Below are 115343 nucleotides of genomic sequence, written 5' to 3'. Positions count from 1 at the left end.
TCGTAGAAGGTGCTCATCGGCGCCTCCAGCTCATAACCGACCCCGTTGACGTCGATCAGCAGCCACGGCGGCGCCTTGTACGCCACGATCCCACGCAGACGACCAATCATGCAGATGTCCTCATTTCCGGCTCCAGGCCTGGCGGGCGTTGACCCCCAGGCGCTGCGCCGTCGCCCGTACGTGGGCATGGGTGATGGCCACGGCCAACGCGTCGGCGGCGTCGGCCTGCAGCTTGGCTTTCAGGTTGAGCATAAGCCCGACCATGTGTTGGACCTGTTGCTTTTCCGCCCCGCCGCGCCCGACCACCGCCAGCTTGATCTCGCTGGCCGCGTATTCGTGCACCGGCAGGTCGCGCATGACCACCGCCGAGATCGCCGCGCCGCGCGCCTGGCCCAGCTTCAGCGCCGAGTCCGGGTTGCGCGCCATGAACACCTTCTCGATGGCCACTTCGTGCGGGCGGTATTCCTCCACCAGCGCATTGAGCCCCAGCACCAGCAGCTTCATCCGCTGCGGGAAGTCGTCCGCGCCCAGCAGCACCAGCGGCAGGTGGTGCACGTGCACCACTTTGCCGGACGGGTCGACGTCAATGATGCCGACCCCGGTCCGCTGCGAACCGGGGTCGATGCCGAGGATGCGGATCATGCCGGGCTACGCCGTCAGGCGTACGCGTCCGCGCCGAGGTCGGCGTTGGAGAACACGTCCTGCACGTCGTCCAGGTCTTCCAGCATGTCCAGCATCTTCTTGACCTGCAGGGCGGTGTCGCCCTCGACCTTGATGTCGTTGTCGGCGCGGAAGGTGAGCTCGGCGTGGTCCGGCTTCAGGCCGGCCGCTTCCATGGCGTCCTTGACCGCGTGGTACATGTCGGCCGCGGTCAGCACGTCGATCGCGCCGTCCTCGGGGTAGACCACCACGTCATCGGCGCCGGCCTCGATGGCCGCCTCGGTCACCGCATCTTCGTTGGCGCCGCCGGCAAAGTGCAGCACGCCCACGCGCTTGAACATGAACGACACCGAGCCTTCGGTGCCCATGTTGCCGCCGCACTTGCTGAACGCGTGGCGGACATCGGCCACGGTGCGCACGCGGTTGTCGGTCAGGCAGTCGACGATCACGGCCACGCCACCGGGGGCATAGCCCTCGTAGCGGATCTCTTCGTACTCCACCCCTTCCAGCTCGCCGGTGGCCTTCTTGATGGCCCGTTCGATCACGTCCTTGGACATGTTCGAGGCCAGGCCCTTGTCCATGGCCACGCGCAGGCGCGGGTTGTTGTTGGGGTCGCCTCCACCGCCGCGCGCGGCAACGCCGATCTCGCGGATGATCTTGGTGAAAATCTTGCCGCGCTTCGCGTCAGACGCGTTTTTGCGGTTTTCGATGGAAGGGCCTCTACCCATGGGTGTTTCCGTGCTTGCGTGGGAACAGGGCGCGGATTCTACCTGATCGGCCGCTCAGGCGGCGTGGGCGGTACGGTCCGGGCGGAAGCAGCCGTCGCGCAGGAAGGCGGCGGTCTGGCGGGCGGCGTCGGGCGAGAACACCAGGCCGCTGTGGCTGGCGGCCACCACGCAGTGGTCGGCCAGGCCCGGCAGGCGGGTTTCGTCCAGCGCCACGGTGCCGTCGGAGGCCTCGCCAATGGCGCCCAGCAGGCTGCCCAGGCCGTGCGGCACCGAGCCGGCGATCAGCCCGACCTGGGCCCTGCCCTGCCAGTCCGGCAGGCCGTCGAGCAGCAGGTCGGAACTGCGACCCAGCGCCGCCGACCAGCCATGTTCGGCCAGGGTACGGGCGGTGCCGCTGCCGCGCAGTGGCGAGCCCAGGCAGACCACCCGCGAGACCGGCAGGTCAGGCTGGCGGCGCAGCGCCTCCAGCGCGACCAGGCCACCCAGGCTGTGCCCGACCAGGGCCACCGGGCCGCTGTCCTTGAGCCGCTGCAGGAGCTGCGGCACGGCCACGTCGGGGCCGCCGAACACGCTGGCATAGCCGAAGGTGTCTACGCTGAAACCGCGCGCACGCAGGCGCCAGGCCAACGGGCCGACCCAGGCGCGGGCATTCCAGATGCCATGCAGCAGTAAAACGGGGGGATTCATGGGTGCAGCGTAGCGGGTGCGAACCGATCCAGCAGTAGGAGACGGCCCAATTAGACAGAGGGACTGACGAACGGCGGGTGAAGCCGCAGCGAGGCGTTCAGGAAGCCTGCGGGTTGCGGCGCAGGATGAACTCGAGGTCCCTCACCTTGCCGACCGGGAACTCGTAGGTACCCACTTTTTCGAAGCCGTAGCGGGCGTAGAAACGCTGCGCGCCGAAGTTTTCCGACCACACCCCCAGCCACAGGGTGCGCGGGCCGTCGCGTTCCAGCCAGGCCAGCGCGGTTTCCAGCAGGCGGCTGCCCCAGCCACTGCTCTGTTCGTCCTTGATCAGGTACAGGCGCTTGAGCTCGCCATCGCCGGCCTGCACCTGGTCGTGCGGCAGGCCGCAGGGGCCGGCGGCGGCATGGCCCACGGCCACGCCATCGCGTTCCAGCAGCCACACCGCGTAATCGGGGTGGGACAGGATCACCTGCTGGCGGTCGACCGCGTAGGCCTCGTCGAGGAAATCCTGCAGGTCCTGCGGCGGGTACAGGTGGCCGAAGGTTTCCACGAAGGTGCGGGTGGCCAGCACCGACAGGGTCGGTGCGTCTTCGGGGCCGGCGCGGCGGATGGTGTACATGGACGGGTGCGGGACAGGCCTCAGGCCTGCGACCCCTTGGCGGCGTCTTCTTCTTCGCCGTCTTCGTCCTCTTCCTCGTACTCCTCGTCCTCTTCCTCGTCCTCTTCGCCTTCATCGTACTCTTCGTCTTCCTCGTCGCCTTCTTCGTCGTCTTCGTAATCCTCGACGCCGAAGTCCTCACCGTCCCAGCGGCCTTCGCCATCGGCGACGAAGGTCAGCGCCATCGCGGCAGGGTTGGTGCCCACGCGCACCAGCCAGCCACCGAACACGCGGGCGCGCTCGGTCACCAGGTTGGCATCGCTGCCCTCATTGCCCAGCTTTTCCCATTCCACTACGAACGCAACGTTGGACACTGTTTCGATCTCCTGATGGATTACGGTGGGTTATTTCTTCGGGCGGACCTGGATGTGCACTTCGGCCAGCTGCTCGTCCGGGATCGGCGACGGGGCGCCGGTCATCAGGCACTGCGCGCCGGTGGTCTTCGGGAACGGAATGACGTCGCGGATCGACTCGGTGCCGGCCATCAGCGCGGCGATACGGTCGATGCCGAAGGCGATGCCACCGTGCGGCGGCGCGCCGAAACGCAGGGCGTCGAGCAGGAAACCGAACTTGGCTTCGGCCTCTTCGGCGCCGATGCCGAGCAGTTCGAACACCGCGCTCTGCATGTCCGAACGGTGGATACGGATCGAACCGCCGCCGATCTCGTTGCCGTTCAGCACCATGTCATAGCCGCGCGACACGGCCGTCTTCGCGTTGGCGCGCAGGTCGGCAATGTCGTCCACCGCCGGGGCGGTGAAGGGGTGATGCAGGGCCACGTAGCGCTGGGCTTCGTCGTCGTACTCGAACATCGGGAAGTCGGTCACCCACAGCGGCGCCCAACCGTCGGCGACCAGGCCGAAGTCCTTGCCGGCCTTCAGGCGCAGCGCGCCCATGAAGTCGGACACCTTGTTGTAGCCACCGGCACCGAAGAACACGATGTCGCCATTACCGGCGCCGACGTGCGCGACCAGCGCGGCGAAGGCGTCTTCGCTGAAGAACTTGGCGATCGGCGAGCTGACTTCGCCGTTCTCGGCGATCTTGATGTAGGCCAGGCCCTTGGCGCCGTACTTGGCGGCGTGCGCGGCATATTCATCGATCTGCTTGCGCGAAAGGCTCGCACCGCCGGGAATGCGCAGCGCGGCCACGCGGCCGTCCGGATCAGCGGCGGCGCTGGCGAACACCGGGAACTCGCTGGCCTTGACCAGCTCGGCCACGTCCACCAGCTCCAGCGCGATGCGCAGGTCCGGCTTGTCCGAGCCATAGCGACGCATCGCCTCGGCCCAGGTCATGCGCGGGAAGCTGCCGGCCAGCTCCACGTCCACCACTTCCTTGAAGATGGCGCGGATCATGCCTTCCACGAAGTCCTGCACGTCGCGCTCGCGCACGAAGGCGAATTCCATGTCCAGCTGGGTGAATTCCAGCTGGCGGTCGGCGCGCAGCGCTTCGTCGCGGAAGCAGCGCGCGATCTGGTAGTAGCGGTCGAAGCCGGCCACCATCAGGATCTGCTTGAACAGCTGCGGGCTCTGCGGCAGTGCGTAGAACTCGCCCGGGTGCATGCGCGCCGGCACCAGGAAGTCGCGCGCGCCTTCCGGGGTGGCCTTGGTCAGGATCGGGGTTTCGATGTCCTGGAAACCTTCGCCGTCCAGGTGGCGGCGCAGCGCCTGCACCAGCTTGATGCGGGTGCGCTGCATGCGCTGCATTTCCGGGCGGCGCAGGTCCAGGTAGCGGTACTTCAGGCGGGTTTCCTCGCCCGGGTTCTCGTGCGCGTGGAACGGCAGCGGCTCGGCCTTGTTCAGCACGGTGATGCGGGTGGCGACGATCTCGACCTGGCCGGTCCGGATCTTGTCGTTCACCGCATGGCGCTTGCGCACCACGCCTTCCACCTGCAGCACGTCTTCGTAACCCAGGCTGGCGGCCACCGCGAACACGTCCGCGTTTTCAGGCTCCACGGTCACCTGCACGATGCCTTCATGATCGCGCAGATCGATGAAGCACACGCCGCCCAGGTTGCGGGCAACGTCGGTCCAGCCGGCGAGGGTGACAGTCTGGCCAATCAGGGTCTCGTCGACCAGGCCGCAGAAGTGGGTACGCATGGGGGTAAAGCTCCGCAGGAGAGTGTCGGCGCCAGGCGGCACCGGTCAGCCCGTTATTCTGCGGCCGGCGACCCGTTGGGGCAAATCCGGATGGTCACATGGGCTTGATCTGGCCGGGCAGATAGTGCCCGGACCACCATGCGCAAGGGGATTTGCCATGAACCGTCTCGCTATTGCCTGCCTCACGGCCGTGCTGGCGTGCAGCGCCCCGACCCTGCACGCCCAGGTCAACGCCCGGGCCTACGCCCCGGAGAACCTCCGAACCCTGTCGGTCAACGACCAGCAGCGGGTCATTTCCCAGGAATATGCGGAGCAGTCGGGGGGACGCCGCATCCCGGACGACCAGATGCGCTTCTACCTGGACCAGGTAAACCGGTCGTCCTGGGGCTTTTCACGGGTCAAACAGGACATTGCCACCTCGCTCAGCGGGTCCGGTGGGGGCTGGAACCCGGGTGGCGGTGGCTGGAACCCCGGCGGCAACCACGGGGTGGTCCGCTGCGAGAGCAACGACAATCGCCAGCGGGTCTGCCAGACCGGCTGGCGCAGCGCGCGCCTGTCCCGGCAGATCTCCAGCACGCCCTGCGTGCAGAACCGGAACTGGGGCTCGCGCAACGGCCAGGTCTGGGTCAGCGGGGGCTGCCGGGCCGATTTCGTCGACGGCCGCGGGGGCGGCTGGGGTCCGGGCGGGCCGGGCAGCAATTACACCGTGACCTGCAGCAGCACCGGCAACCGCACCCAGACCTGCGCCTGGGACATGAGCCGGGGCCGACCGGTGCTGATCCAGCAGCTGTCGGGCAGCCCGTGCCGGGAAAACAACACCTGGGGCTTCCGCGGCAACCAGATCTGGGTCAGCAACGGCTGCCGGGCACGGTTCGGCGCGCGGCGGTAGCCGTTAGTTGTCGGGCGGCACGTCCGCGCCCCAGGGCGCGGGCGGCAGCGCGACCGGGTGGGCCAGGTCGAACACCACCTGGAACTTCCGGCCGCCCGGACGGGTGAGTTCGTAGACGAACTGCTCGTCCGGTTCTACTTCCATCGCCCAGGTATTGGTCACCGAGGCCTCCATGCCCGCCTTGCGGAACATCGCCACCGAGTCGGCATCGACCGGGAACGACTGGCGCTGTGCGGTGCCCGGCGGCGCACTGTCGCCACCGTACATCGTCACTGCATCCGGGGTGCCATCCGCATGCCGGTGGTCATGCTTCAGGCGCAGGCCGGTATCGGTGCGGCCGAGCACCCAGGTGCGCGAATGATCGTCGCCGACATGGAAAGGAATGCGGATTTCATGCGCGGCGTCATCGCAGCCGCGCACGTGCATCACCAGGCGTTTGCCGTCGAACGGATCGGGCGTGGCGCTGCGCGGTTCGTTGACCACCACGCGGCCTTCGAACGCTTTGCCGCAGTGCGCGGCCACGGCGGCAAGAAATGCGTCCGCCGGGGCCATCGCAACGTCATGGGCCACCTGATCGCGCTGGCTGTTGCAGCCGGCAAGCAACACTGCAGCGGCGAAGGGAAGATATCGATGCACACTCATGCAGCCACCCTAGCCCGCATGCGTGCACAGCGCAAATTTGCCGCCACTTTTCTGCAACAAAGGGTTGATTGCGACTGTGTTAGGGTAATAAAGGTGATCTGTTCGCCTTCCCCACGAAGGTTGCACGCATGTTGCGGCTGACCGCCCTGCTCGCAGGCGTCGCGCTGTTGTTGACCGGCAGCGGACTGCTTGGCACCTTGCTGGCGGTGAGCGGCGGCGCGGCCGGCTTCGGTGCCGGTACGTTGGGCCTGGTGATGTCCGGTTATTTCGCCGGTTTCTTCATGGGCACCTTCTTCGCGCCGTCGCTGATCCGCCGCATCGGCCATATCCGTGCGTTCGCCTTCTTCTCCGCCCTCGCCGCCATTGCGGTGCTGCTGCATCCGCTGTGGCTCAATGCCTGGCTGTGGGGACTGCTGCGCATCGTCACCGGCATCGCGCTGGTCGGGCTGTATACGGTGATCGAAAGCTGGCTCAACGCCGAACCGGACCCGCGCCAGCGCAGCCGTGCATTCTCGCTGTACATGGTGGTGAATCTGTCCGCACTTGCGCTGGGCCAGGTCCTGCTGATGGTCAGCAACGCGCCGGCGATGTCGATGTTCATGCTGATCGCCATGCTCATCTGCGCGGCCGTGCTGCCGATCACCGCGACCCGCCTGATCCCGCCGGAAGTGCCTTCGGTGCCGCGCCTGAAACTGGCCCGGCTGTATGGCATGGCGCCGGTCGCCACCGTGGCCGCCGGCCTGTCCGGACTGGCGATGGGCGCGTTCTGGGGCCTGCTGCCGGTATATGCCGGTGAGGTCGGGCTGGACAGCGATGGCGTGGCGCGCTTCATGCTCACCGCCATTGCCGGCGGCGCGCTGCTGCAGTGGCCGCTCGGTCATATCAGCGACGGCCACGACCGCCGCACCGGGCTGGTGGCGCTGTGCCTGGCCGCCGGCGGCATCGCCGTGGTCGCGTCGATGCCGATGGTGCAGATGCAGACGTGGCTGCTGTTCGGCCTGTTCTTTTTCTACGGCGGATTAGCGTTTTCGCTGTATCCGTTCGCGGTGGCGCACATGCTCGACTACCTGCCGCGCGAACACCTGCTCTCCGGCTGTTCCAGCCTGCTGCTGGTGCACGGCGTGGGCGCAGCGATCGGCCCGGCGCTGGCCGGCGCAGCCATGCAGCAGTTCGGCCCGGCCGCCCTGCCCCTGTATTTCGCCGTCGTGCTCGGTGCGCTGGCCCTGTTCACCACTGCGCGCCTGCTCAGCTTCAGCCGCCTGCGCACGCATCCGGTGGTGTTCCGGCTGATGCTGCGCACCACGCCGGCGGCGCTGGAGCTGATGCCCGAAACCGACGTCGCGCCGCCACCGGACACCCCTCCCAACCCTCCTGATAAGGAAGTGCATTGACTGTATCGACACCCGCCACGCCCACCTCACCCCGCATTACGTCGGCCCCGCCGGCACCGCAATTGATCCTCGCCACCGATCTGGATGGCACCTTTCTCGCCGGCGACCCCGCCGCGCGCCACCGCCTGTACCGGCTGGTCGACCAGCACCCCGGTATCCGCCTGATCTTCATCACCGGTCGCGGCCTGGAAGCGGTGATGCCCCTGCTCTCCGATCCCGCCATTCCACGGCCCGATTACGTGGTCTGCGACGTTGGCGCGACCGTGGTCGACGGCCACACCCTGCAGCCGCTGCAGCCCCTGCAATCGATGATCGACGCGCACTGGCCGGGTGAGCACGTGGTCGCCGAGGCAATGCGCCCGTTCACCGCGCTGCAGCGCCAGGACGTGCCGCAGGAGCGCCGCTGCTCGTATTTCTGCGATCCCGAAACGCTGGCGCCGCTGCGCGCGCAGATCCAGGCCGCCGCCGAGGCGCTGGGCTGCGACGTGCTGTACTCGGCCGACCGCTACCTGGACATCCTGCCGCCGGACACCGACAAGGGCCGCACCCTGGCCGCGCTGGCGCGCCTGCTGGAACTGCCGCGCGACCGCATCCTGGTCGCCGGCGACACCCTCAACGATCTTTCGATGTACCGCGCCGGCTTCCGTGGCGTGTGCGTGGGCGAGTCCGAGCCGGCACTGACCGAGGCCACCGCCACGCTGGAACACACCTTCCATGCACAGGCGCCGGGCTGCGGCGGCATTCTCGAAGCGATCGAACACTTCGGCCTGCTGGCAGCCGATGATGCGTGGCTGCAGCCGCCGGCGCAGGCGCGCGCCGAAGGTGCCGAGCTGGTGATGGTGTACCACCGCCTGCCGTTCGATGAAGTCGTGGAAGACGGTGTCGTGGTACAGCGACCGCCGCGTTCCCCGAACGGCATCATTCCTTCGCTGCTGAGCTTCTTCGAGGGCGGCCAGAAGGGTTCCTGGGTGGCGTGGGGAATCGACGATCCCAAGCGCGGCCCGTTCCAGACCCACCTGGCGGTGGACGCAGACCGCTACCCGACGCTGACCGCCGCGCGCGTGCCGTTGAGCAAGCAGGAGGTGGACATCTTCTACAAGCGCTTCTCCAAGGAAGCGTTCTGGCCAATGCTGCATGCGTTCTGGGAACGCGCGCGGTTCCGCGAGGACGACTGGCAGGTGTACCTGCAGGTGAACCGCAAGTTCGCCGAAGCGGTTGCCGCCGAAGCCGCGCATGGCGCCACGGTGTGGATCCACGACTACAACCTGTGGATGGTGCCCGGCACGCTGCGCGAACTGCGCCCGGACCTGAAGATCGCCTTCTTCCACCACACCTACTTTCCGTCCGCCGATGTGTTCAACGTGGTGCCGTGGCGCCGCGAGATCATCGGCAGCCTGCTCAGCTGCGACTACATCGGGTTCCACATTCCGCGCCAGGTGGAGAACTTCGTCGACGTGGTGCGCGGCGCGATGCCGGCCGAACGCCTGGCCTGGGAAAGCTGCGCGCCGCGCTTCCTGACCTACGGCTGCGCGGTGGGGCTGGACACCATGACCACGCGGCTGCGCGTGGGCGACCGCGACGTGGCGCTGGGTGCGCACCCGGTCGGTACTGACCTGCGCCGCATCCATGCCGTGCTGGCGCGCGGCGATGTGCGCAACGACATCTTCAAGCTGCGCCGCGAGATCGGCGCGCGCAAGCTGGTGCTGTCGGTGGAGCGGCTGGACTACACCAAGGGCACGCTGGCCAAGCTGGAGGCGTTCGAACGCTTGTTGGAGCAGCATCCGGAGCGGCAGGGCAAGGTCACCCTGCTGATGGTGTGCGTGCCGGCCGCGCGCGAGATGACCGTGTACCGCACGTTGCAGAACCAGATCGAGCAGGCGGTGGGCCGGATCAACGGGCGCTTCTCGCGGCTGGACTGGACCCCGGTGCGGTTCTTCGCGCAGGCGCTGCCGTTCGAAGAGGTGGTGGCGCATTACGCGGCGGCGCAGGTGATGTGGATCACGCCGCTGCGCGATGGATTGAATTTGGTGGCCAAGGAGTTCGTGGCCACACAGGGGATCGAAGGCAGCAACGGCGTATTGGTGTTGAGCGAGTTTGCCGGGGCTGCGGCTGAATTGAAGGGCGCGGTGTTGACCAATCCGCATGACCCGGCCGATCTCACCGCCGGGTTGCTGCAGGCGTTGTCGATGCCTGATGAGGAAGCGGGTGGGCGGATGCGGCAGTTGTTCGGCAGCGTGGAGTATTACGACGTCGACCGGTGGGGGCGGGAGTTTCTGCAGGCCGTGGGGGAGGCGGGTTGAATCACCCGCGCATCAACCGCTCCGCGATAACCGCCACCTGCCGCAACACGTCATTGCGCCCGGCGTCATCGACGCTGGCACCCTGCAGGTAACTGGTCAGCACCCACGGCGCACCACCGGCCAGCGGCCACAGGATCGCGATGTCGTTGGTGGTGTCCTCGCCGTTGCTGCCGGTCTTGTCGCCCACCCGCCAGGCGGGCGACAGGCCGGCACGCAGGCGCGCGTCGCCGGTTTCGTTGTCGATCAGCCAGTCGGCCAGCTGCAGCCGCGACGGCTTGCTGAGCACATCGCCCAGCACGAAGCGCTGCAGGCTGGCCGCCATCGCGGCCGGACTGGTGGTGTCGCGCGGATCGCCCGGTGCAAAATCGTTCATTTCCGGCTCCAGCCGGTCGTTGCGGGTCACCGCATCGCCGTGCCCGCGCAGGAACGCGGTCACCCCGGCCGGCCCACCGACCACGCCGAGCAGCAGGTTCGCGGCCGGGTTGTCGCTGGTCACCATGGTGGCGCGGCACAGGTCGCGCACGGTTAGGTCCTTGCCCACATGGCGCTTGGTCACCGGCGCGTGCGAGAGCATGTCCTGCTGGCGCACCGGCAGGCGCCGGTCCAGCGACAGGGTGCCTTTGTCGGCCAGGTGCAGCACCGTGGCCGAGAGCGCGAACTTGAAGGTGCTGCACATCGGGAAGCGCTCGTCCTGGCGGTGGCCGACCCGGGCGCCGGTGGCGGTGTTGAGCAGGGTCACGCCCAGGCGGCCGCCGCTGGCTTTTTCCAGCGCCGCGAAGTCGCTGGCCTGCGGCCTGGCACCGGCCAGTACGGTCGGCGGGGCCTTGGCCAGGACCGTGGCGGCGAAGGCGGACGCGGCGGCGGCACCGGTCATCTGCAGGAAGTGGCGGCGGGCGAGCATGGGCGGTTCCTTGGTGGGCAGGCTTGCAGTATCGGCATGCGGCGGGGCAAGGCACCAGCGCGGAATTTAAAGGAGAGGCATTAGCCCGGCTAATGCCTTTGGTACGCCAACCATTTGCCGACGTTACCGGATTCGCTGGGCTACCATCAGCCATCAACATTCCTCACGGCTCGCTGATGCTTCGTCCCCAGCTCCCGCTCAATGCCCTGCGCGCCTTCGAGGCTGCGGCCCGCCACCAGAACTTCACCCGCGCGGCGCTGGAGCTGTGCGTGAGCCAGGCGGCGTTGAGCCATCAGATCCGGGGGCTGGAGGAACGGCTGGGCGCGGTGCTGTTCCATCGCCTGCCGCGCGGGGTGGCGCTCACCGACGAGGGCGCGCGGCTGTATCCGGTGCTGAACGAGGCGTTCGACCGCATTGCGGTGAGCCTGGACCGCTTCGTCGGCGGGCATTTCCGCGAGGTCCTTGGAGTCGGCGTGGTAGGCACCTTCGCCACCGGATGGCTGCTGCCACGGCTGAAGGATTTCAATGCGCGCCACCCGGATATCGAACTGCGGATCCAGACCCACAACAACCGCATCGACCTGGCCGGCGAAGGACTGGACCTGGCGATCCGCTTCGGCGACGGCGATTGGCAGGGCCAGGTAAGTACATCGGTGCTGGCTGCACCGTTCGCGCCGGTGTGTGCGCCGGCATTGGCACGCGGGCTGCGCCATCCGCGCGATCTTGCCGGTGTGCCGTTGCTGCGCTCGTACCGCAGCGATGAATGGCCACAATGGTTGCAGGCCGCCGGCGCAGCGGAGCTGGAAGCACGCGGCCCGGTGTTCGATTCCTCGTTGACGTTGGCCAGCGCCGCAGCAGCAGGCGCCGGCGTGGCGCTGCTGCCGCTGAAGATGTTCGAACAGGATTTGGCAGAAGGGCGGCTGGTGCAGCCGTTCGCGGCTACGCTGGAACTGGGCAGCTATTGGTTGACCAGGCTGCGGTCCCGCCCAGAGAGCGAAGCAGCGCGCAGATTCCGCGAATGGTTGGAAGCACAGCGCGCCTGACAGGCGTGATCGTCGGCCAACCCGCGACGGACCGGTAGGGTCGATTCCCGAACGACCGCCGACCATGGCACCGGGTGCTTTAACGCAGGGTGCCCACCGAAGGCACATCTCCGACGCTGGTCATGCGTCACCGAACGTTGCAGCCGGTACGTGCAGTCGTTTGGGAACCGACCCTACCAGAGCAGCGCCACGTAGCGTCGGACAATGTCCCACCAGGCCTAGCAGCGCCGCGTAGCGTCGGGCAACGCCCCGCCAGGCCGATCAGCGCCACGTTGCACGGCGTGGCGCCTGCCGTTACGCCATCAACTCCATCCACGCGGCTTCGGCTTTTTCCAGCTGCTGCGCGGTGGCTTCGCGGTCGCGGCCGATCACCGCCATGCGCGTTGCATCGGCATAGACGGCCGGGTCGGCGAGCTGGCGGTCGAGCTCGGCCAGCGTGTTCTCCAGCTCGTTGACCTTCGCTTCGGCACTGGCCAGCTTGACCGGGTTGACCGCCTTCTTCGCCGGCATCGGTGGGGTCGGCGGCTGCGGTTCCGGGGCAGCGGCGGCCATCTTCTGCTTGGTGCCCTGCGCCGCCGGGCGCGAACGCAGCCACGCCGCGTATTCGTCCAAGTCGCCCGCGAACGGCTCGACCACGCCGTCGGCCACACGCCAGAAGGTGTCGCAGACCAGGCCGATCAGGTGGCGGTCGTGCGAAACCATCACGATCGCGCCTTCGAAGGTCGCCAGCGCTTCGGCCAGCGCTTCGCGCATTTCCAGGTCAAGGTGGTTGGTCGGTTCGTCGAGCAGCAGCACGTTAGGCTGCTGCCAGGCGATCATCGCCAGCGCCAGGCGCGCGCGCTCACCGCCGGAGAAGCCATCCACCGGCTCGAACGCACGGTCGCCGGCGAAGTTCCACTTGCCGAGGAAGTCGCGGAACGCCTGGTTGTTGCCGTCCGGCGAGATCTCGCGGAAGTGGTCCATCGGCGACTGGCCTTCGTGCAGCGACTCCACCGTGTGCTGGGCGAAGTAGCCGATGCGCAAGTCCGGGTGCGCCGAACGCTCGCCGGCCACCGGCGCCAGCTCGCCCACCAGGGTGCGCACCAGCGTGGTCTTACCCGCGCCGTTCGGCCCCAGCAGGCCAATGCGCTGGCCCGCTTCCAGGCCGAAGCCCACGTTGTGCAGGATCACCGCATCCGGGCTGTACCCGGCTTCCACGTCGTTGAGGCGGATCAGCGAGAACGGCAGCTTGGTCGGCGGCGCGAACTCGATGCGGAACTCGCGCTCGGCGCGCACCGCTTCGGTACCGGTCAGCTTGGCCAAGCGCTTCATGCGGCTCTGTGCCTGGGTGGCCTTGCTGGCCAGCGCCTTGAAGCGGTCGATGAAGCTCTGCAGGTGGGCGCGCTCGGCCTGTTCCTTTTCATGCGCGATCTGCTGCTGGCGCAGCTGTTCGGCGCGCTGGCGCTCGAAGTCGGTGTAGCCGCCCGGGTACAGCTTGGCGCCGCCACCGTGCAGGTGCAGGGTATGGGTGGCCACGTTGTCCAGGAACTCGCGGTCGTGCGAGATCAGCAGCAGCGTGCCCGGGTACTTCAGCAGCCACTGTTCCAGCCAGAACACCGCGTCCAGATCGAGGTGGTTGGTCGGTTCGTCGAGCAGCAGCAGGTCGCTGGGCATCATCAGCGCGCGCGCCAGGTTCAGTCGCGCGCGCCAGCCGCCGGAGAAGGTGGAGACCGGACGCGAATGGGTGTCGGACGGGAAGCCCAGGCCGTGCAACAGCTTGCCGGCGCGCGATTCGGCGTCATAGGCGCCCATCTCGGCCATCTTCTGGTGCGCATTGGCCACCGCTTCCCAGTCTTCGCGTGCGGACGCTTCGGCTTCCTCGCGCAGCACCGCAGCCACTTCGGTGTCGCCTTCCAGCACGAACTGCAGCGCGGGATCGGGCAGCGCCGGAGTCTCCTGGGCCACGCTGGCAATACGGATCTTGCCAGGCAGGTCGACGTCGCCCTTGTCCGCCTCCAGCTCGCCCTGCACGGCCGCGAACAGGCTGGACTTGCCGGCCCCGTTGCGGCCGACCACGCCCACGCGGTAGCCCGCATGCAGGGTCAGGTCGACGTTGGACAACAGCAGCCGCTCGCCGCGGCGCAAGGCGAAGTTACGAAGGGAGATCATCTGGGGGGTCCATATAACGGAATGGAATGTGCTGGTAAGCACCTTTCCTGCGACGTAATTCTACCGTTAACGAATACTTGACGGGCCCCGGGATGCGCGGCAGGCCTCGTCTCTCTCCCACGATCCTGCCCGCGCCGTCCCCGGGACCCCATCGCCCCGGCAGTCGGATCGACGTAACTTGTTGCTTTTGCAACAGTTTCATCGAAAACGTCTATTTGACAGCCAGTAAAAATGCCGTTAATCCATCAATTGCGCACCGCAACACCCGCCCTCGCAGACCCGCCTCCCCGCAGTCGTGATGTCGTCCGGTGCCGCCTCGTCCCCACCGGAGCTTCAGCCTGATGAACCGCAAGACCCGTACGCTTGCCGCCGCCGTTGCAGTCGTTCTCGGCACTTCCGCCTTCGCCGCCGCCGCCCAGGACGCCCCTGCCGTACCCGCGCGCAGCGGTGCGCAGACCCTGGACACCGTGATCGTGACCGGCACCCGCGTTGCCGACCGCACCGTCGCCGAGTCGCAGTCGCCGATCGACATCATCACCCCCGAGGCGCTGCAGTCCACCGGCACCACCGAGCTGGCCACCGCGCTGGCCCGCGCCCTGCCCTCGCTGAACTTCCCGCGCCCGGCGCTGACCGACGGCACCAGCGGCATCCGCCCGGCGCAGCTGCGCGGCCTGTCCCCCGACCAGGTGCTGGTGCTGGTCAACGGCAAGCGCCGCCACACCTCGGCGCAGATCAACGTCAACGGCAGCATCGGCCGCGGTTCGTCGGCGGTGGACATCAACGCCATTCCGATCGCCTCCATCGAGCGCGTGGAAGTGCTGCGTGACGGCGCCTCGGCCCAGTACGGCTCGGATGCCATCGCCGGCGTGATCAACATCGTGCTGAAGGGCTCCAGCTCGGGCGGCAGCCTGGCCCTGGACGCCGGCCAGTACTCGGCCGGCGACGGCAACAAGTACCAGCTCTCCGGCGACACCGGCATCGGCTTCGCCGACGGCCGCGGCAGCGTGCACGTGGCCGGCCAGATCACCCAGCAGGACGAAAGCAACCGCGCCGGCCCCTACCAGGGCACCGCGCCGAACACCGGCAACTTCCCCAGCATCGGCCAGACCACCTTCGTGGTCGGCGACCCGCAGGTGGACGCCACCGCCGCCTCGGCCAACGCCAGCTTCCAGTTCAGCGACCACGTCTCGGCCTATGCCACCGCGCTGGCCAGCAACCGCGACATCACCTCGTTCGCGTTCTACCGCTCGCGCACCAACAGCGGCCAGGGCGCGCTGCTGGCCCAGACCTACCCGGACGGCTTCGTGCCGGAGATCAACCAGTATTCCAAGGACCGCTCGCTGGTCGCCGGGGTCAAGGGCGATACCGACAGTGGCTGGACCTGGGACGTGAGCTACAACCACGGCACCAACAAGATCGACTTCCACACCCGCAACAGCATCAACTACGCGCTGGGCGTGACCAGCCCGCGTTCGTTCTACGCCGGCGCGCTGGAATACACCCAGGACATCGGCAACGTGGATATCACCAAGCAGCTGGACTGGGGCCTGGCCTACCCGGTCACGCTCTCCTTCGGTGGCGAGTACCGCCGCGAGAAGTGGGAGCAGAGCGCCGGTGAGCCGAACTCCTACTTCGGCACCGGTGCGCAGGGCTTCGGCGGCTTCACCCCGCTCAACGCCGTGGACGCCGACCGCGACAACTACGCGGTCTACGCCGGGCTGGAAGCGGACCTGACCGACAAGTTCTCGGCCGGCGTCACCGGCCGCTACGAAGACTATTCGGACTTCGGCGACAAGTTCTCCGGCAAGGTGTCGGCGCGCTATGCCTTCACCGACAAGGTCGCGCTGCGTGCCACCGCCTCGTCCGGCTTCCGCGCCCCGTCGCTGGCCCAGCAGAGCTACCAGGCAGTGACCAGCACGATCGTCAACGGCGTGTTCGTCGAACGCGGCACCTTCCCCACCACCAGCCCGGCCGCGCAGGCACTGGGCGCCAGCCCGCTGAAGGCGGAAAGCTCCACCTCCTACAGCGTCGGCCTGGTGCTGCAGCCGGTGGACCGGCTGTACCTGACCGTGGATGCGTACCAGATCGACATCGACGACCGCATCATCCTGTCCACCAACATCACCACCAACGCGGCCACCAACGCGCTGCTGGGCGGGCTGGGGCTGCCGCAGGTCACTGCGTTCTCGTACTTCACCAATGGCGTGGACACCCGCACCCGCGGCGTGGACGCGGTCTCCAGCTACACCATTCCGTTCAGCGCCAGCTCGCTGGAACTGACCGCGGCGTACAGCTACAACGACACCGACGTGAAGAAGTTCATCGCTTCGCCGGCTGCGTTCGGTGCGCTGGGCCTGACCCAGTCGCTGATCGGCCGTGACGAAGTGGGCCGCATCGAAGACAGCTACCCGCGCGACAAGACCATCCTCAGCGGCACCTGGCGCACCGACCGCTGGGACCTGAGCCTGGCCGCGACCCGCTACGGCTCGTTCACGGTGCGCAATTCAGCCACGCCGACCCGCGACCAGACCTATGACGCGTCGTGGGTGCTGGACGCGTCGGTGGCCTACAAGCCGAGCGAGAACTGGACCCTGACCCTGGGTGCGGACAACATCCTGGACCAGTACCCGGATCGTACGGTGGACCTGCAGAACTCCACCTGGGGGATGTTGCCGTACAGCAACTACTCGCCGTACGGCTTCAACGGTGCGTATGTGTATGGGCGCGTCACCTACAAGTGGTAACCGGTTGATCCGGCAAATCGCGACACGGTTTGCCGGATCGGGCCGCATCGGTGAAAATCGGGGCATCCCCCAGTTTTGCGAGCGCCGATGCACCATGACACCGACCTGATCAACATCGTCGCCGTTGGCCTTGGGCTCGCCTTCATCCTGGGTGCGCTGGCCAACAAGCTGCGTTTGTCTCCGCTGGTCGGTTACCTGGTTGCTGGCATCTGTGTAGGACCCTTCACCCCCGGCTTCGTCGCCGATCAGGCGCTGGCCAACCAGCTGGCCGAAATCGGCGTGATGCTGCTGATGTTCGGGGTCGGCCTGCACTTCTCGCTGAAAGACCTGATGGCGGTCAAGGCGATCGCCATTCCCGGCGCCATCGGCCAGATTCTGGTCGCCACCCTGCTTGGCTGGGGCCTGGCCTGGCTGATGGGCTGGCCGGTGATCCATGGCGTGGTGTTCGGCTTCTCGCTGGCCACCGCTAGTACCGTGGTACTGCTGCGCGCGATGGAAGAACGCCGCCTGCTGGAAACCCAGCGCGGCAAGATCGCGGTCGGCTGGCTGATCGTGGAAGACCTGGCCTGCGTACTGGCACTGGTGATGATGCCGGTGCTGGCCGGCGTGTTCGGCCCGGACGCGGCCAACGAAACCCATACCGTCGGCAGCGTGCTGGCCAGCATCGGCTGGACCTTCGTGCAGCTCGGTCTGTTCGTGGCGGTGATGCTGGTGGTCGGGCGCCGGGTCATTCCGTGGATCCTCGAGCGCATCGCCGGCACCGGCTCGCGCGAGCTGTTCACCCTCTCGGTGCTGGCCATCGCGCTGGGCGTGGCGTTCGGCTCGGCCATGCTGTTCGGCGTGTCGTTCGCGCTGGGCGCATTCTTCGCCGGCATGCTGCTCAACGAATCCGAACTCAGCCACAAGGCCGCCAACGACTCGCTGCCGCTGCGCGACGCCTTCGCGGTGCTGTTCTTCGTCTCGGTCGGCATGCTGTTCAACCCGGCCATCCTGATCGAACACCCGTGGCAGGTGCTGGCCACCGCCGCGATCATCATGTTCGGCAAGTCCGCGGCGGCGTTCTTCATCGTGCGTGCGTTCGGCCATCCCGCCGGTACCGCACTGACCATTTCGGCCAGCCTGGCGCAGATCGGCGAATTCGCCTTCATCATCGCCGGCCTCGGCGTCACGCTGAAGATCCTGCCGCCCACCGGCCAGGCGCTGGTGCTGGCCGGCGCGCTGATCTCGATCATGCTCAATCCGCTGGTGTTCGGCCTGCTCGACCGCTGGTTGCTGAAACACCAGGAAACCGCACCGGCCGCAGTGGAAACGGAGCTGCCACCGGGCCCTTCGCTGGACCTGCACGACCATGCCATCGTGATCGGCTACGGCCGCGTCGGCAGCGCGCTGGCCCAAGTGCTGCGCGACCGTGGCGTGCCGGTGCTGGTGATCGACGACAACAAGGAACACGTGGCCGAAGCGCATGCCGCCGGCCTGCCTGCGATCCGCGGCAGCGCCGCCTCCGACCGGGTGCTGGCCGAAGCGCATCCCGAACGCGCGAAGATCGCCGTGCTGGCGATCCCGCAGCCGCTGGAAGCCGGTGAAACGCTGGCCAAGCTGCGCGCGCTCAACCCCGGGTTGACGCTGCTGGCGCGCGCGCACAGCGACGCCGAGGTCAAGCACCTGCTCGAACACGGCGCCGACGGCACGGTCATGGCCGAGCGCGAACTGGCGTATTCACTGGCGGAAATGGTCATGTCCACCCCGCCGTACCGCAGCCTCGGCAAGAACGCCATTCCGGTGGTGTAGGCAATCCACAACCAGTCCGATGGGCACGGGCGCAGCTGCCATGCATGCTGCGCCGGACCTGCGCTGCACCCGGCGCGCTGCCATCGACGAGGTTGCCATGCCGCTCGACATACCCCTCAGCCGGCATATCCAGGGGCGATTCACCAGCGATGTCGCCCGCCAGCTGCATCCGCGTGGCATTCCGCCGGCACCGACCCGACCCAATCGCCCTGCGCCGTTGAGCGTGCGCAATGGCCGCGACTGGTTGGTGTCGGCGCTGGCGCTGTCGTCCACCTTGGCCGCCACCCGCCTTCCATCACGTACACCTTCGCTCACGGCAGTGCGCGACGGTGCGCGTTCGGTGGCTGCACCAGCAGCCGCGCCGCTGCCGGTACGGCCGTCACTGCCAGGCGCGTACGCCGTGACCGGCGGCGGCTACGAAGCGGTACCTGTGTCGGGCGATCCGCCGACGGCCGTGGCATCGTCGCTGCAGAACATCGCCAATGCGGCGTCGGTGAGCTGCCTTGCAACGCCGCAACGATGCCCGCAGGCGTTGCTGGCCGGTACCGTGGCGGCCATGGCAGTAATCAGCAGCGCTGCGACGGGACTGCTTGTCGGCCGTGCCACTGCACCTGGCTGCGACCGGGCAGATTCCACGACCACGCCACCGAACGGGCTTGCGCAGTCGCTGTATGACCTGCTGCCCGCCGAGTACCGTCATCGCCTTCTGGAGATCGTCAGCGACTGCGGCACCGATACCGCAGCCTGTACCGGGCCGGCCATCCACGCCCTGCTCGAGGACCTGCCAGCGCCTGACCGCTACCGGATCATGGCCACACTGGGTGTCGCGCAGCGTCCCGGCACGCACGGCGTGGGCGGCTGGCCGAGTGGCGCCGATGCTGCACCGTTCACCTCACCTCTGGACTGGATGGACTGGGCAGCCGACCTGCTGGCCGCTGCGGTGAGCCCGGCGCAGGCGCGCTTCCAGCTGGACCTGGAGCAGATCGCGCGGGCCACGCTGGACGCGCAGGCCGGGCTCAACGGCACCGACCGCGAAACGGCCGCCAACAACGCGCGCTTCGATACGCTGGGCGCGCTGTTCGAAGACGACGGCCACACCCTGCTGCAACTGCCGTTCAATGGCACCGCGCGCGACATTTTCGGTTTCGAGCGGCCCTACATCGGCTGCAACCTGATGGTGGAGTTCTGCGGCGCCGGCACGCCCTCGCGAACCCTGATGCTGCTCGCCCACGGCGACATGATCGGCGCCCATGACGGTTCAAGTGGGGCAAACGACAACGGCAGCAGCCTCGCGGCGCTGCTGGCCCTGGCCCGCACGTTGCGCGACACCCCCTTGCCCCCTGGCATGCGGGTGCAGTTGATGGTATCGGACATGGAAGAACGTGGCCTCTACGGCAGCAAGGCGTTCGTGCAGCAGTGCCTGGCGCGCGGCACCTGTCCGGACGTGGCGCTCAACCTGGACATGATCGGGCGCGGCGAAGGCATCACCGTAACCGGCTCGGACCGCCACCACCTGTACATGGACGGAGATTCACGCAGCGTACTGCCGCCGCCGGCCGAAGTGAGCGCAGCCGAAGCGCAGCTGCGCCAGCAACTGGAACGTGCCGCGGCCGACGTGGGCCTGCAGGTGTTCGACAGCGAGGGCTGGGCCATGCAGTCCGACCACATCGCCTTCCAGCGCGAGGGCATCCCGGCGCTGGGCATGAACCTGGCCGATGAGCGCGACATCGCACTCGAACGCGAGGTGCAGCAGGCGCGCGCGCGGCTGTGGGTGGCCAACACGGCGGTGGACTGGACCCGGTTCGAGGAATATCTGCAGGGCACGCTTGACCCCGACGCCACGCGCGAGATGGATGCGCGGCTGGACGTGATGGACCGGGCGATGCAGGCGTACAAGGCCTTGCCCGAGTCGCCGAGCATGGCGCGCATCCATAACGGGCGGGACCAGCTGCACCAGGTGGACACCGGTCGTGCGATGGAAGCGCTGGCCGTGCTCGAACGCACCCTCGACGCGTGGTTGCATTCGCCAGCGCCATGACCCGCGGCCATCATCGGCGCATTTCGTAAAACTCCTATGGGCGCTGCGCACGTGCGCGGCCACCATCGAACGACGCCTGCATACCGCAGGCACCGTTCGATTGCCATTGGAGGCACTGCATGCCCGTTGATTCCATCCACCACCACCGCCGCAGCCAAGGCGATTTCGCGGACAAACTGAAGGGCTGGCAGCCGCCACAGCAGCACGCAAGAGCGCAGCGATTCGGCAGGGCGACGCCGCTGCTGCGCCTCGACAATGCGTCGCGGGCACTCACCGGGATGCTGCTGCTGGGATCGCTGCGGCCCGCGGTGGCGAATGACGCACCGGCATCGCCCACTCCCCCTGCACTGCTGCCGGGCGCGGGCGCTGTGCGTACCGAACCTTACCGCGCCTTGCCCATGCAGGAGATGACCCTGGAACAGATCGGCAACCGCGCCGCCGCCGGCTGCATCGCGCAGCCGCGCCAGTGCGCGAAGATCCTCGGCGGTGCAGCACTGACAGCCCTGGCCAGCAGCGCGATCAGCGGCTGGGTGGGGTGGAAGGCAGGCCTTCAGCGGGGACGCGGGGAGGGATTGGACGCATGCCACGCGGTCTCCACGGCCCAGGCACAGGTACAGCCGATGAACACGGACGACGGCTTGCCTGCACCGGTGCGCTTCGACCCGGCCGATGTCGCCCCCGAGCACTCGCCCTGCGATTCGCTGTACGCACACGTCAACCACCGTTGGCACCAGCGCACCGTGCTGCCCGCCGACCAGTCGCGCTGGGACATGCTCGCCCTGCTGAAGGACCGCTCGCTGGCGATACAGCGCCGCGTAGCGGAGCAGGCGGCCGGCTTGGCCACGCCCACGCATGTGGAGAAGATCATTGCCGACCTGTGGACCACCGGCATGAACCCGCATCGCATCAATGCCGAAGGCATCGCACCGCTGCGCGAGGACCTCGCCGCGATCGACGCGCTGCAGACACCGGAAGCGATTGAAGCGCATCTGCACGCACTCACCGCCGTCGGACGCAATCCCGTCTACCGCATCCTGGTGGACTCGGACATGGACGCCCGCGACACGCAGATCGCCTACGCCATCCAGCGCGGGCTGGGCCTGCCCGACCGCAGCTACTACGTCGGCGACGAGCACGCGGAGGTGCTGGGCACCTACCGTGCACATATCGCCCACATCCTGCGCCTGGCCGGCGATGCACCCGCCGAGGCCGAACGCCAGGCCGACGCGGTGCTGGGGCTGGAGCACCACTTCGCCAACGCATCGGTGCCATGGCAGGAACTCAACGCCGACCTCGTCCAGTACTACAACCCGATGGCCGTGACCGAGGCCGATGCGCTGACCCCCGGCTTCAGCTGGAGTGGCCTGTTCCAGGCACTGGGCGTAGCCACCCCGGCACGCTTCTCACTGGCCACGCCCGGATTCCACCAGGCCGTCGGCGCGGCGCTGACCGAGGCAGACCCGGCCACCTGGCGTGCTTACCTGCGCTTCCACACCCTGGATGCGGCCAGCCCGTACCTGGGCGACGACTTCGTGCGCGCCCACCACGCAATGCATGCCGCGGCCCTCACCGGCGAGGACACCCTGCCGCCACGCTGGAAGCAGGTGCTGGCTGCGATCCAGCGGGTGGCCGGCGAAGCGCTCAGTGAGCTGTACGTGGGCGTGGCGTTCCCCGCCGAAACCCGCACGCAGGTCACTGCACTGGTCGGGCAGCTCACCGCCGCGCTGAAGCGACGCCTGCCGCACGTGCCGTGGATGGATGCCGAAACCCGTGCCGCCGCGCTGCGCAGGGCAGACAGCTTCCGCCCGCGCATCGGCCACCCGGACCAGTGGCCCGACTGGTCAGGCCTGCACACCGAAACGTGCGGCTACCTCACCAACCTGCGTCGTGCCGAAGCGTTCTCGCAAGCCAGGGCGCTGGCCATGATCGGCGGTCCCGTGGACAACGAACAATGGCGGATGACCGCGCAGGAAGTGGACGCTTACTACGACCTGATGAACGGCGACCTGGCCTTCTCAGCTGCACTGCTGCAACCGCCGTTCTTCGATCCGGATGCAGACGCCCCACTGAACTACGGCGGGATAGGTGCAGTGATCGGCCACGAACTGAGCCACGGATTCTCAGCACAGTCCAGCCAGTTCGGACTGGACGGCACCCTGCAGGGATGGTGGACCGAGGCCGACCATCAACGCTACGCCGCCCTCTCCGAACGCCTGGCCGAACAGTTCGACCAGCAGTGGCTGGGCGGCATGCAGGTGAACGGCACGCTTACCGAAGGCGAGAACCTGGGCGACCTGGGTGGCCTGGCGCTCGCACTGGACGCGATGCAGCACGCAACCCGGAACCAGCCCGACCCGATGATTGACGGGTTGAGCCGCGAACAGCGCTTCTTCCTCGCCTGGGGCATGCAGCACCGCAGCCTGCTCACCGCGCAACGCCTGGAGCAGGACATCAGAACCGACCCGCATGCACCGGGCCCGGCCCGCGCCAATGTCGGCCCGTCCAACCTGCGGGCATTCGCCGACGCCTTCCAGTGCCCGCCCGGCAGCGCCATGACCCGCAGCGACAGCGAACGGGTGGTCTACCTGTAAACAACAAAGGGCGCGCGCCGCATCTGCAGCGCGCGCCCTTCAACAGCCTCACTCAGCCCTTGCTGAAAACCAGCTTGCCGTCGGCCGCATCCACCTGGATCGCGTCGCCGCCGACGAACTCGCCGGACAGGATTTTCTGCGCCAACGGGTTCTCCAACTGCGACTGCACCGCACGCTTGAGCGGGCGGGCACCGTAGATCGGATCGAAGCCGACGTTGCCCAGCAGTTCGAACGCCGCATCACTCACGTCGATGCGCAGGCCACGCTCGGCCAGCCGCTTCACCAGCCCCTGCATCTGGATGCGCGCGATCTGCTTGATCTGCACCTTGTCCAGCGGGTGGAACACCACGATGTCGTCCAGCCGGTTGATGAACTCCGGACGGAAGTGCGCCTGCACCACGCCCATCACCGCCGCCTTCATCTGCGTATAGGCCTCCGGGCTGTCGTCGCCGGACATGTCCTGGATCTGGTGCGAGCCCAGGTTCGAGGTCATCACGATGACGGTGTTGCGGAAGTCCACGGTGCGGCCCTGGCCGTCGGTCAGGCGACCGTCGTCCAGCACCTGCAGCAGGATGTTGAACACATCGGTATGTGCCTTCTCGACTTCATCGAGCAGGATCAGCGAGTACGGACGGCGGCGCACCGCCTCGGTGAGGTAGCCACCTTCTTCATAGCCCACATACCCCGGGGGCGCACCGATCAGCCGCGCCACGCTGTGCTTCTCCATGAACTCGCTCATGTCGATGCGGATCATCGCGTCGCTGCTGTCGAACAGGAACTCGGCCAGCGCCTTGCACAGCTCGGTCTTGCCCACGCCGGTCGGGCCCAGGAACAGGAACGAGCCACTCGGCCGGTTCGGGTCGGACAGGCCCGCACGCGAACGACGCACCGCGTCGGAGACGACCTTGATCGCCTCTTCCTGGCCGACCACGCGTTCGTGCAACATCGCTTCCATGCGCAGCAGCTTGTCGCGCTCGCCTTCCAGCATGCGGTTGACCGGAATACCGGTCCAGCGCGAGACCACCTCGGCAATTTCTTCGGCGGTGACCCGGTCCTGGACCAGCTTGAACTCGGTGTTCTCCGCTTCCTGCGCGGCGTGCAGCTGCTTCTCCAGCTGCGGCAGCTGGCCGTACTGCAGTTCGCTCATGCGGCCGAAATCCTGCCGACGCTGCGCGGCTTCCAGTTCCAGCCTGGCCTGCTCGATCTGTTCCTTGATCCTGGTGGTGCCCTGCAGCGCCGCCTTTTCAGACTTCCAGATCTCGTCCAGGTCGGAGAACTCGCGCTCCAGCGCGTCGATGTCGGTTTCCAGATCGGCCAGGCGCTGCCGCGAGGCGTCGTCCTTTTCCTTCTTCAGCATTTCGCGCTGGATCTTGAGCTGGATCAGCCGGCGTTCCATGCGGTCCAGTTCTTCCGGCTTGGAGTCGATCTCCATGCGGATGCGCGAAGCGGCCTCGTCCATCAGGTCGATGGCCTTGTCCGGCAGCTGGCGGTCGGCGATGTAGCGATGCGACAAGGTGGCCGCAGCGACGATCGCCGGATCGGTGATTTCCACCCCGTGGTGCACCGCGTACTTTTCCTTCAGCCCGCGCAGGATCGCGATGGTGTCTTCCACGCTGGGCTCGCCGACGAACACCTTCTGGAAGCGGCGCTCCAGCGCGGCGTCCTTCTCGATGTACTTGCGGTACTCGTCCAGCGTGGTGGCGCCCACGCAGTGCAGCTCGCCGCGCGCCAGCGCCGGCTTGAGCATGTTGCCGGCATCCATCGCACCATCGGCCTTGCCCGCGCCCACCATGGTGTGCAGCTCGTCGATGAACAGGATGATCTGCCCTTCGCTCTTGGCCAGGTCGTTGAGCACGCCCTTCAGGCGCTCTTCGAACTCGCCGCGGAACTTGGCACCGGCGATCAGCGCGCCCATGTCCAGCGACAGCACGCGCTTGCCACGCAGGCCTTCGGGCACTTCGTCGTTGATGATGCGCTGGGCCAGGCCCTCCACGATCGCGGTCTTGCCCACGCCCGGCTCGCCGATCAGCACCGGGTTGTTCTTGGTGCGGCGCTGCAGGACCTGGATGGTGCGGCGGATTTCTTCGTCGCGCCCGATCACCGGGTCGAGCTTGCCGCTCTCGGCACGCGCGGTCAGGTCGATGGTGTACTTCTCCAGCGCCTGGCGCTGTTCCTCGGCATTTTCAGACTGCACGCTCTCGCCGCCGCGGATCTTGTCGATGGCGGTCTCGATCTTGGCCTTGTCGGCACCGGCGGCGCGCAGCGCCATGCCCAGCGTGCCGGAATCTTCGAGCGCGGCCAGCACGAACCACTCGCTGGCGATGAAGGCATCGCCATGCTGCTGGGCCAGCTTGTCGGTGACGTTGAGCAGCCGGTTGAGGTCATTGCCGATGGACAGGTTGCCGGCCTGGCCGGATACCTTCGGCAATGCATCGAGCGCTTCGGTCAGCCGCTCGCGCAGCACCGGCACGTTGACGCCGGCCTGCGCCAGCAGCGGGCGCGTACTGCCACCCTGCTGGTCCATCAGCGCGGTGAGCAGATGTACCGGTTCGATGATGTTGTGGTCGCGGCCCACGGCCAGCGACTGTGCGTCCGCCAGCGCCTGCTGGAAACGCGAGGTGAGCTTGTCCATCCGCATGGGGAGTTCCTCGATCAGGTTTTCGCTGGCCAGGCCAGCACTATCTGACAGATGCGGTTACGCAGGTGTGTTTCAAGGGGGAATGAGAACGTATTCAGCCGCCGGACGACGCAGCGGCGACGCAGCCATCACGCCTGCTTGCCGCGCAGATGGCGACGCTGTGGGTTCGTTTCAAGGAGCCTGCGCATGCATTACGAGCTTTACTACTGGACCGGCATCCAGGGCCGCGGCGAGTTCGTCCGGCTGGCACTGGAGGACGCCGGCGCGGCCTACACCGACATGGCGCGCGTGCACGGCGACGAGGTGATGCAGCCGTTCCTGGACGGCGCGCAGGACGGGCTGCGCCCGTTCGCGCCGCCATTCCTGGTCAGCGGCCGCCAGGTGATCGCCCAGGTCAGCGCGATCCTGGATCACCTGGGCCCGGAACTGGGGCTGGTGCCCGAAGCGGCCTCACGGCGCATGCAGGCGCTGCAGTTGCAGCTGACCATCGCCGATCTGGTCGCCGAGGTGCACGACACCCATCATCCGATTTCCGGCGCGAAGTACTACGAGGACCAGAAGGCGGAGGCGAAGGCGCGGGCCGCGTCGATGCGGGACGAGCGCTTGCCGAAGTTCCTGGGCTGGTTCGAAAGCGTGCTGGAGGCCAATGGCGGCCTGCACCCGCTGCGCGAGCATTCGTATGTGGACCTGTCGTTGTTCCAGCTGGTGAGCGGGCTGAGCTATATGTTCCCGCGCCGGATGCAGGCGCTGCGCCCTACCCTGCCCCTGCTGCACGCCCTGCATGACCGCGTGCAGCGGCGGCCGAACGTGGCCGCCTACCTGGCGTCTGAGCGCCGGTTGCCGTTCAACACCAATGGCATCTTCCGGCATTACCCGGAGCTGGACGGCGACGCATGATCTGGATTGCCCTGTGCCGCGTAGTGCCGGCCGCCGGCCGGCTCCACGTGGACTTCGGGCACCGCCTGGAGCCGGCCGGCGGCCGGCACTACGCAATCAGGCGTTTCGGTTTTCTTTCTGCAGCGACAGCAGCGCCAGCAACCCCGCCAACGTCACGTACGCGCCCGCGAACTGCCACATGATCTGCTTCGGCAGCCCCACCAGCTGCCACGGCAGGTAGATGCCACCGCGCGGGTCCACCGAGTGGATCAGCCCGAACAGGGTCAGCGCCGCTGCCACCAGCAGCACGCCCGAGGCGCGCAGCAGCCGCCCGTCGATCATCGCCACCACGGCCGCGATCCACAGCATCGAGGTAATGATGAAGCCATTTCCCAGGGTGAAGATCACCGCCAGCTCCGGCAGCCCGTGGCCGTCCAGCGTGGTGGTCATCGCCGCCAGCTGCTCCGGCGCGATCCAGCCGGGTGCCTTGATCGCCAGAAGGTAGGCCACCGAAGGCAGGAAACCCAGCACCATCGCGCCGGCATGCTCGCGCGGGGTGGCCTGGAAGGCCTGGGTGGTGATGTCGATCGCCACGTACACGATGATCGGCGCCAGCACCGCCAGCGGCAGCCACTGCACCAGCCCGGAAATCACCCCAAGCATGCCGCCGATGCCCACGAACAGGCCGGTCAGCAGCGTGTATCCGCTGCGCGCGCCCATGTGCTTGTAGGCCGGCTGGCCGATGTACGGCGTGGTCTGGGCCACGCCGCCGCACAGCCCGGCCACCAGCGTGGCCACCGCTTCCACCAGCAGGATGTCGCGGGTGCGGTAGTCGTCGCCGGCCGCGCGTGCGCTTTCGGAGACGTTGATCCCGCCCACCACCATCAGCAGGCCGAACGGCAGCAGCAGCGGCAGGTAGGTCAACGCAGTCGGCAGGCCCTCGATGAAGCCCAGCGTCGGCCACGGCAGCACCGCCTGCGGCGGGGTCCATTCCGGCACCTTGAAGCCCGGCGCGCCCAGCCCGGCCAGGCCGAGCCCGTAATACAGGACCGTGCCAAACACGAACGCCACCAGCACGCCGGGCGCGCGGATCGGCAGCTTGCGCTTGGCCACCAGCACGTACAGCAGCAGGCCCAGGGTGACGAAGCCGACCACCGGCGAGCGCAGCGTTTCCAACAGCGGCAGGAAGCCCATCAGCACGATCGCGATGCCGGCGATGGAGCCCAGCAGCGAGGCACGCGGCAACGCGCGGGTGACCGCTTCGCCGAAGAACGAGAGGATGACCTTGAGCACGCCCATGATGACCAGCGAGGCCATGCCGAGCTGCCAGGTGGCGATGGCCGCGTCATGCGGCGCCAGTCCCTGCGCCTTGAAGGCGATGAAGGCCGGGCCCAATACCAGAAGCGCCATGCCGATGCTGGTCGGCGCGTCCAGCCCGAGCGGCATGGCCGTCACATCATCGCGCCCGGTGCGTGCGGCCAGCCGCCGCGCCATCCAGGTGTAGAGCACGTTGCCGACCAGCACGCCGAAGGCGGTGCCCGGGAACATGCGGCCAAACACCACGTCGGCCGGGAACTGGAAGATGCCCACCAGCGCCATTGCGATGAAGCCCAGGATCGACAGGTTGTCGACCACCAGGCCGAAGAAGCCGTTGAGATCGCCGGCAACGAACCAGCGGGGGCGTGCGGAGACGCCGGGGGAAGAAGGCATGCGGTGGGGGCACGGGTATGGGGGGTACCCGATGGTAGGGCCAGCGGGGCCCAGATAACAGATCAGCGGTAGAACGCCGTAGTGCCGGCCGCCGGCCGGCTCTGCATGAACCGATCACCGCCTGGAGCCGGCCGGCGGCCGGCACTACGGTCAATGGCCGCGTCGCCGTTACGGCTTGTTCAAAAAATTGTTCGCCAACAAATCCCTGACCTCCCCCACCCGCCCGTGCAGCAGCGCCTTGGCCGCATACAGGGCCGTACCCGCCACCTGCTTGGCCTCCACCTGCGGCGGCATCACCAGTTCGGTCGGGCTGGTGTGCACGTCCAGCAGCGCCGGGCCGGGGTGGGCCAGTACGTCCTGCACGGCCTGCTCCAGGTCCTCGCTGCGGGTCACGGTGCGGCCGTAGAAGCCGACCACCTCGGCCAACCGGCCGAAATCGGGGTTCTTCAGATCGGTGTAGTTGTCCAGCAACCCCTGCACCTTCTGCTCCAGCTCCACGAAGTTCAGCGAGCTGTTGTTGTAGACCACCACCTTCACCGGAAGGTTTTCCTGCACGGCAGTGAGCAGCTCACCCAGCAGCATGGCCAGCCCGCCGTCGCCGGACATCGAGATCACCTGCCGTCCCGGATACGCCTTCTGCAGGCCCAGCGCCTGCGGCAGCGCGTTGGCCATCGTGCCGTGCAGCAGGCTGGTCAGCGCGCGGCGGCGCCCGTTGCTGCGGATGTGGCGCAGCACCCACACCATCGGCGAACCGCAGTCGGCGGTGAACAGCGCATCCTCGTTCGCATGCCGGTCCAGCAGCGCGGTCAGGTGCTGCGGGTGGATCAGCGTACCTTCGCCCGGCTCCTCCTCCTTGGCGCGGGTTTCCAGCGCCGCGTCACGGTGGCCGATGCACTCGTCCAGGAACGTGCGGTCATGGCGCTCGGGCAGCAGCGGCAGCAGGGCCTCCAACGTAGGCCCGATATCGCCGACCACGCCCAGCTGCACCGGGTGGCGGCGGCCGAGGTGGCTGCCGTCGCGGTCGACCTGGATCAGCGTGGCCTTGTCCGGGTAGTACTGGCCCCAGGCGAAATCGGCGCCGAGCAGCAGCAGCGTGTCGCAGGCCATCAGCGTGTGGTAGCCCGACTCGATGCCGAAGATACCAGTCATGCCCATGTTGTACGGGTTGTCGTGCTCCACGAAATCCTTGGCGCGCGAGGTATGCGCGATCGGCGCCTTCAGCCGCGCGCCGAGCGCCACCAGCGCGTCATGCGCATGTTCGCAGCCAGCGCCGGCGTAGATGCCGATGCGTTTGCCCTCGCCGATCAGCGCCGCGATCTTCTGCAGCTCGTCGTCGTTCGGGCGCAGCACCGGCTGCGCGTAATGCACGGCGAACGGACGATCGTCCTTGACCTCGGCTTCGCTGATGTCGGCCGGCAGGATCACCACCGCCACCCCGCGCCGGCTGATCGCCGCCTGGCAGGCCAGCGCCACCACGCGGCGCGCCTGTTCCGGGCTGTAGACCTGCTCGCAGAACACGCTGCAGCTGGCGTACACCGCCTTGAAATCCACTTCCTGCGGAAACTCCATGCCCAGCTCGGCGGTGACCACCTGGCTGGCGATCAGCACCATCGGCGCGCGGTTGCGGTTGGCGTCGAACACGCCGTTGATGAAGTGCAGCCCGCCCGGGCCACAGGAGCCGGCGCAGGCGGTGAGCTGGCCGCTGACCAGCGAATCGGCTCCGGCCGCGAACGCCGCCGCCTCTTCATGGCGCACGTGCACCCAGTCGATGTCGCTGCGATGGATCGCATCGGTGACATGGTTGAGGGTGTCGCCGACGATGCCGTAGCAATGCCGCACACCGGCGGCCTGGAGGGTATCGACGACGATGTCGGCAACGCGCTTGCTCATGACGGCACTTCCACGTTCAGGGGGAAGTTCCAGCCTAGACCTGCGTGGGTGACACCCGCGTGGGAATGAGCGCCTGTCCGAGCCATACATTGGTGTTAACCGGCGTCGGTCAGAACGAGACCTCGACCGCCTGCTGCGCTCACAGTACCGACTGATGGCCAGTGGCTTGCTTCCACGCCAGGCGGATCGCTTCGATGTCGGCGCGGCGCTGCGGGGTGTTTTCGTGCAGCACCACCAGCACCTTGGTGCGCAGCCGGTTGGGCTCCTTGGCGCCACGGAACAGCCACTGGCCGTAGGCGTCGAACACGGTAAGGCCATCGGGGAAGCGCGGGGTGACCTGCTTGTCGAGGAACGCGCGCCACTGGGTTTCGGTGATCGCGTCGGTCTGCTTGCGCTCCGAGGCACCGCTTTCCTCGCCCACGCCGAAGTACAGCTCGCTGCGCACCCAGTGGGCGGCGGCGCCGGGGCGGGCCGCGTCGCCCTGGAGGCTGGCGGTGGTGGAGGCGGTGGTGCCGAGCGGGGTTGCTGTCGGTGCGGTGGTGGTGGCGCAGCCGCTGATGGCCAGGAAGGCGGCTAGCAGCAGGGGGTACGGCTTCATGTTGCGGGGATCTCCGGGGGGTGCGGCGGGAATTACCTGCGGTTATGAGCTGATGCCCGTGGGTACTGGGACTTGCATCACACCGCTCACTCACGCCAAGATAATATATCTCTTCATCCGGATGGAACAATAGTTTCGTTTGGAACAGCCGGGCAGAGCCCGGCTCTACCCCCTCATTTTTGCTGGAGCCTGCATGTCCCGTCCGTCCGCGTCGCGCCTTGGCCTTGCCATCGCGCTGGTCCTCTCTTCTCCCCTGCTGGCCCAGCAGCTCCACGCGCAGGACGCGCCCGCCAATGCCACGACGCTGGACACGGTGATCGTCACCGGTACCCGCGCCGTGGACCGCACCGTGCTGGAGTCGACCTCACCGGTGGACGTGCTGACCGCCGAAGACATCCGCCGCGCCGGCGTGGTCAACGGTGAGCTGGGCAGCGCGCTGCAGGCGCTGCTGCCGTCGTTCAACTTCCCGCGCCAGTCCAACTCCGGCGGTGCCGACCACGTGCGCGCCGCGCAGCTGCGCGGGCTTTCGCCCGACCAGGTGCTGGTGCTGGTCAACGGCAAGCGCCGCCACACCAGCGCGCTGGTGAACACCGACAGCAAGATCGGCAAGGGCACCACGCCGGTGGACTTCAATTCCATTCCGGTCAGCGCGATCAAGCGCATCGAAGTCCTGCGCGACGGCGCCGGCGCGCTGTACGGCTCCGACGCCGTGGCCGGTGTCATCAACGTGATCCTGGACGATGCCCCGGAAGGCGGCGCCATCGAAGCCAGCTTCGGTGCCCACCACACCGACCTCAAGCCGATCGACCGCACCCTCACCGACGGCCAGACCAGCTTTGCCAGCGCCAAGGTCGGTACCCGACTCGGCGACGACGGTGGCTTCCTGCGCGTGGGCCTGGAACTGAAGAACCGCGAAGGCACCAACCGCGCCGGCTTCGACCAGATTCCGCCGTGGGACCAGAGCGACATCAACCTCACCCTGCAGGGCCAGCGCAACTATGTGCTCGGCGACGGCAAGACCAAGGACCTCAACGCCTGGATCAACACCGAGCTTCCCTTCGGCGAAACCTCGAAGTTCTACTTCTTCAGCACCTTCAACCAGCGCGACAGCGAAGGCGCCAACTACTTCCGCTACCCCGACAGCGACGCCAACTGGCCGGAGATCTACCCCAACGGTTACCGCCCGATCTCCGAAGGCGAGAACCGCGACGTGCAGGCCGTGGCCGGCGCACGCGGCCAGTGGGGCGAGTGGAACTACGACGCCAGCCTGGACTACGGCTTCAACGACTTCACCTACCGCCTGCGCAACTCGCTCAACGCCTCGCTCGGCCCGGGCAGCCCCACCCGCTTCAAGACCGGTGACTACCGCAACGAACTCACCGTGGGCAACTTCGACCTGAGCCGGGTGTTCAACCAGGGCGACAACAGCCACACCCTCGGCCTGGGCCTGGAAGCGCGCCGCGACCACTTCCAGACCCGCCCGGGCGACCCCGCCAGCTATGCGGCCGGCCCCTACACCGACCGCCCCACCGGTTCGCAGGCCGGTGGCGGCCTGACCCCGCAGGACGCCACCTCGCTCACGCGCGACGTGACCAGTGCCTATGCCAGCCTGTCCAGCCAGTTCGGCGAGAAGTTCTCCAGCGACCTGGCCGCTCGCTACGAGCACAGCGACGACTACGGCGGCGAACTCACCGGCAAGCTCGGCCTGCGCTATGAATTCACCCCGGCCTTCGCGCTGCGCGGTGCGGTGTCCAACAACTTCCGCGCGCCGTCGCTGGCGCAGATCGGATACGAGTCCACCTCCACCGGCTACAACGCGGCGGGCCAGCTGGTGCAGGGCCGGACGCTGTCGGTGAACAACCCGATCGCGCGCAGCCTGGGTGCCACCGACCTGAAGCCGGAGAAGTCGCTCAACACCAGCCTGGGCTTCACCAGCCGCATCGGCGAGCACTTCGACCTGTCGCTGGACGTCTACCAGATCGACATTGACGACCGCATCGCGCTTTCGGAAAGCATCACCGGCGACGCACTCACTGATTTCGTGGACCAGCAGTTCGGCGTCAGTGGCCTGCAGAGCGCCAACTTCTTCGTCAACGCGGCCGACACCCGCACGCGCGGCGCCGAACTGGTCGCCAACTGGCGCCAGGCACTGGGCGATGGCCAGCTGCTGCTGACCGGCACCTACGCCTACAACAAGACCACGCTGAAGAACGTGGTGGCGACCCCGCCGGAGCTGAGCGCACTGGACCCGGCGTACGTGCTGTTCGGGCTGGAAGAGATCAACACGCTCACCGACGCCACCCCGCGCACCCGCGCGCAGCTGGCCGCCACCTGGGCCAATGACCGCTGGACCCTGAGCAGCCGGCTCAGTCGTTACGGAAGCGTGACCCGCGTGTTCGATTTCGGCGACGGATATGTGCCGCGCCAGACGTATGGGGCCGAGTGGCAGCTGGATGCGGAGGTAGAGTACCGGATCACGCCGCAGTGGAGCGTGGCGGTGGGCGGGCAGAACCTGACCGACAACTACTCGGATCTGTCGAACGAGGACATCTATTACTTTGGCAACCTGCCGTATGACGTGTTGTCGCCGATTGGCAGCAATGGTGCGTATTTCTATGGGCGGGTCCGGTACACGTTCTAAAGGCAGCGGGGCAGAGCCCCGCTCTACCGGCTGAATGGAATCCGGTGCGGACCTTTTGTCCGCACCGGCTTTTCACACCCCCGGTGGCATGTTGGCGCGCATGGCCAACGACTTCCCCCAACGTCCGACGCCACCACCGCTGGACGATGCCTGTGCGTTGTTCCTGGACGTGGATGGCACCCTCATTGAATTTGCGGAAGACCCCGAGGCAGTGGTCCTGCTGCCCGAGGTGCGCGAGGCGATCGGTCGCATCAGCGACCGTCTCGGCGGCGCCGTTGCGCTCATCAGCGGGCGCCCGCTGGCGCAGCTCGACCGCCTGTTCGCCCCGCTCCATCTCCCCGCCGCCGGCCTGCATGGCCACCAGGTGCGTGGCGTGGATGCCCCCGCCCGCAGCACCGACGTCGAAGCCGACACCAGCGAATGGCTGCACGGCGTGCACCAGCACGCCATGAAGTTCGCACACGGCCATCCCGGCGTACTGGTCGAGGACAAGGGCCGCAGCCTGGCCCTGCACTGGCGCAGTGCGCCGCATGCCGCGCAGGACGTGCGCGCCTTCGCCGAACACCATGCCGACGCGCGCAGTGGCTATCGCCTGCAGGCCGGCGACCATGTGGTCGAATTCGTGCCCGAAGGCAGCGACAAGGGCCGCGCCCTTCATCAATTGATGCAGCAACTGCCGTTCCGCGGCCGCGTGCCGGTGTTCCTGGGCGACGACCTCACCGACGAATTCGGCTTCGAGGCCGCCAACACCCTGCACGGCTGGAGCGTGCTGGTAGGCGAACGCGACCCCAGTGCCGCCGTGTTCGCCCTGCCCACCGTGCGTGACGTGCATGCCTGGCTGCTGCAGAACGCTTGAACATGACGCCAGAGAGCCTTTCCCCCATGAGTAAACCCAACCTGGACCTCGGCGTGGTCGGCAACGGCAGCTTCGGCGCCCTGATCGACCGCGACGCCCGCGTGGTATGGAGCTGCCTGCCCACCTTCGACGGCGACCCGACCTTCTGCGCGCTGCTGCAGCCCAACCAGCAGGTCGGCGGCGACTTCGCCATCGAGCTCGAAGACCTGGTCAGCAGCGAACAGGCCTACCTGACCAACACCGCGATCCTGCGCACCGTGCTGCACGACAAGCACGGCGGTTCGCTGGAAATCATCGACTTCGCCCCGCGCTGGCGCCAGAACGATCGTTTCTACCGGCCGGTCAGCCTGATCCGCCAGGTGCGCCCGCTCGCCGGCAACCCGCGCATCGTGGTCCGCGCGCGGCCGCTGGCCGACTGGGGCGCGCGCGTGCCCGACTCCACCTGGGGCAGCAACCACATCCGCTGGGTGCTGCCCGACCACGTGCTGCGCCTGACCACCGATGTGCCGATCCGCATGGTGCGCGACGAACTGCCGTTCGTGCTCAACCACCCGGTGCACCTGGTGCTGGGCGTTGACGAATCGCTGAACCGCTCGCTCAGTGGTTACGTGCAGGAATCGCTGCAGCGTACCCAGAGCTACTGGCGCGAGTGGGTGCGTTACCTGTCCATCCCGCTGGAATGGCAGGACGCGGTGATCCGCAGCGCCATCACCCTCAAGCTCTGCCAGTACGAAGACAGCGGCGCGATCATCGCCGCGATGACCACCTCCATTCCCGAAGCGCCGGGCAGCATCCGCAACTGGGACTACCGCTACTGCTGGCTGCGCGACGCCGCCTTCGTGGTGCGCGCGCTCAACCGGCTCGGTGCCACCCGCACCATGGAGCAGTTCCTCGGCTACATCTTCAACCTGGCCACCACCGACGGCAGTCTGCAGCCGCTGTACGGCATCGGCTTCGAGGCCAAGCTGGAAGAAAGCGAAGTGGCCTCGCTCGACGGCTACCGTGGCATGGGCCCGGTGCGGCGCGGCAACCTGGCCTGGGTGCAGCGCCAGCACGACGTGTACGGCAGCGTGGTGCTCGCCTCCACCCAGCTGTTCTTCGACCGCCGCCTGCAGGACCCGGGCGACGCCCACACCTTCGCGAGGCTGGAACCGCTGGGCGAACAGGCCTTCGCGCTGCACGACGTGCCCGACGCAGGGCTGTGGGAGTTCCGCGGCCGCACCGAAGTGCACACCTACACCAGCGCGATGTGCTGGGCCGCCTGCGACCGACTGTGCAAGATCGCGGTGCGCCTGAAGCTCGACCACCGCGCCGAGTACTGGCGCGACCGCGCCAACACCATCCATGCGCGGATCATGGACGAAGCCTGGAGCGACGAGCTCGGCCACTTCACCGACACCTTCGGCGGCCACCGCCTGGATGCCTCGCTGCTGCTGCTGGCCGACATCGGCTTCATCAGCGCCGACGACGCCCGCTTCGTCGCCACGGTCGAAGCCATTGGCCGCGACCTCAAGCACGGCAATGCGCTGTACCGCTACGTGGCGCCGGACGACTTCGGCGAACCGGAGACCAGCTTCACCATCTGCACGTTCTGGTACATCGACGCACTGGCCGCGATCGGCCGACTGGACGAAGCGCGCGAGATGTTCGAGATGCTGCTTGAGCGCCGCAACCACTTGGGGCTGCTGTCCGAAGACCTGGCTTTCGACAACGGCGAAGCCTGGGGCAACTTCCCGCAGACCTATTCGCACGTGGGCTTGGTCACGGCCGCGATGCGCCTTTCGCGCAGCTGGCAGGAAGCCTCATGAGCCGTCTCGTCGTTGTATCCAATCGTGTTGCCGCGCCCGGCGTGGCTGCCCCCGGCGGACTCGCGGTCGGCCTGCTGGCCGCACTGAAGGAACGTGGCGGCATGTGGTTCGGGTGGAGCGGCAAGTCGGTGAAGGAGCCCAGCGGCGCCGTGCACGAGCAGACCGAGGGTGACATCCGTTACGTCACCCTGGACCTCAACAAGCGCGACGTGGACGGCTACTACAACGGTTTCGCCAACCGCACGCTGTGGCCACTGCTGCACTTCCGCCTGGACCTGGTCGACTACGACCGCGCCACCCGCGAAACCTACCGCCAGGTCAACGCGCTGTTCGCCGAAAAGCTGGCGCCGCTGCTGCGCGAAGACGACATCGTGTGGATCCACGACTACCACCTGATTCCGCTGGCCTCGCTGCTGCGCGAGCGCGGCATCGGCTGCCGCATCGGCTTCTTCCTGCACGTGCCGATGCCCTCGGCCGACCTGCTGCAGGCCATGCCCGACCACCTGCGCCTGTTCTCCAGCCTGTACGCCTACGACCTGGTCGGCTTCCAGACCCAGCGCGACGCGGACCGCTTCCAGTCCTACGTGCGCCTGTTCGCCGGCGGCCGCGTGCTGCCCGACGGCATGCTCGAAGCGCCCGGCGGGCGCCGCTTCCGCGCGGCCGCGTTCCCGATCGGCATCGACACCGCGCACATCGAACGCCAAGCCAAGGCCGGCGCCAGCAAGCCGGCCGTGCGCGACCTGCGCAACAGCCTGCGCGACCGCCAGCTGGCCATCGGCGTGGACCGCCTCGACTACTCCAAGGGCCTGCCCGAGCGTTTCCTGGGCTTCGAGCGCTACCTGCAGCGCCACCCGGACCAGCGCGGCAGCCTGACCTACCTGCAGATCGCCCCGGTCTCGCGCGGTGATGTCACCGAGTACCGCCAGCTGCGTGGCCAGCTCGAGCAGATCGCCGGGCACATCAATGGCGGTTTCGCCGCGCCGGACTGGACCCCGCTGCGCTATGTGAACCAGAACTTCGCGCACGCCACCCTCACCGGCTTCTACCGCGCCGCTGCCGTAGGGCTGGTAACGCCACTGCGTGACGGTATGAACCTGGTCGCCAAGGAGTACGTGGCCTCGCAGGACCCGGAGAATCCCGGCGTGCTGGTGCTGTCGCTATTGGCAGGTGCGGCCGACGAGCTGAAGCAGGCCCTGCTGGTCAATCCGCACGACCTGGATGGCGTGGCCGATGCCATCGCCACCGCCGCCACCATGCCGCTGCGCAAGCGTGTGGAACGCTGGCAGGCGATGATGGAGCACCTCCGCACCTACGACATCAACCATTGGCGCCAGTCGTACCTGCAGGCGCTGGAAAACGGCTGATTGCGACAGTTCTGAGGGGGTCAACCGTGTCGTTTTCGGCACGGGATCGCTTTTGGCCTCTGCATCATTCGGTGTCATGCAGATTTTTTAGGAGTGTGTCGTTTTTCGCACACTCTTTGCGCAAGACCGCGCAGGGGCCTGCCCTCGATATCGATAGGCATCCTAAATCACCGAAATCAGGGCCGGATTCGCAACCTTCGGCCCCTGCGACTTTCATTTCGCATTGACAGCGCATCCCGACATTGACGCCCGCAGAGCCCGTGCATGCCGCATGGGTCGTGCATTCGGGAATCAGATTGATGTCACTGCTGGAACGCTTCATCGAAGACACCGCCCTGCACATGGGCCTGGGCCACCGCGCGCGCAGCCTGGTGGACGTGCTGGTCGACTACATCCGCAGCCTGCCGGACGGCGTGCACGGCCTGCGCCGACGCTTCGATGCGGTGGGCTTGGGCTTCCCGGGGGACGGCCGCCCGCCGCGCCTGCTGGCCAGCCAGCTGGAAGCAGTGGTGGGTCGCGAAGAGCTGGCCGTGCTGGCCCGTCGCGCCGCCTTCCCCACCGGCATGTTCGCGGTGGTGGCCTCGGACCTGCTGCCGGGCCTGCTCGACGTGCTGGAACAGGAGGCACGCAGCCCGCAGGCGCCGCCCAGCGCCGCGCGCCAACCGCGCCACGGCCCCACCCTGCGCCTGGTGCGCGGCACCGCCCTGCGCGGCGTGCTGTGGGTGATGGTGGCCGGCGCCCTGCTGTGCCTGACCGGCTGGATCCACCAGAAGACCCGGGTCAGTGCCGGCGCACCGGTGGCCCATGCCGAGCAGAAAACCCCGCCGCGGCTGTCGCTGGCCAACAACGACGGGGTGATCGACGTGCGCGGGCGCCTGCCCGGCGAGGCGGACCGGCGCAAGGTGTGGAGCGCACTGGTGGCCCAATACGGCCAGCGCGGGGTCAGCGGCGACATCCTGCGCGACCCGCTGGCTGCCGAGCCGCGCTGGCTGGACCGGCTGGTCAGCCTGGCCCCGGTGCTGCGCCACCCCGGCCTGTCGCTGTCGTTCAACGGCGACACCCTGCACGTGGAGATGGCCCGGTTGCCGGAACAGGACCGCATTGCGGTCTCCACCACCCTGCGTCGCGGCTTCGGCCACATGCAGGTCACCGGCCTGTGGGACGCCGGCCGCGTGGCGCTTTCGCAGCTGCCTGCCAGGCCCGAGCCGGTCGAACTGGTGGCCGCGCTGAACCAGGGCAAGGTGAAGTTCGAACACAAGTCGCCCACCCTGCGCGCCGACGGCCACGACATGCTGCGCGCCAGCGCGCAGGCGATTTTGGCGGCCGACCCGGGCGTCAAGCTCGAGGTGGGCAGCCACACCGACAGCCTGGGCAGCGCCGAAACCAACCTGCACCTGAGCCAGCAGCGCGCGGAAATGGTGGTGGCCGAACTGCAGGCGCAGGGCGTGCCGCTGGGGATGCTGGTGCCGAGGGGTTATGGCGAAGAACAGCCGGTGGCCGACAACCGGTGGGAATCGGGGCGGGATCGCAACCGGCGGATCGAGTATTCGATTTTGCGGTGAGTGGGTTGGGGTTGCCACGCAGGGCGTGGCACTACCGGGGTCTGGACGGTAGAGCCACGCCCTGCGTGGCTGCTCTTCACGACGCAATCCAAGCCAACGTGGCCATGCGCCCCGTCCGCCGATCCCGCCGATGCGAATAGAACCGCTCCGGCTCACCAATCGTGCACAACTGCCCGCCACTGATCGCCGCCGGATCCACCCCAGCCGCCACCAGCCTGCGCCTCGCCAGCGCATAGAGGTCCACCTTCCAGTGCCCCGGTCGCGTTCCCACGAACGCCGCAGTGGCACCGGCATCGCGCTCCACGAACGCCTGGAACACGTCCTCGCCAATCTCATACTCGGCCGGCCCGGCCGCGGGCCCCAGCCACGCCTGCAGCTCACCGGGCGCCGTCTGCATCGCCGCCACGGTCGCCTCCAGCATGCCGTCGGCCAACCCGCGCCACCCGGCATGGGCGGCGCCAATCTCGCGGCCATCGCGCGCGGCCAGCACCACCGGCAGACAGTCCGCCGTGAGGATGGCCAGGACCACGCCCGGCACCGAGGTCACCGCCGCGTCAGCGGTCGGCTCAAACTCAAGCCCCTCTCCAGCAGGCGCCGCCTCGAACCGCAGCACCGCCGTCCCGTGCACCTGGCGCAGCCAATGCGGCGCCGAGGGCAACCGAAGCCCCGCCGCCAGCAGCGCGCGGTTGCGCGCCACCTGGGCCGGATCATCGCCGTCGGCGGCGGTGCGGTTGCCCATGTTGAACTGGTCGAACGGCGCCACCGAGCCCCCCGCGCCATAGCGCAGGGTGGTCAGCGCATGCACGCCGGGCGCCGCCGGCCAGTCGGCCGCCAGCACCGGCAGCGGAGCAGACGGCGTGGCCATCAGCGGCGCCCGCGTTCCAGCTCGGCGATGCGCTTGGTGTCTTCGCGCAGCGCGTCCATCAGCGCCACCATGTCGGCCGGCACCGGCGCGCTGTTGCGGATCGGCTCACCGGTGATCGGGTGGGCGAATTCCAGCGTTTCCGCATGCAGCGCCTGGCGCTTGAAGCCGCGCAGCTGGGCCACCAGCTCGTCACTGGCGCCCTTGGGCAGCTTCAGCGCGCCGCCGTACAGCGAATCGCCCACGATGGCGTGCTTGAGGTGCGCCATGTGCACGCGGATCTGGTGGGTACGCCCGGTCTCCAGGCGGCACTCCAGCGCCGTGTGCGCGCGGAAGCGCTCGCGCAGGCGGTAATGGGTCACCGCGTCCTTGCCGTCTTCGCGCACCGCCATGCGGATACGGTCGCGCGGGTGGCGGTCGATCGGCGCATCGGCGGTACCGCCGGAGACCAGCGCGCCCACCACCACCGCCAGGTACTGGCGGTGCACGTTGCGCGCGGCCAGCTGCTCCACCAGCGCGGTCTGCGCCTGGATCGTGCGGGCCACCACCATCACGCCGCTGGTGTCCTTGTCCAGGCGGTGCACGATGCCCGCACGCGGCAGCACCGACAGGCCCGGGTCGCGGAACAGCAGCGCGTTGACCAGGGTGCCGCTGGGGTTGCCGGCGCCCGGGTGGACCACCAGGCCGACCGGCTTGTTGATCACGTAAACGTGTTCATCCTCGTACAGGATGTCCAGCGGGATGTCCTCGGGCTCGGCGTGGGTCTGGGTGTCGAGCACGACATGCAGGCTGGCCACCTCGCCGCCGCGCACCGGGTCGCGGCCGCGCACCGGGTTGCCGTCCAGCAGGACGTCGCCGGACTTGATCCACTCGGTCAGCTTGGACCGGGAGAACTCCGGGAACAGTTCGGCCAGCACGGCGTCGAAACGCCGCCCGGCGGCGGTATCAGGCACGATGGCCTGGCGGTTGGAGTCGGTTTCTGAAGGGGTATCGGACATGGGGAGCACACCGCAGGAAGACAATTTTGGGGTCCGGGCGACCACTTTCAGTCGCAGGACAGGCCACTAGGCTATCATCGACCCTTCGTATTCCAGCCGCGTCCCGCCCTGACCCCATGATCCGACGCTCTTCCCTGCTGTCCGCGCCCGTCCGCACCGCGGCCCTGATGCTGGTCCTGGCCCTTGTTTCCACCGGCTGCCACCGTGGCGCCAAGGGTGACAACCCGGAAGAAGGCCAGCCGGTCGAAACGATCTACGAAAAGAGCCACGGCCTGATGGAGAAAGGCAACTGGAGCGGGGCCGAGGCCACCTTCCGCCGCCTGATCGCCCAGTACCCGTATGGTCCGTACACCGAGCAGGCGATGATCGAAACCGCCTACGCCCAGTACAAGGCCGGCAAGCACGACGACGCGGTTTCCAGCATCGACCGCTTCATCCGGACCTACCCGACCCACCGAAACATCGCCTACATGTACTACCTGCGTGGCCTGGCCAACAGCAACCGCAACACGGTGTTCCTGCGCCGCGTGTGGTCGCTGGACCCGAGCCGCCGCGACCTGTCCACCCCGCGCCAGGCCTACTCCGACTTCAACATCGTGGTCGAGCGCTACCCCAACAGCCGCTACGCTGCCGACGCGCGCAGCCGCATGCTGGAGCTGCGCGACGTGTTCGCCCAGCACGAGCTGGACAACGCCCTGTACTACCTGCGCCGCGAGGCCTACGTCTCCGCTGCCGGGCGCGCCAACTACCTGCTGGAAACCTACCCGCAGAGCGCGTTCCAGTACGACGCCGTGGCCGCCCTCGGTGAGGCCTACACCCACCTGGGCAACAAGACCCTGGCCGACGATGCGCGCCGCGTGCTGGAGCTGAACCAGCCGGAGCACCCGTGGCTGCAGGGCAACTGGCCGAAGTACCCGTGGATGGTGCGCAAGCTGAACCCGTTCGCCGGCGAGAAGTCCGCCAGCACCGGCCAGCGCAACGCGACCATGAACCGCCGTTGATTCCAGCGGCCGGTTGAAACGAAGAAGGGTCCCTTGCGGGACCCTTTTTTGTTGCATGGGAATCAGTGGGCGAAACTGCCTGGCCCATCTTCGGTGCGCGTGATGATCGAGCTCACCCGCCCCTGGTCGTCCATCTGCGTCGAGAACGGTGCCAGCATCACGTGCCGGGGCCGTTCCAGCTCGTAGTCCGGCCGGGGCTCGGCCTGCCTCAGGATGCCTCCCCCGGCGACAACCGTGAATGGCAAACGCGATCCGGTGGAGTAGTCGGCCGGAGGAATCACCGCCGGTGCGTGCCAGGCAGGCACGTTGGTCACCGACACCGGGACTGGCGTGGAAAAGGACACGAGAAATCGACCGGGCCGGGTTGAACCCTCGATAGGCAGGTGTCCGGTCTCGACAAACGGCTTGGGGGATACGGGGCGCGGGATCGCCGGGACGTCGGAAACGGGCATGCAGCAGGCTCCAGTGAGAGGACCCCTGACTTTATCCAGCCTCCGCCGAGCCGCTTTCGCGTTTCGCTCAGCCCTTGTACCCGTTGCTGATCGGATAGCGCCGTTCGCGACCAAAGGCGCGGCGCGAAACCTTCGGCCCCGGCGCGGCCTGGTGTCGCTTCCACTCGCTGGTGCGCACCAGCCGCAGCACGCGGTCGACCACCTCGGCGGCGTACCCCGCCGCCACGATCTCCTCGCGCGACTGCTCCTGGTCCACGTAGCGGTACAGGATGCCGTCCAGCACGTCGTAGGCCGGCAGCGAGTCCTGGTCGGTCTGGTTGGCACGCAGCTCGGCAGACGGCGGGCGCGCGATCACCGCCGGCGGAATCACCGGGGCGCCGCCGACCGTGTTGCGCCACTTGGAGAGGCCGAACACTTCCGTCTTGTACAGGTCCTTCAACGGCGCGTAGCCACCGCACATGTCGCCATAGATGGTGGCGTAACCCACCGCATACTCGCTCTTGTTGCCGGTGGTGAGCAGCAGCCCGCCGAACTTGTTGGACAGCGCCATCAGGATCACCCCGCGCGCGCGCGACTGCAGGTTCTCCTCGGTGACATCCGCTGCCTGGCCTTCGAACATCGGGCCCAGCGCGGTCATCAAGCCTTCGAAGACCGGCTCGATCGACACCGCTTCCAGCTTCACGCCCAGCGCGCGGCACTGCTCGGCGGCCAGGTCGTTGGACATGTCCGCCGTGTAGCGCGACGGCAGCCGCACCGCCGTGACGTTGTCCGCGCCCAGCGCGTCCACCGCCATCGCCAGCACCAGCGCCGAGTCGATGCCGCCGGACAGGCCCAGCCACACCTTCTTGAAGCCGTTCTTGCCGCAGTAATCGCGAATGCCCCGGGTGACCGCGCGCCAGGCCAGCGCGTCCATGCTTTCGTCGCCATCGTCCATCCACTCGCGCGGCAGGAAGCGGCGGCTCTCGGCGTCGTAGTCCACCACCAGCCACTGGTCGGTGAACGCAGCCGCCGCCGGGTGCACGGTGCCGTCGCCATCGGCCACCACCGAAGCGCCGTCGAAAGTCAGCGCGTCCTGCCCGCCGACCATGTTCACGTACAGCAGCGCCGCACCGCTTTCGCGGGTGCGCTCGGCCAGCAGCGCATCGCGCTGGGCGTGCTTGCCGCGCTCATAGGGCGAGGCGTTGGGAATCACCACCAGCTCGGCGCCATTGCGCACGGTGTCGGCCAGCGGTTCGGGGAACCACAGGTCCTCGCAGACCAGCACGCCCACCGGCACGCCCTTCAGCTCGAACACGCAGCTGCCGCCATCCGGGTCGATGTCGAAGTAGCGGCGCTCGTCGAATACCGCGTAGTTGGGCAGCTCGCGCTTGCGGTAGGTATGCAGCACCTTGCCGTCGCGCAGCACGCTGGCCGCGTTGTACACCACCGCCCCGGTGGCCTCGGGCCAACCGACCACCGCGGTGATGCCCTGGGTGCTGGCTGCAATGCGCGCCATGGCCTGCTGGCAGTCGTACAGGAAGCGCGGCCGCAGCAGCAGGTCTTCCGGCGGGTAGCCGCTGATCGCCAGTTCCGGGAACACCACCAGCTCCGCCCCGAACTCATCGCGCGCCTCGGCGATCATCTCGATGATGGTGTCGGTATTGCGCTCGACCGCCCCCACCGGGAAATCGAACTGGGCCATCGCAATGCGGATCGAGGTCATGGGGTGAAGCCCGTGGATGCAGTGACCCATTGTAACGCTGGTGGTTTGACCGGTACGAACGGTGTGGGACCGCCTCGGTCGGCCAACGGCCGACGCTACCAGCGCACAGGGACCATCGCCGTAGGCCGGGCCAAACAGGAATCATCGGTAGCGCCGGCCGTTGGCCGGCCCAGGCGGTGCCGGCCGCAGAAAGCAAAACGCCGCCCGAAGGCGGCGTTTTGCGCGGTACCAGCCGACGACAGTCGGCGCTACCTTATTTCACCAGCTTTGCGATGGCGGCGCCCAGGTCGCCCGGGGAGCGGACGGTGACGACACCGGCGGCTTCCATGGCGGCGAACTTGCCTTCTGCCGTGCCCTTGCCGCCCGATGCGATCGCACCGGCGTGGCCCATGCGCTTGCCGGCCGGCGCCGAGGCGCCCGCGATGAAACCGACAACCGGCTTCTTCACGTGGTTCTTGATGTACTCGGCACCGGCTTCTTCAGCGTCGCCGCCGATTTCGCCGACCATGATGATGCCTTCGGTCTGCGGGTCTTCGTTGAACAGCTTGAGGCAGTCAACGAAGTTCAGGCCGTTGATCGGGTCGCCGCCGATACCGATGCAGGTCGACTGGCCCAGGCCCACTTCCGTGGTCTGCTTGACCGCTTCATAGGTCAGGGTGCCCGAACGCGACACGATGCCGATCTTGCCCGGCTTGTGGATGTGGCCCGGCATGATGCCGATCTTGCACTCGCCCGGGGTGATCACGCCGGGGCAGTTCGGCCCGATCAGCACGGTGTCCGGATGCGAACGGGTCAGCACGTTCTTCACGCGCAGCATGTCCAGCACCGGAATGCCTTCGGTGATGCACACGATGACCTTGATGCCGGCAGCCGCAGCTTCCAGGATCGCGTCGGCCGCGTACGGCGGCGGGACGTAGATGACCGACGCGTTGGCGCCGGTGCTCTGCACGGCATCGGCCACGGTGTTGAACACCGGCAGGTCGATATGGGTGGTGCCGCCCTTGCCCGGCGTCACGCCGCCAACGACCTGGGTGCCGTACTCGATCATCTGAGTGGCGTGGAAGGTGCCCTGCTGGCCGGTGAAGCCCTGCACGATCACCTTGGTGTTCTTATTGATCAAAACAGACATTGTTTTTCCTTCGGTGTCGGATCAGGCGGCGTTCTTGACAGCTTCGACGACCTTCTTGGCACCGTCGTTGATGTTGTCAGCCGGGATGATGGCCATGCCGCTGTCGCGCAGCAGCTGCTTGCCTTCTTCCACGTTGGTGCCTTCCAGGCGCACCACGACCGGAACCTTGACGCCCACTTCCTTGACCGCGGCGATGATGCCCTCGGCGATCATGTCGCAGCGGACGATGCCGCCGAAGATGTTGACGAAGATGCCTTCGACCTTGTCCGAGGACAGGATCAGCTTGAACGCTTCAATGACGCGCTGCTTGTTCGCACCGCCGCCCACGTCCAGGAAGTTCGCCGGCTCGCCGCCGTTGAGCTTGATCACGTCCATGGTGGCCATGGCCAGGCCTGCGCCGTTGACCATGCAGCCGATGTTGCCGTCCATGGTGACGTAGTTGATGTCCAGCTCCGAAGCGGTCACTTCGGTTTCGTCTTCCTGGGTCTTGTCGCGCATGGCGACCAGGGCCTTCTGACGGAACGCGGCGTTGTCGTCGCTGTCGAACTTGCCGTCCAGCGCGTACAGGTTGCCGTCGTCCAGGATCGCCAGCGGGTTGATTTCAACCAGCGCCAGGTCCTTTTCGTTGAACAGGCGGTACAGGTTCACCATGATGCTGGCGAACTGGCCGGCCTGCTTGGCGGTCAGGCCGAGCTTGAAGCCGAAATCGCGGCCGTGGTAACCCTGCACGCCTTCAACGAAGTCGACGTTGAGCGAGTGGATCAGCTCCGGGGTTTCAGCAGCAACCTGCTCGATCTCCACGCCGCCTTCCGAAGAGGCGATGTAGGTGATGGTCTTGGTGCCACGGTCGACCAGCACCGACAGGTACAGTTCCTTGACGATCTCACCGGCGGTGGTCACCAGCACCAGGTTGACCGGCAGTTCAACGCCCGCGGTCTGGTAGGTGGCCATCTTGGTGCCGAGCATCTTGGCCGCAGCGGCCTTGACGTCGTCGGTGGTCTTGCAGAACTTGACGCCGCCAGCCTTGCCGCGACCGCCCGCATGGATCTGCGCCTTCACCATCCAAGGGCCCTGGCCCAGGGAGTTGGCCGCTTCGACCGCTTCATCGGGAGTCGCTGCGACCTTGCCGGCCGGGACCGGAATGCCGTACTCGGCAAGCAGCTGTTTTGACTGGTATTCGTGGAAATTCATGCGTCACCGTGGGAATAGGAACGACCGCACGCACGGACCGCGGCGGGCCCACTATTGTGGACGACCCAGCCGCGTGGCGCAAAGACACGGCCCCCCAGCGGCCGCCCCGGCCAGTTTTCCAACGCCATTCAGGCAGTTGCGAGCCCCACCGGACCCGCCCCCCGGGGTCGTGAATGGGCAAACTGCGCGAGATCGGGCCATACTGGGGGGAGCCAGAAGGGGAGTTCCGGCGTGTCACCCAGCGCTTCACTGATCGACCGCATCGAGTCCCTGCCGAAGCGGGAGCTGTACTTCTTCGCCCTGTACCGGGTGCTGATCGCCGCGGTCATCGCCGCGCTGCTGTTCAGCCCGTTGAGCGGCCTGGTGGGCGAGTCCAGCCACCCGGAACTGGCCGGCGTGGTCAGCGTGGGCTATCTGGTGGTCTCCCTGCTGATCCTCGTGGTCGGCCGCAACGACCGCTGGCTGCGCCGCACCGTGGTCACCAGCCTGCTCATCGACATCGTGGCCACCGTCCTGCTGGCCCACGCCCTGCCCGGCGCCAGCGCCGGCCTGTCCATGGCCCTGCTGTTCAACATCGCCGCCGCCGCCACCCTGCTGCCGCTGTCCTGGGGCATGGGCCTGGCCTTCATCGCCGGGGCCGCCACCGCCGGCGGCTACGTCTGGAACCTGCTGGAAACCGGCGAACCCACCCGCACCCTGGCCGAGCTGGCCATGTTCATCACCAGCTTCCTGGCCCTGGCCTTCGTCAGCTACCAGGTGGGCAACCGCGCCCGCCGCAACCAGCAGCTGGCCAACCAGCGCGGCGACGAAGTGGCCAACCTGTTCCAGATCAACGAACTGATCATCCGGCGCATGCGCACCGGCGTGCTGGTGGTGGACGCCGCCAACCGCATCACCCTGGCCAACGAAGCGGCCTCCACCCTGATCGGCGACAACGACGGCAACAGCGGAACCGGCCACCTCGAACTCGGCAGCGCCGCGCCCGACCTCAGCCGCCGCCTGCAGCGCTGGCGCAACGGCTGGAGCAACGAAGAAACCCCGCTGCAGCTCTCGCCCGACCAGCCCGAAGTGCAGCCGCGTTTCGCCCGCCTGCTGGCCGGCAGCGACCTCACCATCATCTTCCTGGACGACTCCAGCGTGGTCTCGCGCCGCGCCGAATCGCTCACCCTCTCGGCCATGGGCCGGTTCTCCGCCAGCCTGGCCCATGAGATCCGCAACCCGCTGGCCGCGATCAACTACGCCGCCCAGCTGTTGGAAGAGTCCACCGCCATCGGCGACACCGACCGCCGCCTGCTGCAGATCATCCACCAGCAGTGCCAGCGCACCAACGGCATCGTCGAAAGCGTGCTCGGCCTTGCCCGGCGCGAGCGGGCCAACCCGGAAAACCTGGACCTGGCCGCCTTCGTGCGCCGCTTCGTACTGGAGTACAAGCAGAGCCTGACCCTGGAAACGGACAGCATCGAACCGATCATCAACGAATCGTCCGTGCATGGCCTGGTCGACCCGCGCCACCTGCACCAGATCCTCACCGTGCTGGTCCACAACGCCCTCAAGTACGGCCGCACCGGCCAGGATCCCGCCCGGGTGCGCCTGCGCGTGGCCCGCCAGGACCGCTCGGCGGTGATCGACGTGATGGACCGCGGCCCGGGCATTCCTGAAAGCGTGGCCCAGCAGCTGTTCCGGCCGTTCTTCACCACCTCCGAACACGGCACCGGGCTGGGCCTCTACATCGCCCGCGAACTGTGCCGTGCCAACCAGGCCAGCCTGGAATACGTCTCCGTCCCCGCCGGCGGCGCGTGCTTCCGGCTGGTCCTGCTGGGCCCGCACACAATGCTGCCGCAATGACGCGCTACCCTGCGGGCGTCAAGTATTTGTCGTTATCAACCGCTCTCGGCTATCTTCCCCCCATATGAACGAAAACCGCAGCGCCCTGGTCGTAGACGACGAACGCGACATCCGCGAACTGCTGGTACTGACCCTAGGCCGCATGGGCCTGCGCATCAGCACCGCAGCCAACCTCGCCGAAGCGCGCGAGCTGCTGGCCAGCAACCCCTACGACCTGTGCATCACCGACATGCGGCTGCCCGACGGCAACGGCATCGAGCTGGTCACCGAGATCGCCCAGAACTACCCGCGCACCCCGGTGGCCATGATCACTGCCTTCGGCAGCATGGACCTGGCGGTGGAAGCACTGAAGGCCGGCGCGTTCGACTTCGTCAGCAAGCCGGTGGACATCGCCGTGCTGCGCGGCCTGGTCAAGCACGCGCTGGAACTCAACAACACCGAACGCCCCGCCCCGCCGCCGCTGACCAGCGACACCACCGCCCGCCTGCTCGGCGAATCGATCGCGATGGACGGCCTGCGTGCCACCATCAGCAAGGTCGCGCGCAGCCAGGCGCCGGTGTACATCCTGGGCGAATCGGGCGTGGGCAAGGAGCTGGTGGCCCGCACCATCCACGACCAGAGCGCACGCGCCTCCGGCCCGTTCGTACCGGTCAACTGCGGCGCCATTCCGTCCGAGCTGATGGAAAGCGAGTTCTTCGGGCACAAGAAGGGCAGCTTCAGCGGCGCGCATGCCGACAAGCCCGGCCTGTTCCAGGCCGCGCACGGCGGCACCCTGTTCCTGGACGAAGTGGCCGAACTGCCGCTGCAGATGCAGGTGAAGCTGCTGCGCGCGATCCAGGAAAAGTCGATCCGCCCGGTGGGTTCGGCCACGGAAGTGGCGGTGGACGTGCGCATTCTTTCGGCCACGCACAAGGACCTGGGCGACCTGGTGGAAGACGGGCGCTTCCGGCACGACCTGTATTACCGCATCAACGTGATCGAACTGCGCGTGCCGCCGCTGCGCGAGCGTCGCAGCGACCTGCCGCAGCTGGCCGCTTCGATCCTCGCCCGCCTGGCGCGTACGCATGGCCGCCCTACCCCGCTGCTGGCGCCTTCGGCGCTGGAAGCGATGGGCACGTATCACTTCCCCGGCAACGTGCGCGAGCTGGAAAACATCCTGGAGCGTGCGCTGGCGTTGGCCGAGGGCGACAGCATTGGCGCGGGTGATCTGCGCCTGCCGCAGCCGGGGGCCGCGCGGCAGACCGGGGCGGCGGTTGCGCACCATGAAGAAGCCGTGGTGGATCTGCCTGCGGGAAGTGGCGCGCTGCCTTCGTACATCGAGCAGATGGAACGCACTGCGATCCAGAAGGCGCTGGAAGAGAACCGCTGGAACAAGACCAAGACGGCCGCGCAGCTGGGGATCACGTTCCGGGCGCTGCGGTACAAGTTGAAGAAGTTGGGGATGGATTGAGGGAAGCGGTGGTGTGGCGCGCCGCTTAGCACCGCGCATGGCACGCGTGGCGTGTCACTACGCCTGCCGGTACCGCGAATGACACGCGTGGCGTGTCACTACACCGGCGCCGCAGCTGACACACCCTGACACGGGCGCTGAACCGCGTAGCGACACGCCATGCGTGTCCCACGCACCGCCCGATTCCGCGCAAATCCACCGCCATCGCACCACCTGACAGCCCGCCAGACACGCGTGGCGTGTCTCTACGCCTCAAATCGCATGACGCGTACAACCCGTCCAGACCGCAACTCCGTCGCACTTCCGCAAAAATCCGTGCCGCTAGCGTCACGTGTTAGGCAATGCCTATCGAAACCCGCAAAACCAACAGAAACAATCAACTAGTCATCCAACGCATCGCCGCGCAAGGTTGGCCCCGGAGCTTCAAATCTCCAGAACGTGCAAAATTATGGAACTCCCATGTCGGGAGGGTGGCTAATACAAGACCCCTCAAACGGGGGAAATACTCCACGCCGCTCGCACGTTCGCGGATTTGAACCTCCCGGCTCCCTTGCCCTACCGGCAAGGGAGATTTCCCCTTGGAGGACCGCCATGCACATATCACGCCACACCCCCATGTTTCCCGAACTGGGCATGCCCACGGCCGAACAGCCGCGCCACTACACCGTGCGTGCGCATACCTACCCTTGGATGGACACCTTCGACGGCGGCCTCGTGCCTTGCATCGCCGCGCACGGCAGCTGGTTGTACAACGCAGGCTTCAAGCCCGGCGCGAGGGTAACCGTGACAGCCACCGAAGGCAGGTTGGTCTTCGACCTCGTGGACCCACCCAAAGAGCCCCGCCTGCGCCGCTGCAACGCGTTCGAAAAATACATCGCGGACCGCTACGAGCCCAAGCCGGGACATGTCATCCACTACGAACACCCGGGTGTGCTCGTCCGCGAGCACATCCTCGCCCCCATGGGCGCCTCAACCCAGGACTTCGCCCATGCCATCGGCGTATCACAGGACCTGGCCGAATGCTTCCTGGCCGGCGACTACGACGTAGACATGGACCTGGCCGAGCGCCTCGCCCCGTTCGCCAGCACCTCGCAGTGGTTCTGGTGGGAGCTTCAGCAGAAGTACCTCGCCCCCCGGTAACGTCGGGCTCAACCGGTCACAGCAGACCCGCGCCGTACCCCGCGAGGTAGAGCCGGGCTCTGCCCGGCTGCTCACCAAGGCCAGCTACGCTGCGTTCTTCTCCCCAAGAAACAGGCTTGCCGCCTACCTAACCTTAGCCTAGGAGGGATGGAAGAGCTCGCTCGCATCGCTCCCCTCCCACGCCTCACTCGGAGGCGCGGTAGCTACGGCGACCAGTCGCTCTATCCGACGCTGCAAAGCCTCCGAAACTCCGCTCCTGTGCAACCCGCCATGGCGCTTGATGTAGACACGCTGAAAAGCCCGATGGAGCAAAAGGCTAGCGCAAGCCACCGGAACGCCCAGTTAGGCACCAACATGGCGGACGAATGGCCACCTTCAGCTTTCGAATTGAAACTGCTTGCAAGTCTCATCACTACGTCCGTGCAGAGTTGATTGGGGGGCTGTTATTTGGCCAAGCGCTCGACGGGTGTCAACACGTCGAATGTCACTAGCTCGACTGCCGACCGACTGACGGGCAGATTTACGGAGATGACCACAAAGACGAGTTCTCCGGACCTGTTCTGCGCGCGAAGTTCAGGACGGGAACAGTCGACTCCATACACCCAAGGCATATGCACTTGGGTGGGACGGGGCCACTCACGCGGGGACAGTTGCTCCCGACCAGCAGGAACCACCACCGCTGTTGCGCAATTGCAGACTTCCCGACGATCGGGTCCCGCCCGCGAAGGAGAGGGAATCGGGCGACGTCAATTGATCGTAAACACGTACATGTTCATTGCCGCAACACCAGTCGCCTTATCTGCATAGATGATGGTGACTGGAATCGGGTCGCCTGGATTGCATGTCCAAGGCGCTGGGGCCGAGCGCAGGACCGTAGCAATTCCATTGGCCGCAATCGACATGCAGCCCTTTGGTCGATAAATGAGGTTTGATGACCCCGTAACGTCAGTTATGGCACCGGCAGGACTCACAAGCTTGACGGTGAGCTGGAACGAAGCGCCCTTGGTCACGCCCACCTGGGCTATACCTGCGGCTCCAGACACATGGTTGGCCCTCGCACCACCTGAGGGATTCGACAACTCCCATTCGCCAATGAGCTTGGCAGTAGGGGTCGATGCCTTGAGGCTCCAGGTCGGCCTTCCGTCATCTTGAGCACCTGCAGAGGGTGCTGTGGTGGCGGCAGCGAGTATCAACGCCAGCCCCAATCGCCCAGTCATCGCTGATCGCATACCTAAAATCCATTTATGGCGGCTTGGCATCGGTGCCGCGTTCCGTCTGGCGCGCCTCAGCGCCGGCGGGAATAATGACATGCGCCGGGACAGCAATATGCAACTAGCTTCACACTTCAAAAGTCCTCGCATCTGCGGGGGCTTGCTGTGCACTAAAGCCGCTGGTCATGCGTCTGTCAGGTCCAACGGCACGCCGGCACTTGGCCGTTTTCGCCCGTAGTGGGGATGCACGCCCAAAGTTCGGAGTCTTTCTGCGTGTAACTCGCTCTCAGCCAGAGACGATGACACATGTCCGGCAAAGTCAGGAACCAGCCTCACAAACGAAGAGCCCCGCAACTGGGGGCCCCATGTTCATCTAACCGGCGAAAAGCTTCCGGCCAGCCTCAGGTCCGACACCCCGACGGCACGTGCCTGTTCTCGCCCGCGGCTCTGACGCACGTCCAGCGAATGGCATCATTCTGCGTGAAACTCGGCCGGAGCAGAAGTGTTACTCCCCCGGCTATCGGCGTGGTAACGACCGTGAGGACCCCATTCCCGGTGCACGTCATGGACACCACGTTTTGGGAACCCACAGTCTGGTCCTCTACCCCCGAACAGGCGGTAGCGTCCAGCGCGTTTGCGTTGTTGATGTTCTCACCGACGGTAACCTTCGGGCCGGAGGCGATAAGCAATGCCTCTGATACCCGTGCCCTGATCGTATAGTCCTGATAGGCAGGTAGCGCTATCGCTGCCAAGATGGCAACGATCGCCACCACGATCATCAACTCGATGAGGGTAAACCCCTTCACAATCTTCACCACTCGACTCCCCGGTCGGCTGCTCACATGACCAGTAAGCACGTTTCGTGCCATGTCCAGGCAGATCAGTCTTTGGTAACGCGATTGATCTCAGCAAGACTGGTCGTACCCGCAGCGGCCTTCACCAGCGCAGACTGGCGCAGGTCCCTGATTCCGGCACGCTGGGCAGCCTCGGCAATCTGGATGGCATTACCTCCCTCCAAAACAATTACCGATATCTCTTCGCTCATCGGCATCACCTGGTAAATACCAGTACGACCCTTGTAGCCTTCCGTGCATTCCTCGCAGCCAACCGGCTCGTACAGAGTGACACCCGCATCCAACTGCGCCTGCGTGAAGCCCTCGGCCAGAAGCGCATTGTCCGGCAGCTCGACTGGGCGTTTACAGTTGTTGCACAGCCGACGCGCCAGTCGCTGCGCGATGACCAGAGTGACCGAACTGGTAATGTTGAACGGTGCGATACCCATGTTCATCAGACGCGCGATGGTCTGCGGGCCGTCGTTGGTGTGCAGCGTGGAAAGCACCATATGGCCTGTCTGCGCGGCTTTGACCGCGATCTCAGCGGTCTCCAGATCCCGGATCTCGCCAACCATGATGATGTCTGGATCCTGACGCAGGAACGAACGGAGCGCTGCGGCGAAGGTCATGCCTCGCTTTACGTTCTGCTGCACCTGGTTCACGCCTGGCAGGCGGATTTCGACCGGATCCTCGGCCGTTGAAATGTTGCGGGTTTCGTCGTTGAGAATGCCCAGCGCGGTGTACAGCGAAACGGTCTTGCCCGAACCGGTGGGGCCAGTGACCAACACCATACCGTAGGGCTTGTGAATGGCATCCAGGAACAACTTTTGTTGGTCAGGTTCGTAGCCAAGCTTGTCGATACCCAGCTTGGCTGCACTTCCGTCCAGAATACGCAGCACGATCTTTTCGCCGAACAGGGTCGGCAGGGTGCTGACTCGGAAGTCGATCTGCTTGGTCTTGGACAGGTTTAGCTTGATGCGTCCGTCCTGGGGTACGCGCTTTTCCGCGATGTCCAACTGGGACATGACCTTCAGGCGGGCGGCGATTCGCTGACTGAGCTTGACCGGTGCCTTGGCGACGTTCTTGAGCAGGCCGTCGATACGGAACCGCACGCGGTAGTCGTCTTCGTAGGGTTCGAAGTGGATGTCCGAGGCGCCCTTGCGGATCGCATCCACCAGCACCTTATTGACGAATTTGACCACGGGAGTGTCGTCGCCCTTGGCATCGACGCCCGATTCTGCGCTTCCACCGTCTTCATCGCCGACCGAGACGTCCAAGTCGCCCATGCCGTCGTCGTCGCCGCCCAGCGAACCGCCAAGAGTATCGTGCTTGGACTGCCACTGCTCCAACGTACGCTTGATCTGGTCCTCATCGACCAGAATCGGTTCGACCACCAGGTTTGTGTGGAACTTGATCTCATCGAGCGAATGGGTCGGGTCGCTGGTGCCTACAAACAACTTGCCACCGCGTTTGAACAGCGGAAGTACGTGGTGCTTGCGCAACAGCTCTTCGCTGACAAGGCTGATCGCGCTCTGTGCGCTGTCGAACACGCCAACATCCAGCAGCGGCATGCCGAACTCCAGCGCATTGGCCGCTGCCAGTTGGGCAGCAGTGACCAGCTTCTTCTCTGCGAAGTACTGCGGTAGCGGCTGTTTGGCGGCCCCTGCCTTCGCCATGGCGTCGCGCGCAGCGGCCTCTTCTAGTGCGCCATCCTGGACGAGACGACGGGCAATGCCGGTAATACCTACAAGGTTGGCGGTGACAGCGTTCATCTGTGGGCTCCCGGACGATCTTCAGGCATGCAATAGCGTAACCTACCGCAAAAAAAACCCCGCATGTGCGGGGTTTTTCTTTCGGCAACGAACCGTCAGCTGTTACGGACGGCACTCGGCCGGACGATACTTGGCTGCCAGCGTACCGGTCTTGCAGGTCCAGGTGACGTTGGTTGCCGGCGGCGTGCCAGCGACCAGGGTCGGGGCCGGAATGAAGATGATGGTGCCAGCGCCAGCCTTCGCGGCGGTGGTCAGGGTGATCTGACCATTGCCAGCATCAACTTCCACCGAAGCGACGTTGTCAGTCGCGGTCGGCTCAATGTAGCCACTGTCGAAAGCATTGCCGGTGGAAGCGTTCTCAACGACGCTGACCTTGGCAGCCGAGACCAGGCCCATGCCTTCAGCAACGCGCGAACGCACAGTGTAGTCCTGGTAAGCCGGCAGCGCGATGGCGGCCAGGATGGCGATGATCGCGACAACGATCATCAGTTCGATGAGGGTAAAGCCCTGCTGCTTCTTCATTGTGTACATCCCCTAGAGGTAAGTAAGTAACGAACACCGGTGCGAGGCCTGGCCGGCGGACCGGCTGAGCAAGGCTGGACGCCCGTGCGGATGGTTCATAGCAGGTTGCGTGCCAAGTGCTCAGCAATGCTCCCCAGCATTTCCCCGGCGCAATGATGGCAGCAATCTCCAGAATTGGAACCCCTCTCACAACAAAGTGCGACTTGACCGGCATTGTGACCTTCTGCGTCACCTTGTGACGGATCCAGACCCTGCCACAGGTCACGGATTGCCGTGCAAGAGGGATGCCACTCCGGCCCGGAACCGGCTACCATTCGGCGAGAAGCCCGCCTGGGGAAGGCGCGGCCGGGGAGCCATACATGTCTGTCAGCCGTAGTGCGATCAAGAAAGAGCCCGTGGCGCGTAGCACCATGGAGCTGCAACCGTTTGTCTGGGAGGGGACCGACAAGCGAGGCGTGAAGATGAAGGGCGAGCAGGTGGCGAAGAACGCCAACCTGTTGCGCGCCGAGCTGCGCCGCCAAGGCATCATGCCCGGGGTGGTCAAGCCCAAGCCCAAGCCTCTTTTCGGTGCAGCCGGAAAGGCAGTCGGGTCTAAGGACATTTCCTTCTTCAGTCGCCAGATGGCGACGATGATGAAGTCCGGCGTGCCGATCGTGAGCGCTCTGGAGATCATCGGCAGCGGGCACAAGAACCCGCGAATGAAGAAGCTGGTGGACGGCATCCGCGCCGATATCGAGGGCGGCTCATCGCTTTACGAGGCGATCAGCAAGCACCCTGTGCAGTTCGATGAGCTTTATCGCAACCTGGTTCGAGCTGGTGAAGGCGCAGGTGTGCTTGAGACGGTTCTGGATACAGTCGCGACGTATAAGGAGAACATTGAAGCCCTGAAGGGCAAGATCAAGAAGGCGCTGTTCTATCCGGCGATGGTTGTTGCCGTAGCTATCATCGTTAGCGGCATCCTGTTGGTCTTCGTAGTACCGCAGTTTGAAGAAGTTTTCGCCGGTTTTGGCGCTGAATTGCCCGCCTTTACCCAGATGATCGTCAACCTATCACGCTTCGCGGTGTCTTACTGGTGGGTAATGCTGCTAGGCGCAGTCGGTGCGTTCGCCGGTTTCATATACACATACAAGCGCTCTCCAAAGCTGCAGCACACCATGGATCGCCTGATCCTCAAGGTGCCGGTCATCGGCGAGATCATGAACAACAGCTCGATCGCCCGCTTCGCCCGCACCACCGCCGTGACCTTCAAGGCCGGTGTGCCGCTGGTGGAAGCCTTGGGCATCGTGGCTGGCGCCACCGGCAACAAGGTCTACGAAGAAGCCGTGCTGCGCATGCGCGACGACGTGTCGGTCGGCTACCCGGTCAATATGGCCATGAAGCAGGTCAACATCTTCCCGCACATGGTCATCCAGATGACCGCGATCGGCGAAGAGGCCGGCGCGCTCGATACCATGCTGTTCAAGGTGGCCGAGTACTTCGAGCAGGAAGTCAACAATGCCGTGGACGCCCTGAGCAGCCTGCTGGAACCGATGATCATGGTGTTCATTGGTACCATTGTCGGCGGCATGGTGATCGGCATGTACCTGCCCATCTTCAAACTCGGCGCCGTCGTCGGCTAAGGTAACCATGGCATTTCTTGACCAGCATCCCGGCCTCGGCTATCCCGCCGCGGCCGCACTGGGGCTGTTGATCGGCAGCTTCCTCAACGTCGTCATCCTGCGCCTGCCCAAGCGGCTGGAGTGGCAGTGGAAGCGTGACGCCCGCGAGGTGTTGGAGCTGCCGGACATCTACGAGCCACCACCGCCCGGGATCGTGGTCGAGCCTTCGCACTGCCCGCACTGCAAGCACAAGCTGTCCTGGTACGAGAACATCCCGCTGTTCAGCTGGCTCGTCCTGCGCGGCAAATGCCGCCATTGCCATGCGCCGATCTCCAAGCAGTACCCGCTGGTGGAGCTGGTCACCTCGCTGTTGGTGGTGGCCAGCGTCTGGCAGTTCGGGTTTGGCTGGCAGGGCTTTGGCGCCATCGTGCTGAGCTGCTTCCTGGTCGCCCTTTCCGGGATCGACCTGCGCACCCAGCTGCTGCCCGACCAGCTCACCCTGCCGCTGATGTGGCTGGGGCTGATAGGCAGTATCGACAACCTGTACATGCCGGCCAAACCGGCGTTGCTGGGTGCGATTGCGGGGTACCTGTCGCTCTGGACCGTGTGGTGGCTGTTCAAGCAGATCACCGGCAAGGAAGGCATGGGCCACGGCGATTTCAAGCTGCTGGCCGCGCTGGGCGCGTGGTGCGGGTTGAAGGGCATCCTGCCGATCATCCTGCTGTCGTCGGTGATCGGGGCGATCCTGGGCTCAATCTGGCTGTACTCGCGGGGCCGCGACCACGCCACGCCGATCCCGTTCGGGCCGTACCTGGCCATTGCGGGCTGGATCGTGTTCATGTGGGGCGAGCCGCTGATCAATGCGTACCTGCGGATGTCCGGCCTGCGCTGAGGACACCCCGATGAGGGCACGGCGATGAGCCAGTTCGTGGTGGGGTTGACCGGCGGCGTAGCCGCCGGCAAGAGCGAAGTGAGCCGCCGGTTCGAGGCGCTGGGCATCGTGGTGGCCGACGCGGACGTGGCCGCCCGCGCGGTGGTGGCGCCAGGCAGTGAGGGGCTGGCGCGGATCGTTGATCATTTTGGTTCCGGGATCCTGCTGGCCGACGGCCAGCTGGATCGTGCTGCGTTGCGCGAGCGGATTTTTGCTTCGGCGCAGGAGCGGCAGGCGTTGGAGGCTATTACCCACCCTGCCATCCGGGAGCTGCTTCGGCGGACCTGTGAGGAGGCAGGGAGCCCGTATGCGATTGCGGCGATTCCGCTGCTGACGGAAGCCGGTGGGCGGCAGCAGTATCCGTGGTTGAACCGGATCCTGGTGGTGGATGCGCCGGTGGCGGTGCAGCATGCGCGGTTGATGCTGCGGGATGGAACGACCGCCGAATTGGCGGATCGAATGATCGCGGCGCAGGCCAGTCGCGAGGAGCGGTTGGCGCTGGCCGATGATGTGGTGGTCAATGATGGGCACCCGGAGCAATTGCAGGCCGAGGTGGAGCGGTTGGATGCGGCGTACCGAACGTTAGCCACGTAACCGCGTAGAGACACGCCATGCGTGTCCCACGTAGAGCATGATCGTTCGTTTGCGGCGGACGCGGCCGCAGTATCCGTGGGACACGCATGGCGTGTCTCTACGCGGTGTGGGTCGGTATTCGTCAGATCATGCGGGGGAGAACGTCAGCGTCGCAACCACGCCACGCTCTTCGCCCGGCCTTACATTCACCTGCCAGCCGTACAGGTCGCACAGGCGGCTGACGATTGAGAGGCCGATGCCGCCGCCCTGCGAGTGGCCTGCATGGGTGCCTCTATAGCCCCGCTGGAACAGCTTGGCTGCGTCTTCAGGACTCAGGCCTGGGCCACTGTCGATCACTTCTACCCGATTGTCGGTGACGCGCACGCGTACCGAGCCTTCCTGCGAGTACTTCACGGCGTTGCCGATCAGGTTGCCCAGGGCCACGGAAAGCGCGGATTCCGGGGCATCAATGACCAGTTCGCGGTCGCCTTCCAGGATCAGTTCGAGTGGCTTGCCGCCCAGCTGGGCGCGGTGGGCGTCGAGCAGCTGCTCGGCGACGCGGGCGACGTTGCTGCTTCCCTGCCCGCGCTCGTTGCGCGAAAGCAGCAGCAGCGAGCCGATCAGGTCGGTGCACTGCTGTTCGGCGCGCTGGATGCGCTGCAGGCGCTGCAGGACCTTGGGGTCCAGGTCGGGCCGGGTCAGCAGCAGCTCGGTGGCGCCGCGGATGACAGCGAGCGGGGTGCGCAGTTCGTGGCTGACGTCGGCGTTGAACTCGCGGTCGCGCTGGACCACTTCGGTCAGGCGCGCAGAGTAGTCGTCCAGGGCCTGGGCCAGCTGGCCCACTTCGTCGTCGGGGAAGCGCGGGGCCAGAGGCTCTGGCTCGCTGGTGCCGCCGCGATACGCGCGCAGGCGCGCGGCCAGGTCCGAGACCGGCTTCATCACCTTCGAGGCCGACCACCAGCCCAGCACCAGTGACAAGGCGCTGAACAACAGCACCGAGAAGAACAGCGCGCGGTTGAGCTGGCCTTCGCCCTTCAGGCTTTCGGTCATGTCGTAGGCCAGGAAGAACCAGGCCTCGGGAGTTTTGCGTACGGCCAGCTTGTAGGAGAACCGTTCGCCATGCTCGTCCACGCCGCCGAGGCTGTGGATACCGTCCTTGAACTCGTACCAGTCCGGCTCTTCCAGGCGCAGCGCTTCGAACTTGTCGGGGCCCACGATGCGCGCGCGCATCTGCTGCACCGGCAGGTCGGGATTCTTGGTGGGGTCTTCGAAGAAGCGGTGCGCGTATTCGTTGATGTTGCGGTTCATCACGTCTTCGACCAGCTGGTTTTCCACGCGGGCGCGGGCCAGGTTGGTGGCGAAGGCGAACAGTGCCGTCAGGCAGAAGCCCAACAGCACGAACGAGACGATGATGCGGCTGCGCAGCCGGCGCCGGTACGGCGCACGGCGGCGGTTCCCCCTGTCGCTCACCGGATCAGGCTTCCGGGGCGGCGATGCGGTATCCGATGCCATGGCGGGTCTGGATCAGCGGAACCTCGAACGGCTTGTCGACCACGGCACGCAGGCCATGGATATGCACGCGCAGCGAGTCGGAATCGGGCAATTCTTCGCCCCACACGCGGGTTTCCAGCTCCTGCCGGGTGACCACGGCCGGTGCGGCTTCCATCAGCGCCTGCAGGATCTTCAGGGCGGTGGGGTTGAGCTGCAGCAGTTTGCCCTGGCGGCGAACTTCCAGGGTGTCCAGGTTGTACTCCAGGTCGCCGGTTTCCAGCACGCGGGTCTGCACGCCCTTGCCGCGACGCGACAGGGCATTCAGGCGCACCTCTACTTCCTGCAGCGCGAACGGCTTGATCAGGTAGTCGTCGGCGCCGGAGTCGAAACCGGCCAGCTTGTTGTCCAGCGAATCGCGGGCGGTCAGCATCAGCACCGGGGTCTGCTTGCGCGCTTCGTTGCGGAGCTTGCGGCAGACTTCGATGCCGTCCATGCCGGGCAGGTTGAGGTCCAGCACGATCGCGTCGAACTCGTGCACCACGGCCAGGTGCAGGCCGGTGACGCCGTCGGCGGCGAAGTCCACGGTGTGGCCGCGGTCTTCGAGGTAGTCGCCCAGGTTGGCGGCGATATCGCTGTTGTCTTCAATTACAAGAATGCGCACTGGAACCTCGGGTTCGGATTAAGTCATTGCCCCCCAGCGCCGGTGCGGCGCCGGGGGACCATGGTCAGCCAATGAACGATACAGGTTCCCGTCTTAACATTTTGTACCCGCCCGGAGGCGTGAAGACCGGGTCAGTCCAGCGGGATCAGCTGCGAGCGGTTGACGTCGCGCATGTTGGTGCGGGCGTTCTCGGTGGCGCGGCGGCGCTCGGCAACGGTCATGCAGTTGTTGGTGGGGAAATTGCTGCCCACGGTCTTTTCGCGGCGGCAGACCAGGCGGCTGTCGGCATGACCCTGGGTCAGGATCGTGTTGATCTTTTCCTGTTCGTTGAAGATCGCCACCTTGTTCTGCGGCGCGACCTGGTCGATCCGCTCGTGGTCGCCCATCTGGGCGCGGATCTGGTTGAGCGAGGCCTGCACGGCGCTCTTGTTCTCCAGCGTCAGTTCGCTGTATTTGTCACTGGCCATGGCCAGTTCCACTTCGCGGATCTGCTCGGCAACCGGCTTTGCACCGCCCATCTGCACGGCATCCTTGCTGGTTGCAGCCAGCGCATGCGCCGAGCCTGCCAGCGCCAACATCATTACGATCGAGCCAATACGGTACATAACCCTCACCCCATCCTTCCATGAACGAAGTAGTCACTTTAAGGCGCAACTGCGGCCGAAACAATGTGACCTCCGGCAGGGCAGAAAAAGGCCCGGGTGGATGCCCACCCGGGCCTGAAGTCATTCCCGATTACCGTTATCTGCTGAGGAGGGCAGAGCTGCGGTCTGATGAAGCCTACGCCGGGGGCGATTAAACCGGTGTTAAAACCTGTAGCACGGAGCTATGAGATTCTCAATGCCTTGATTTTACTGGCTTTTTCATGGCCGCCACCTGCCCCGCCACGTGCTCGATGATGCGCCCGGCGAGGTCATCCTGATTGATGCCTTCAATGCCTTCCAGGCCGGGCGTGGAGTTCACCTCCAGCACCAGCGGCCCACGACTGGAGCGGATCAGGTCAACCCCGGCAACACCCAGCCCCAGCGCCTTGGCCGAGCGCACGGCCACCTGCTGCTCGGCGCGGGTGGCCTTGGCGGCGCGTGCGCTGCCGCCGGCATGCAGGTTGGAACGGAAGTCCCCTTCCGGGGCCTGGCGCTGCATGGCCGCCACCACATGGTCGCCCACCACCAGGCAGCGCAGGTCCGCGCCCTGGGCTTCGCCGATGAATTCCTGCATGAGGAAGTTGGCATACAGCCCACGCAGGGCCTCGACGATGCCGCGCGAGGCGCTGGCCTTCTCGGTGAGGATCACGCCCCTGCCCTGGGTGCCCTCGTTGAGCTTCACCACGTGCGGCGGCGGGCCGAGCATGGACAGCAGGTCCACGGTGTCGTCGGGGTTGTCGCCGAACACGGTGACCGGCATGTCGATGCCCTTGGAGGCCAGGATCTGGTGCGCGCGCAGCTTGTCGCGGGCCCGCAGGATGGCGTCGGAGGGGTTGGGGGTTACCGCCCCCATCATCTCGAACTGGCGCAGCACGGCGGTGCCGTAGCGGGTGATGGAGGCGCCGATCCGCGGAATCACCGCATCCACCCCGGTGATGGGCCGACCCTTGTAGTGAAGGGTGAAGCCATTGGCGGCAATGCGCATGTAGCAGCGCAGCGGGTCCAGCACCCGCACGGTATGCCCCCGCGACCGCGCCGCGTCCACCAACCGCCGCGTGGAGTACAGCTTGCTGTTGCGGGAAAGGATGGCCAGTTTCATCGCAGCTTCGGGGTGGGGAAAGACGCGAAGCATAGCGTGCGGCGTGGAAGAGCGGATGAGGTCGGAAAATGGCCTGCGCCTCCCGCGAGAAAGCGCCGCACCTCAAGCTCACTTAGCGCCCAATGCGTCAACTCGAGCGTGCAGACCATGTGTCGAGAGACGTCTGTTCGCGGCGCTCCAAGCAATTGATTTATAGACCTTAAAGTGCATCAGTATCCACTCATACGTCGCAAGCCGCATGCGGGGCCGCGTTCGATCTTGCGCCGATGTGAATGGCGCAGCATCCTCCCCTTGCGCATGAACTCAATCCCGCTCTCCCGTAAGCCCGCACAAGACGATGCCCTGAAGTTCGGCAAGGACGACCTCTTTGAGCCACAGAAGGTCGCGCAGTTCCTGCAGCTCGACAGGGACGACGTGTCCAGGATTGCAGACGTACCAATTGCCAGTATTCGCTGGGACTTGGACGTCCCTCATCCCGTGAAGGCGTGTCTTCGGGAAATCGGGGAAACCGCAAACCTTGTTGCACAAGTCTTCGACGGAAGTGTTGCCAAAACTGCGCTCTGGTTTCAGACGATCAACCCGCTGCTGGGCAACATAGCTCCCAGCGACATGATTCGGGCAGGCAGGCATGACCGGCTGCGTCGATTCATCGACTCGACTACTGACGACGATCGTCGGCCAGCCCAAAAATGAAAGTCCCGGGAAAAGCTGCGCCTGTCCCGGGGCTTTTGATCCAGTGCTGGTAGCGCATGACCTTAGAGGTCAGCGGGCCATAAACCGGAACCTTCCGTGTCAATTCAGAACTGCCAAAGACGTATTGCACCGGGAGATTGCCGCTTGGAGGTGCCCATCAATGTTGTCCAGTTCGCTGAGGACCTCCAGTGCCAGCGCGACCAGGTCTTCCCGGCTCTTCGGCTGGGCAAGGGCGTACAGGTCAAAGTTCAGGGGGATGCTGTTCATCGTCATTCTCCGTGGGGTGCTCAATCATTGATGCAGGGGCATACAGCTCAGAATTTGGACTGGCTTCTCAACTCAGCCATGATGTTCTCGAACTCCGCCTTGTTGCCTTGGTCCAAGGCCAGGCTGAGGCTCTTCATTTTCAGAATGCACTGCTTCGAGTTGATGGCATTGCGCTGTTCGTCGAACTCCAACTTGCCGCTCTCGAGGAACCTGGTGAGTGCGAAATCAATGAACGCCAGTCCAGTCAACACGTCAGCCAGCGTTGGATTCAAGTTCTCGTTGAACTGAAAAAAGCCAAACGCTTTGTGTGCATCGATCAACGTGTTGACCTGCCCGACAACCTGAGACCAGATTGTCCCGATCAAATCACTGAGATCGCTAGTGGCCGGCGCGCCTGATCCATCGCTCATGAGTCTTCTCCACACTATCGCGCACAGCGTGGCGGAGTACTGCAAGCGAATCGAGAGGGAAATCCGACAAAAGGAGTCGCAGCGAGGAGGACCCACTCGCACGGCTGAAAACAGAGGGAAGAATGGGTCCCAAACAGCCCCCTTTAGTAAAGGGGGCGCGCCGGCAGGCGCGGGGATGTGGAGGCATGGCCGCCACGCTCCATGGTTTGCCTTGCAAACCGTGGAGCGGGTGAAGGGAATCGAACCCTCGTCAGTAGCTTGGGAAGCTACAGCTCTACCATTGAGCTACACCCGCATGGTGCGCCGCAATTCTATGCGGCTGGGGCCTGGAAACGCAACGGGCGGCACTGGGCCGCCCGTTGGGATGAGGCACGACCAGCGGTCGTGCCCTACTCAGAAGCTGCCGCTGACCGTGGCGAACAGGCTCACGTCACGCGCACGCTTCTGCATGGCGGTGGTGCTCATGCCGATGTTGCTGTTCAGGCCGAACATGGTCATGCGCGCACCCAGTACGGCGGTGGCGTAGTCCTTGTCGAACTCCAGGCCCGGCACCTTGTACATGCCCACGTCCGGCATGGTCTGCAGCCAGGCGCTGGCCTGCTTGTCGTCTTCGAACTCGTGGTCGTAGGTGACCTGCACGTACGGCTTGATGCTGCCGCCGTCGAAGCGGGCCTGCCAGCCGATGCGGCCAACGGTGGAGTCGGCGTCCTGGTCGGCGTAGCCCAGCGCGGTGGCGCTCGGGTTGGATTCCACGTAGCCGTCCAGCTTGACCTGCTGCCAGATCACCGCCGCGACCGGACCGTGGCGGAAGCCGCCTTCGGTGCCGAACTCGTAACCGGCGTTCAGGGCCACGGTGAGGTTGCTGCCTTCCGGCGAACCGGTGTGGGTGCGCTCGGCCGGGCCGAGCTGCACACGGCGGGTCACGTCGTAGTCCAGCCAGCTGTAGCTGACCTGGCCGTTGACCCAGACGTTGTCGCCGTACCAGCCGGCGAACAGGCCCAGGGTAGCGTCGGACTGGGTGAAGTCGCCCTGGCTGTTGCCGAAGTCGGCGTCCATGCGGCCGTAGCCACCGAAGCCGCCAACCACCATGCCGTCCTTCGCCCAGTCGATACCGAACAGGCCGGCCGGGGCCAGGCCGTCGTACAGGTCGGCGTGGTCATAGCGCTGCATGTCGCCACGCAGGCCGCCCCACCAGCTCAGGCCATCGGCCGGACGACCGTCGAGGTGCGAACCGACCTGGTCGGCACGCGCACGGCCCACGGTCTGCGCCGAGTGGGTCAGGATCTGCTGGTTGCGCGGGGCTTCCAGGATCGAGAGGGTGTACTGGCCCAGCATCTGGTGGGTGGCGGTGGTCGGGTGCACGCCGTCGGCGAACACGTAGTTGTTGGCCGCGTTCGGGTTGACGTAGGCGGTCGGGTTGCAGGTCAGCGACGAGGCCGTGGTGCAGGCCGGGCTGGTGACGTTGACGAAGCCGTAGGTGGCCGGGCTGGCGACGATTTCCTGCAGGATGTGGAAGGTGTCCACCGGAATCACCTGCAGGCCGGCGGCCTTCAGGCCACCGAACAGGGCATCGTTGTAGGCCTTGGCCAGGGCGGTGCCCTGCGCCATGCCCACGGCGCCGCCGGCGCGTGCGGCCGGGGTCAGGCCGATGTCCGGCAGGGTCGGCACCACGATGTACTGGGCGCCGGCGTTCTTCAGGGTACCGACGATGCCGACCTGGTCGGTCACGGCCGCGCCAAGGGTGGCCTGCAGCGGTGCGCCTGCCTGGATGGCGAACAGGTCATTGGCGCCGCCCCACACGGTGTAGAGCGCGTTGGCGTCGGCCTTGCCGCCGTTGGCGGCCAGGTACTGCGCGGTCTGGGTCTTGAGCGAGTAGACCGGAATGGCCGGGGTGCCCGGGGCCAGGGTCTGGGTGGTGTCCACGCCGACACGGGCGCCGCCGATGGCGTAGTTGTCGCCGTTCTGGCCATTGCCGTGGGCGGTGGCGTTGGTGCCGTAGTAGTCGGCCACGTACTGGGCCCAGACCCAGCCCGGGTTGGTGGTGAACTGGCCGGTGACCGGCTGCACCGAGGCCGGCAGCAGCGGGCGGAAGTAGCCCTGGTCGGTCAGGCTGTCGCCGATGAAGACGGTGCGCGAATAGGGCGACTGCGCCATCGCCGGCACGGCCGCCAGGGCGATGGCCACGGCCATCAGGGAACGCAGGGGACGCTTGCTGAGCTGCATGAAAAAAACTCCATTTCGGGTGAGGACAGCCGACGTACGCCGGCGCACGGTGCCATGGTTCCACTGCACCCCGGTGACATCACGCTGCGCTGCGACATGGCTGGCGCCCGAGGGCCGCGATGCGCAGACAGGACAGCGCCGGGATGGGTTCCGGTGGGGGCGCAAGGGTACGCAGAACCGGCGCGTTTGGGGGACAATCCCGTCATGAACATCCTGCTCAATGGCGAAGACCGCCAGCTTCCGCAAAGTGCGACCGTGTTGGACCTGCTGCTGATCGAACAGTTGACCGAGCGCCGGGTGGCGGTGGAGGTAAACGGGGAGATTGTTACCCGGAGCCTGCATGCGACCCGCGCGTTGAGCGAGGGTGATCGGGTGGAAATCGTGCACGCGTTGGGTGGCGGTTGACGGAAAGACCGCCTGGGCCGGCCAACGGCCGGCGCTATCGGGAACACGAGAGGTTCGGAACGACCGGACAGGAATGGTCGGGTTGGGCGATAATTCTTCCATGACTGCTCATTCTTCCCCCGATTCGCTGGTGATCGCCGGCAAGACCTATGCATCCCGGCTGCTGACCGGGACCGGCAAGTTCAAGGACCTGGATGAAACCCGCGCTGCCACCGACGCAGCCGGCGCCCAGATCGTGACCGTGGCGATCCGCCGCACGAACATCGGGCAGAACCCGGGCGAGCCGAACCTGCTGGACGTGCTGCCGCCGGACCGCTTCACCATCCTGCCCAACACTGCCGGCTGCTACACCGCCGAAGACGCCGTGCGCACCTGCCGGCTGGCGCGCGAGCTGCTGGACGGCCACAACCTGACCAAGCTGGAAGTGCTGGGCGACCAGAAGACGCTGTACCCGGACGTGGTGCAGACCCTCAAGGCCGCCGAACAGCTGGTCAAGGACGGCTTCGAGGTGATGGTCTACACCTCCGACGACCCGATCCTGGCCAAGCGCCTGGAAGAGATCGGCTGCGTGGCGGTGATGCCGCTGGCCGCGCCGATCGGTTCGGGCCTGGGCATCCAGAACAAGTACAACCTGCTGGAAATCATCGAAAGCGCGAAGGTGCCGATCATCGTCGACGCGGGCGTGGGCACTGCCTCGGACGCGGCAATCGCGATGGAGCTGGGCTGCGACGGCGTGCTGATGAACACCGCCATTGCCGGCGCACGCAACCCGGTGCTGATGGCCAGTGCGATGCGCAAGGCGGTTGAAGCCGGGCGCGAAGCGTTCCTGGCCGGGCGCATTCCGCGCAAGCGCTATGCGAGCGCGTCCTCGCCGGTCGACGGGTTGATCGGCTGATGACCAATCCCTTCGACAGCGCCGGCGCCAAGGCGCCGCCCAAGCCCTTCACCGCCACCGAAGGCCGCCGCGAGGTGCGCAGCTTCGTGCTGCGCCAAGGTCGCTTCACCCCTGCCCAGCAGCGTGCGTTCGACGATGCCTGGCCGCGCTTCGGGCTGGACTACACCGGCCAGCCGCGCGACCTGGATGCCACCTTCGGGCGCGATGCGCACAAGGTGCTGGAAATCGGCTTCGGCAACGGCGCCGCACTGCGCTTTGCCGCGCAGCAGGACCCGAGCCGCGACTATATCGGGCTGGAAGTGCATGCACCGGGCGTGGGCCGCCTGCTCAACGCGCTGGCCGAGGACAACGCCGACCACGTGCGCCTGTTCCACCACGACGCGGTGGAAGTGCTGGAAAAGGAAATCGCCGATGGCGCGCTGGACGAAGTGCGCATCTATTTCCCGGACCCGTGGCACAAGAAGCGCCACAACAAGCGCCGCCTGATCCAGCCGGGCTTCGCCGAGCTGCTGGTGCGCAAGCTGCGCGTGGGTGGCCGGCTGCACTGCGCTACCGACTGGGAAGACTATGCCGAGCAGATGTGGGACGTGCTCGACGCCACTGCAGGCCTGACCAACCGCGCCGGTCCGCGCGGCCAGGTGGAGCGGCCGGAGTGGCGACCGCAGACGCACTTTGAAACCCGCGGCCAGAAACTTGGCCACGGGGTGTGGGACCTGCTGTACGACCGTACCTGATCCCATCCCAAGGAACCGCACCACCCCATGGACACCACGCTGACGCTGACCACCGACATGAAGCTCGTTCTCGGGCTGGTCGGCTTCACGATGGCGATGTTCCTGTTCGAGCGCATCCGCGCCGACGTGGTGGCGCTGGTGGTTCTGGTGGTGCTGGGCGTGACCGGCCTGATCGCGCCGGAGGAGATCTTCGGCGGCTTCAGCGGTAACGCGGTGATGAGCATCATCGCCACCACCATCCTGGGTGCCGGCCTGGACCGCACCGGGGCACTGAACCGGCTGGCGGCCTGGCTGCTGCGGCGCGGGCACGGGGTGGAAACGCGGCTGCTGATGATGACCACGGCGATTGCCGGCTTGAACTCATCGTTCATGCAGAACCCGTCGGTGATGGCGCTGTACCTGCCGGTCGCGTCGCGGCTGGCGGCGCGTACCGGGCTGACCCTGCAGCGGTTGCTGCTGCCGATTGCCGCGGCCATCGTCATGGGCGGCGCGCTGACCATGGTCGGCAACTCGCCGCTGATCCTGCTCAACGATCTGCTGGCCTCGGCCAACAACAACCTGCCCTCCGGCCTGGCCACCATCGAGCCGCTGCGCATGTTCGCGCCGCTGCCGATCGGCCTGGCGCTGCTGGTCGCCTCGCTGCTGTACTTCCGCTACTTCGGCGACCGCAAGCTGGTGGAAGAAGAAACCCTGGCCAACGACGGGGTCACCCCGGCGCGGACCGAAAGCTATTTCGCCAAGACCTACGGGATCGAGGGCGATGTGTTCGAGCTGGTGGTCAGCGCGGAAAGCCCGCTGGTGGGCATGACCCTGGGCGAGGCCGAGCTGGTCCACGATGCGCCGCTGATGCTGGCGCTGAAAACCGGCAACGACACCCGCCTGGCGCCGCCGGCGGAGATGCGGATCTGGGTGGGCAGCGTGCTCGGGGTGATGGGCAGCCGGCAGCAGGTCAGCGACTTCGCGCAGAACCAGTTCCTGCGCATGTCCTCGCGCCTGAAGCACCTGGGCGACCTGTTCAACCCCAGCCGCGCCGGTATTTCCGAAGCGGTGGTGCCGCCCACCTCGGATGTGATCGGCAAGAGCGCTTCGGACCTGCGCCTGCGCAAGCAGCGCGGCATCAGCCTGCTGGCGATCAACCGCGACAAGCAGGTGATCCGCGAGGACGTGCGCAACGTGCCGCTGCGCGCCGGCGACATGCTGGTGTTCCACAGCATCTGGACCGACCTGGCGCAGGCGGCCAAGAGCCGCGACTTCGTGGTAGTGACCGACTACCCGAAGGGCGAACAGCGCCCGCACAAGTTCAAGATCGCGATGTCGATCTTCGCCATCACGATCCTGATCGCGCTGACCTCCAGGCTGCCGGTCGCACTGACGCTGATGACCGGCGTGGCCGGCATGCTGCTGACCGGGGTGCTGCGCATGGACGAGGCCTACGCCTCGATCAACTGGAAAACCGTGTTCATGATGGCCGGGCTGATTCCGCTCGGCTGGGCGATGGACAGCAGTGGCGCGGCGGCGTGGGTGGCCGGACATACCATCGACCGCCTGCCCACCGGCATTCCCGTATGGGTGCTGGAGATCGCGCTGGCAATGCTGACCACGGTGTTCTCGCTGGTGATCAGCCACGTGGGCGCGACCATCGTGATGGTGCCGATTGCGGTGAACCTGGCGTTGGCGGCCGGCGGCAGCCCGACGGCATTCGCGCTGATCGTGGCGCTGTCGGCATCCAACAACCTGATGACACAATCGAACCCGGTGATTTCGATGATCACCGGCCCGGCGAACTACACGCCACGTGAGTTGTGGCGGGTGGGTGCGCCGTTGTCGTTGATCTACACCGCCGTGGTGGTGGTAATGATCAACCTCATGTTCTGACCGACGCATTGCCGGTAGCGTCGGCCGCTGGCCGACCCAGGCGGTCCTCCACCGCTCGCTACGCCAGAACCACCTGCCCTGCTATGACCTGCACCGCAACGGTCCGCAGACGATCGCCCTTGCACGGCCCTGCGACACACTCTCCGTTGTCCAGCGAGAACGACGCCCCGTGCGCAGCGCAGACCAGGTCGCCCGCCTTGCTCTTCAGGAACTGCCCCGGCGCCCAATCCAGCCGGCGACCCGCATGCGGACAGATGTTCAGCCAGGCGCGTACCGTGTCGCCCTCGCGATAAAGCACCAAAGACTCATGGTCGCCGTCCACGCACGCTTCCACCTCGGCAAAACCCCCGTCATCAATACGTTCCAGTGCGATCAACGGGGTGGCGGAAACATCGGACACAGACATGGCAACGCGATCCAGCACAGGGAGCGCCATTCTCGCATGCCGTCATGTGACTGGCTCCAGGATGAACACAAGTGGTTGATTTCAAATGAACCAGTGTCGTGATTAACGTATTTTTCACTCAATGACAGAACGGTGTCGGGATACTGGCACCTCGCTGACTTCAGCCAAAGAACCGCCATGTACAACCGCTTCCAGTTCAACCAGTTCCGCTCCCTGTTTGCGCCGCGCAAGCCGCGCCATCCGTTGGTGCGCGTTGCGGTGGGTCTGCTCGGTCTGGCGATCCTCGCCGCATTGGTGTTCGTGGGTGTGTTCGTGGGCGCGGCGATGATCATCGCCGGCGTGGCGTGGAAGCTGCTGGCCAACCGCAAGCAGGCGGCACGTGCGGCCGACCCGCAGGTGGTGGAAGGCGAGTACCGCGTGGTGCGCAAGCAGGCGCTGCCGCTTTCGCGGTGATGGTTTTGCCCTGATTTGGCGTTGTTGCCGGCCGGCGGCCGGCACTACACTGCGTGTATCCCCTTGCTTCTGGATGCGCGCATGACTGATGTGATCCCTACGCCCGAACCTACCCGCATTCCGGTTGCGGGCGGCGGTACGTTCCCGGTGCGCCGCGTGTACTGCGTGGGCCGCAATTTCGCCGACCATGCCAAGGAAATGGGCGCTGCGGTTCCCGCGGCGGACGATCGCGGCCGCCCGATGTTCTTCAGCAAGCCGGCCGATGCGATCGTGGTCGGCCATGACGATGTCATCCCCTACCCGCCCGCGACCCAGGACCTGCACCACGAGGTGGAGCTGGTGGTAGCCATTGGCCGCGATGCGCCGGCCGGCGTGCTGCCGGTGGACCAGGCCGAGTCGCTGGTGTTCGGCTACGGCGTGGGCTTGGACCTGACCCGCCGCGACCTGCAGGCGGCGGCAAAAGCCAAGGGCCATCCGTGGGATACGGCCAAGGGGTTCGACTATTCCGCGCCGATGAGCGAACTGGTGCCGGCTGCGGAAGTGGGCGACCTGGCCGCGCTCAATCTTTCGCTGGAGATCAATGGCGAGGTGCGCCAGCAGTCGCTGCTGGACCAGATGATCTGGAATGTGCCGGAGATCCTGCACGAGCTGTCGAAGCTGTGGGCGCTGCGTGCGGGTGACCTGGTGTTCATGGGCACGCCGGCCGGCGTTGCTGCCTTGAAGCCGGGCGACCGTTTCAGCGCGCGCCTTGAAAACGTGGCCGAACGCCACGGCATCATCGCCGGATGACGACATGCGCTGCGCTATGGTGCAGCGTCATTTGATTTCGCCCGCTACAGGAGAACCCGATGGGAATGCTGACTGAGTTCAAGGAATTTGCCATGCGTGGCAACGTCATCGACCTGGCGGTCGGTGTGGTCATCGGTGCTGCGTTCGGCAAGATCGTTACCGCCCTGGTGGAGAAGATCATCATGCCGCCGCTGGGTTGGTTGATTGGCCGTGTGGATTTCTCGGAAATGGCGTGGACGCTGGCGCCGGCACGGGTCGCCGCCGATGGCACCGAGATTCCGGCGGTGGTGATCGGTTACGGCGATTTCCTCAACACGCTGGTGCAGTTCGTGATCGTGGCATTTGCGATCTTCCTGCTGATCAAGGTGATCAATCGCATCGCGCGCAAGAAGGAAGCCGCGCCGGCTGCGCCGAAGGAAGAGATCCTGCTGCTGCGCGAGATCCGCGACAACCTGAAGCAGTGATCGGCCCCGCCGTAGTGCCGGCCGCCGGCCGGCTCCAGGCGGTGTTCGGACATTCGGAAGAGCCGGCCAGCGGCCGGCACTACGGAACCCTGCCCCGGCGGGGTTCCGTGCTTATAACCATGACCTTGCGCCCATGTGCGGTGCGGGCAGGCTGCTAAGCTCGAAGGCTTACGCCCTGTTGCCCTGGAGTCCGTCCCATGCGTCGCCGCGTTCTTGCCATCGCATCTTCCCTTGCCCTGCTGGCCGCCCCGGCGTTCGCCGCGACCAGCACCACCACCCTGCCGCCGAAGTCGCTGGCCACCGCCGCCGAGCTGCGCGAGCAGGCCCTGAAGGACGACACCGGCTGGAAGGTGGTGGAATCGCTGACCACCGAGATCGGCCCGCGCATCGCCGGCAGCGAGGCCGACGCCCGCGCCGTGGCCTGGGCCGAAGCCAAGTTCAAGGCACTGGGCTTCGACAAGGTGTGGAAAGAGCCGGTGACCTTCCCGAAGTGGGAGCGCCGCAGTGAACATGCCTCGGTGACCGGCAAGCATGCGCAGCCGCTCTCGATCACCGCGCTGGGCGGCAGCCCGGGCGGCACGGTCGAGGCCGAAGTGGTGCGCTTTGCCGACCTGGCCGCGCTGCAGGCCGCGCCGGAAGGTTCGCTGAAGGGCAAGATCGCGTTCGTCGATTACCAGATGACCGCCTACCGCGACGGCCGCGATTACGGCAAGGGCGGCGCGGTGCGCAGCAAGGGCCCGTCCGAGGCGATCCGCAAGGGTGCGGTGGGCTTCGTGATGCGCTCGGCGGGTACCGACTCGCACCGCGTGCCGCATACCGGCATCACCCGTTTCGATGACGGCCTGACCCCGGTGCCGTCGGCGGCGCTGTCGGTGCCGGACGCCAACCAGCTGGCCCGCCTGGTCGCGCTTGGGCCGACCACGGTGAAGCTCAGCCTGGATTGCGGCTGGGACGGCACCGCCACGTCGTACAACGTGATCGGCGAGATCACCGGACGCAGCCTGCCGAAGGAAGTGGTGGTGATCGGCGGCCACCTGGATTCGTGGGACCTGGGCACCGGCGCGATCGACGATGGCGCGGGCGTGGCCCTGACCATGGCCGCCGGCCACCTGATCGGCCAGCTCAAGCAGGCACCGAAGCGCAGCATCCGCGTGGTGGCGTTCGCCAACGAAGAACAGGGCCTGTACGGTGGCAAGGCGTACGCCGAAGCGCACGCCAAGGACATCGCGCTGCACCAGCTGGCTGCGGAGAGCGACTTCGGTGCGGGCCGCATCTATGCATTCAACACCGGCTCGCCGAATCCGGAAGGCTCGCGCGAGGCGACCCGCCAGATTGCCGAAGTGCTCAAGCCGCTGGGCATCGAGTACAACGCCGACAAGGGCGGCCCGGGTCCGGATATCGGCCCGCTGGCGGCCAAGGGCGGCGCGTGGGCTTGGTTGGCGCAGGATGGAACCGACTACTTCAACCTGCACCACACTGCCGACGATACGCTGGACAAGATCGAGCCGGCTGCGCTGGCGCAGAACGTGGCTGCGTATACGGTGTTTGCGTACCTGGCGGCTGAGGCTGATGGCGGCTTCGGTAGCGAAGCGAAGGCGACTACGCCGCCTAACGAGTGAGGGTGACGGCGTAGAGCGGATCTTTGATCCGCTCTACGCAGCCGGGCAGGGCCCGGCTCTACCGGGCGCCTACCCATACCGTGCAGCTTGGGACGGTGTGCGGGTCGGGACGGAACACAGGGTCCTGACCCTTGCCGCGTGAGGCTTCGTAGTCGCGCAACGCCGCGAATGCCGGCTTCTGCAACAGCAGCAAGGCGATCACGTTGAGCCAGGTCATCAGGCCGACGCCGATGTCGCCCAGCGACCAGGCCACCTCGGCGGTGTTCAGCGCCGAATACAGCATGGCGCCGATGAAGCCGCAGCGGAACAGCGCCATCACCACCGGCGAGTGCCGGTTTCGCACCATGTACACCACGTTGGTTTCGGCGGTGTAGTACAGCGCGAGGATGGTGGTGAACGCGAACGGGATGATCGCCAGCGCGATGAACGACCGCCCGAAGCCGGGCAACGCCGATTCCACCGCCTGCTGCACGAAGCGCGGCCCCGCTTCCAACCCCGGCACGTTGGCGACCATCAACTGCGACGGCAGCGACGGGTCGTACACGTTGTACGCGCCGGTGGACAGGATCAGGAACGCGGTGGCGCTGCACACCACCATGGTGTCGATGTACACCGAACACGCCTGCACCAGGCCCTGCTTGACCGGGTGCGAGACTTCGGCAGCGGCGGCCGGATGCGCACCGCTGCCCATGCCGGCCTCGTTGCTCATCACGCCACGGCGGACGCCCCACTGGATGGCGGTGCCGATCATGGCGCCGAACGCGGCGTCCTGGCCGAACGCGCTGCGCAGGATGATGGCGAACATCTCCGGCACCGCGTCCAGGTTCAGTGCCATCACCACGGCCGCCACCAGCAGGTAGCCCACCGCCATGAACGGCACGATCACCTGCGCGACCTGGGCGATACGGCGCACGCCGCCGAAGATCACCATGGCCACCACGGTGCCGATGCAGGCTGCGGTGATCCAGCCGGGCACCGCCCAGGCTTCGTCCAGCGCGCTGACGATGGCGTTGGACTGCGTACCCGGCAGCAGCATGCCGCAGCCGATCACCGTGCTGATCGCAAACAGCACCGCATACCAGCGTTTGCCCAGGCCTTTTTCGATGTAGTACGCCGGCCCGCCGCGGTACATGCCCTTGCTGTCGCGCTGCTTGTAGATCTGCGCGAGGGTGGACTCCACGAACGCACTGGAGGCGCCGAGGAACGCCACGATCCACATCCAGAAGATCGCGCCGGGGCCGCCATAGGCGATCGCCATGGCCACGCCGGCGATGTTGCCGACGCCGACGCGGCTGGACAGCGACAGACTCAACGCCTGGAACGAGGACACCCCCGCTGCCGAGCTGCGGCCCTGGAACATGAGCTTGAGCATCTCCGGCAGGCCGCGCAGCTGGATGAAGCGGGTGCGCACGCTGAAGTACAGCCCGACCAGCAGGCACAGGCCGACCAGCGCGGGACTCCAGACGATGCCCAGCAGCTGGGCGACGGTCTTTTCAAGGGTCATATCGAACATGGCTCACTCCCTTGCAGCGCGCGCATCAGAAGAACATGCCCAGCGCGATCTGCGGATTGATGTAGCTGCCGGTGTTGCGTCCGGCCACGGTGAACTCGACACCGGCGATCAGGCCGACACTGGGGCTGAAGTGGTACTGCACGGCCGGCGCCAGGGTGACGTTGCGGCTGCCGGGGCGGCGCTCGTCGATGCGCTGCATGACGCCCTCGGCATCGGAGGCGTAGCCGCTCAGGTGGCGGTCGCTCTGGCGGCTGACGGCGAACTCCATCACGCCGACCCACTTCGAGTTGAAGCTGTACTCACCGGCGGCGGACAGGCCGATCAGCGAGCCGGGCGCGATGCTGCCACGGAAGCCTTCGGGCGTGCCGTAGACGCTGTGGTCGTTGATCGCCACGCGCGCCGGCGCGGGGCTGGCGCTGAGCTGGCCGCGCCAGCGCAGTGGACGGTCGTTGGGCAGCCACACCACCTGCTGCATGCCCAGCCCGAAGGTGGTGCGCTGCACGCCGTCGCCCTGGGCGTTGAGCGGGTTGCCGTCGATGCGGTCATAGCTGCCGGTCGCGTAGCGCTGGCTCAGCGACACCGAAATGGCCGGGCGGGTGCCGTCGGCGCTCGGCGCCTGCAGCAGGTACTGGACCATGGCGGTGGTGTCGCCGGCGCGGAAGCCACGGCTGCGTTCGCTGCCGGTCTCTGCACGCGAGGCGCTCAGGTTGACCTGCGCGGTGACCCGCTGGCCCAGGCCGTAAGCGATCGGCACCACGGTCAGCCAGGCGTTGCTGCGGCCGTCGCTGTCGTGGCGGCGGCCGTCGCCGTCGAAGTAGCTGTCGCTGTTGATCCGCACCAGGTACGGTTCGATGAAGAGGTTGCCCTTGCGCATGCCGGCCGGGTTGGGGGTGATCAGCGGGCCCATGAAGTTGACGCCGTCCAGCGTGCGCTTGTCGGCGGACGCAACGGCGGGCAGGCACAGGCCGGCGATCAGGGCGAAAGAAACAGGGCGCAGGGAACGCAGCGGGAAGAGCGTCATGGATTGCCTCCGGGGTGACAGGGGTGGTGCGGCAGGCCAATCCGCCGCACCGGCAATCTGCACAGGAAGCAATCTCGGAAAAATCGGTAAATCACGCGAATATCGCGTTCTGTGCGCGAGCGCACGCACGAAAATGCCTATCACGCCAACGCTCGTTTTGCCCTTGTTGGACACGCCGCAGGCGCTACAGGAATTCCATCGAAAGCGGCGAGAAGCGACGCGACTAAAGGGGGGTCGAAAACCCTGCACGCTGCGCGACGATGTCGCTTTTCGCCAGTGCGGTTACGACACTGATAAAAAAAAGCCCGGCCAGAGGGCCGGGCTACCGGGATTCGTCACACCCCACGCGGTGAGCGCCACGGACAGACCGTGATCCGGACAACGGCGCCGCACTGGGTGGGTGTCTCTCCTCACCTACGCAGTGCAGTGCCGCTCTTCACTGTGACGCAGCGCGAACGCTACGCACCATCCGAAAAATCCGAATCCGTTGTAAGCGCGACTTCATTGGAGAAGTCGATCACATCGCGTGGGGCAGCGCGCGAGTGCGTTACCCCGAATTACCGTTGCGCATACCAGTGCGACAACAACACCGCCGTTGCCGACGCAACGTTCAGACTTTCCACCGCACCGCTGCCCGGGATCGAGACCTGCATGTCGCAGGTCTGCGCCAACGCGCGGTCCATGCCCTCGCCTTCGGCGCCCATCACGTACACCAGCCGCTCCGGCAGCGTGGCCTTGAACAGGTTGTCGCCACCCTCCACCAGTGTGGCCGCGAGGCCAAAGCCGCCGGCGCGCAGTTCGTCCATCGCCTGGGGCAACGCTGGCAGCCGCACCAGCGGAACCGCTTCGGCACCGCCTTCTGCGACGCGCGCGGCCGCACCGGACAGTGCCAGGGTGGAATCGGGCGGCAGCAGCAGGCCGGCCACGCCGAAGTGCGCGGCCGAACGCAGGATCGCGCCGAAGTTGTGCGGGTTGCCCACGCCGTCCAGCCACAGCGCCAGCACGGGCTTGTCGCTGGGCAGGTCGGCCATCCACTCGGCCAGCGACAGCATCGGCGCGCGCAGCACGTCGGCGACCACGCCTTCATGGTGGGTGGTGGCGGCGAGCTTGTTGAGGTCGCCCTCTTCCACCACGCGGTAACCCACGCGGTTGGCCACGCACCACTTCAGCAGCGGCTGCAGGCGCGGGATCAGCGCTTCGGCCAGGTACAGCTTGCGCAGTGCCTGCGGCCGACGTTCGAACAGGGCCTGCACGGCATTCCAGCCGTACAGGCGCAGCTCGTCATTGCCGCGCCCCGGCGGTGGCGGGGTGCCGCCTTCGCGCGGCGGCAGCGGGGTGGCCCGCGGCGGTCGCGACGACGGGCGGCGGGCGTTCTTCCAGGGATCATTCACTACGGGACGGCTCCAGCTTGCGTTGACGCCAGAAATCGGCGTTCTTGATGCCCAGCGCATCGGGGTCGAAGATCGGGTCGATGCCGAGCTTCTTCTGGCGTTCGTAATCGCGCAGAGCCAGCAAGGCAGGCTTCTGCACGATCAGGATGGCGATGATGTTCAACCACGCCATCAGGCCCACGCCGATGTCGCCCAGTGCCCAGGCCAGCTTGGCGTTGTGGAAGGCGCCGAAGACCACCATGCCCAGGATGCCCAGGCGCAGCACCAGCACGGTCAGCGGACGCTTGCGGTTGTGGTTGATGTAGCTGAGGTTGGTTTCGGCCATGTAGTAATAGGCCATGATGGTGGTGAACGCGAAGAAGAAGATCGCGATCGCCACGAAGCCCGAACCCCAGCCCGGCAGCACGGTTTCCACCGCGGCCTGCGCGTAGCCCGCGCCTTCCGCGACACCGGCCAGGCCGGCGAACACCGGTTCGCCACCGGGCACCGGCGAATACACATTGTAGGTGCCGGCGGCCAGGATCAGGAACGCGGTGGCGGTGCACACCATCATGGTGTCGAAGTAGATGGCGAAGGCCTGCACGTAACCCTGCTTGGCCGGGTGCGAGACCTCGGATGCAGCCGCCGCATGCGGGCCAGTACCCTGGCCGGCTTCGTTGGCGTAGATGCCGCGCTTGACGCCCCACTCCACCGCCAGGCCCATCATCGCGCCGAACGCGGCGTGCGCGCCGAAGGCGCTGCTGAACACGGTGCGGAACATGTCCGGCACGCGGTCGTAGTTGAGGATCATGATGGTGATGGCCATCAGGATGAACGCGGCGGCCATGAACGGCACCACCACTTCGGCGAAGTTGGCGATGCGCTTGACGCCGCCGAAGATGACTACGCCGAGCAGCACGGCGACCACGATGCCGATGCCGAGCTTGAGCGCCTGCACCGTTTCCAGGCCCATGACCTGGCCATCCAGCGGGCCGCACAGGGCGGTGCCGCGGCAGGCGTTGATGAAGCTGTCGGCGATGGCATTGGCCTGTACGCCGGGCATCAGGAAGCCGGCGGCAATGATCGTGGCCATGGCGAAGGCCAGCGCGTACCACTTCAGGCCCATGGCCTTTTCGATGTAGTACGCCGGACCGCCACGGTAGCGGCCTTCGGCGTCCTTGGTCTTGTAGATCTGCGCCAGGGTGCATTCGACGTAGGAGGTCGACGCGCCGAGGAAGCCCATCACCCACATCCAGAAGATCGCACCGGGACCGCCGAAGGCGATGGCGGTGGCCACGCCGGCGATGTTGCCGATGCCCATGCGGCCAGCCATGGACATGGCCAGGGCCTGGAAGGAGGACACACCGGCTTCGGACTTCTCGCCCTGCACGGTGAGCCGGCACATTTCAAAGAAGCCGCGCAGCTGCATGAAGCGCGTGCGCACGCTGAAGAACAGGCCCGCAGCCAGGCACAGGAAAATCAGCGCCTTGCTCCAGATGATGCCATTGACGAACTCAACCACTGATTCCACGCGCTCTCTCCAGTCGGCGGAAAATGAAGGACGTCCCGTCGGCTGGAAGGGACCGGTCGATTCTCCATGATCGGGGGCTGGGCCGATAGGGGCGAAGGGCAGCCGGGCAGAGCCGGATTGAGGCGAAGGGCAGCCGGGCAAAGCCCGGCTCTACGGCGGTGGGCGGGACGAATACGGGCGGTAGGTCCTGGCCGCTGGCCAGGGCGGAGGCCGCACCGTTCAGGAAAGGTGGTCACGCACCAAGGCAAACCGCCGCAGGTCATGGAGCTGGCCCCGCTTGTACACCGCAGCACGGGCGCAGCCCTCTTCGCTGAACCCGTTTGCCAGCAGCACCCGCGCCGAACCTTCGTTGAAATCCAGCACTTCGGCCTGCAGCCTGAACAGGCGCAGTTCGTCCATCACCCATGGGGTGAACACGCTTACGACGCGGCTCATCCAGCCCTGCCCCCAATACGCCTGGCCCAGCCAGTAGCCGAGCTCGGCGGTGTGCGCCCGTTCGGCCAAGCCCGGTTGGGCGCCGATGCTGCCGCAAGCAGCGCCGTCGATCTCGATAGCCAGGTTGAGGGTACCCGGGCTGAGGACCCGGCCGCCAAGGAACGCCTCACCGTCTTCGCGGGTATACGGGAACGGGAAACGGTCGCGCAGCCCGCGCGAGACCGCTTCGTCGTTGGCGTGCCGCAGCAGCGCGTCCAGATCGTCGCTGCGCCAGGGGCGCAGGACGAAGCCGGGACCGTGCAGCAGCGGCGCGCGGTCAGGCATGGCCGCCTACCGATGGCGTATCTGCTTCCTGCTTCTCGAGCTCACGCGCCACCGCTTCCGGCGAACGGGTGTAGGGCGCCAGCAGCGCGTAGAACGCCGGCACGACGAACAGCGAGAGGAAGGTGGAGACGGTGACGCCGAAGATCACCACGATGCCGATGGTGCCGCGGCTGGCAGAGCCCGGGCCGCCGGCGACCACCAGCGGGATGGCGCCGACCACGGTGGCGATGGAGGTCATCAGGATCGGGCGCAGGCGCACCATGCACGATTCGACGATGGCGCGGTGTACGTCGCGGCCTTCGTCGCGCAGCTGGTTGGCGAATTCGACGATCAGGATGCCGTTCTTCGCCGCCAGGCCGACCAGCATGACGATGCCGATCTGGCTGAACAGGTTGATGGTGCCGCCGCTGACGTACAGGCCGAGCAGCGCGCCGAGCACGCCCAGCGGCACGGTCAGCATGATCACCAGCGGGTGGATGAAGCTTTCGAACTGCGCGGCCAGCACCAGGTACACCACCAGCAGCGCCATCGCGAAGGTCAGCAGCACGGCGCTGCCGGCGTTCTGGTACTCGCGCGATTCGCCCTTCCAGTCGATCTGCGCGTGCTGCGGCAATTCTTCGCGGGCGGTCTGCTGGGCCCAGGCAATGGCTTCACCGAGCGGGTAGCCCGGGGCCAGGCCGGCGCTGATGGTGATCGAGCGCAGGCGGTTGAAGCGGTTGAGGTTGCCTGCCTCGGCCACTTCGCTGAGCGTGACCAGGTTGGACAGCGGCACCAGTTCGCCACTGTTGGCACGCACGCGGATGGCGGCGAGGTCGTCCGGGCTGGCGCGGCCCTCGCGGCCGGCCTGGACCAGCACGTCGTACTCTTCGCCGTTGTCGACGAAGGTGGTGACGCGGCGCGAACCCATCATGGTTTCCAGCGCCGAACCAATCGCGGTGACCGAGACGCCGAGGTCGGCCGCACGCTGGCGGTCGATGTTGACGCGCATCTGCGGGCGGGTTTCCTTGTAGTCCGAATCCGGACCGACCAGGCCCGGATTGGCCGCCATGCGTTCGAGCATGCGATCGCGCCAGCCGGCGATTTCCGCGTATTCGGGGCCACCCAGCACGATCTGGAACGGCTGGCCGCCACTGCGGACCAGGCCGCCACCGACCTGGGTACGCACGCGCACGCCGCGAATGCCGTCCAGGCTTTTCTGCAGTTCGGCGGCCACTTCAGGGGTATCGGTGGTGCGTTCGCGCCACGGCTGCAGGAACACGCTGATGCGGCCGGTATGCATTTCTTCGCTGGCACCGAAGCCGCCGGGCACGCGCGGGTTGGCGCGCACGATGGGTTTGTCGTCGCCGACGAAGCCAGCCACGATTTTCTCCACTTCCTGCACCTGGCCGACGGTGTAGTCGTAGCCGGCGCCTTCGGGGCCGTCGATCATGATCTGGAACGAGCCGCGGTCTTCGGCCGGGGCCAGTTCGGAGGGCAGCACTTTGAGCAGCAGCGCGCTGGCGGCCAGCGACAGCACCATCACCGCGACGTAGATCCAGATCTTGCCGACGTGGGCGTCCAGCACTCGGCCGTAAGACGCCGAGACGCGGTCCAGGTTGCGGTTGATCAACCCGTGCAGGCCCTTCGGCGCCTGGCCGGTGTGCGGCTTGAGCAGCTTGGAGGCCATCATCGGGGTGAGGGTCAGCGAGACGAACGCCGACAGCGCCACGGCAGATGCCAGCGCGACCGCCAGTTCGCGGAACAGGCGCCCGGTGTTGCCTTCCAGGAAGCCGACCGGCAGGAACACGGCGACCAGTACGGCGGTGGTGGCGATGACCGCGAAGGCCACCTGCGCGGTACCGCGCTTGGAGGCGACCAGTGGCGGTTCGCCAAGGTCGATGCGCCGTTGCACGTTTTCGACCACGACGATGGCGTCGTCGACCACCAGGCCGATACACAGCACCAGCGCCAGCAGGGTAAGCAGGTTGATCGAGAAGCCGAAGGCGTACAGCGCGATGAAGGCGGCGACCAGGCAGACCGGAACGGTCACTGCGGGAATCAGCGCGGCACGGAAACTGCCGAGGAACAGCCAGATCACCACCAGCACCAGCAGCATCGCTTCCACCAGGGTGGCGTAGACGCGGTCGACGGCGGCTTCGATGAAGGTGGTGTTGTCGAAGGCGACGAAGATGTGGGTGCCTTCGGGCAGGGTCTGCCCTACCCGCTCGGCTTCGGCGCGCGCGGTGCGGGCTACGTCGAGCGAGTTGGCGGTGGAGGTCTTGACGATGCCCAGGCCGATGCCGGGTTCGCCGTTGCTGCGGTAATAGGCGCGCCGCTCGGACGAGGCCAGTTCGATCTTGGCGACATCGCCCATGCGCACGACGTAGCCGTCGGCGCCCTTGCCAAGCGGGATGGTGGCGAAGTCTTCGGGCTTCACGTAGTTGCGTTCGACGCGCAGGGTGAAGTCGCGGTCGGCCGATTCGATGCGGCCGGCCGGCAGTTCTACGTTTTCGTTGCGCAGTGCGGTTTCGACGTCGCCGACGGTGAGGCCGCGCGCGGCGAGCTGGTCGCGGTCGAGCCAGATGCGCATGGCGTAGCGCTGGCGGCCGCCGATGCGGACCTGGGCGACGCCGTCGAGGCTGGAGAAGCGGTCGACCACATAGCGGTCGGCGTAGTCGCTCAGCTCCAGCGTGTTCATGCTGGAGGAGGTCATGTTGAACCAGATGATCGGGTCGGCGTCGCTCTCGACCTTGGCGATTTCCGGCGGGCGCGCCTCTTCGGGCATGCGGTCGGCGACACGGCTGACGGCGTCGCGCACATCGTTGGCGGCCGCTTCGATGTCGCGGTTGGAGGTGAATTCGATGCTGACCTGCGAGCGGCCGTTGGAGCTGCGCGCGTTGATGGTATCGATGCCTTCGATACCGGCCAGGGCGTCTTCGAGCACCTGGGTGATGCGGCTTTCGATGACGGCGGCAGAGGCGCCGGTGTAGTCGACCGAGACCGAGACGATCGGCGGGTCGATGGCGGGCAGTTCGCGCAGGGTCAGGCGGGTGAACGACATGATGCCGAGCACCACCAGCAGCAGGCTCATCACTACGGCGAACACCGGCCGCTGGATGGAGATGTCGGAGAGCTTCATCCGGCGCTGCCCGTGGCGGCTGCAGGTGCGGCGGTGGCGCTGACCGGGCTGCGGACGGTGCCGGCGGGTGCCGGGTCGGTGGCCTTTTCAGCCGGTGCCGGTGCCGGAGCGTCTGCAGGCGCTGCGGTCGGTGCGTTGCCGGGCGTGGGTGCGGCGCTGTCTTCGACCTTCAGGCCGGGACGCAGTTTGCCGGTGCCGTCGACGACGATGCGCTCGCCGGCTTTGAGGCCTTCGCGGATTTCGACGACGCCGGAGCGGCGCGCGCCACTGACCACATCGACGCGTTCGACGGTGTGGTCGGGTTTGACGCGGAAGACGAAGGAGTCGCGGCCGACCTGGACGACGGCGATTTCGGGAATGACCAGGACCTGGCGTTCGGGACGGTACATGCGCACGTCGAGCAGCATGCCGGGGCGCAGGGCGTGGTCGCTGTTGATGAAGTCGGCGCGGACGGTGACGGCGCGGGTGCCGGGGTCGACGCGGGTGTCGATGGTGGCCACTTCGCCTTCGAAGGTGCGGCCCGGGTAGGCGACGCTGGTGGCGCTGACCTTGTCGCCCTTGGCCAGCGAAGCGAGTTCGGCTTCGGGGACCTGGAAGTCGACATGCATGCGTTCGATGTCGTCGAGGGTGGCGATGACGGTGGTGGGGGTGACCAGCGAGCCTTCGCTGACCTGGCGGATGCCGAGCACGCCGGCGAAGGGGGCACGGACGCGGCGGTCGCCGATGTCGGACTGCATTTCGCGGACGCGGGCTTCGGCGGCGTCGCGGATGGCGCGCTGGGTGTCGAGGGTGGCGCTGGCGACGAGCTGCTGGGCGGCGAGTTCGCGCTGGCGCTTGTAGAGCTGGTCGGCTTCGGCAAAGGTGGCCTGGGCCTGGACCAGTGCGGCTTCCTGGGCCTGGCCGCGCAGGGTGACCAGGGGGGTGCCGGCGGAGACCTGCTGGCCGCTTTCAAAATGGACGGCTTCGATGATTTCGCTGACCTTGGCGGTGACGGTCACCGATTCGCGGGCCTTGGCGGTACCGAGCGCCTGGAGGGTGTCGCTCCAGGCGGAGGTCTGGACGACCTGGGTGGTCACGGGGACGACTTCAGCCTGCCGGCGGGCGTTCTCGCCTTTGCCGCCGCCACACCCGGCCAGGATGACCAGGCCGAGGCCAGCTACGATGCGCGCGATGATGCGTCCCGACATGAAAAACAACCCTTGATCTTTCTTGACCGGCAAGTGTAGCCACCGGGGCTGTCGGGCATATGTGCCAAGCGTTTACCGGGCCCTTCACATCGGCGGGTGACATGCGCAATCCCTTTCGTGCTGGGGGTTTTCCGACGTGTAACGGCGTGTGTCAGCGCGTGTCGGATTGCGTCGGACGGGAGGTTTGGATCGCAGGGATGCCAGCCCGGTAGAGTCGGTTCCCAAACGACTGCCGATAGGGCCCATCGGCACGGTAACGCATGACCTCAGAACGAAAAAGCGCCTTTACCGTCCGGGTCCATGCGTCACCGTGCCGATCACCTTCCCGTGCGGTCGTTTGGGAACCGACCCTACCGGTGCACTGCCCGCGCCGTTGATTACGGGCGCGGGCACTTCCGCCGTCAGTAGGTGTAATTCACCTTCATCCACAGCGTGCGGCCCGGCTCGTTGATGCGTATCGGGTCTGCGGGGAAGCCGAAATCGGCGCTGCCGGCGAGGTTGAGGTGTTCGCTGTAGGCGCGGTCGAACAGGTTGTCGATGCCGGCGCTGAGCTTCAGGGCGTCGTTGAAGCGGTAGCCCGCATTCAACGCGAAGGTGGCGAAGCCGGCGCTGGGGCCGAGGTCGCGGGCGACGACGTTGCCCTCGCCTTCTGCCACGCGGTGCTGGTGGGCGACTGCGCGCAGGAGTGCGCCGGCACTCCAGCGCTGGCCTTCCCAGCCGCCGCTCAGGCGCGCTTCGAGGGGTGGCATCTGCGGCAGCGGGCCGCCGTCGCTGCGGTTCTCGCCCCAGGCGTAGGCCAGGGTGCCGCCGAGCTTCCAGCCTTGGCCAAGCGCGAATTCGGCACCGGCTTCGGCGCCGGCAATGCGTGCGTCGACGTTGCTGGCCTGGGCGGTGCTGCCCATCATGCCGCCGTCGCGGTAGGTGAACAGGATGTAGTCCTGGATGCGCCCGGCGTAGGCCGAGACCCAGGCGTTCATGCGCGCGTCGCGGTACTGCAGACCGATGTCGAGCTGGTTGGTTTTCTCCGGCTGCACCGCGCTGAAGGCGTTGATGCTGCCGGCCGGGCCCATGTCCGGCGAGAACAGTTCCCAGTAGTCGGGCATGCGCTCGCTGTGGCCCAGTCCGGCGTACGCGGTGAGGGCGCTGCTGTAGTCACGCTCGAACCGCAGGAAGCCGCTGCCGAGATCTTCGCGGCGGGTCTGGCCGGCGGTGGGGTTGGGCATCGGCATCATGCCCATGCCGGTGCTGGCGCGTTCGTCGGTGACTTCGGCGCGGTCGATGCGCAGGCCGCCGACCCAGCGCTGGGGGGTGCCTTCGCCCAGGGTGATTTCGGTGAACACGCCGCGGTTCTGCTGGCGGGCGTCGGTGGACCACGGCGTGAGTTTGTAGGTGTTGCGGCCCACGCCGTTGCGGCTGCGGTGGCGGCTGTCCGGGGCGTCGATACCGGCGACGATGGCGATGTCCTGCCAGCGCCATTCCGAGGCGATGCGCCCGCCGGTGGTGCGGCGATCCACGTTCGAGGCCATCGGCATCGGCATGCTGCTGTCCGGATTCGGATCGCGCAGGGTGTAGTTGTCCATGACGTGGTCGGCGTCGTTGTAGTAGACGTTGGCCTGCAGTTTGTCCCACGCGCCGGGCAGGTTGCCGCGTTCGAAGCGGGCGGCGTAGCTGGTGCGCTTGAAGGCGGCGCCGTCCATGCCGCGACCGGCGTAGCGTGCCAGTGCGTCGCCGGTTCCGGCGGAGAGTTCCAGCACAGTGTCGGCGTCCGGGGTCCAGCCGACGGCGACGTCGCTGTTCCACTTGCGCCATTTCGAGGGGACCACGTCGCCGTTGCCGTCCTTGTAGTCGTCGGCTTCGGAGCGGTTGCCGTTGACCCGTACGTAGCCCTGCGAAGCACCGGCGGTGAGGTCGAGGACCTGGTCGTTGCGGTTGCGCGAGCCGACCAGCGCGCTGGCGTCGAGGTCGACGCCGGGTGCGTCGAAGCGCGGGGTGTCGCGCTCGAAACGCACGGTGCCGGCCGAGGCGCCTGCGCCCCAGCGCACGCTCTGCGGGCCCTTGATGATGGTGAGGCGGTCGAAGGTTTCCGGTGCGATGTAGGACAGCGGGTTGTCCATGCGCGAGGGGCAGGCACCGATCAGGTTGCCTTCGTTGCTGACGATGTTCAGGCGCGAACCGAACATGCCGCGCAGTACCGGGTCGCCATTGGTGCCGCCGTTGCGGATGGCGGCGAAGCCGGGCACGGTCTTGAGGTAGTCGGCCCCGTCGCTGGCCGGGACCGGCTGGCGTGGCAGGCGTGGGTCGGTCACCCAGTGCAGCGGCGAGGACGGCGCGGTGGCGGTAACCACCATCGTGTCGAGGGTGCGGGCATCGTCGCGTTCGGCGGCGTGCAGGGGTAGCGCGGCCAGCGCCAGGGACAACGAAACAGACAGGCGCGTCACTGCGCCCGCGCTGCGGGAAACAAGCATCATGTTGGAACTCCGGAAAACGCACAGGCGCACGACGCCATTACGGCGTCGCGCGGCAGGGAAAGATGTCGGCGGTTTCAGGCGTAAAGCGGAGGACCACGCGCGGCGTGGGCGGGCCAGCGGACGCTTCGCGGCGTGGCGACAGTGCGCGGCACCGGTGGTGCAGACAGTTGCAGGGCATGCAGCAACACGACCAGCACGGCCAGCCACGGCATCAGCCGCGAGGCCATCATGCAGTATTCGCAGGCCTCGCCATGCCCGGCATGGGGATCGACGGGAGGCTTCGGCGCGGGTTCGGTCGCTGCCACCGGCGACGTCGACGGGGTGTGCGTGGACATCGCCTGCATCGAGGTGTCGTGCATGGCCATGTCGTGGTGGGCCATGCCGTGATGATCCATCGCGGGGGGCGGCGTTGCGGCGGGTTCGTCCGCGACAATGGCGGCGGCCATCACGTGGGCCATGCCGCCAGGCATCAGCATCACCTGCGGCCCCTGCGCCTGCTGCCAGCGGCTGACCAGCGGGGCCAACGCCATCAGCAGCGTCGCCAGGAAGGCGAGCTGGAGCAGAGCGGCGTACGGGGCGCGGCGACGGTTCACGGCGACATCATAGCGCCCGACATTCGCGGGGGCCTCAGTATTTCGTGCGACCAACCGTCGCAGCGGGCATGTCTAGACGGTGATGGTCTGCGTCAACGATTCCCACGTCGGCGGTACCGGCCAATCGGCTTCCTGGTTCCCGTCGATCACGCGCCTCAAATCCCGTGTATCGATCTGCGGGGCCAGCACATGCACCAGCTCCAGCGCGTAATCACGCAGCACCCGGTCGCGCGGCAGCACCGCCCAGGCAATGCATTCGTCGATCGGGACCGGGGCCGGCCACGAACGCAGGTCTTCATCCCCCGCATTCACCGCCATCTCCGCCAGCAGGCCCACGCCCAGGCCGGTGCGCACGTAGGTCTTGATCAGGTCCGCGTCCAGCGCGGTCAGGGCGATGTCCGGGATCAGGCCGGAGGCAGCAAAGGCGCGCTGCAGCGAGGAGCTGCCACGGGTGGAGGACTCGTAGCTGATCAGCGGCTGGGTCGACAGCGCCTCCAGGTCCGGCGCCGCGCCCGGGCGGTCCAGCGCGTGCCCGCGCGGCACCAGCACCAGCCGCCGCCAGCGGTACAGCGGAATGGCGATGCCAGCCGTGGGTTCGGCACCGGCGGTGCTGATGATGGCGATGTCCGCATCGCCCTGGCTGAGCAGGTCCAGCGCATCGCTTTCGGCAGCCTGCTGCAGGTGCACGCTGACCTGCGGGTAGGCCTGCTTGATGCGCGCCACCGCCGGCGGCAGCACGAAGCGCGCCTGGGTGTGGGTGGTGGTCAGGACCAGCTGGCCCTGGCTTTCGCGGCGCTGGTTGGCGGCATAGGTGCGGATGTTGTTGGCTTCTGCCAGCACCGCGCGGGCGCGGCCGATCACCTCGACCCCGGCCGGGGTCACCGCTTCCAGGCTGCGGCCCTTGCGCACGAACAGCAGGAAGCCCAGTTCATCTTCCAACTGCTTGAGTTGCTTGGACAGCCCCGGCTGGGTGGCATGCACCCGCGACGCGGCCAGGGTGATGTTGAGCTCGGCGTCGGCAATGGCGACCAGGTAACGGAGTTGGGTCAGCGTCATGGGCGTGCGCACGGCAGGAAGGAAGGGGTCAGGCCGACTGTAAGGCAGTTGCCGTCACCAGCTTATAACCAAACGTTGTTTAAGAAGGTAATCAGGTGATTTCGCGTGGTCATATGCGGGCGCTACGGTCTGGCGGAGACCCGGTGGCGCGCCGTGCGCGAATGCCGCCTGCGCCCTTTCTGCCACCCTCCTGCGGAGCGTTCCCATGGCCCTGTACAACTCGATCCTGGACACCATCGGCAACACCCCGGTTGTCCGCCTCAACCGCATTGCGCCCGACCACGTCACCCTGTATGCCAAGGTCGAATCGTTCAATCCCGGCGGTTCAGTGAAAGACCGCCTGGCGCTGGCGATCATCCTGGACGCCGAAGCGCGCGGGGTGCTCAAGCCCGGCGACACGATCATTGAAGCGACCTCCGGCAACACCGGAGTGGCGCTGGCCATGGTCGCAGCCGCGCGCGGCTACAAGTTCGTGGCGACCATGGTGGAGACCTTCTCCATCGAGCGCCGCAAGCTGATGCGCGCCTACGGTGCCAAGGTGATCCTGACCCCGGCGGCCGAGCGCGGCTCGGGCATGGTGCGGCGCGCGGCCGAGCTGGCCCAGGAGCATGGCTGGTTCCTGGCCAGCCAGTTCACCAACCCCGCCAACCCGGCCTACCACCGCAACACCACCGCCGCCGAGATCCTGCGCGACTTTGCCGGCAAGCAGCTGGACTACTTCGTGACCGGCTGGGGCACCGGTGGCACCCTCACCGGCGTCGGTGAAGTGCTGAAGGTGGCCCGCCCCGAGACCCGCATCATCGCCACGGAGCCGGAAGGCGCGGCACTGCTTGGCGGCGCCGAATGGAAACCGCACAAGATCCAGGGCTGGACCCCGGACTTCGTGCCGGACGTGCTCAACCGTGGGGTGTTCGACGAGCTGCTGAGCATCGACGATGCGCGCGCGATCGAGACCTCGCGGCGGCTGGCGGCCGAGGAAGGGATCTTCGTCGGCATCTCGGCCGGCGCCACGGTGGCCAGTGCACTGGACGTGGCGGCCAAGGCCGCGCCGGGCAGCGTGCTGCTGGCGATGCTGCCCGACACCGGCGAGCGCTACTTCTCCACGCCACTGTTTGCCGACATCAACGAGGGCTCGGACGACGAGTGGCTGGCCGGCCTGCCCTGAATCGGGCATTCCTTGCTGAATGCGACACGCCGGGTCGCATGGCCTGAGACGATGATGACGCAACCTTGATGCCCTGGCCGCCACCTTATGAGGCGGCAGATACAAGGAGCGGCACGCATGAAGATCGAAGTGTGGCAGGGCGACATCACGACCCTGGCGGTGGATGCGATCGTCAATGCGGCCAACGAATCCCTGCTCGGGGGTGGCGGCGTGGATGGCGCGATCCATCGCGCCGCCGGTCCGCAGTTGCTGGCCGAATGCGCGGCGCTGCCAGAGATCCGGCCGGGCATGCGCTGCCCGACCGGCGAAGTGCGGGCCACCGCTGGTTACCTGTTGCCGGCGAAGCACGTACTGCACACGGTGGGGCCGGTCTGGCAGGACGGCCAGCGCGACGAGCCGGCGCTGCTGGCCAACTGCTACTGGAAATCGCTGCAGCTGGCCGAAACGCTGGGCCTGCGTTCGATCGCGTTCCCGGCGATCAGCTGCGGGGTGTTCGGATATCCGCTCCACCAGGCCGCACGCATTGCGGCGACCGAAACGCTGGCGTGGCAGCGTTCGCACCGGGAACCGCAGCGGATCATCCTGGTGGCCTACAACGCGGCGACCTTCAAGGCGTACCACCAGGCGCTGGTGGAGTCGGGACAACCGCTGGATTTACCGGCAACCGCATAAAAAAACGCCGGCATTGCTGCCGGCGTTTTTCATTTCGCGGTGGCGGCGTGGATCAGCCGTTCCACTTGCCCAGTGCAGCCTGGCCGTTTTCCTTGGCGCGGTCGTACACGGTCTGCTGTGCCTTGGCGACGTTGGCCTTGGTGTCCTTGGCCCACAGCTTCAGCGCGGCCTGCTGCATGGCGCGGCCGTAGGAGAAGCTCAGCGGCCACGGCAGGTTGCCCATCTGGTTCATGGCATTGAGGTGGGCGGTGGACTGCTCGTCGCTCTGGCCGCCGGACAGGAACACCACGCCCGGCAGGATCGCCGGCACGGTGCTCTTGAGGCACATCACGGTGGATTCGGCGACTTCCTCGACGTCGGCCTGCTCGTCGCAGCCCTTGCCGGAGATGACCATCGAGGCCTTCAGGATGGTGCCTTCCAGCAGCACGTTCTGCTGGTACAGCGCGTCGAACAGCGAGCGCAGGGTGGCTTCGGTGACTTCGTAGCAGGTTTCGATGTCGTGGTCGCCATCCATGATGACTTCCGGCTCGACCATCGGCACCAGGCCGCATTCCTGGCACAGCGCGGCATAACGGGCCAGCGCGTGCGCGTTGGACTCGATGCAGGTGCCCGACGGGATGCTCTCGCCGATGTTGATCACCGCACGCCACTTGGCGAAGCGCGCACCCAGCTTGTAGTACTCCTGCAGGCGCTCACGCAGGCCGTCGAGGCCTTCGGTGACCATCTCGCCCGGGCAGCCGGCCAGCGGGTGTGCACCCTTGTCGACCTTGATGCCCGGAATCATGCCGTGGTCGGCCATGTACTTGGCGAACGGCACGCCGTCCTTGGTCGACTGGCGGATGGTTTCGTCGTACAGGATCGCGCCGGAGATGTGCTCGTTGAGCTTCGGCGTGGTCAGCAGCAGCTCGCGGTAGGCACGACGGTTCTCTTCGGTGTTCTCGATGCCCACGCTGGCGAAGCGCTTGGCGATGGTACCGGTGGATTCGTCGATGGCGATGATGCCCTTGCCCGGGGCGACCATGGCCTGGGCGGTTTCGGCCAGCTGTTCGATGCTCATGTATTTCCTGTGGCGGGTGCGGGAAAAACACGATTATAGCCGGGGGCTTCCGTGAACTGGCTGTCCACGGAGTTTGGAACCGGTTTCAGCCGGGCGGAGCCCGGCTCTACGCCGTGCGACATCCGTAGAGCCGGGCTCTGCCCGGCTCCACGCGGTGCCGATTACAGGTCGCCCAGCCCGCTGGCGCGGCCGTCTTCACCTACTTCCAACAAGCGCAGGGTATTGGTGGCGCCGTGGGTTTCCATGTGTTCGCCGCTGGTGAACACCACGCGGTCGCCGGCCTGCAGCTGGTTGGCTTCGACCAGCAGGCGGATGCTGCCGCGCGCGGCTTCGCGCGGGGTCAGGCCGCGGCTGTCGAAGTTGATCGGGAACACGTCGCGCATCAGCGCCATCTGGCGGCGGGCGCCGTCGTGGCGGGTCACCGCGTACACCGGCGCCGAGGCGCGGAAGCGCGACAGGTAACGCGCGGTGCCACCGGATTCGGTCATCGCCACGATCGCACGCACGCCCACGTGCTGGGACAGGAACATGGTGGCCATGGCGATGGCCTGGTCGGCACGTTCCAGGTTGCGCGGCGAGGCGCCGAAGTCGGTTTCGGTCTGGAACTGGCGCTCTGCACCCAGGCAGATGCGGGCCATCGCCTCCACGGCCTTGATCGGATACGCACCGGCGGCGGTTTCGGCCGACAGCATCACCGCGTCGGTACCGTCGATGACCGAGTTGGCCACGTCCAGCACTTCGGCACGGGTCGGGATCGGGCTTTCGACCATCGACTGCAGCATCTGGGTGGCGGTGATCACCACCTTGTTCTGGGCCAGCGAGGCCTTGATGATCTTCTTCTGCAGGCCCGGCAGTTCGGCGTCGCCGATTTCCACGCCGAGGTCGCCACGCGCCACCATCACCACGTCGCTGGCGTCGACGATTTCCTCGAGATTCTCGATCGCTTCGGTACGCTCGATCTTGGACACGAGCGCGGCATAGCAGCCGTGCTTCTCGGCGATCTCACGGGCATCGTTCATGTCCTGCGCGTTGCGGCAGAACGAGACGGCGATGAAGTCCACGCCGATCTTGGCGACGATGCCGATCAGTTCCTTGTCGCGCTCGGTCAACGCGCCCAGCGAGAGGCCACCGCCCTGCTTGTTGAGCCCCTTGCGGTCGGACAGCACGCCGTCGTTGAGCACGGTGTTGACGATGCGCTCGCCCTGCACTTCCACCACCTGCAGCTGCATCAGGCCGTCGTCGAGCAGCAGGACGTCGCCCGGGGCCACGTCCTGCGGCAGGCCGAGGTAGCTCACGCCCACCTGGGTGGTGTCGCCGGCCGGTGCGGTCGGCGACGCGACCAGGTCGAAGCGGTCGCCCGCCTTGAGCTGGATCTTGCCTTCGGCGAAGCGCTCAATTCGGATCTTCGGGCCCGGGAGGTCGGCCAGGATGCCCACTTCCACGCCCACGCGGGCGGCGGCGGCACGCACGTCGGCGGCACGCTTGGCCTGGCCAGACGGGTCGCCGTGGCTGAAGTTGAGGCGAACCACGTTCACGCCGGCGCGGAACAGATCCTCCAGCACGCCCGGCGGATCGGTGGCCGGACCGAGGGTGGCAAGGATCTTCGTACGGCGCTGACGCTCAATCATGGTTAAAGGGCTCCCGGGAAAGGATCGAAATTACCACACCCTTCACGTCCCATGAATACGTTTACAGCATTGTCGCGCCTGGGTTTCGGCGATGTCCTGCGGACACGACGAGACCCGGACATGACATGCGGCAGCGTACGGAACGCTGCCGCATGCATCGTGCTCAGCTGCCGCGCGCTTCCAGCGCAGCCACCGCCGGCAGGGTCTTGCCTTCCAGGAACTCGAGGAACGCGCCGCCACCGGTGGAGATGTAGCTGACCTGGTCGGCGATGTCGTACTTGTCCACGGCGGCCAGGGTGTCGCCGCCGCCGGCGATGGAGAATGCCGGCGAACTGGCGATGGCGCGCGCCAGCGCCTCGGTGCCGTGGCCGAACGCTTCGAACTCGAACACGCCGACCGGGCCGTTCCAGACCACGGTGCCGGCCTTGGCGATCAGCGTCGCGTAGTGCGCAGCGGTCTGCGGACCGATGTCCAGGATCAGGTCGTCTTCGGCCACGTCATTGACCGCCTTGACCGTCGCTTCGGCGTCCGGGAGGAACTGCTTGGCCACCACCACGTCGGTGGGCAGCGGAATGTCGGCGCCGCGCGCCTTGGCGTCGGCCACGATCTTCTTCGCGGTGTCCAGCAGGTCCGGTTCGTACAGCGACTTGCCCACGGCATGCCCGGCTGCGGCAATGAAGGTGTTGGCGATGCCACCGCCGACGATCAGCTGGTCGACCTTGCCGACCAGGTTGGCGAGCAGTTCCAGCTTGGTGCTGACCTTGCTGCCGGCGACGATCGCCAGCAGCGGCTGCGCCGGTGCGTGCAGGGCCTTGGCCAGCGCGTCCAGCTCGGCCATCAGCAGCGGGCCACCGGCGGCAATCGGAGCGAAGCGGATCACGCCGTGGGTGGAGGCCTGGGCGCGGTGCGCGGTGCCGAAGGCGTCCATCACGAACACGTCGCACAGGGCGGCGTACTTGCGCGACAGCGCTTCGTCGTCCTTGCCCTCGCCCACGTTCATGCGGCAGTTTTCCAGCAGCACGATCGAGCCCGGGGCCACGTCGACGCCGTCGACCCAGTCACGCACCAGCGGCACGTCCACGCCGAGCAGGGTGGACAGGCGCACGGCGACCGGCGCCAGCGAATCGGCTTCGCTCCACACGCCTTCCTGGGGGCGGCCCAGGTGCGAGGTGACCATCACCGCGGCGCCCTTTTCCAGCGCCAGCTTCAACGTCGGCAGCGATGCGGTGATGCGCTGTTCGGAGGTGATGCGGCCGTTCTCGATCGGCACGTTCAGGTCCTGGCGGATCAGCACGCGCTTGCCGGAAAGGTCGAGGTCGGTCATGCGAAGGATGGACATGGGGGAGCAACTCTTTGGCGGAAAGGGAAATGCGCCGCGCACGGCGCAGAGGGTCATTGTAGCGGCGCGCGTCCAGACGGGCGCAGCAGGCTGACCGCGAACCCACCCACCACCAGCACGCCGAGCAGCAGCAGGCCCCACAGCAGCCAGCGCTTCCAGTCGCGTTGCGCCTGCATTGCGGCGTCGCCGGCCAGCACCTGCGCCGGCCCCTGCACGGTCGCTGCGGCCGGCTGCCACTGCGCGCCCTGCTGTTCGCGCAGCTGCGCGATCACGGTGCCCACCGGTGCATCGGTACGCTGCGCGCGCACGCTGCCGGCCGCGACCGTGAACGGCGCTTCGCCCTGGCTGAGGAACACCAGCGCTTCGGGCTGGTAACCCAGCTTGAGGGTCGGCGCCTGGCTGGGCTGGGCCTGGCCGGCCATCAGCTTCCAGTACCGGTCGCGGCTGGGCACGGCCAGCGACTGGGTCTGAGACTGGCGCCGCGCGCCGGTGTCCTGCAGCTGGTAGGCCACCCACGGGCCGGCCCGTACCTGCCACGGCCGGTTGGGGTCGTCCCGGCTGAGCAGGGTCCACTGCACCACGCTGTTGTCGGCGGTGGCGATGTCGACCTGGGCCACCGGGAAGCGGCCGTCCAGCGTGTATTCGAATTCGCCGGGCTTGCCGGCAGTACCGGTGAGCGTGCGCCACTGCCAGTCGATCGCCTGCGCGGCCGCCACGCGTTCGACCTGCACGGCGGTCAGCACGGGAAGGCGCGCGCCCGCCAGCGGCAGGATGCGGAAGTACTTCGCCTGGTGGCCGATCTCGATGCGCCGCTGCTGCAGGCGGTTGCCGCCCTGCTCCAGGTCGACCAGCGGCACTGCATCCGCCACGCGCTGCCAGTCGCGCAGGTCATCGCTCGCTTCCACCGCCACGCGCAGCTGCAAGGGCCCGGTCGACTGCCAGTCCAGCTGCAGGGCCTGCACGCCGGTGCGCAGTGCGCTGGCGTCGACCAGCCAGCCGCCCGGCTCGGCGCTGGCGCCGCTGCGTCCCAGCCGGGCTTCCACCCGGCGCACGCTGCCGTCGGTGTTGCGTTCGGTCAGCAGCTGCAGGTCTTCGCCTGCACCGCCGCCCTGCGCAGGCAGCGCGAACCACGGCAGCGGCTGCCACTGCGCGGGCCGCGCCAGCGGCTGGTCGGCCGAGAACAACGCCGACGGCAGCGCCTGGCCCTGCGCGTTGAAGACCTGCACGTCGGCCAGCTGCGGCGACACCGCGCTGCGGTACTGCGCCTCGCCCAGGATCAGCCGGTAGGCGCCGGCCTGCGGCGCGGACAGCTGCAGCGGCCACTGTTCGCGGTAGTCCTGGCGCGCATCGGCGGCCCACAGCGCGGGCGCGGCGAAGGTGAGCGAAGCGGCGGCAATGAGGCGGCAGAGAAGGTTCACGGTTGCGGCTCCAGCGTAGCGTCCGGCGCACGCGGCGGCGCCGGTGCCAGGTAGCCCACGACCGTGCACAGCAGGCCGTAGGCGATGAAGGAAGCAATGCCCAGCAGGTTGCCCAGGTGCTGGCGGTCGATCAGCACCAGCTTGGCCAGCACTACGCCCATCAGCACCGCGCCGACCAGCCACAGCGCGCGTTGCCCGCGTCGCGAGCCCCACACCCAGCTGATCACGCCGAGCACGCTCCACACGACGGTCAGGCTGGTCTGCGCCAGCGTGGACGACCACAGCCGCTCGTTCCACGGCACCCCGCCCCAGTGATGCACGGCATGCAGGGTGATGCTGGTCAGTGCGACGAAGCCGGCCAATGCCAGCAGCGGCACGCGCCGAGCCTGCAGTGCAACGGGCGCCTGGCCGCGCCACAACCAGCGCGCGAGCAGGGCGAGCACGGCCAGCTGTATGAGCTCCAGCGGGTTCAACACCGGAATCCACGGCAGCGGCGATGCGCCACCGCGCGCGAACAGGAAGCCGACCCATGCCAGCCCCAGCACCGCGAACAGCGTGGACTGCAATGCCGGGCGGGCCGCGTCGAAGCGTTCGCCCAGTGGCACGCTCAGCCAATGCCAGCGCTGCAGCGAGATGGCCGTGACCACCAGCCACGGCAGCAGCATCGCGGCCAGTGCCCAGCCTTCGGCCAGTTCGAAGCGGTCGGCAAGCCAGCTGGCGGTGAGCGAGACCACGGTGGGCCACAGTAGCCACCACACGAACTGCGCGACAACGGCGGTGCGGTCCTGGCCACCGCGCAGGCACCACAGGCTGCGCACGCCGAGCACGGCGAACACCGCCCAGGCCAGCGCGCCGTAGCCGGCAAACGGCTGGCGGTGGACGTCGGCCTGCCACAGCGCCAGCGGGAATGCGCACAGCAGCATGGCCAGCGTGGTCAACACCAGCGCGCGTGCCGGGAAGCGGCGCTGCGTTTCCGCGGCGATCCAGCCGGTGACCGCCACCAGGATCAGAAGTGCATCCGGTCGACTGCCCCAGGCAACGAAGCGGGTGATCTCGTGGCTGGCGCCGCCCAGCCACCACAACAGTCCCCACAGGTAGTACACGATGGCCGGTGCGTCGCGCCCGCTGCGGCGGTAGCTGAAGGCCGACGCGAAACCGGCCGATGCCAGCAGCAGGCCGCTCATGAAGGTGGGGTTGGCGATCGCGGTGGCGTCCTGCAGCCAGTAGTCGGCGCCGACCACGAAGCCGAACGCGGCGCCCAACTGCAGCAGCGCGCCGGCAATCTGCGGCAGCAGGCGCGACTGGCGCAGGCCCAGCCAGACCAGCGCCGCGCCTTCCAGCGCGAACACACTGGCGGTGGCGCGTGCCGAAAGCGCCAGCGGCACGGCCAGGGTGGCGAAGCCGACCGCGAGTACCGCGTGCGACTGGCCGAGCGCGGTGTAACGCGCGCGTTTGATCAGCGCCCAGGCCAACCCTGCATACAACGCGGCCAGGCCGACCGAGCACAGTGCCAGCAGCAGGCGGTCGTCATGCAACATGCCGGCCTGCAGCGAGAACGCGATCAGCGGCGTGCCGAACACCAGGCTGCCGTCGACCAGGTCGCGCTTTTCGGCCGGCTGGCGGCGCGCGTAGAGGATCGGAATGAGCAGGTAGAAGGCGAAGAACAGCAGCAGGAACGGTTCGGTGCTGTTGAACTTGTCGGCGTTGTACTGCAGCACGCCCCAGGCGGTACCGATGCCGAAGGTGAAGGCAAAGCCCAGCAGGTTGAGCGCGCGCCACGGGCGCCACCAGGCAATGGCGAGGATGGCGGCGTTGAGTACGGCGTAGTACGAGAACAGCGCCACGTGGTTGCCGCTGCCGGTGGACAGCCAGATCGGTGCCATGAAGCCGGCCAGGATGCCGAGCACCGCCAGCGTGCGCGAGTTCTGCACGACCGCGAGCACGCCCATGCCGGCGATCAGCACGATGCTCATCGCAAACGCGATGCCCGGTTCGATCAGCTCGTACCGCTTGAACGCGGCAAAGATGGTCAACAGCAGGATGCCGATCGCCCCGCCCTGCAGGGCCAGCGCGAACATCCGGCGACGCTCGCGCTGCACCCAGCCGAACACCAGCCCGGCCAGCGCACCGGCGGCGATGGCAGCCAAGCGCAGTTCGATCGGCGCGTTGAGCCAGCCCTGGTCGCTGGCGTACTTGAGCAGTGCTGCGACACCGGCCAGCAGCACCAGCATGCCGATCTTGACCGGCACGTTGCCTTCGGTGAACCAGCGCTTGATCGTGCCGACGATGCGCTCGCCCAGGTCCGGTCCGCGCGGCGGCGGCGGAACGAAGGGTTCGGGTCGAGCCGGCGGCGGGCCCGGGGGAAGCGGCGGCGGCGCGGCGCGGGCGGCGGCAGCGAGTCGCTCGGGTTGGGTCGCTGGCGCTGGCTCCGGCTCCGGCTCGTCCACGGGCGCGGGTGCGTCGGTGCGGAACGGCGAGACGATGGGCGGCGGCGCAGGCGCGCGCGCCTGCCAGTCTGCAACGACCGGTTCAACCGGCGCAGCGACGGTACCTGCCTGCGCCTCTTCCAGCGCTGCAACCCGCCGGCGCAGGCCGGAAATCATCACCAGGGCTACGATCAGCAACACCGGCACGGCCAGCAACAGCAGTACCGCCAGGACAATCAGTGCTTCCATTCCGCGTCATCCTCGTGGGAACGCCACGGCCCACCTGGACGAGCATGGCGCCTGCGGCACGGGGACATCGTAACTGAATTGGCGGGGGTAAAAAAAAACGCCCTTCCTTGCGGAGGGGCGTTCTTTTTCGATCTCTGGTGCGAGGAGCCGGCCGGCGGCCGGCACTACCGGGATCGTTCCCCGGTATTACGCGGCTACTACCTTGGCCATTTCGAGGCACTTGTTGGAATAGCCCCACTCGTTGTCGTACCAGGACACCAGCTTGACGAAGGTGCCGTCCAGTGCGATGCCGGCTTCGGCGTCGAACACCGAGGTGTGGGTTTCGCCGCGGAAGTCGGTGGCCACGACCTTGTCTTCGGTGTAGCCGAGGATGCCCTTCAGCGCGCCTTCGCTCTGTGCCTTCACTTCGGCGCAGATCTCGGCGTAGGTGGCTTCCTTTTCCAGCTCGACGGTCAGATCGACCACCGAGACGTCCGAGGTCGGCACGCGGAAGCTCATGCCGGTGAGCTTCTTGTTCAGTTCCGGAATCACCACGCCGACGGCCTTGGCCGCGCCGGTGGAGGACGGAATGATGTTTTCCAGGATGCCACGGCCGCCGCGCCAGTCCTTGTTGGACGGGCCGTCAACGGTCTTCTGGGTGGCGGTGGCCGCATGCACGGTGGTCATCAGGCCGCGCTTGATGCCCCACTTGTCGTTGATCACCTTGGCCAGCGGCGCCAGGCAGTTGGTGGTGCACGAGGCGTTGGAGATGATCGCCTGGCCGGCGTAGGTCTTGTCGTTCACGCCGTACACGAACATCGGGGTGTCGTCCTTCGACGGCGCCGACAGGATCACCTTCTTCGCGCCCGCATCGATGTGCTTCTGCGCGGTTTCCTTGGTCAGGAACAGGCCGGTGGATTCGATCACCACGTCCACGCCGACCTCGTCCCACTTGAGGTTGGCCGGGTCGCGTTCCTGGGTGAGGCGGATCTTCTTGCCGTTGACCAGCAGGTCGTTGCCCGAGACCGACACGTCGGCCTTGAAGCGGCCGTGCACGGAGTCGTACTTCAGCATGTAGGCCAGGTAATCCGGCTCCAGCAGATCGTTGATGGCGACGATTTCGATGTCATTGCCGAAATTCAGCACGGCCGAACGCAGCACGTTGCGACCGATGCGGCCGAAACCGTTGATGCCAACCTTGATTGCCATGTTCACAAGCTCCTGCAGCCGCGACAGTGCGGCCCAATGGAAAGGGGCGGTCATTCTAGCAAAGGCCACCCGGATGCGGCCCCCGGCGCGGCCAGGGTAAGCGGTTACAACGAAAATTTTACGATTTGATCCGGATCAAGGCGCGCCCGGGCGGCGGCGGGAACACTGGCCCCATTCCACCCCGCCACGAGACAGCACCATGCGTACCCCCTCCCCCCTCCTGCCCGCCACCCTTGCCGTTGCCCTGGCGCTGGCCGCCAGCCCCGCCATGGCCCAGTCCACGGGCGACTGGACCATCGCCGCAGGCGTGCACCAGGTGGTGCCGACGTCCGACAACGGCACCCTGGCCGGCGGCCTGAAGGTCGACGTGGACAGCGACATCAAGCCGACCATCACCGGTGAGTACTTCATTGCCGACAACCTGGGCATCGAGATCCTGGCCGCGCTGCCGTTCAAGCACGACATCAACATCGACGGCCTCGGCCGCGTAGGCAGCACCAAGCACCTGCCGCCGGTGGTGTCGCTGCAGTACCACTTCAACAGCAAGGGCAACGTGTCGCCGTTCCTCGGTGCCGGCCTGAACTACACCACCTTCTTCAGCGAAGAGACCGGCGGTGCGCTGGCCGGCAGCCGGCTGAAGCTGGACGACTCCTGGGGCCTGGCCGCGCATGCGGGCCTGGACTTCGCCGTCGGCGAGAAGGGCGCCCTGCGGGTCGACGTGCGCTGGATCGACATCGACACCGACGTGAAGCTGGACGGCGCCAAGCTCGGCACGGTGAAGATCGACCCGCTCGCCTACGGCGTGGCCTACGTTTTCAAGTTCTGATCGCCGACAACTCCGGCAAATGCTCCGCCTCGGGTGGGTCGTTAGAATGGGCGGATGAAAATCGCCTCCCTGCTCTCCTCTTCCGCGTTGCTGCTCACGCTCACCCTGGTTTCCACCGATGCCCTGGCCTGGGGCGCACAGGGCCACCGACTGGTGGCCCGTGTCGCCGAACCGCGGCTGACCGCGCAGACCCGCGCCGAAGTGGCCCGCCTGCTGGCCAACGAACCCACCCCGACCCTGGCAGCGATCGCGCCGTGGGCCGATGAACTGCGCGCCAAGGACCCGGGGCTGGGCAAGCGCTCGGCCGGCTGGCACTACGTGAACATCGGCGAGGACGATTGCCAGTACGAGGTCGAGCGCAACTGCCGCAACGGCAACTGCGTGGTGGAAGCACTGAAGACGCAGACCGCCATACTCGGCGACCGCAGCCGCCCGGATGCCGAACGCGCGCAGGCGCTGAAGTTCGTGGTCCATTTCGTCGGCGACATCCACCAGCCGATGCATGCCGGCTACGGCCACGACAAGGGTGGAAATGATTTCCAGGTCCAGTTCAACGGGCGCGGTACCAACCTGCATTCGCTGTGGGACAGCGGCCTGCTGAACACGATGAAGCTCGATGACGACGCCTGGACGAAGCGGCTGGCCGCATTGCCCAAGCCGAAATTCGGCAAGCGTTCGGCGATCGACACCGACGCGGTGCAGTGGGCGGAAGCCAGCTGCCGGATCGCGATTGCACCGGGTGTTTACCCGACCAAGCGTACGCTGGACCCGGACTACGCCGCGACCTACCTGCCGGTCGCCGAACGTGAGCTGCGCCTGGCCGGCGAACGCCTGGCGGTGCTGCTCAACGACACGCTGGGTAAACCCTGAGGCCACCGCCATGACGCTGCACGTTGCCAGTTTCTTCCACCCCGACAGCCACACCTTCAGCTACGTGGTGCATGACCCGGCAACGCGGCAGGCGGCGGTGATCGACCCGGTGCTGGATTACGACCCGGACACCGATGCGCTGGGTGCCGGGCCGCTGCAGCCGCTGCTGGCGCACGTGCGCGAACAGGCACTGGACGTTCGCTGGCTGCTGGAGACCCACGCCCACGCCGACCATGTCAGCGCCGGGCGCTGGCTGAAGCAGCAGTGGCCGCAGGCGGCACTGGCGATGGGCGCGGGGATCGTGGACGTGCAGCGTACGTTCGCGCCGCGCTATGCGCTGGACGTGCCCACCGACGGGTCGCAGTTCGACCGTCTGTTCGCCGACGGCGAAACATTTGCGTTGGGAGATGTTGCGGCAGAGGTCATCGCCGTTCCCGGGCATACCAGCGACAGCGTGGCCTATCGCATCGGCGATGCGCTGTTCACCGGCGATTCGCTGTTCATGCCCGACGGCGGCACTGCCCGCTGCGATTTCCCGGGCGGCGATGCGGCGCTGCTGTACCGCTCCATCCAGCGCCTGCTGGCGCTGCCCGAGGCCACCCGGGTGTTCATCTGCCACGACTACGGCCCGGGTGGTCGCGCGGTGGCCAACGAGACCACCATCGGCGAACAGCGCGCCCGCAACATCCACCTGCGCGATGGGATGAGCGAAGCGGAATTCGTTGCGACCCGACAGGCGAGGGATGCAACGTTGGCCGAACCCAAACTGATGCATCCCTCGGTGAAGGCCAACCTGCAGGGCGGCGCGGAACCTTGATGGCCCGGTTTACCGCCGATGCACGACGTGCTCGCCTTTCACGATCTCGAAGGTGAAGGCGTAGAACAGGCTGACGGCCACCGGCTCGATGCGTTCGGCATCGCTGCAGTCGCCCGGATCGCGCGGGGTGGTACCCACGGCGAAATGACATACCCCCGCAGGCAGGTATCGCCACGCCGCCACCGCTTCCTGCGCGGCAGCCACCAACACCTGGTTCTCCACCGCGTTGCCCGCCGCACAGTCGCTGCGTTCGGCCACCGGCGCGCTACGCTCCACCCTGCCCTCGGCATCCACCACGACCTGCAGGCACACCGTGGTCGGTGCCAGTTCCCGCCGCGGGTCGCGGTCGCCCACCACCGGGTCCGGTCCGGCGTACAGCTGCGGCATGCGATAACCCTCGCTGGGCTGCAGCGTGTACGCCTGCACGGCACCGGCGCCGCCGGCCGCGTCCATCTTCAGGCGCTGGTAGCCGACATTCTCGGCACGGGTTTCCACCCGGGTCGCGGCCGGCTGGCTGGCGCAGCCGGCGAGCAGCAGGAGCAGGGCGCCGTAGGACGCCCTCACGGCGCGGGCGCCGGCTCGGGTTGGTCCAGCGCGAAGGTCAGCGGGATCTGCAGCGCAGATGCCACCGGCTTGCCATCCTTGCGCGCAGGTTCGAACGTCCACTTCTGGGCAGCGGCGATCGAGACGGCGTCGAACACCCCGGCCGGGGTGGAGCTGATGACGCTCACGCCGGAGGTACGCCCTTCGGCATCCACGTTCACGCGCAGCACGACCTTGCCGGAAATATTCTGCTCGAAGGCGCTCTTCGGGTAGGCCGGCGGCGACATCAGTTTCGCCTGGGCGCCGACGGTGGCCGCGTCTGGCGAGCTCGAACCGTCCGTCCCGGCGGCAGGTTCTGCGGTGATGCGCGTCTGCGTGTCGGCTGCGCGCTGGCTGGCCCACGCCATCGTGCTGATGCCCACGCACAGTCCCAGCACCAGCAGCTGGCCCGACCACCGCGGCACTACATTTCCCTTGTGTTCCTTCAACATGCCTATCCGCTCCTTCAACATCGGTTGGCTGCGCCAGTGGCAGGCCATGGGCGCAACCGGGTGGACCAACTGCGCCTTGAGCAGGGCGTTGGCGTAAAGCCGGCGCAGGGCCGGATGCGGGTCGACCGTGCGCGCGTCGCAGGCCAGCTCCTGGTCGAACAGGAAGCGGCGCGTCGCCCACGGCAACAACGGATGGAACCAGAACAGGCAGCGCAGCAGGGCCACTGCGGCGTTGGCCCAGTGATCGCCATGCCGGCGGTGCTGGTGTTCGTGCTGCAGGATCAGGTCGCGCTCGACGGGCGCGAAGCGCTGGTCGAAATCGGGGCCGACCACCACGCGCGGGTCGAGCAGGCCGACCAGCGCCGGCAGGCCCGGGTCGGCGCTGGCTTGCCAGCTGCCGTCGGCGCGCGGTTGCAGCGTGCCGAGGGCGCGTTCGAACCGGCGCTGACCGCGCCATTGCGCAAGCGCTACCCATGCCGCGCCGGCGGCCCAGAGCGCGATCAACAGGGTCGGCCACAGCACCGCATCGGTGGGCACCACGGCCACGTGCAGTACCGTTCCCAGTGCGAGCAGCGGCGCGCTGTCGGTGAACGCGGGGGCGGGCGAAGGCAGCAACGGCGCGATCAGCACCAGCGGCAGCAGCCACCAGCTGCGATACACCAGCGCGGCGCCGCCGAGTCGCTGCAGCAGTGGCCGCACCGCGCCGAGCAACAGCACCGCCAGCGTGGCCCAGGCGCTGGCCTGGAGCAGTCCATGCAGCATTTCAGTCATGGTCGAGCTCCTGGATCAGCTTCTTGAGCTCGGCGATGTCCTGCGCGCTGAGTTCGCCGCGCTGGCTGAAATGCGCCACCAGCGGGGCGACCCGGCCGGCGAACAGTTTGTCGAGCAGGCCGCTGCTCTGTTCGGCCACCCAGGCCTGGCGCTGCAGCACCGGCGAGTAGAGATAGCGCCGCCCGTCCCGGCTGGCGCTGATGGCGCCCTTGGTGAGCAGGCGGTTGAGCAGGGTCTTGATGGTGGGCTCGGCCCAGTCGCGATCGGCCAGGGCGGCAACCACGTCGTCGGCGCCCAGCGGGTGCCGGCTCCAGAGCACTTCCATGACAACGGCTTCGGCTTCGCTGATCTGGCTCATCATTTACATCCGTAATCGACGGACCGATTACGCGCGTAATCCAACCCGGTGTCAAGCCCCCATGTCGAGAGCCGTTCAAACCGGAAATGCTGTAATGCCCGAAAGCCTTTGCAGGAACGCACCGCATGACCGAGCACCTCACCGACCTGGACGCCGCCACCGACTGGTTGCTGCAGCGCGTGGAGGGGCCGCTGCGCATCGGTGCGCCGCTGGCACTGGGCAAGCCGCACCGGCTGCTCAACGCGCTGTATGCGCGGGTGGAGAACGATCCGTCGCGGCCGCTGCAGATCTACACGGCGCTGTCGTTGAACCCGCCCAAGCCGGGCGGCAACGGCTTGGAGGCGCGCTTCATGGGGCCGTTCGCGGCGCGCCACTTCGGCGAGGATTTCCCGCGTTTGGCGTATGCGGACGCGATGCTGCGCGACCGCCTGCCGGCGCATGTGCAGGTGGAGGAGTTCTACATGCAGTCGGGGGCGCTGCTGAATTCGTCGCAGGCGCAGCGCGGCTATACGAGCTTGAACTACACGCATGCGGCGGACGCGGTGGCGCAGCGCGCGCCGCATGCGATCGTGCAGAAGGTGGCGATGCGTCCGGACGACCGGCGGCTGTCGCTGTCGTGCAACAACGACATCACGCAGGACACGATCGAGGCGATGCTGGCGCGCGGGTTGCCGCGTCCGCTGTTGATCGCGGAGATCGATCCGCAGCTGCCGTACCTGGGCGGCACGGCGACGGTGGATGTGTCGTTCTTCGATCTGGTGATCACGCCGCCGGCGCCCTACCCGGCGCTGTTCGGGCTGCCGCGCCAGCCGGTAAGCGATGCGGACTATGCGATCGGGCTGTATGCGAGCGCGCTGGTCCGCGACGGTGGCACGCTGCAGATCGGGATCGGGACGCTGGCCGATGCGATCAGCCATGCGCTGGTGCTGCGCCATACCGACAATGCGCGCTACCGGCAGATCCTGCATGCGCTGGATCCTACGCTGGCGAGCAATCCGACGGTGCTGGAATGCGGTGGGCTGGATCCGTTCGAGGTGGGGTTGTATGGCTGCAGCGAGATGCTCAACGAGGGCTTCCGGCGGCTGGTGCAGACAGGGGTGATCCGGCGCAAGGTGCACGATGACCTGGCGCTGATGGAGCGGATCGAAAGCGGCAGCACGCTGACCATCGACCACGCGACGCTGGAGGCGGAAGGCGAGTACCTGCATGGGGCGTTCTACCTGGGTTCGCCGGAGTTCTACGAGTGGTTGCGCGAGCTGCCGGAGGAAGAGTCGCGGGCGATCGGGATGCGCCGGATCAGCGAGATCAACCAGCTGTACGGCGGCAACGAGGCGCTGGAACGGCTGCAACGACGGCATGCGCGCTTCTTCAATTCCTGCATGATGGCAACGGCGCTGGGTGCGGCGGTGTCGGACGCGCTGGAAGACGGGCGGGTGGTGTCGGGCGTGGGCGGGCAGTACAACTTCGTGGCGATGGCGCATGCACTGCCGGAGGCGCGCAGTGCGCTGATGTTCCGGGCGGTGCGCGAGGACAAGGGCGGGCTGCAGTCGAATGTGCGATGGAACTATGGGCACACGACGATTCCGCGCCACCTGCGCGACCTCTACATCAACGAGTACGGCATCGCGGATCTGCGCAACCTGACCGACGAGGATTGCGTGATCGGGATGGCGTCGATTACGGATGCGGGTTTCCAGGCGGGGTTGCTGCAGACGGCGAAGGCGTCGAAGAAGCTGGCCGGTGATTTTGTCGCGCCGGAGCATTGGGCGCGCCGCAATACACAGGCCGCCGTAAGCGCGGCGCTGGCGCCGTTCCGGCAGTCGGGCGCCCTGCCCGACTACCCACTGGGCAGCGATTTCACCGAGGTGGAGCAGCACCTGGTGAAGGCGTTGGGGTGGTTGAAGCAGAACACACAGACACGGAGTGCAAAATTGCGCACGGTACTGGCAGCGCTGACCCAGCCGGCTGGCGATGGCGACGTGGTGTACCTGCAGCGGATGGGGTTGGATGCGCCCTCCAGCATTGGCGAGAAGCTGGAAGCACGGTTGGTGCGGTTGGGGTTGGCGCGTACGGCGTAAAGCGTGCGACCCATTGAAGCGTGCACGGGTAGTGCCGGCCGCCGGCCGGCTCCACGGATTGCATGCAATCTCGTAGAGCTGGGCTCTGCCCAGCTGCTGTTGGATTCAGGCGAACAGCTGCAGTGTGCACCGTTTCCCTGGCTTGGGCCGCCCGGTGCCGGTTTGCGGGGTCGCCGCAAGTACGTCCGTGTAGGCTACGCGGACGCTATCCATGGCGCCGAGTCCCCCGCAAACCGACCCCGGGCGACCCTTTGACAGTTGGCCGATGGCCACGGGAAACGCCGATGTCGGCCTTCGGCCGACATGGGGGTTTCGTTCGATTTCCATGCGTTACCGGACGCGGGCGATTTCACGGCGGTTGTTTGGGAACCAACCCTACCGGAGCGTGCCCCGCCTCGTAGTGACACGCCGTGCGTGTCCCCCGTAAACCATCAAAGCACGCATTCGTGTCGACCATCGGTCGGCACACCGGCTTTTCCTGTGGCCTCCGAGGCACTGTCGGAGGGTCGGCGGGGGTGGGTTTGAGGGGGCACGAGCCGCATGGATGCGGCGATGAGCTTACATGGACGTACTTGCAGCGTCCCCCACAAACCCGCACCCGACGGCCCTGACCAGGGAAACCTCGCAACCCACGGCTGTTCGCCCGAATCCAACAGCAGCTGGGCAGAGCCCAGCTCTACGGATCGCATGCAATCGGGGGAGCCGGCCGGCGGCCGGCACTACCGCGCATACCAAAAAAAAAACGGCGCTTCCGTTTCGGGAAGCGCCGTTGCTTTTCGCGTCAGTAACGAACGTTTAGTTCGCCAGCTGGGCCTTGGCCGCCGCCACCACGTGCTCGGCGGTGATGCCGAAGTGCTTGTACAGCGCGTCGGCCGGGGCCGAGGCGCCGAAGGTGTCGATCCCTACCACGGCGCCGTCCAGGCCCACGTACTGGCGCCAGAAGCCGGTGACGCCGGCTTCCACCGCCACGCGGTTGCGGATCGCGTTCGGCAGCACCGACTCGCGGTAGCCCCCGTCCTGGCGCTCGAACACGTCGGTAGACGGCATCGAGACCACCCGGGTCTTGATCCCGGCTGCGTCGAGTTCCGCCTTGGCCGTCATCGCCAGGCCCACTTCCGAACCGGTGCCGATCAGGATCACGTCCGGCACGCCGCCTTCCGCGTCGGCCAGCACGTAACCGCCGCGCGCGATCTGCGCCACCTGCTCGGTGCTGCGCTGCTGGTGCGGCAGGTTCTGACGGCTGAACACCAGGCAGCTCGGGCCGTCCTGGCGGGTGATCGCCGCCTTCCAGCTCACTGCCGACTCCACCGCATCGCACGGACGCCACACATCGTTGTTCGGGATGTAACGCAGCGACGCCAGGTGCTCCACCGGCTGGTGGGTCGGACCGTCTTCGCCCAGGCCGATCGAATCGTGCGTGTACACGTGGATCGCATGCGCCGGGATCAGCGCGCTCATGCGCACGCCGTTGCGCGCGTAATCGCTGAACACCAGGAAGGTCGCATCGAACGGAATGAAACCGCCGTGCAGCGCCAGGCCGTTGGCAATGGCCGTCATGCCGAACTCGCGCACCCCGTAATACACGTAGTTCGCGTTCGGATCATCCGTCGCGACCGACTTGCTCGCCTTCCACAGCGTCAGGTTCGAGTGCGCCAGATCGGCCGAACCGCCGACCAGTTCCGGCAGCAGCGGCGCGAACGCCTCGATGGCCAGCTGCGACGCCTTGCGCGACGCAATGGTCTGGCCTTCAGCCTGCACCTGCGAGATGTACGCGTCTGCCTTGGCCACGAAATCGGCCGGCAGCTCACCGTTCGAACGACGGGTCAGCTCTTCGGCTTCGGCCGGGAACTGCGCCGCGTACTTGTCGAACTGCTGCTCCCACTCCGCCTGGCGCAGCGTGCCGGTGCTGCCCGCACGCCAGCCCGCGTAGATCTCTTCCGGGATCTCGAACGGACCGTAGTTCCAGCCCAGCTGCTTGCGGGTCGCTTCCAGCTCGTCCTTGCCCAGCGGCGCGCCGTGGCTCGATTCCTTGCCCGCCTTGCCCGGCGAACCGAAACCAATGGTGGTGCGGCAGCAGATCAGGGTCGGCTTGTCCGACTGCGACAGCGCGCTTTCGATCGCCGCCTTGATGCTGTCCGGGTCGTGGCCATCGACGCCGCGCACCACGTTCCAGCCATAGGCCTCGAAACGCTCGGGGGTGTTGTCGGTGAACCAGCCTTCGGTGTTGCCGTCGATCGAGATGTGGTTGTCGTCCCAGAAGCAGACCAGCTTGTCCAGGCCCCACGTGCCGGCCAGCGACGCCGCTTCATGCGACACGCCTTCCATCAGGCAGCCGTCGCCCAGGAACACCCAGGTGCGGTGGTCCACGATCTCGTGTTCCGGACGGTTGTAGCGCTGCGCCAGCAGCTTTTCTGCCAGCGCGAAACCGACCGCATTGGCCAGGCCCTGGCCGAGCGGACCGGTGGTGGTTTCCACCCCGGGGGTTTCGTGGTGTTCCGGGTGGCCGGCGGTCTTGCTGCCGAGCTGGCGGAACTGCTTGAGCTGCTCGATCGGCAGGTCGTAGCCGCTCAGGTGCAGCAGCGCGTACTGCAGCATCGAGCCGTGGCCGTTGGACAGCACGAAGCGGTCGCGGTTGAACCACTTCGGGTTGTTCGGGTTGTGACGGAGATAGTCGTTCCAGAGGACTTCCGCGATGTCCGCCATGCCCATCGGCATGCCGGGGTGACCGGACTTGGCGGTTTCGACCGCATCAGCGGCAAGGAAGCGGATGGCGTTGGCCAACTGGCGGCGGGTGGGCTGCGTCATGATTCAGAGGGGTCGGGAGGCGGCCGCGAAGCTGCGGGCCGCCCATTGTCCCATAGTCCACCCGCCGGGTCAGGCGGGTCAGGCGTGTGAAGACGTCCCCGGCACCGGGCTTTCTTCAGTTTCGCCCTTGGCCACCAGCGTGGTCAGGGCCAGGTCGCCGGTGACGTTCAGCGCGGTGCGGCACATGTCCAGGAAGTGGTTCACGCCCAGGATCAGGCCGATGCCCATCGGATCCACGCCGACCATGGCGCAGATCATCGCCACCACCGGCAGCGAACCGGACGGCACGCCGGCCGTACCGATGCCACCCAGGATGCAGACCACCATCACCATCAACTGCTGGGTGATGCTCAGGTCCACGCCGAAGAACTGGGCCAGGAAGATCACCGTCACGCCTTCGAACAACGCGGTGCCGTTCTGGTTGGCGGTGGCGCCCACGGTCAGCACGAAGCGCGAGACCTTCTGCGGCAGGCCCATCTGGTCAGCCACGCGCAGCGCGGTCGGCAGCGTGGCATTGCTGGAGGCGGTGGAGAACGCCATCACCGTTGCTTCCTGGGTGTCGCGGAAGAACGCGATCGGCGAACGGCCCGACAGCCACACCGCCACGCCGTAGCTCACCACCATGTGCAGGCCCAGCGCCAGCACCACCACGCCCACGTACGCGCCCAGGCGGATCAGCAGGTCGAAGCCGAAGATCGCCGCCAGGTTGAACATGAAGCACGCCACCGCGTACGGCGCCAGGCGGATCACCAGGTTGATCAGGGTCATCGAGACCTCGAACACGCCTTCGATCACCTTGCGCAGCGGCGCGGTCTTTTCGTCCGGGGACAGCACCATGCCGATGCCGAACATCAGCGCGAAGAACATCAGCGACAGGATCGCGCCATTGCTCGACGCCGCCGCCAGCACGTTGCTCGGCACGATCGACAGCAGCATGTCCATGCCCTTGGGCTGCTCGCCGATGTTGGCCACGATCTCGCGGCTGCGCTCGACGTTTTCATGCAGCAGCTGCTGGGCCATGGCCGGGTCCACGCCCACGCCCGGCTTGAGCAGGTTGACCAGCACCAGGCCCAGGCCGACCGCCACGCCCGAGAGCAGCACGGTGTAGGCCAGGGTCTTCCAGCCGATCCGGCCGAGCGAACGGATGTCGCCCATTTCCGACACGCCCATCACCAGCGCCGAGAAGATCAGCGGCACGATCAGCATGAAGATCAGGTTGAGGAACAGGCCCGACAGCGGCGTGGTCACGTAGGTCATGACCGCGCGCGCAGCGTCGGGCAGCCACGGAATGCCGCCGCCAATGGCGTGCACGATCAGCCCAAGCACCAGGCCAAGCCCGAAGCCGATACCCATTTTCCAGTGCAGTGGCAGCTTCTGCCGGGGTGTTGCGGCGTCGGTCATCGGAGCGGCATTCCTTGAAGATAAGTAAAAGAGCTTAGCAAAGCCGGCCATCCCGCCCGCTTCAGCCGGACGGCGGGTACAGCGGCGGCAACGGAGTATTCGACGCGGCCGGCGCCGGCTGCCAGTGCGGTCCGTCATGGAAGGCACGGCGCAGCGCCTGCCGGGCCTGGCCCGCATCGCCACCATCGGCGCTCCAGCGCGCAGCCTGCAGGTCCTGCAGGGCCTGGCACTGGGCCGGGTCGGCCAGCTGCGCCAGCACCGCCTCCAGGCCACCCCGGATCCCGCCCATCGCCGCCAGCAGCGCGACGATGTCATCCAGCCCGTCCTGATCCAGCGCGCGGCGCAGCTCGGCGCGCGAGGGCCGGCCGGCGGTCGGTGCGGCCTCGGCGAGCGGACCGCCGCCCACTGCCGCAGGCGCGCGGCGGCGGCGCCATGCCCACGCCAGGGTCAGCAGCCACAGCGCGGCGAAGCCCACGGCTGCAGCGATCCAGCCCCACGGCGGACCACCCGGGGCGTTGCCGCCCAGGGACACGCTGTCGCCCGTGGGCGCCGTGGCGCCGGGCAGCGCCGAGGTGGTGTCCAGCGCCACCGGCGCCGGCGCGGTGCCCGGCGCGCCTTCGGCCACGGTCACGCGCAGGTCGGGCAGCGTGGCGGTGCGTGCCTGCCCGGCGCGCACGTCCCACCAGCCCATGCGCGGGCCGGGAATGGCCAGGGTGCCGGGCTGGCGCGGCACCACCGAGTAGCGCCGGGTCAGGGTCAGGCGCGGGGTGCCGCCGTTGAAGGTCTCGTCGTACTGCGGCGGCTCGGCGAACACCTGCGCGGCAGGGCCCACGTCCAGCGGCGGCAGTTCCGGGAACTGCGCGCGGGTGGCGCCCTCGGCGACCGCTTCGACCACCACGGTGACCGCCTCGCCGGCGCGCCCATGGGTAGGCGCGGCGGTGTAGCGCAGGCGCAGGTCGTGCAGGGGCAACCACGGCTGCGGCGCCGCGTCCGGTTGCGCACGGACCTGCAGGGTGCGGTCGGGCGCGTTGGCGCGCAGCCGGCCGTCGCCCCTGAACAGGTCGTCGAAGAAGCCGCCGGCGCTTCGCCCTTCGAAGCGCGCGCCCTTCAGCACCAGCGGGCCGCTGCGCTCGGGAATCAGCAGGTAGCGTCGCTCCACCACGTTGTAGCGACGGCCGTTGACCTCGCGGACCAGGCTACGGTCTTCGCCCACCCGCTGCAGCGATGCGCCTTCCGGCGCGTCGAACCCCAGCTCGCCCGACAGCAGCTGCGAGGCGTAATACAGACGCACCACCACGCCCACGCTCTGCTGCACGTAGGGGTTGGCGTCGTCCACTTCGGTTTCGACGAAGGCCTTGGCATTGCCCGGCACCGCGGCCGATGCGCCGCTGCTGGCCGACACCGTCAGCGGTATCGGCGCGGTCAGCACGTTGCCTACCCGCAACGACGGAATGGTCAGCACACCACTTCGGCGCGGCGTGAGCGCCACGCCGTACAGCGAGCGCGACTGCATCGCGCCATTGCTCCATTGCACCTGGCGGCTGCTGGTCTGGCCACTGAGTTCGAAATCGGCCTGCAGCGGCGTGTAATCGGGCGCGCCGCCATCGGACTCGATGTTGAGGGTGACCGTTTCGGTGTCGCTGATCGCATCGCGGTCCAGCCAGGCCCGGGTCTGCGCGCTGGCCACGCCGCTCACGCACAGCAGCAGCCAGACGCAGGCGCGCCACCCGAGCCGCGTGGAGGTTGCTGGGTTCATGGTCCTTCCCGTTTCCTGCGTTCGTTTTCCAGTTGGAACTTGGCCCGCAGCAGGCTGCCCGGGTCATCCGGCACCCGCCGCATCCAGGCCTCCACGGCCTGGCGCTGCTCGCGCTGCTGCGGCGTTTCATTGGCCTGTGCGCGCTGCGCCGGGGTCTGGTCGGCCTTGCCCTGCTGGCGTTGCATCGCCTCGTCCATGCGCTGGCGCTGCGCGGCGTCGGCGCGCGCCTGCTCGGCCGGGTCCGGCTTGCCGGGCTCGTTTTTCTGCTGTGCGTTGCCCTGCCCGGTCTGCGGCTGGCCCTGGTCGCCCTGCTTGCCCGGGTCCTGCTTCTGCTGCTGCGGGGTCTGCTGGCTCTTGTTCTGTTGGTTCTTCTGGTTCTGCTGCTGGTTGTGCTGCTGGTTCCCACCCTGCGGCGGCTTGCGCTTGCGCGCGGCGTCCACGGCGGCACGGTTGGCCACCGCATCGGGCATGCCCGGACGCTGGCGCAGCGCATCGTCGTAGGCGGCGATGGCGGCGTCGTACTGGCCCTGGCGTGCCAGCGCGTTGCCCAGGTTGTAGTGCGCTTCGGGACCCTCGATGCCGTCGAACTGCTGCTGGGCAGACGCAAAGTCGCCGCGACGATAGGCGTCCACGCCAGCGGCAATCCGCTGCTGGTCGCGCTGGTCGTCGCGCTGCCACAGCGAGCGTTCGGCCGCGTGCACGGGCGCCGGCGCGGCCAGCGGCAGCAGCACGCACAGCAGCGCTACGGCGGCAAGGCCACGACGTCGGAAGGCCCACAGCGACAGCAACATCAACGGTGGCAGCAGCCAGAAGCCTTCATCGCGCCAGGCCATGCCCTCGCCCTGCCGGCTCTGGCCTTCGCCGGCGCTGTTGCGCGGAGTAAGCACGCCCAGCGCGCGCAGGTCGCCCTCGTCGTTGGCCACGGCGGCGTAGCGGCCGCCGCCGGCGTCGGCCACTGCACGCAGGCTGCCCGGCTCCAGCTGGGCGCGTTCGATCTGCCCGTCGCTGCTGCGGTAGGCGGCGCCGGACGGCGTGCCCAGCCCCAGCACCGAGACCTGGAAGCCCTGCGCGCGTGCAGACGCGGCGGCGGCACGTGCCGCGTCGTCGGCGCGGTCGGTCAGCAGCAGGATGTCGCCGCCCTTGGCGCCCGACTGCTGCAGCAACAGCACGGCGGCTTCGATGGCACGGTCGGCGCGCTGGCCATCGCGCGGCATCACGTCCGGCGCGAGGGCGTCGAGGTACAGGGCCACATTGGCGCGGTCGCCGGTCAACGGCGCCACCGTGTACGCGTCGTCGGCATAGGCAAGCAGGGCCAGCTCGCCGCCACTGCGCTCGCGCAGCAGGGTGGCCAGCTTGGCGCGCGCCTGCAGCAGGCGCGACGGCGGCAGGTCGGTCGCGGTAACCCGCGAGGACAGGTCCAGGGCCACGACCAGAGGGGCCGGCGCCTGCCACAACGGCTGCGGCAACTGCCGCCAGCCCGGGCCGGCCAGCGCCAATACGGCCAGCGTCCAACCGAGCAGCAACAGCAGCAGGCCGCCCCATGCGCGGCGGCCGCCGGCGACCAGCAGGTGCGGCAGCAGGTGCGCGTCAACGTTGTGTCGCCATACGCTGCTGCGACGCCGGCGCCAGGACCAGAGCAGCGCGATCAGCGGCAACGCGGCCAGCGCCCACAGTGCCTCGGGGCGTGCCAGGTGCAGCGGTACATTCATCAGGTTCATGCCCAGCGCCTTGGCAGCAGCCAGGCCAGTGCGCCCAGCAGCATCGCCAGCGCCAGCGGCCACCCGTAACGCTCGATGCGCGGGCGCACCGCGGCACCGGCGGCGGTGATGGGTTCCAGCCGGTCCAGCTCGGCATAGATGCCGGCCAGTTCGTCGGTGTTGCGTGCACGGAAGGCGCGCCCGCCGGTGAGCTCGGCAATGCGGCGCAGGGTGGCTTCGTCGACCGGATCCTCCCCTGCCGCGATCTGCACGCCGAACAGGCTCATGCCGCCGTCGCCACCGAACGCCACCGGGTACACCCGCACCCCTTCGGCCTTGGCCAGCTCGGCCGCGCGCAGCGGTGGCAGCACCCCGGCATTGCTCACCCCGTCGGTGAGCAGGATCAGTACGCGCTGGCCTTCGGGCTGCTCGCGCAGTCGCTTGACCGCCAGCGCGATCGCGTCGCCGATCGCGGTATCGCGGCCGGCCAGGCCGACCTCGCTGTCGGTGAGCTGGTTGCGCACGGTGGTCAGGTCGGCGGTGATCGGGGTCAGCGTGTAGGCGCGTTCGCCGAAGATCAGCAGGCCGACCCGGTCGCCGGCGCGGCGGTCCAGGAAGTCGGCCAGCACCGCCTTGGCGGCGGACAGGCGCGGCACGATCTGGTTGCCCAGGGTCATGTCCGGCTCGCTCATGCTGCCGGAGACGTCCACCGCGAGCATCATCTGCCGGCCCTGCTGCGGCGGTGCGATCGGTTCGCCCAGCTGCTGCGGCCGGGCCAGCGCCATGCACAGGCAGGCCCAGGCCAGCCACAGCAGCAGCCGACCGATGCGCCAGGCGGCGACGCCGTGGGCCTGGCCGAGGTCGGCCAGCGCGCCCGCGGCATACGGCACGCGCAGCGCGGGCCCGGCCACCGCGCGACGCGGCCACCAGCGCATCAACCACGGCAACGGCAGCGCCAGCAACGCCCATGGCCAGGCCAGGTCGTCCAGCCACGGCAACAGCGATACCAGGTCCTGCGACATCATCGTTTGCGCCCGCTGGCCAGGGTCAGGAAACGCGCCCGCGCCAGGCTGCGCAGCCTGTCCACCTCGTCAGGGGCGAGCGTGGGACGGTAGGCGCCGTCGAGCAGCAGGCGGCCGTCGCCGTCGGAGAATGCGCGGCTGCCGGGGGCATCGAGGAATTCCAGCCAGGCCTGGCCCTGCAGCAGCTCGGCACCGGCCTGCCGACGGCGCGCGGCGCGGCGCAGCAGTTCGGCGATGGCCGCCACCTGGGCTGTGCCCGGCGCGGCGTCCTCGACGGTCGTGTCGAACAGCTGCAGCCAACGCCGCTCGCGACGACGACGCAGTGCGCGCCAGGCCCACAGCGCGAGCACGACGAGGGCGAGCACGCCCAGCACCAGCCACCAGCCCAGCGGCAGCGGCCACCACGACGGGTACGGGGGCAGGTGCACGTCGCGCAGCGGCAGCGAGGTGGCCGTGCTCATGCCACCACCGCCGACGGCAGCCGGCCCAGCCAGCAGTCGCTGGCGTCGTCGGTGCTCACCACGTGCACCTGGATGCGGCGCGCGCCGAGGCTGCGCTGCAGCGCTTC

General features: G+C 67.2%; 94 protein-coding genes and 1 tRNA gene (2 of these 95 only partly in view). 36 read left to right on the top strand and 59 right to left on the bottom strand.

Features of this window, described 5'->3' with window-relative positions; all coding sequences use genetic code 11:
• The 7 genes from ruvA to aspS form a co-directional block, all read right to left on the bottom strand.
• A protein-coding gene (ruvA, locus tag C2U58_RS07500) for a Holliday junction branch migration protein RuvA (RefSeq protein ID WP_102945254.1) crosses the window boundary here: on the bottom strand, positions 1 to 110 show its 5' end (the start). The gene continues 478 nt to the left of window position 1, outside the view; 110 of the gene's 588 nt are visible here — the first part of the coding sequence; its start codon is at positions 108 to 110; the stop codon falls past the left edge of the window.
• 10 nt (positions 111 to 120) lie between these two features.
• The gene (ruvC, locus tag C2U58_RS07495) at positions 121 to 642 is read right to left on the bottom strand and encodes a crossover junction endodeoxyribonuclease RuvC (protein WP_070206994.1); all 522 of its coding nucleotides are present in this window, start codon (positions 640 to 642) and stop codon (positions 121 to 123) included.
• Between the two features lie 14 nt (positions 643 to 656).
• Positions 657 to 1388 carry a YebC/PmpR family DNA-binding transcriptional regulator gene (locus C2U58_RS07490; RefSeq protein WP_102945253.1) on the bottom strand — a complete coding sequence of 244 codons (732 nt, stop codon included), beginning with the start codon at positions 1386 to 1388 and terminating at the stop codon, positions 657 to 659.
• A 54-nt stretch (positions 1389 to 1442) separates the two neighbouring features.
• On the bottom strand, positions 1443 to 2075 hold the full coding sequence (locus tag C2U58_RS07485) for an alpha/beta fold hydrolase (RefSeq protein ID WP_070206996.1): 633 nt from the start codon (positions 2073 to 2075) through the stop codon (positions 1443 to 1445).
• Positions 2076 to 2172: 97 nt separating this feature from the next.
• On the bottom strand, positions 2173 to 2694 hold the full coding sequence (locus C2U58_RS07480; protein WP_102945252.1) for a GNAT family N-acetyltransferase: 522 nt from the start codon (positions 2692 to 2694) through the stop codon (positions 2173 to 2175).
• Positions 2695 to 2714: 20 nt separating this feature from the next.
• Positions 2715 to 3047 (bottom strand): DNA primase, encoded by a 333-nt coding sequence (locus C2U58_RS19825; RefSeq protein ID WP_146033425.1) that lies wholly within the window; start codon positions 3045 to 3047, stop codon positions 2715 to 2717.
• 30 nt (positions 3048 to 3077) lie between these two features.
• On the bottom strand, positions 3078 to 4826 hold the full coding sequence (gene aspS, locus C2U58_RS07475) for an aspartate--tRNA ligase (RefSeq protein ID WP_102945251.1): 1749 nt from the start codon (positions 4824 to 4826) through the stop codon (positions 3078 to 3080).
• 157 nt (positions 4827 to 4983) lie between these two features.
• On the opposite strand from aspS, the gene C2U58_RS07470 reads away from it, so the two are divergent.
• Complete coding sequence (locus tag C2U58_RS07470) at positions 4984 to 5715, top strand: DUF3011 domain-containing protein (RefSeq protein ID WP_102945250.1); 732 nt, start codon at positions 4984 to 4986, stop codon at positions 5713 to 5715.
• A 3-nt stretch (positions 5716 to 5718) separates the two neighbouring features.
• Here the strand turns inward: C2U58_RS07470 and C2U58_RS07465 are convergent, their stop codons facing one another.
• Entirely contained in the window at positions 5719 to 6357 is a 639-nt protein-coding gene (locus C2U58_RS07465; protein ID WP_102945249.1) for a hypothetical protein, read from the bottom strand.
• A gap of 128 nt (positions 6358 to 6485) precedes the next feature.
• Between C2U58_RS07465 and C2U58_RS07460 the strand changes: the two genes are divergently transcribed.
• Positions 6486 to 7748, top strand: a complete 1263-nt coding sequence (locus tag C2U58_RS07460; protein WP_102945248.1) for an MFS transporter — start codon at positions 6486 to 6488, stop codon at positions 7746 to 7748.
• Between the two features lie 62 nt (positions 7749 to 7810).
• Entirely contained in the window at positions 7811 to 10048 is a 2238-nt protein-coding gene (ggpS, locus tag C2U58_RS07455) for a glucosylglycerol-phosphate synthase (protein WP_102945247.1), read from the top strand.
• A 1-nt stretch (position 10049) separates the two neighbouring features.
• Here ggpS and blaL2 read toward each other — a convergent pair whose 3' ends face one another.
• A complete protein-coding gene (gene blaL2 / locus C2U58_RS07450; RefSeq protein ID WP_102945246.1) occupies positions 10050 to 10949 on the bottom strand; it encodes a L2 family extended-spectrum class A beta-lactamase in 900 nt (299 codons plus the stop codon).
• A gap of 176 nt (positions 10950 to 11125) precedes the next feature.
• Here blaL2 and C2U58_RS07445 point away from each other — a divergent pair, with 176 nt between their 5' ends.
• Complete coding sequence (locus C2U58_RS07445; protein ID WP_102945245.1) at positions 11126 to 11992, top strand: LysR family transcriptional regulator; 867 nt, start codon at positions 11126 to 11128, stop codon at positions 11990 to 11992.
• Positions 11993 to 12286: 294 nt separating this feature from the next.
• Here C2U58_RS07445 and C2U58_RS07440 read toward each other — a convergent pair whose 3' ends face one another.
• A complete protein-coding gene (locus tag C2U58_RS07440) occupies positions 12287 to 14140 on the bottom strand; it encodes an ABC-F family ATP-binding cassette domain-containing protein (RefSeq protein ID WP_102945244.1) in 1854 nt (617 codons plus the stop codon).
• 341 nt (positions 14141 to 14481) lie between these two features.
• On the opposite strand from C2U58_RS07440, the gene C2U58_RS07435 reads away from it, so the two are divergent.
• The 4 genes from C2U58_RS07435 to C2U58_RS07420 all read left to right on the top strand — a co-directional run bounded on the left by C2U58_RS07435 (position 14482) and on the right by C2U58_RS07420 (position 23301).
• Positions 14482 to 16884: a TonB-dependent receptor gene (locus C2U58_RS07435; protein ID WP_102945243.1), complete on the top strand. Its 2403-nt coding sequence runs from the start codon at positions 14482 to 14484 to the stop codon at positions 16882 to 16884.
• Positions 16885 to 16971: 87 nt separating this feature from the next.
• Positions 16972 to 18672, top strand: coding sequence for a YbaL family putative K(+) efflux transporter (gene ybaL, locus C2U58_RS07430; protein WP_102945242.1), 1701 nt, complete (start codon positions 16972 to 16974; stop codon positions 18670 to 18672).
• A gap of 40 nt (positions 18673 to 18712) precedes the next feature.
• Positions 18713 to 20710, top strand: coding sequence for a M28 family peptidase (locus C2U58_RS07425; RefSeq protein ID WP_146033424.1), 1998 nt, complete (start codon positions 18713 to 18715; stop codon positions 20708 to 20710).
• 119 nt (positions 20711 to 20829) lie between these two features.
• Positions 20830 to 23301 (top strand): M13 family metallopeptidase, encoded by a 2472-nt coding sequence (locus tag C2U58_RS07420; protein ID WP_102945240.1) that lies wholly within the window; start codon positions 20830 to 20832, stop codon positions 23299 to 23301.
• Between the two features lie 52 nt (positions 23302 to 23353).
• Here C2U58_RS07420 and clpB read toward each other — a convergent pair whose 3' ends face one another.
• Positions 23354 to 25939 (bottom strand): ATP-dependent chaperone ClpB, encoded by a 2586-nt coding sequence (gene clpB, locus C2U58_RS07415; RefSeq protein WP_102945239.1) that lies wholly within the window; start codon positions 25937 to 25939, stop codon positions 23354 to 23356.
• Positions 25940 to 26125: 186 nt separating this feature from the next.
• Here clpB and C2U58_RS07410 point away from each other — a divergent pair, with 186 nt between their 5' ends.
• Complete coding sequence (locus C2U58_RS07410; protein WP_102945238.1) at positions 26126 to 26836, top strand: glutathione S-transferase; 711 nt, start codon at positions 26126 to 26128, stop codon at positions 26834 to 26836.
• Between the two features lie 96 nt (positions 26837 to 26932).
• On the opposite strand, the gene C2U58_RS07405 is transcribed toward C2U58_RS07410, so the two are convergent.
• From C2U58_RS07405 to C2U58_RS07395, 3 genes are all read right to left on the bottom strand, one after another.
• The gene (locus C2U58_RS07405; RefSeq protein WP_102945237.1) at positions 26933 to 28525 is read right to left on the bottom strand and encodes a hypothetical protein; all 1593 of its coding nucleotides are present in this window, start codon (positions 28523 to 28525) and stop codon (positions 26933 to 26935) included.
• 168 nt (positions 28526 to 28693) lie between these two features.
• The gene (locus C2U58_RS07400; RefSeq protein ID WP_102945236.1) at positions 28694 to 30415 is read right to left on the bottom strand and encodes a thiamine pyrophosphate-dependent enzyme; all 1722 of its coding nucleotides are present in this window, start codon (positions 30413 to 30415) and stop codon (positions 28694 to 28696) included.
• 139 nt (positions 30416 to 30554) lie between these two features.
• Complete coding sequence (locus C2U58_RS07395; protein ID WP_102945235.1) at positions 30555 to 31013, bottom strand: DUF3574 domain-containing protein; 459 nt, start codon at positions 31011 to 31013, stop codon at positions 30555 to 30557.
• 193 nt (positions 31014 to 31206) lie between these two features.
• Between C2U58_RS07395 and C2U58_RS07390 the strand changes: the two genes are divergently transcribed.
• The 5 genes from C2U58_RS07390 (at position 31207) to C2U58_RS07370 (ending at position 39244) form a co-directional block, all read left to right on the top strand.
• Positions 31207 to 33654, top strand: a complete 2448-nt coding sequence (locus C2U58_RS07390) for a TonB-dependent receptor (protein WP_102945234.1) — start codon at positions 31207 to 31209, stop codon at positions 33652 to 33654.
• A 100-nt stretch (positions 33655 to 33754) separates the two neighbouring features.
• Positions 33755 to 34510, top strand: a complete 756-nt coding sequence (otsB, locus tag C2U58_RS07385) for a trehalose-phosphatase (protein WP_102945460.1) — start codon at positions 33755 to 33757, stop codon at positions 34508 to 34510.
• Positions 34511 to 34536: 26 nt separating this feature from the next.
• Positions 34537 to 36318, top strand: a complete 1782-nt coding sequence (locus C2U58_RS07380) for a glycoside hydrolase family 15 protein (RefSeq protein WP_102945233.1) — start codon at positions 34537 to 34539, stop codon at positions 36316 to 36318.
• Entirely contained in the window at positions 36315 to 37682 is a 1368-nt protein-coding gene (otsA, locus tag C2U58_RS07375; protein WP_102945232.1) for an alpha,alpha-trehalose-phosphate synthase (UDP-forming), read from the top strand. Before C2U58_RS07380 ends, otsA begins: the two co-directional genes overlap by 4 nt.
• Positions 37683 to 37981: 299 nt before the next feature.
• Positions 37982 to 39244 (top strand): OmpA family protein, encoded by a 1263-nt coding sequence (locus C2U58_RS07370; protein ID WP_102945231.1) that lies wholly within the window; start codon positions 37982 to 37984, stop codon positions 39242 to 39244.
• A gap of 76 nt (positions 39245 to 39320) precedes the next feature.
• Here the strand turns inward: C2U58_RS07370 and pgeF are convergent, their stop codons facing one another.
• Both pgeF and rluD read right to left on the bottom strand, forming a co-directional pair.
• Positions 39321 to 40109, bottom strand: coding sequence for a peptidoglycan editing factor PgeF (gene pgeF / locus C2U58_RS07365; protein ID WP_102945230.1), 789 nt, complete (start codon positions 40107 to 40109; stop codon positions 39321 to 39323).
• Positions 40109 to 41104 carry a 23S rRNA pseudouridine(1911/1915/1917) synthase RluD gene (rluD, locus tag C2U58_RS07360; protein WP_070208745.1) on the bottom strand — a complete coding sequence of 332 codons (996 nt, stop codon included), beginning with the start codon at positions 41102 to 41104 and terminating at the stop codon, positions 40109 to 40111. Before rluD ends, pgeF begins: the two co-directional genes overlap by 1 nt.
• A 116-nt stretch (positions 41105 to 41220) precedes the next feature.
• Here rluD and C2U58_RS07355 point away from each other — a divergent pair, with 116 nt between their 5' ends.
• On the top strand, positions 41221 to 42105 hold the full coding sequence (locus tag C2U58_RS07355; protein WP_102945229.1) for an outer membrane protein assembly factor BamD: 885 nt from the start codon (positions 41221 to 41223) through the stop codon (positions 42103 to 42105).
• A 62-nt stretch (positions 42106 to 42167) separates the two neighbouring features.
• Here the strand turns inward: C2U58_RS07355 and C2U58_RS19820 are convergent, their stop codons facing one another.
• From C2U58_RS19820 to sucC, 4 genes are all read right to left on the bottom strand, one after another.
• Positions 42168 to 42557, bottom strand: a complete 390-nt coding sequence (locus tag C2U58_RS19820; protein ID WP_146033423.1) for a hypothetical protein — start codon at positions 42555 to 42557, stop codon at positions 42168 to 42170.
• 67 nt (positions 42558 to 42624) lie between these two features.
• Positions 42625 to 44259: an NAD+ synthase gene (locus tag C2U58_RS07345; RefSeq protein ID WP_102945227.1), complete on the bottom strand. Its 1635-nt coding sequence runs from the start codon at positions 44257 to 44259 to the stop codon at positions 42625 to 42627.
• Positions 44260 to 44512: 253 nt separating this feature from the next.
• Positions 44513 to 45388: a succinate--CoA ligase subunit alpha gene (gene sucD, locus C2U58_RS07340; protein ID WP_017356169.1), complete on the bottom strand. Its 876-nt coding sequence runs from the start codon at positions 45386 to 45388 to the stop codon at positions 44513 to 44515.
• Between the two features lie 21 nt (positions 45389 to 45409).
• Entirely contained in the window at positions 45410 to 46579 is a 1170-nt protein-coding gene (gene sucC, locus C2U58_RS07335) for an ADP-forming succinate--CoA ligase subunit beta (protein WP_070209517.1), read from the bottom strand.
• Positions 46580 to 46810: 231 nt separating this feature from the next.
• Between sucC and C2U58_RS07330 the strand changes: the two genes are divergently transcribed.
• The 3 genes from C2U58_RS07330 to C2U58_RS07320 all read left to right on the top strand — a co-directional run bounded on the left by C2U58_RS07330 (position 46811) and on the right by C2U58_RS07320 (position 51014).
• Positions 46811 to 48424: an ATP-binding protein gene (locus tag C2U58_RS07330; protein WP_102945226.1), complete on the top strand. Its 1614-nt coding sequence runs from the start codon at positions 46811 to 46813 to the stop codon at positions 48422 to 48424.
• Between the two features lie 64 nt (positions 48425 to 48488).
• Complete coding sequence (locus C2U58_RS07325) at positions 48489 to 49874, top strand: sigma-54 dependent transcriptional regulator (protein WP_102945225.1); 1386 nt, start codon at positions 48489 to 48491, stop codon at positions 49872 to 49874.
• A gap of 615 nt (positions 49875 to 50489) precedes the next feature.
• On the top strand, positions 50490 to 51014 hold the full coding sequence (locus tag C2U58_RS07320) for a hypothetical protein (protein ID WP_102945224.1): 525 nt from the start codon (positions 50490 to 50492) through the stop codon (positions 51012 to 51014).
• A gap of 746 nt (positions 51015 to 51760) precedes the next feature.
• Here C2U58_RS07320 and C2U58_RS19815 read toward each other — a convergent pair.
• The 4 genes from C2U58_RS19815 to C2U58_RS07305 all read right to left on the bottom strand — a co-directional run bounded on the left by C2U58_RS19815 (position 51761) and on the right by C2U58_RS07305 (position 55352).
• Complete coding sequence (locus C2U58_RS19815) at positions 51761 to 52273, bottom strand: hypothetical protein (protein ID WP_146033422.1); 513 nt, start codon at positions 52271 to 52273, stop codon at positions 51761 to 51763.
• A 353-nt stretch (positions 52274 to 52626) separates the two neighbouring features.
• Complete coding sequence (locus C2U58_RS07315; RefSeq protein ID WP_102945459.1) at positions 52627 to 53040, bottom strand: pilin; 414 nt, start codon at positions 53038 to 53040, stop codon at positions 52627 to 52629.
• 65 nt (positions 53041 to 53105) lie between these two features.
• Positions 53106 to 54830: a type IV-A pilus assembly ATPase PilB gene (pilB, locus tag C2U58_RS07310; RefSeq protein WP_102945223.1), complete on the bottom strand. Its 1725-nt coding sequence runs from the start codon at positions 54828 to 54830 to the stop codon at positions 53106 to 53108.
• Between the two features lie 102 nt (positions 54831 to 54932).
• A complete protein-coding gene (locus C2U58_RS07305) occupies positions 54933 to 55352 on the bottom strand; it encodes a pilin (RefSeq protein WP_172448096.1) in 420 nt (139 codons plus the stop codon).
• Between the two features lie 359 nt (positions 55353 to 55711).
• Between C2U58_RS07305 and C2U58_RS07300 the strand changes: the two genes are divergently transcribed.
• From C2U58_RS07300 to coaE, 3 genes are read left to right on the top strand one after another with little or no spacing between them, the layout of a single operon-like run.
• A complete protein-coding gene (locus C2U58_RS07300) occupies positions 55712 to 56971 on the top strand; it encodes a type II secretion system F family protein (RefSeq protein WP_102945221.1) in 1260 nt (419 codons plus the stop codon).
• Between the two features lie 7 nt (positions 56972 to 56978).
• Entirely contained in the window at positions 56979 to 57842 is an 864-nt protein-coding gene (locus C2U58_RS07295) for an A24 family peptidase (RefSeq protein ID WP_102945220.1), read from the top strand.
• 24 nt (positions 57843 to 57866) lie between these two features.
• The gene (coaE, locus tag C2U58_RS07290) at positions 57867 to 58475 is read left to right on the top strand and encodes a dephospho-CoA kinase (protein ID WP_102945219.1); all 609 of its coding nucleotides are present in this window, start codon (positions 57867 to 57869) and stop codon (positions 58473 to 58475) included.
• A 126-nt stretch (positions 58476 to 58601) separates the two neighbouring features.
• Here the strand turns inward: coaE and C2U58_RS07285 are convergent, their stop codons facing one another.
• The 4 genes from C2U58_RS07285 to rimK all read right to left on the bottom strand — a co-directional run bounded on the left by C2U58_RS07285 (position 58602) and on the right by rimK (position 62349).
• Positions 58602 to 59966, bottom strand: a complete 1365-nt coding sequence (locus C2U58_RS07285) for a HAMP domain-containing sensor histidine kinase (RefSeq protein WP_102945218.1) — start codon at positions 59964 to 59966, stop codon at positions 58602 to 58604.
• A complete protein-coding gene (locus tag C2U58_RS07280) occupies positions 59929 to 60606 on the bottom strand; it encodes a response regulator transcription factor (RefSeq protein ID WP_017356179.1) in 678 nt (225 codons plus the stop codon). The genes C2U58_RS07285 and C2U58_RS07280 overlap by 38 nt, the downstream gene beginning before the upstream one ends.
• Before the next feature lie 131 nt (positions 60607 to 60737).
• On the bottom strand, positions 60738 to 61211 hold the full coding sequence (locus tag C2U58_RS07275; RefSeq protein WP_102945217.1) for a hypothetical protein: 474 nt from the start codon (positions 61209 to 61211) through the stop codon (positions 60738 to 60740).
• Positions 61212 to 61443: 232 nt separating this feature from the next.
• Positions 61444 to 62349, bottom strand: a complete 906-nt coding sequence (gene rimK / locus C2U58_RS07270; RefSeq protein WP_102945216.1) for a 30S ribosomal protein S6--L-glutamate ligase — start codon at positions 62347 to 62349, stop codon at positions 61444 to 61446.
• Positions 62350 to 62646: 297 nt separating this feature from the next.
• Here rimK and C2U58_RS07265 point away from each other — a divergent pair, with 297 nt between their 5' ends.
• Entirely contained in the window at positions 62647 to 63042 is a 396-nt protein-coding gene (locus C2U58_RS07265) for a hypothetical protein (RefSeq protein WP_102945215.1), read from the top strand.
• A 99-nt stretch (positions 63043 to 63141) separates the two neighbouring features.
• Here the strand turns inward: C2U58_RS07265 and C2U58_RS20035 are convergent, their stop codons facing one another.
• From C2U58_RS20035 to C2U58_RS07250, 4 genes are all read right to left on the bottom strand, one after another.
• Complete coding sequence (locus C2U58_RS20035; RefSeq protein ID WP_172448095.1) at positions 63142 to 63309, bottom strand: hypothetical protein; 168 nt, start codon at positions 63307 to 63309, stop codon at positions 63142 to 63144.
• A 47-nt stretch (positions 63310 to 63356) separates the two neighbouring features.
• Complete coding sequence (locus C2U58_RS07260) at positions 63357 to 63719, bottom strand: hypothetical protein (RefSeq protein WP_253256682.1); 363 nt, start codon at positions 63717 to 63719, stop codon at positions 63357 to 63359.
• Between the two features lie 221 nt (positions 63720 to 63940).
• Positions 63941 to 64014, bottom strand: a tRNA-Gly gene (locus C2U58_RS07255).
• A 98-nt stretch (positions 64015 to 64112) separates the two neighbouring features.
• On the bottom strand, positions 64113 to 65942 hold the full coding sequence (locus tag C2U58_RS07250) for an autotransporter domain-containing protein (protein WP_102945214.1): 1830 nt from the start codon (positions 65940 to 65942) through the stop codon (positions 64113 to 64115).
• 204 nt (positions 65943 to 66146) lie between these two features.
• On the opposite strand from C2U58_RS07250, the gene thiS reads away from it, so the two are divergent.
• The 4 genes from thiS (at position 66147) to C2U58_RS07230 (ending at position 69851) form a co-directional block, all read left to right on the top strand.
• Positions 66147 to 66347 carry a sulfur carrier protein ThiS gene (gene thiS, locus C2U58_RS07245; RefSeq protein WP_102945213.1) on the top strand — a complete coding sequence of 67 codons (201 nt, stop codon included), beginning with the start codon at positions 66147 to 66149 and terminating at the stop codon, positions 66345 to 66347.
• Between the two features lie 100 nt (positions 66348 to 66447).
• A complete protein-coding gene (locus tag C2U58_RS07240) occupies positions 66448 to 67242 on the top strand; it encodes a thiazole synthase (protein WP_070207480.1) in 795 nt (264 codons plus the stop codon).
• A complete protein-coding gene (trmB, locus tag C2U58_RS07235) occupies positions 67242 to 67976 on the top strand; it encodes a tRNA (guanosine(46)-N7)-methyltransferase TrmB (protein WP_102945212.1) in 735 nt (244 codons plus the stop codon). The genes C2U58_RS07240 and trmB overlap by 1 nt, the downstream gene beginning before the upstream one ends.
• A gap of 27 nt (positions 67977 to 68003) precedes the next feature.
• Complete coding sequence (locus tag C2U58_RS07230) at positions 68004 to 69851, top strand: SLC13 family permease (RefSeq protein ID WP_102945211.1); 1848 nt, start codon at positions 68004 to 68006, stop codon at positions 69849 to 69851.
• Between the two features lie 58 nt (positions 69852 to 69909).
• Here C2U58_RS07230 and C2U58_RS07225 read toward each other — a convergent pair whose 3' ends face one another.
• A complete protein-coding gene (locus tag C2U58_RS07225; protein WP_102945457.1) occupies positions 69910 to 70257 on the bottom strand; it encodes a Rieske (2Fe-2S) protein in 348 nt (115 codons plus the stop codon).
• Between the two features lie 177 nt (positions 70258 to 70434).
• On the opposite strand from C2U58_RS07225, the gene C2U58_RS07220 reads away from it, so the two are divergent.
• From C2U58_RS07220 to C2U58_RS07205, 4 genes are all read left to right on the top strand, one after another.
• On the top strand, positions 70435 to 70710 hold the full coding sequence (locus C2U58_RS07220; protein WP_070207477.1) for a hypothetical protein: 276 nt from the start codon (positions 70435 to 70437) through the stop codon (positions 70708 to 70710).
• Positions 70711 to 70791: 81 nt separating this feature from the next.
• Positions 70792 to 71499, top strand: a complete 708-nt coding sequence (locus tag C2U58_RS07215; RefSeq protein ID WP_102945210.1) for a fumarylacetoacetate hydrolase family protein — start codon at positions 70792 to 70794, stop codon at positions 71497 to 71499.
• Between the two features lie 59 nt (positions 71500 to 71558).
• A complete protein-coding gene (gene mscL / locus C2U58_RS07210) occupies positions 71559 to 71963 on the top strand; it encodes a large-conductance mechanosensitive channel protein MscL (protein WP_102945209.1) in 405 nt (134 codons plus the stop codon).
• A gap of 197 nt (positions 71964 to 72160) precedes the next feature.
• The gene (locus tag C2U58_RS07205; RefSeq protein WP_102945208.1) at positions 72161 to 73582 is read left to right on the top strand and encodes a M28 family peptidase; all 1422 of its coding nucleotides are present in this window, start codon (positions 72161 to 72163) and stop codon (positions 73580 to 73582) included.
• A gap of 58 nt (positions 73583 to 73640) precedes the next feature.
• On the opposite strand, the gene C2U58_RS07200 is transcribed toward C2U58_RS07205, so the two are convergent.
• The 10 genes from C2U58_RS07200 to C2U58_RS07155 form a co-directional block, all read right to left on the bottom strand.
• A complete protein-coding gene (locus C2U58_RS07200; protein ID WP_102945456.1) occupies positions 73641 to 75086 on the bottom strand; it encodes an alanine/glycine:cation symporter family protein in 1446 nt (481 codons plus the stop codon).
• A gap of 34 nt (positions 75087 to 75120) precedes the next feature.
• The gene (locus tag C2U58_RS07195; RefSeq protein WP_102945207.1) at positions 75121 to 76116 is read right to left on the bottom strand and encodes a hypothetical protein; all 996 of its coding nucleotides are present in this window, start codon (positions 76114 to 76116) and stop codon (positions 75121 to 75123) included.
• 557 nt (positions 76117 to 76673) lie between these two features.
• Positions 76674 to 77447, bottom strand: a complete 774-nt coding sequence (locus C2U58_RS07190) for a TrmH family RNA methyltransferase (RefSeq protein ID WP_253256689.1) — start codon at positions 77445 to 77447, stop codon at positions 76674 to 76676.
• A gap of 52 nt (positions 77448 to 77499) precedes the next feature.
• On the bottom strand, positions 77500 to 79017 hold the full coding sequence (locus C2U58_RS07185) for an alanine/glycine:cation symporter family protein (protein ID WP_102945205.1): 1518 nt from the start codon (positions 79015 to 79017) through the stop codon (positions 77500 to 77502).
• Positions 79018 to 79236: 219 nt separating this feature from the next.
• Complete coding sequence (locus C2U58_RS07180) at positions 79237 to 79776, bottom strand: GNAT family protein (protein ID WP_102945204.1); 540 nt, start codon at positions 79774 to 79776, stop codon at positions 79237 to 79239.
• A complete protein-coding gene (locus tag C2U58_RS07175) occupies positions 79769 to 82894 on the bottom strand; it encodes an efflux RND transporter permease subunit (RefSeq protein ID WP_102945203.1) in 3126 nt (1041 codons plus the stop codon). The genes C2U58_RS07180 and C2U58_RS07175 overlap by 8 nt, the downstream gene beginning before the upstream one ends.
• On the bottom strand, positions 82891 to 84081 hold the full coding sequence (locus C2U58_RS07170) for an efflux RND transporter periplasmic adaptor subunit (protein ID WP_102945202.1): 1191 nt from the start codon (positions 84079 to 84081) through the stop codon (positions 82891 to 82893). Before C2U58_RS07170 ends, C2U58_RS07175 begins: the two co-directional genes overlap by 4 nt.
• A 401-nt stretch (positions 84082 to 84482) precedes the next feature.
• On the bottom strand, positions 84483 to 86549 hold the full coding sequence (locus C2U58_RS07165) for a TonB-dependent copper receptor (protein ID WP_102945201.1): 2067 nt from the start codon (positions 86547 to 86549) through the stop codon (positions 84483 to 84485).
• A 74-nt stretch (positions 86550 to 86623) separates the two neighbouring features.
• Positions 86624 to 87079, bottom strand: coding sequence for a DUF2946 family protein (locus tag C2U58_RS07160; protein ID WP_146033439.1), 456 nt, complete (start codon positions 87077 to 87079; stop codon positions 86624 to 86626).
• 135 nt (positions 87080 to 87214) lie between these two features.
• Positions 87215 to 88198: a LysR family transcriptional regulator gene (locus C2U58_RS07155; protein WP_102945199.1), complete on the bottom strand. Its 984-nt coding sequence runs from the start codon at positions 88196 to 88198 to the stop codon at positions 87215 to 87217.
• 205 nt (positions 88199 to 88403) lie between these two features.
• Between C2U58_RS07155 and cysK the strand changes: the two genes are divergently transcribed.
• Both cysK and C2U58_RS07145 read left to right on the top strand, forming a co-directional pair.
• A complete protein-coding gene (gene cysK, locus C2U58_RS07150) occupies positions 88404 to 89363 on the top strand; it encodes a cysteine synthase A (protein ID WP_070209035.1) in 960 nt (319 codons plus the stop codon).
• 117 nt (positions 89364 to 89480) lie between these two features.
• On the top strand, positions 89481 to 90035 hold the full coding sequence (locus C2U58_RS07145) for an O-acetyl-ADP-ribose deacetylase (RefSeq protein ID WP_102945198.1): 555 nt from the start codon (positions 89481 to 89483) through the stop codon (positions 90033 to 90035).
• A 52-nt stretch (positions 90036 to 90087) separates the two neighbouring features.
• On the opposite strand, the gene C2U58_RS07140 is transcribed toward C2U58_RS07145, so the two are convergent.
• The 6 genes from C2U58_RS07140 to gap all read right to left on the bottom strand — a co-directional run bounded on the left by C2U58_RS07140 (position 90088) and on the right by gap (position 99340).
• Positions 90088 to 91092 (bottom strand): class I fructose-bisphosphate aldolase, encoded by a 1005-nt coding sequence (locus C2U58_RS07140; RefSeq protein ID WP_017356577.1) that lies wholly within the window; start codon positions 91090 to 91092, stop codon positions 90088 to 90090.
• 161 nt (positions 91093 to 91253) lie between these two features.
• Positions 91254 to 92720: a pyruvate kinase gene (gene pyk / locus C2U58_RS07135; protein ID WP_102945197.1), complete on the bottom strand. Its 1467-nt coding sequence runs from the start codon at positions 92718 to 92720 to the stop codon at positions 91254 to 91256.
• A 163-nt stretch (positions 92721 to 92883) separates the two neighbouring features.
• Positions 92884 to 94059: a phosphoglycerate kinase gene (locus C2U58_RS07130; RefSeq protein WP_102945196.1), complete on the bottom strand. Its 1176-nt coding sequence runs from the start codon at positions 94057 to 94059 to the stop codon at positions 92884 to 92886.
• Positions 94060 to 94112: 53 nt separating this feature from the next.
• The gene (locus C2U58_RS07125; RefSeq protein WP_102945195.1) at positions 94113 to 95477 is read right to left on the bottom strand and encodes a DUF3999 domain-containing protein; all 1365 of its coding nucleotides are present in this window, start codon (positions 95475 to 95477) and stop codon (positions 94113 to 94115) included.
• Positions 95474 to 98152, bottom strand: a complete 2679-nt coding sequence (locus C2U58_RS07120; protein WP_102945194.1) for a DUF2339 domain-containing protein — start codon at positions 98150 to 98152, stop codon at positions 95474 to 95476. The genes C2U58_RS07125 and C2U58_RS07120 overlap by 4 nt, the downstream gene beginning before the upstream one ends.
• A 186-nt stretch (positions 98153 to 98338) precedes the next feature.
• The gene (gap, locus tag C2U58_RS07115; RefSeq protein ID WP_070209447.1) at positions 98339 to 99340 is read right to left on the bottom strand and encodes a type I glyceraldehyde-3-phosphate dehydrogenase; all 1002 of its coding nucleotides are present in this window, start codon (positions 99338 to 99340) and stop codon (positions 98339 to 98341) included.
• Positions 99341 to 99539: 199 nt separating this feature from the next.
• Here gap and C2U58_RS07110 point away from each other — a divergent pair, with 199 nt between their 5' ends.
• The 3 genes from C2U58_RS07110 to C2U58_RS07100 are packed head-to-tail and all read left to right on the top strand — an operon-like array spanning position 99540 to position 101853.
• Positions 99540 to 100166 carry an OmpW family outer membrane protein gene (locus C2U58_RS07110; RefSeq protein WP_102945193.1) on the top strand — a complete coding sequence of 209 codons (627 nt, stop codon included), beginning with the start codon at positions 99540 to 99542 and terminating at the stop codon, positions 100164 to 100166.
• A 54-nt stretch (positions 100167 to 100220) separates the two neighbouring features.
• Positions 100221 to 101036: a S1/P1 nuclease gene (locus C2U58_RS07105; RefSeq protein WP_102945192.1), complete on the top strand. Its 816-nt coding sequence runs from the start codon at positions 100221 to 100223 to the stop codon at positions 101034 to 101036.
• A 10-nt stretch (positions 101037 to 101046) separates the two neighbouring features.
• The gene (locus tag C2U58_RS07100) at positions 101047 to 101853 is read left to right on the top strand and encodes an MBL fold metallo-hydrolase (RefSeq protein WP_102945191.1); all 807 of its coding nucleotides are present in this window, start codon (positions 101047 to 101049) and stop codon (positions 101851 to 101853) included.
• A 9-nt stretch (positions 101854 to 101862) separates the two neighbouring features.
• Here the strand turns inward: C2U58_RS07100 and C2U58_RS07095 are convergent, their stop codons facing one another.
• Genes C2U58_RS07095 through C2U58_RS07085 form a run of 3 tightly spaced genes read right to left on the bottom strand, consistent with a single transcriptional unit; the run spans position 101863 to position 104016 of the window.
• Positions 101863 to 102417, bottom strand: a complete 555-nt coding sequence (locus C2U58_RS07095) for a hypothetical protein (RefSeq protein ID WP_102945190.1) — start codon at positions 102415 to 102417, stop codon at positions 101863 to 101865.
• Positions 102414 to 103658, bottom strand: a complete 1245-nt coding sequence (locus C2U58_RS07090) for a TonB family protein (RefSeq protein ID WP_102945189.1) — start codon at positions 103656 to 103658, stop codon at positions 102414 to 102416. Before C2U58_RS07090 ends, C2U58_RS07095 begins: the two co-directional genes overlap by 4 nt.
• Positions 103651 to 104016 carry a BlaI/MecI/CopY family transcriptional regulator gene (locus C2U58_RS07085; protein WP_102945188.1) on the bottom strand — a complete coding sequence of 122 codons (366 nt, stop codon included), beginning with the start codon at positions 104014 to 104016 and terminating at the stop codon, positions 103651 to 103653. Before C2U58_RS07085 ends, C2U58_RS07090 begins: the two co-directional genes overlap by 8 nt.
• Before the next feature lie 125 nt (positions 104017 to 104141).
• Between C2U58_RS07085 and C2U58_RS07080 the strand changes: the two genes are divergently transcribed.
• Positions 104142 to 106094 carry an acetyl-CoA hydrolase/transferase C-terminal domain-containing protein gene (locus C2U58_RS07080; protein ID WP_102945187.1) on the top strand — a complete coding sequence of 651 codons (1953 nt, stop codon included), beginning with the start codon at positions 104142 to 104144 and terminating at the stop codon, positions 106092 to 106094.
• 795 nt (positions 106095 to 106889) lie between these two features.
• Here C2U58_RS07080 and tkt read toward each other — a convergent pair.
• From tkt to C2U58_RS07045, 7 genes are all read right to left on the bottom strand, one after another.
• Positions 106890 to 108899, bottom strand: a complete 2010-nt coding sequence (tkt, locus tag C2U58_RS07075; RefSeq protein ID WP_102945186.1) for a transketolase — start codon at positions 108897 to 108899, stop codon at positions 106890 to 106892.
• Positions 108900 to 108977: 78 nt separating this feature from the next.
• On the bottom strand, positions 108978 to 110300 hold the full coding sequence (locus C2U58_RS07070) for a dicarboxylate/amino acid:cation symporter (protein ID WP_102945185.1): 1323 nt from the start codon (positions 110298 to 110300) through the stop codon (positions 108978 to 108980).
• Positions 110301 to 110361: 61 nt separating this feature from the next.
• Positions 110362 to 112056, bottom strand: coding sequence for a BatD family protein (locus tag C2U58_RS07065; RefSeq protein ID WP_102945184.1), 1695 nt, complete (start codon positions 112054 to 112056; stop codon positions 110362 to 110364).
• The gene (locus C2U58_RS07060) at positions 112053 to 113774 is read right to left on the bottom strand and encodes a VWA domain-containing protein (protein WP_102945455.1); all 1722 of its coding nucleotides are present in this window, start codon (positions 113772 to 113774) and stop codon (positions 112053 to 112055) included. The genes C2U58_RS07065 and C2U58_RS07060 overlap by 4 nt, the downstream gene beginning before the upstream one ends.
• On the bottom strand, positions 113771 to 114778 hold the full coding sequence (locus tag C2U58_RS07055) for a VWA domain-containing protein (protein ID WP_102945183.1): 1008 nt from the start codon (positions 114776 to 114778) through the stop codon (positions 113771 to 113773). The genes C2U58_RS07060 and C2U58_RS07055 overlap by 4 nt, the downstream gene beginning before the upstream one ends.
• Positions 114775 to 115236, bottom strand: a complete 462-nt coding sequence (locus C2U58_RS07050; protein WP_102945182.1) for a DUF4381 domain-containing protein — start codon at positions 115234 to 115236, stop codon at positions 114775 to 114777. Before C2U58_RS07050 ends, C2U58_RS07055 begins: the two co-directional genes overlap by 4 nt.
• A protein-coding gene (locus tag C2U58_RS07045) for a DUF58 domain-containing protein (protein ID WP_102945181.1) crosses the window boundary here: on the bottom strand, positions 115233 to 115343 show its end. 816 nt of this gene lie beyond the right edge of the window; 111 of the gene's 927 nt are visible here — the last part of the coding sequence; its start codon lies off the right edge, out of view — the gene reads right to left on this strand; its stop codon occupies positions 115233 to 115235. Before C2U58_RS07045 ends, C2U58_RS07050 begins: the two co-directional genes overlap by 4 nt.

The sequence above is a fragment of the Stenotrophomonas sp. VV52 genome, from assembly GCF_002893095.1.
GTDB lineage: Bacteria > Pseudomonadota > Gammaproteobacteria > Xanthomonadales > Xanthomonadaceae > Stenotrophomonas > Stenotrophomonas aracearum.
This window is presented reverse-complemented; position numbering and strand designations above follow the sequence as displayed.

Excerpts from the sequence above, each read along its gene's own strand:
- ruvC (WP_070206994.1), bottom strand. The coding sequence starts at position 642 with ATGATCCGCATCCTCGGCATCGACCCCGGTTCGCAGCGGACCGGGGTC.
- C2U58_RS07490 (WP_102945253.1), bottom strand. The coding sequence starts at position 1,388 with ATGGGTAGAGGCCCTTCCATCGAAAACCGCAAAAACGCGTCTGACGCG.
- C2U58_RS07485 (WP_070206996.1), bottom strand. The coding sequence starts at position 2,075 with ATGAATCCCCCCGTTTTACTGCTGCATGGCATCTGGAATGCCCGCGCC.
- C2U58_RS07480 (WP_102945252.1), bottom strand. The coding sequence starts at position 2,694 with ATGTACACCATCCGCCGCGCCGGCCCCGAAGACGCACCGACCCTGTCG.
- aspS (WP_102945251.1), bottom strand. The coding sequence starts at position 4,826 with ATGCGTACCCACTTCTGCGGCCTGGTCGACGAGACCCTGATTGGCCAG.
- C2U58_RS07470 (WP_102945250.1), top strand. The coding sequence starts at position 4,984 with ATGAACCGTCTCGCTATTGCCTGCCTCACGGCCGTGCTGGCGTGCAGC.
- C2U58_RS07465 (WP_102945249.1), bottom strand. The coding sequence starts at position 6,357 with ATGAGTGTGCATCGATATCTTCCCTTCGCCGCTGCAGTGTTGCTTGCC.
- C2U58_RS07460 (WP_102945248.1), top strand. The coding sequence starts at position 6,486 with ATGTTGCGGCTGACCGCCCTGCTCGCAGGCGTCGCGCTGTTGTTGACC.
- blaL2 (WP_102945246.1), bottom strand. The coding sequence starts at position 10,949 with ATGCTCGCCCGCCGCCACTTCCTGCAGATGACCGGTGCCGCCGCCGCG.
- C2U58_RS07445 (WP_102945245.1), top strand. The coding sequence starts at position 11,126 with ATGCTTCGTCCCCAGCTCCCGCTCAATGCCCTGCGCGCCTTCGAGGCT.
- C2U58_RS07440 (WP_102945244.1), bottom strand. The coding sequence starts at position 14,140 with ATGATCTCCCTTCGTAACTTCGCCTTGCGCCGCGGCGAGCGGCTGCTG.
- C2U58_RS07435 (WP_102945243.1), top strand. The coding sequence starts at position 14,482 with ATGAACCGCAAGACCCGTACGCTTGCCGCCGCCGTTGCAGTCGTTCTC.
- ybaL (WP_102945242.1), top strand. The coding sequence starts at position 16,972 with ATGCACCATGACACCGACCTGATCAACATCGTCGCCGTTGGCCTTGGG.
- C2U58_RS07425 (WP_146033424.1), top strand. The coding sequence starts at position 18,713 with ATGCATGCTGCGCCGGACCTGCGCTGCACCCGGCGCGCTGCCATCGAC.
- C2U58_RS07420 (WP_102945240.1), top strand. The coding sequence starts at position 20,830 with ATGCCCGTTGATTCCATCCACCACCACCGCCGCAGCCAAGGCGATTTC.
- clpB (WP_102945239.1), bottom strand. The coding sequence starts at position 25,939 with ATGCGGATGGACAAGCTCACCTCGCGTTTCCAGCAGGCGCTGGCGGAC.
- C2U58_RS07410 (WP_102945238.1), top strand. The coding sequence starts at position 26,126 with ATGCATTACGAGCTTTACTACTGGACCGGCATCCAGGGCCGCGGCGAG.
- C2U58_RS07405 (WP_102945237.1), bottom strand. The coding sequence starts at position 28,525 with ATGCCTTCTTCCCCCGGCGTCTCCGCACGCCCCCGCTGGTTCGTTGCC.
- C2U58_RS07400 (WP_102945236.1), bottom strand. The coding sequence starts at position 30,415 with ATGAGCAAGCGCGTTGCCGACATCGTCGTCGATACCCTCCAGGCCGCC.
- C2U58_RS07395 (WP_102945235.1), bottom strand. The coding sequence starts at position 31,013 with ATGAAGCCGTACCCCCTGCTGCTAGCCGCCTTCCTGGCCATCAGCGGC.
- C2U58_RS07390 (WP_102945234.1), top strand. The coding sequence starts at position 31,207 with ATGTCCCGTCCGTCCGCGTCGCGCCTTGGCCTTGCCATCGCGCTGGTC.
- otsB (WP_102945460.1), top strand. The coding sequence starts at position 33,755 with ATGGCCAACGACTTCCCCCAACGTCCGACGCCACCACCGCTGGACGAT.
- C2U58_RS07380 (WP_102945233.1), top strand. The coding sequence starts at position 34,537 with ATGAGTAAACCCAACCTGGACCTCGGCGTGGTCGGCAACGGCAGCTTC.
- otsA (WP_102945232.1), top strand. The coding sequence starts at position 36,315 with ATGAGCCGTCTCGTCGTTGTATCCAATCGTGTTGCCGCGCCCGGCGTG.
- C2U58_RS07370 (WP_102945231.1), top strand. The coding sequence starts at position 37,982 with ATGTCACTGCTGGAACGCTTCATCGAAGACACCGCCCTGCACATGGGC.
- pgeF (WP_102945230.1), bottom strand. The coding sequence starts at position 40,109 with ATGGCCACGCCGTCTGCTCCGCTGCCGGTGCTGGCGGCCGACTGGCCG.
- rluD (WP_070208745.1), bottom strand. The coding sequence starts at position 41,104 with ATGTCCGATACCCCTTCAGAAACCGACTCCAACCGCCAGGCCATCGTG.
- C2U58_RS07355 (WP_102945229.1), top strand. The coding sequence starts at position 41,221 with ATGATCCGACGCTCTTCCCTGCTGTCCGCGCCCGTCCGCACCGCGGCC.
- C2U58_RS19820 (WP_146033423.1), bottom strand. The coding sequence starts at position 42,557 with ATGCCCGTTTCCGACGTCCCGGCGATCCCGCGCCCCGTATCCCCCAAG.
- C2U58_RS07345 (WP_102945227.1), bottom strand. The coding sequence starts at position 44,259 with ATGACCTCGATCCGCATTGCGATGGCCCAGTTCGATTTCCCGGTGGGG.
- sucD (WP_017356169.1), bottom strand. The coding sequence starts at position 45,388 with ATGTCTGTTTTGATCAATAAGAACACCAAGGTGATCGTGCAGGGCTTC.
- sucC (WP_070209517.1), bottom strand. The coding sequence starts at position 46,579 with ATGAATTTCCACGAATACCAGTCAAAACAGCTGCTTGCCGAGTACGGC.
- C2U58_RS07325 (WP_102945225.1), top strand. The coding sequence starts at position 48,489 with ATGAACGAAAACCGCAGCGCCCTGGTCGTAGACGACGAACGCGACATC.
- C2U58_RS07320 (WP_102945224.1), top strand. The coding sequence starts at position 50,490 with ATGTTTCCCGAACTGGGCATGCCCACGGCCGAACAGCCGCGCCACTAC.
- C2U58_RS19815 (WP_146033422.1), bottom strand. The coding sequence starts at position 52,273 with ATGCCAAGCCGCCATAAATGGATTTTAGGTATGCGATCAGCGATGACT.
- pilB (WP_102945223.1), bottom strand. The coding sequence starts at position 54,830 with ATGAACGCTGTCACCGCCAACCTTGTAGGTATTACCGGCATTGCCCGT.
- C2U58_RS07305 (WP_172448096.1), bottom strand. The coding sequence starts at position 55,352 with ATGAAGAAGCAGCAGGGCTTTACCCTCATCGAACTGATGATCGTTGTC.
- C2U58_RS07300 (WP_102945221.1), top strand. The coding sequence starts at position 55,712 with ATGTCTGTCAGCCGTAGTGCGATCAAGAAAGAGCCCGTGGCGCGTAGC.
- C2U58_RS07295 (WP_102945220.1), top strand. The coding sequence starts at position 56,979 with ATGGCATTTCTTGACCAGCATCCCGGCCTCGGCTATCCCGCCGCGGCC.
- coaE (WP_102945219.1), top strand. The coding sequence starts at position 57,867 with ATGAGCCAGTTCGTGGTGGGGTTGACCGGCGGCGTAGCCGCCGGCAAG.
- C2U58_RS07285 (WP_102945218.1), bottom strand. The coding sequence starts at position 59,966 with ATGGCATCGGATACCGCATCGCCGCCCCGGAAGCCTGATCCGGTGAGC.
- C2U58_RS07275 (WP_102945217.1), bottom strand. The coding sequence starts at position 61,211 with ATGTACCGTATTGGCTCGATCGTAATGATGTTGGCGCTGGCAGGCTCG.
- rimK (WP_102945216.1), bottom strand. The coding sequence starts at position 62,349 with ATGAAACTGGCCATCCTTTCCCGCAACAGCAAGCTGTACTCCACGCGG.
- C2U58_RS07265 (WP_102945215.1), top strand. The coding sequence starts at position 62,647 with ATGAACTCAATCCCGCTCTCCCGTAAGCCCGCACAAGACGATGCCCTG.
- C2U58_RS20035 (WP_172448095.1), bottom strand. The coding sequence starts at position 63,309 with ATGAACAGCATCCCCCTGAACTTTGACCTGTACGCCCTTGCCCAGCCG.
- C2U58_RS07260 (WP_253256682.1), bottom strand. The coding sequence starts at position 63,719 with ATGAGCGATGGATCAGGCGCGCCGGCCACTAGCGATCTCAGTGATTTG.
- C2U58_RS07250 (WP_102945214.1), bottom strand. The coding sequence starts at position 65,942 with ATGCAGCTCAGCAAGCGTCCCCTGCGTTCCCTGATGGCCGTGGCCATC.
- thiS (WP_102945213.1), top strand. The coding sequence starts at position 66,147 with ATGAACATCCTGCTCAATGGCGAAGACCGCCAGCTTCCGCAAAGTGCG.
- C2U58_RS07240 (WP_070207480.1), top strand. The coding sequence starts at position 66,448 with ATGACTGCTCATTCTTCCCCCGATTCGCTGGTGATCGCCGGCAAGACC.
- trmB (WP_102945212.1), top strand. The coding sequence starts at position 67,242 with ATGACCAATCCCTTCGACAGCGCCGGCGCCAAGGCGCCGCCCAAGCCC.
- C2U58_RS07230 (WP_102945211.1), top strand. The coding sequence starts at position 68,004 with ATGGACACCACGCTGACGCTGACCACCGACATGAAGCTCGTTCTCGGG.
- C2U58_RS07225 (WP_102945457.1), bottom strand. The coding sequence starts at position 70,257 with ATGTCTGTGTCCGATGTTTCCGCCACCCCGTTGATCGCACTGGAACGT.
- C2U58_RS07220 (WP_070207477.1), top strand. The coding sequence starts at position 70,435 with ATGTACAACCGCTTCCAGTTCAACCAGTTCCGCTCCCTGTTTGCGCCG.
- C2U58_RS07215 (WP_102945210.1), top strand. The coding sequence starts at position 70,792 with ATGACTGATGTGATCCCTACGCCCGAACCTACCCGCATTCCGGTTGCG.
- mscL (WP_102945209.1), top strand. The coding sequence starts at position 71,559 with ATGGGAATGCTGACTGAGTTCAAGGAATTTGCCATGCGTGGCAACGTC.
- C2U58_RS07205 (WP_102945208.1), top strand. The coding sequence starts at position 72,161 with ATGCGTCGCCGCGTTCTTGCCATCGCATCTTCCCTTGCCCTGCTGGCC.
- C2U58_RS07200 (WP_102945456.1), bottom strand. The coding sequence starts at position 75,086 with ATGACCCTTGAAAAGACCGTCGCCCAGCTGCTGGGCATCGTCTGGAGT.
- C2U58_RS07195 (WP_102945207.1), bottom strand. The coding sequence starts at position 76,116 with ATGACGCTCTTCCCGCTGCGTTCCCTGCGCCCTGTTTCTTTCGCCCTG.
- C2U58_RS07180 (WP_102945204.1), bottom strand. The coding sequence starts at position 79,776 with ATGCCTGACCGCGCGCCGCTGCTGCACGGTCCCGGCTTCGTCCTGCGC.
- C2U58_RS07175 (WP_102945203.1), bottom strand. The coding sequence starts at position 82,894 with ATGAAGCTCTCCGACATCTCCATCCAGCGGCCGGTGTTCGCCGTAGTG.
- C2U58_RS07170 (WP_102945202.1), bottom strand. The coding sequence starts at position 84,081 with ATGTCGGGACGCATCATCGCGCGCATCGTAGCTGGCCTCGGCCTGGTC.
- C2U58_RS07165 (WP_102945201.1), bottom strand. The coding sequence starts at position 86,549 with ATGATGCTTGTTTCCCGCAGCGCGGGCGCAGTGACGCGCCTGTCTGTT.
- C2U58_RS07160 (WP_146033439.1), bottom strand. The coding sequence starts at position 87,079 with ATGGCGTTGGCCCCGCTGGTCAGCCGCTGGCAGCAGGCGCAGGGGCCG.
- C2U58_RS07155 (WP_102945199.1), bottom strand. The coding sequence starts at position 88,198 with ATGACGCTGACCCAACTCCGTTACCTGGTCGCCATTGCCGACGCCGAG.
- cysK (WP_070209035.1), top strand. The coding sequence starts at position 88,404 with ATGGCCCTGTACAACTCGATCCTGGACACCATCGGCAACACCCCGGTT.
- C2U58_RS07145 (WP_102945198.1), top strand. The coding sequence starts at position 89,481 with ATGAAGATCGAAGTGTGGCAGGGCGACATCACGACCCTGGCGGTGGAT.
- C2U58_RS07140 (WP_017356577.1), bottom strand. The coding sequence starts at position 91,092 with ATGAGCATCGAACAGCTGGCCGAAACCGCCCAGGCCATGGTCGCCCCG.
- pyk (WP_102945197.1), bottom strand. The coding sequence starts at position 92,720 with ATGATTGAGCGTCAGCGCCGTACGAAGATCCTTGCCACCCTCGGTCCG.
- C2U58_RS07130 (WP_102945196.1), bottom strand. The coding sequence starts at position 94,059 with ATGTCCATCCTTCGCATGACCGACCTCGACCTTTCCGGCAAGCGCGTG.
- C2U58_RS07120 (WP_102945194.1), bottom strand. The coding sequence starts at position 98,152 with ATGGAAGCACTGATTGTCCTGGCGGTACTGCTGTTGCTGGCCGTGCCG.
- gap (WP_070209447.1), bottom strand. The coding sequence starts at position 99,340 with ATGGCAATCAAGGTTGGCATCAACGGTTTCGGCCGCATCGGTCGCAAC.
- C2U58_RS07110 (WP_102945193.1), top strand. The coding sequence starts at position 99,540 with ATGCGTACCCCCTCCCCCCTCCTGCCCGCCACCCTTGCCGTTGCCCTG.
- C2U58_RS07105 (WP_102945192.1), top strand. The coding sequence starts at position 100,221 with ATGAAAATCGCCTCCCTGCTCTCCTCTTCCGCGTTGCTGCTCACGCTC.
- C2U58_RS07100 (WP_102945191.1), top strand. The coding sequence starts at position 101,047 with ATGACGCTGCACGTTGCCAGTTTCTTCCACCCCGACAGCCACACCTTC.
- C2U58_RS07090 (WP_102945189.1), bottom strand. The coding sequence starts at position 103,658 with ATGACTGAAATGCTGCATGGACTGCTCCAGGCCAGCGCCTGGGCCACG.
- C2U58_RS07085 (WP_102945188.1), bottom strand. The coding sequence starts at position 104,016 with ATGAGCCAGATCAGCGAAGCCGAAGCCGTTGTCATGGAAGTGCTCTGG.
- C2U58_RS07080 (WP_102945187.1), top strand. The coding sequence starts at position 104,142 with ATGACCGAGCACCTCACCGACCTGGACGCCGCCACCGACTGGTTGCTG.
- tkt (WP_102945186.1), bottom strand. The coding sequence starts at position 108,899 with ATGACGCAGCCCACCCGCCGCCAGTTGGCCAACGCCATCCGCTTCCTT.
- C2U58_RS07070 (WP_102945185.1), bottom strand. The coding sequence starts at position 110,300 with ATGACCGACGCCGCAACACCCCGGCAGAAGCTGCCACTGCACTGGAAA.
- C2U58_RS07065 (WP_102945184.1), bottom strand. The coding sequence starts at position 112,056 with ATGAACCCAGCAACCTCCACGCGGCTCGGGTGGCGCGCCTGCGTCTGG.
- C2U58_RS07060 (WP_102945455.1), bottom strand. The coding sequence starts at position 113,774 with ATGAACCTGATGAATGTACCGCTGCACCTGGCACGCCCCGAGGCACTG.
- C2U58_RS07055 (WP_102945183.1), bottom strand. The coding sequence starts at position 114,778 with ATGATGTCGCAGGACCTGGTATCGCTGTTGCCGTGGCTGGACGACCTG.
- C2U58_RS07050 (WP_102945182.1), bottom strand. The coding sequence starts at position 115,236 with ATGAGCACGGCCACCTCGCTGCCGCTGCGCGACGTGCACCTGCCCCCG.